The sequence below is a fragment of the Burkholderia sp. HI2500 genome, assembly GCF_002223055.1.
Taxonomy (GTDB): Bacteria; Pseudomonadota; Gammaproteobacteria; order Burkholderiales; family Burkholderiaceae; genus Burkholderia.
The window spans coordinates 1532949-1648291 of the sequence record NZ_NKFL01000004.1 but is presented as its reverse complement, the minus strand read 5'-3'; the positions used below and the strand labels follow the sequence as shown (position 1 = coordinate 1648291).

At 67.3% G+C, this 115343-nt stretch carries 99 protein-coding genes (2 of these 99 cut by a window edge); 58 read left to right on the top strand and 41 right to left on the bottom strand.

The annotated features are described in order from the left end of the window. Together CFB45_RS10355 and CFB45_RS10350 are read right to left on the bottom strand one after the other, a co-directional pair. Positions 1–169 carry the beginning of a M16 family metallopeptidase gene (locus CFB45_RS10355; RefSeq protein WP_089425546.1) on the bottom strand. 1178 nt of this gene lie to the left of the window's left edge, so only the first 169 of its 1347 coding nucleotides appear in the window; the start codon lies at positions 167–169; its stop codon lies beyond the left edge, outside the window. Then, positions 169–1467 carry a M16 family metallopeptidase gene (locus CFB45_RS10350; RefSeq protein WP_256976620.1) on the bottom strand — a complete coding sequence of 433 codons (1299 nt, stop codon included), beginning with the start codon at positions 1465–1467 and terminating at the stop codon, positions 169–171. The genes CFB45_RS10355 and CFB45_RS10350 overlap by 1 nt, the downstream gene beginning before the upstream one ends. A gap of 442 nt (positions 1468–1909) precedes the next feature. Here CFB45_RS10350 and rimO point away from each other — a divergent pair, with 442 nt between their 5' ends. From rimO to CFB45_RS10330, 4 genes are all read left to right on the top strand, one after another. After that, entirely contained in the window at positions 1910–3271 is a 1362-nt protein-coding gene (gene rimO, locus CFB45_RS10345) for a 30S ribosomal protein S12 methylthiotransferase RimO (protein ID WP_027787268.1), read from the top strand. Between the two features lie 3 nt (positions 3272–3274). Next, positions 3275–4201 carry a sugar kinase gene (locus CFB45_RS10340; RefSeq protein ID WP_089425544.1) on the top strand — a complete coding sequence of 309 codons (927 nt, stop codon included), beginning with the start codon at positions 3275–3277 and terminating at the stop codon, positions 4199–4201. 98 nt (positions 4202–4299) lie between these two features. After that, positions 4300–4842: a hypothetical protein gene (locus CFB45_RS10335; RefSeq protein WP_089425543.1), complete on the top strand. Its 543-nt coding sequence runs from the start codon at positions 4300–4302 to the stop codon at positions 4840–4842. A gap of 113 nt (positions 4843–4955) precedes the next feature. Next, positions 4956–6137, top strand: coding sequence for a cystathionine beta-lyase (locus tag CFB45_RS10330; RefSeq protein ID WP_069248082.1), 1182 nt, complete (start codon positions 4956–4958; stop codon positions 6135–6137). An 87-nt stretch (positions 6138–6224) separates the two neighbouring features. Here the strand turns inward: CFB45_RS10330 and serB are convergent, their stop codons facing one another. After that, positions 6225–7070 carry a phosphoserine phosphatase SerB gene (gene serB, locus CFB45_RS10325; RefSeq protein WP_089425542.1) on the bottom strand — a complete coding sequence of 282 codons (846 nt, stop codon included), beginning with the start codon at positions 7068–7070 and terminating at the stop codon, positions 6225–6227. Positions 7071–7237: 167 nt separating this feature from the next. Further along, positions 7238–8179, bottom strand: coding sequence for a LysR family transcriptional regulator (locus tag CFB45_RS10320; RefSeq protein ID WP_089425541.1), 942 nt, complete (start codon positions 8177–8179; stop codon positions 7238–7240). Between the two features lie 122 nt (positions 8180–8301). Between CFB45_RS10320 and CFB45_RS10315 the strand changes: the two genes are divergently transcribed. The 3 genes from CFB45_RS10315 to CFB45_RS10305 all read left to right on the top strand — a co-directional run bounded on the left by CFB45_RS10315 (position 8302) and on the right by CFB45_RS10305 (position 10732). Beyond that, positions 8302–9318 carry a zinc-binding alcohol dehydrogenase family protein gene (locus tag CFB45_RS10315; RefSeq protein ID WP_089425540.1) on the top strand — a complete coding sequence of 339 codons (1017 nt, stop codon included), beginning with the start codon at positions 8302–8304 and terminating at the stop codon, positions 9316–9318. A gap of 159 nt (positions 9319–9477) precedes the next feature. Next, positions 9478–10029: a DUF6013 family protein gene (locus tag CFB45_RS10310; protein ID WP_089425931.1), complete on the top strand. Its 552-nt coding sequence runs from the start codon at positions 9478–9480 to the stop codon at positions 10027–10029. Between the two features lie 229 nt (positions 10030–10258). Next, the gene (locus CFB45_RS10305) at positions 10259–10732 is read left to right on the top strand and encodes a PliI family lysozyme inhibitor of I-type lysozyme (protein ID WP_089425539.1); all 474 of its coding nucleotides are present in this window, start codon (positions 10259–10261) and stop codon (positions 10730–10732) included. 41 nt (positions 10733–10773) lie between these two features. On the opposite strand, the gene CFB45_RS10300 is transcribed toward CFB45_RS10305, so the two are convergent. Together CFB45_RS10300 and CFB45_RS10295 are read right to left on the bottom strand one after the other, a co-directional pair. Then, on the bottom strand, positions 10774–11577 hold the full coding sequence (locus CFB45_RS10300; RefSeq protein ID WP_089425538.1) for an ABC transporter permease: 804 nt from the start codon (positions 11575–11577) through the stop codon (positions 10774–10776). Next, positions 11574–12275, bottom strand: coding sequence for an ABC transporter ATP-binding protein (locus CFB45_RS10295; RefSeq protein WP_089425537.1), 702 nt, complete (start codon positions 12273–12275; stop codon positions 11574–11576). Before CFB45_RS10295 ends, CFB45_RS10300 begins: the two co-directional genes overlap by 4 nt. Before the next feature lie 152 nt (positions 12276–12427). On the opposite strand from CFB45_RS10295, the gene CFB45_RS10290 reads away from it, so the two are divergent. After that, a complete protein-coding gene (locus CFB45_RS10290; RefSeq protein ID WP_089425536.1) occupies positions 12428–14743 on the top strand; it encodes an AsmA family protein in 2316 nt (771 codons plus the stop codon). 6 nt (positions 14744–14749) lie between these two features. On the opposite strand, the gene CFB45_RS10285 is transcribed toward CFB45_RS10290, so the two are convergent. Beyond that, positions 14750–15202 carry a lipocalin-like domain-containing protein gene (locus CFB45_RS10285; RefSeq protein WP_089425535.1) on the bottom strand — a complete coding sequence of 151 codons (453 nt, stop codon included), beginning with the start codon at positions 15200–15202 and terminating at the stop codon, positions 14750–14752. A 171-nt stretch (positions 15203–15373) separates the two neighbouring features. On the opposite strand from CFB45_RS10285, the gene CFB45_RS10280 reads away from it, so the two are divergent. The 6 genes from CFB45_RS10280 to CFB45_RS10255 all read left to right on the top strand — a co-directional run bounded on the left by CFB45_RS10280 (position 15374) and on the right by CFB45_RS10255 (position 22107). Further along, the gene (locus tag CFB45_RS10280) at positions 15374–16966 is read left to right on the top strand and encodes an ABC-F family ATPase (RefSeq protein WP_069248073.1); all 1593 of its coding nucleotides are present in this window, start codon (positions 15374–15376) and stop codon (positions 16964–16966) included. Between the two features lie 244 nt (positions 16967–17210). Further along, entirely contained in the window at positions 17211–17960 is a 750-nt protein-coding gene (locus tag CFB45_RS10275; protein WP_089425534.1) for an FkbM family methyltransferase, read from the top strand. Beyond that, positions 17961–18953 carry a phosphotransferase enzyme family protein gene (locus tag CFB45_RS10270; protein ID WP_089425533.1) on the top strand — a complete coding sequence of 331 codons (993 nt, stop codon included), beginning with the start codon at positions 17961–17963 and terminating at the stop codon, positions 18951–18953. Between the two features lie 22 nt (positions 18954–18975). Next, entirely contained in the window at positions 18976–19833 is an 858-nt protein-coding gene (locus CFB45_RS10265; protein WP_089425930.1) for a 4Fe-4S cluster-binding domain-containing protein, read from the top strand. Further along, on the top strand, positions 19830–20891 hold the full coding sequence (locus CFB45_RS10260; protein WP_089425532.1) for an asparagine synthase-related protein: 1062 nt from the start codon (positions 19830–19832) through the stop codon (positions 20889–20891). The genes CFB45_RS10265 and CFB45_RS10260 overlap by 4 nt, the downstream gene beginning before the upstream one ends. A gap of 7 nt (positions 20892–20898) precedes the next feature. Further along, on the top strand, positions 20899–22107 hold the full coding sequence (locus tag CFB45_RS10255; protein WP_089425929.1) for a glycosyltransferase: 1209 nt from the start codon (positions 20899–20901) through the stop codon (positions 22105–22107). Here CFB45_RS10255 and CFB45_RS10250 read toward each other — a convergent pair. Beyond that, a complete protein-coding gene (locus CFB45_RS10250; protein WP_089425531.1) occupies positions 22064–22753 on the bottom strand; it encodes a cephalosporin hydroxylase family protein in 690 nt (229 codons plus the stop codon). The two genes, CFB45_RS10255 and CFB45_RS10250, sit on opposite strands and share 44 nt — an antisense overlap. Before the next feature lie 25 nt (positions 22754–22778). Here CFB45_RS10250 and CFB45_RS10245 point away from each other — a divergent pair, with 25 nt between their 5' ends. Next, positions 22779–23744: a phosphotransferase gene (locus CFB45_RS10245; protein WP_089425530.1), complete on the top strand. Its 966-nt coding sequence runs from the start codon at positions 22779–22781 to the stop codon at positions 23742–23744. Between the two features lie 12 nt (positions 23745–23756). Here the strand turns inward: CFB45_RS10245 and CFB45_RS10240 are convergent, their stop codons facing one another. Together CFB45_RS10240 and CFB45_RS10235 are read right to left on the bottom strand one after the other, a co-directional pair. Next, positions 23757–24332 (bottom strand): polysaccharide deacetylase family protein, encoded by a 576-nt coding sequence (locus CFB45_RS10240; RefSeq protein WP_089425529.1) that lies wholly within the window; start codon positions 24330–24332, stop codon positions 23757–23759. A gap of 85 nt (positions 24333–24417) precedes the next feature. Continuing rightward, the gene (locus tag CFB45_RS10235; RefSeq protein WP_089425528.1) at positions 24418–24966 is read right to left on the bottom strand and encodes a hypothetical protein; all 549 of its coding nucleotides are present in this window, start codon (positions 24964–24966) and stop codon (positions 24418–24420) included. Positions 24967–25233: 267 nt separating this feature from the next. Here CFB45_RS10235 and CFB45_RS10230 point away from each other — a divergent pair, with 267 nt between their 5' ends. Continuing rightward, positions 25234–25713, top strand: coding sequence for a DUF2501 domain-containing protein (locus CFB45_RS10230; RefSeq protein ID WP_089425527.1), 480 nt, complete (start codon positions 25234–25236; stop codon positions 25711–25713). 131 nt (positions 25714–25844) lie between these two features. Here the strand turns inward: CFB45_RS10230 and CFB45_RS10225 are convergent, their stop codons facing one another. Both CFB45_RS10225 and CFB45_RS10220 read right to left on the bottom strand, forming a co-directional pair. Further along, a complete protein-coding gene (locus CFB45_RS10225) occupies positions 25845–26210 on the bottom strand; it encodes a hypothetical protein (protein ID WP_089425526.1) in 366 nt (121 codons plus the stop codon). A 314-nt stretch (positions 26211–26524) separates the two neighbouring features. After that, entirely contained in the window at positions 26525–27286 is a 762-nt protein-coding gene (locus CFB45_RS10220) for a hypothetical protein (protein ID WP_089425525.1), read from the bottom strand. A gap of 134 nt (positions 27287–27420) precedes the next feature. Here CFB45_RS10220 and CFB45_RS10215 point away from each other — a divergent pair, with 134 nt between their 5' ends. The 3 genes from CFB45_RS10215 to CFB45_RS10205 all read left to right on the top strand — a co-directional run bounded on the left by CFB45_RS10215 (position 27421) and on the right by CFB45_RS10205 (position 30877). Beyond that, positions 27421–28857 carry an aldehyde dehydrogenase family protein gene (locus tag CFB45_RS10215; RefSeq protein ID WP_089425524.1) on the top strand — a complete coding sequence of 479 codons (1437 nt, stop codon included), beginning with the start codon at positions 27421–27423 and terminating at the stop codon, positions 28855–28857. Positions 28858–28979: 122 nt separating this feature from the next. Further along, complete coding sequence (locus tag CFB45_RS10210; RefSeq protein ID WP_089425523.1) at positions 28980–30170, top strand: NAD(P)H-dependent flavin oxidoreductase; 1191 nt, start codon at positions 28980–28982, stop codon at positions 30168–30170. A gap of 65 nt (positions 30171–30235) precedes the next feature. After that, complete coding sequence (locus tag CFB45_RS10205; protein ID WP_089425522.1) at positions 30236–30877, top strand: OmpW/AlkL family protein; 642 nt, start codon at positions 30236–30238, stop codon at positions 30875–30877. Positions 30878–30958: 81 nt separating this feature from the next. Here CFB45_RS10205 and CFB45_RS10200 read toward each other — a convergent pair whose 3' ends face one another. After that, the gene (locus CFB45_RS10200) at positions 30959–31162 is read right to left on the bottom strand and encodes a DUF1289 domain-containing protein (RefSeq protein ID WP_010095552.1); all 204 of its coding nucleotides are present in this window, start codon (positions 31160–31162) and stop codon (positions 30959–30961) included. Between the two features lie 428 nt (positions 31163–31590). Between CFB45_RS10200 and CFB45_RS10195 the strand changes: the two genes are divergently transcribed. The 5 genes from CFB45_RS10195 to CFB45_RS10175 all read left to right on the top strand — a co-directional run bounded on the left by CFB45_RS10195 (position 31591) and on the right by CFB45_RS10175 (position 36220). Beyond that, complete coding sequence (locus tag CFB45_RS10195; RefSeq protein WP_047900781.1) at positions 31591–32685, top strand: polyamine ABC transporter substrate-binding protein; 1095 nt, start codon at positions 31591–31593, stop codon at positions 32683–32685. Between the two features lie 85 nt (positions 32686–32770). Then, complete coding sequence (locus CFB45_RS10190; RefSeq protein WP_089425521.1) at positions 32771–33931, top strand: ABC transporter ATP-binding protein; 1161 nt, start codon at positions 32771–32773, stop codon at positions 33929–33931. Continuing rightward, positions 33928–34854 (top strand): ABC transporter permease subunit, encoded by a 927-nt coding sequence (locus CFB45_RS10185; RefSeq protein ID WP_089425520.1) that lies wholly within the window; start codon positions 33928–33930, stop codon positions 34852–34854. Before CFB45_RS10190 ends, CFB45_RS10185 begins: the two co-directional genes overlap by 4 nt. Beyond that, complete coding sequence (locus CFB45_RS10180) at positions 34851–35672, top strand: ABC transporter permease subunit (RefSeq protein WP_039357879.1); 822 nt, start codon at positions 34851–34853, stop codon at positions 35670–35672. Before CFB45_RS10185 ends, CFB45_RS10180 begins: the two co-directional genes overlap by 4 nt. A 146-nt stretch (positions 35673–35818) precedes the next feature. After that, positions 35819–36220, top strand: coding sequence for a hypothetical protein (locus CFB45_RS10175; protein WP_144025194.1), 402 nt, complete (start codon positions 35819–35821; stop codon positions 36218–36220). A gap of 252 nt (positions 36221–36472) precedes the next feature. Here CFB45_RS10175 and CFB45_RS10170 read toward each other — a convergent pair whose 3' ends face one another. Genes CFB45_RS10170 through CFB45_RS10160 form a run of 3 tightly spaced genes read right to left on the bottom strand, consistent with a single transcriptional unit; the run spans position 36473 to position 39881 of the window. Beyond that, a complete protein-coding gene (locus tag CFB45_RS10170) occupies positions 36473–37279 on the bottom strand; it encodes a sulfite exporter TauE/SafE family protein (protein WP_089425518.1) in 807 nt (268 codons plus the stop codon). Positions 37280–37297: 18 nt separating this feature from the next. Further along, a complete protein-coding gene (locus CFB45_RS10165; protein WP_089425517.1) occupies positions 37298–38965 on the bottom strand; it encodes a bifunctional protein tyrosine phosphatase family protein/NAD(P)/FAD-dependent oxidoreductase in 1668 nt (555 codons plus the stop codon). A 31-nt stretch (positions 38966–38996) separates the two neighbouring features. Beyond that, complete coding sequence (locus tag CFB45_RS10160; RefSeq protein ID WP_089425516.1) at positions 38997–39881, bottom strand: MBL fold metallo-hydrolase; 885 nt, start codon at positions 39879–39881, stop codon at positions 38997–38999. A gap of 248 nt (positions 39882–40129) precedes the next feature. Here CFB45_RS10160 and CFB45_RS10155 point away from each other — a divergent pair, with 248 nt between their 5' ends. The 3 genes from CFB45_RS10155 (at position 40130) to CFB45_RS10145 (ending at position 42547) form a co-directional block, all read left to right on the top strand. Next, the gene (locus CFB45_RS10155; RefSeq protein ID WP_089425515.1) at positions 40130–41521 is read left to right on the top strand and encodes a sigma-54 interaction domain-containing protein; all 1392 of its coding nucleotides are present in this window, start codon (positions 40130–40132) and stop codon (positions 41519–41521) included. 229 nt (positions 41522–41750) lie between these two features. Then, positions 41751–42314: a DUF2975 domain-containing protein gene (locus CFB45_RS10150; RefSeq protein WP_089425514.1), complete on the top strand. Its 564-nt coding sequence runs from the start codon at positions 41751–41753 to the stop codon at positions 42312–42314. 8 nt (positions 42315–42322) lie between these two features. Beyond that, positions 42323–42547 carry a helix-turn-helix domain-containing protein gene (locus tag CFB45_RS10145; protein ID WP_027787308.1) on the top strand — a complete coding sequence of 75 codons (225 nt, stop codon included), beginning with the start codon at positions 42323–42325 and terminating at the stop codon, positions 42545–42547. Positions 42548–42687: 140 nt separating this feature from the next. On the opposite strand, the gene CFB45_RS10140 is transcribed toward CFB45_RS10145, so the two are convergent. The 4 genes from CFB45_RS10140 to CFB45_RS10125 form a co-directional block, all read right to left on the bottom strand. After that, positions 42688–43716 carry a MerR family transcriptional regulator gene (locus tag CFB45_RS10140; RefSeq protein WP_089425513.1) on the bottom strand — a complete coding sequence of 343 codons (1029 nt, stop codon included), beginning with the start codon at positions 43714–43716 and terminating at the stop codon, positions 42688–42690. 118 nt (positions 43717–43834) lie between these two features. After that, positions 43835–45409, bottom strand: coding sequence for an efflux transporter outer membrane subunit (locus tag CFB45_RS10135; RefSeq protein WP_089425512.1), 1575 nt, complete (start codon positions 45407–45409; stop codon positions 43835–43837). Between the two features lie 2 nt (positions 45410–45411). Beyond that, positions 45412–48558 (bottom strand): efflux RND transporter permease subunit, encoded by a 3147-nt coding sequence (locus tag CFB45_RS10130; protein WP_089425511.1) that lies wholly within the window; start codon positions 48556–48558, stop codon positions 45412–45414. Further along, positions 48555–49664: an efflux RND transporter periplasmic adaptor subunit gene (locus tag CFB45_RS10125; protein WP_089425510.1), complete on the bottom strand. Its 1110-nt coding sequence runs from the start codon at positions 49662–49664 to the stop codon at positions 48555–48557. The genes CFB45_RS10130 and CFB45_RS10125 overlap by 4 nt, the downstream gene beginning before the upstream one ends. Positions 49665–49850: 186 nt before the next feature. On the opposite strand from CFB45_RS10125, the gene CFB45_RS10120 reads away from it, so the two are divergent. Continuing rightward, on the top strand, positions 49851–50471 hold the full coding sequence (locus CFB45_RS10120) for a TetR/AcrR family transcriptional regulator (protein WP_089425509.1): 621 nt from the start codon (positions 49851–49853) through the stop codon (positions 50469–50471). A gap of 54 nt (positions 50472–50525) precedes the next feature. Here the strand turns inward: CFB45_RS10120 and CFB45_RS10115 are convergent, their stop codons facing one another. After that, a complete protein-coding gene (locus tag CFB45_RS10115; protein ID WP_218828874.1) occupies positions 50526–52259 on the bottom strand; it encodes a ClcB-like voltage-gated chloride channel protein in 1734 nt (577 codons plus the stop codon). Between the two features lie 103 nt (positions 52260–52362). Continuing rightward, a complete protein-coding gene (locus tag CFB45_RS10105) occupies positions 52363–53430 on the bottom strand; it encodes a YeiH family protein (protein ID WP_089425506.1) in 1068 nt (355 codons plus the stop codon). A gap of 112 nt (positions 53431–53542) precedes the next feature. Here CFB45_RS10105 and CFB45_RS10100 point away from each other — a divergent pair, with 112 nt between their 5' ends. The 8 genes from CFB45_RS10100 to CFB45_RS10065 all read left to right on the top strand — a co-directional run bounded on the left by CFB45_RS10100 (position 53543) and on the right by CFB45_RS10065 (position 61550). Next, positions 53543–54436, top strand: a complete 894-nt coding sequence (locus tag CFB45_RS10100; protein WP_089425505.1) for a LysR family transcriptional regulator — start codon at positions 53543–53545, stop codon at positions 54434–54436. 160 nt (positions 54437–54596) lie between these two features. Beyond that, positions 54597–55361 carry a TIM barrel protein gene (locus tag CFB45_RS10095; RefSeq protein ID WP_089425504.1) on the top strand — a complete coding sequence of 255 codons (765 nt, stop codon included), beginning with the start codon at positions 54597–54599 and terminating at the stop codon, positions 55359–55361. 28 nt (positions 55362–55389) lie between these two features. Continuing rightward, positions 55390–56382 carry a sugar kinase gene (locus CFB45_RS10090; RefSeq protein ID WP_089425928.1) on the top strand — a complete coding sequence of 331 codons (993 nt, stop codon included), beginning with the start codon at positions 55390–55392 and terminating at the stop codon, positions 56380–56382. A gap of 261 nt (positions 56383–56643) precedes the next feature. Beyond that, positions 56644–57924, top strand: a complete 1281-nt coding sequence (locus CFB45_RS10085; RefSeq protein ID WP_039357927.1) for an MFS transporter — start codon at positions 56644–56646, stop codon at positions 57922–57924. A 5-nt stretch (positions 57925–57929) separates the two neighbouring features. Further along, positions 57930–58895: an NAD(P)-dependent oxidoreductase gene (locus CFB45_RS10080; protein ID WP_089425927.1), complete on the top strand. Its 966-nt coding sequence runs from the start codon at positions 57930–57932 to the stop codon at positions 58893–58895. 389 nt (positions 58896–59284) lie between these two features. Then, on the top strand, positions 59285–60328 hold the full coding sequence (locus tag CFB45_RS10075; RefSeq protein ID WP_089425503.1) for a LacI family DNA-binding transcriptional regulator: 1044 nt from the start codon (positions 59285–59287) through the stop codon (positions 60326–60328). Between the two features lie 54 nt (positions 60329–60382). Then, on the top strand, positions 60383–61174 hold the full coding sequence (locus CFB45_RS10070; protein WP_089425502.1) for a YhfC family intramembrane metalloprotease: 792 nt from the start codon (positions 60383–60385) through the stop codon (positions 61172–61174). 13 nt (positions 61175–61187) lie between these two features. Further along, positions 61188–61550 carry a DUF3022 domain-containing protein gene (locus CFB45_RS10065; protein ID WP_047850836.1) on the top strand — a complete coding sequence of 121 codons (363 nt, stop codon included), beginning with the start codon at positions 61188–61190 and terminating at the stop codon, positions 61548–61550. Between the two features lie 33 nt (positions 61551–61583). Here the strand turns inward: CFB45_RS10065 and CFB45_RS10060 are convergent, their stop codons facing one another. Both CFB45_RS10060 and CFB45_RS10055 read right to left on the bottom strand, forming a co-directional pair. After that, a complete protein-coding gene (locus tag CFB45_RS10060) occupies positions 61584–62015 on the bottom strand; it encodes a PGDYG domain-containing protein (RefSeq protein WP_089425501.1) in 432 nt (143 codons plus the stop codon). A gap of 130 nt (positions 62016–62145) precedes the next feature. Further along, positions 62146–62697, bottom strand: a complete 552-nt coding sequence (locus CFB45_RS10055) for a Spy/CpxP family protein refolding chaperone (RefSeq protein WP_089425500.1) — start codon at positions 62695–62697, stop codon at positions 62146–62148. A 255-nt stretch (positions 62698–62952) separates the two neighbouring features. Here CFB45_RS10055 and CFB45_RS10050 point away from each other — a divergent pair, with 255 nt between their 5' ends. Beyond that, a complete protein-coding gene (locus tag CFB45_RS10050) occupies positions 62953–63417 on the top strand; it encodes an Lrp/AsnC family transcriptional regulator (protein ID WP_006481526.1) in 465 nt (154 codons plus the stop codon). A gap of 3 nt (positions 63418–63420) precedes the next feature. Here CFB45_RS10050 and CFB45_RS10045 read toward each other — a convergent pair whose 3' ends face one another. The 4 genes from CFB45_RS10045 to CFB45_RS10030 all read right to left on the bottom strand — a co-directional run bounded on the left by CFB45_RS10045 (position 63421) and on the right by CFB45_RS10030 (position 66835). Beyond that, positions 63421–64851 carry a sensor histidine kinase gene (locus CFB45_RS10045; protein ID WP_089425499.1) on the bottom strand — a complete coding sequence of 477 codons (1431 nt, stop codon included), beginning with the start codon at positions 64849–64851 and terminating at the stop codon, positions 63421–63423. Beyond that, positions 64827–65492: a response regulator transcription factor gene (locus CFB45_RS10040; protein WP_089425498.1), complete on the bottom strand. Its 666-nt coding sequence runs from the start codon at positions 65490–65492 to the stop codon at positions 64827–64829. Before CFB45_RS10040 ends, CFB45_RS10045 begins: the two co-directional genes overlap by 25 nt. Before the next feature lie 81 nt (positions 65493–65573). Further along, a complete protein-coding gene (locus CFB45_RS10035) occupies positions 65574–66014 on the bottom strand; it encodes a hypothetical protein (protein WP_089425497.1) in 441 nt (146 codons plus the stop codon). Positions 66015–66052: 38 nt separating this feature from the next. Further along, positions 66053–66835 (bottom strand): COG4705 family protein, encoded by a 783-nt coding sequence (locus tag CFB45_RS10030; protein WP_089425496.1) that lies wholly within the window; start codon positions 66833–66835, stop codon positions 66053–66055. 248 nt (positions 66836–67083) lie between these two features. On the opposite strand from CFB45_RS10030, the gene CFB45_RS10025 reads away from it, so the two are divergent. Then, positions 67084–68184 (top strand): saccharopine dehydrogenase family protein, encoded by a 1101-nt coding sequence (locus CFB45_RS10025; RefSeq protein ID WP_039357959.1) that lies wholly within the window; start codon positions 67084–67086, stop codon positions 68182–68184. A 96-nt stretch (positions 68185–68280) separates the two neighbouring features. Here the strand turns inward: CFB45_RS10025 and CFB45_RS10020 are convergent, their stop codons facing one another. Further along, a complete protein-coding gene (locus CFB45_RS10020; protein WP_089425495.1) occupies positions 68281–68898 on the bottom strand; it encodes an AAA family ATPase in 618 nt (205 codons plus the stop codon). Then, positions 68895–69041, bottom strand: coding sequence for a cytochrome bd-I oxidase subunit CydX (gene cydX / locus CFB45_RS10015; protein ID WP_043182986.1), 147 nt, complete (start codon positions 69039–69041; stop codon positions 68895–68897). Before cydX ends, CFB45_RS10020 begins: the two co-directional genes overlap by 4 nt. 179 nt (positions 69042–69220) lie before the next feature. On the opposite strand from cydX, the gene corA reads away from it, so the two are divergent. Further along, on the top strand, positions 69221–70198 hold the full coding sequence (gene corA / locus CFB45_RS10010; protein ID WP_089425494.1) for a magnesium/cobalt transporter CorA: 978 nt from the start codon (positions 69221–69223) through the stop codon (positions 70196–70198). A gap of 7 nt (positions 70199–70205) precedes the next feature. Here the strand turns inward: corA and CFB45_RS10005 are convergent, their stop codons facing one another. Beyond that, positions 70206–70499 carry a YciI-like protein gene (locus tag CFB45_RS10005; protein ID WP_089425493.1) on the bottom strand — a complete coding sequence of 98 codons (294 nt, stop codon included), beginning with the start codon at positions 70497–70499 and terminating at the stop codon, positions 70206–70208. Positions 70500–70722: 223 nt separating this feature from the next. Continuing rightward, positions 70723–71211, bottom strand: coding sequence for an adenosine-specific kinase (locus CFB45_RS10000; protein WP_089425492.1), 489 nt, complete (start codon positions 71209–71211; stop codon positions 70723–70725). A gap of 143 nt (positions 71212–71354) precedes the next feature. On the opposite strand from CFB45_RS10000, the gene CFB45_RS09995 reads away from it, so the two are divergent. The 17 genes from CFB45_RS09995 (at position 71355) to CFB45_RS09915 (ending at position 94340) form a co-directional block, all read left to right on the top strand. Next, on the top strand, positions 71355–72332 hold the full coding sequence (locus tag CFB45_RS09995; protein ID WP_089425926.1) for a cysteine synthase A: 978 nt from the start codon (positions 71355–71357) through the stop codon (positions 72330–72332). A gap of 124 nt (positions 72333–72456) precedes the next feature. Next, the gene (locus CFB45_RS09990) at positions 72457–72942 is read left to right on the top strand and encodes an aminoacyl-tRNA deacylase (RefSeq protein ID WP_031401741.1); all 486 of its coding nucleotides are present in this window, start codon (positions 72457–72459) and stop codon (positions 72940–72942) included. Positions 72943–73753: 811 nt separating this feature from the next. Further along, positions 73754–74452: an energy transducer TonB gene (locus CFB45_RS09985; RefSeq protein ID WP_089425491.1), complete on the top strand. Its 699-nt coding sequence runs from the start codon at positions 73754–73756 to the stop codon at positions 74450–74452. Positions 74453–74537: 85 nt separating this feature from the next. Next, a complete protein-coding gene (locus tag CFB45_RS09980) occupies positions 74538–75455 on the top strand; it encodes a MotA/TolQ/ExbB proton channel family protein (protein WP_089425490.1) in 918 nt (305 codons plus the stop codon). Positions 75456–75475: 20 nt separating this feature from the next. Continuing rightward, complete coding sequence (locus CFB45_RS09975) at positions 75476–75898, top strand: ExbD/TolR family protein (protein ID WP_021160935.1); 423 nt, start codon at positions 75476–75478, stop codon at positions 75896–75898. A 127-nt stretch (positions 75899–76025) separates the two neighbouring features. Next, positions 76026–76457: an ExbD/TolR family protein gene (locus tag CFB45_RS09970; RefSeq protein ID WP_011352157.1), complete on the top strand. Its 432-nt coding sequence runs from the start codon at positions 76026–76028 to the stop codon at positions 76455–76457. 16 nt (positions 76458–76473) lie between these two features. Then, entirely contained in the window at positions 76474–77664 is a 1191-nt protein-coding gene (locus CFB45_RS09965) for a tetratricopeptide repeat protein (protein ID WP_089425489.1), read from the top strand. Positions 77665–77964: 300 nt separating this feature from the next. After that, positions 77965–78540 carry a helix-turn-helix domain-containing protein gene (locus CFB45_RS09960; RefSeq protein ID WP_027787334.1) on the top strand — a complete coding sequence of 192 codons (576 nt, stop codon included), beginning with the start codon at positions 77965–77967 and terminating at the stop codon, positions 78538–78540. Positions 78541–78876: 336 nt separating this feature from the next. Next, entirely contained in the window at positions 78877–81669 is a 2793-nt protein-coding gene (locus CFB45_RS09955) for a TonB-dependent receptor (protein ID WP_089425488.1), read from the top strand. Positions 81670–81906: 237 nt separating this feature from the next. After that, a complete protein-coding gene (locus CFB45_RS09950) occupies positions 81907–83829 on the top strand; it encodes an extracellular solute-binding protein (protein WP_089425487.1) in 1923 nt (640 codons plus the stop codon). A 13-nt stretch (positions 83830–83842) separates the two neighbouring features. After that, the gene (locus CFB45_RS09945) at positions 83843–84895 is read left to right on the top strand and encodes a microcin C ABC transporter permease YejB (protein WP_089425486.1); all 1053 of its coding nucleotides are present in this window, start codon (positions 83843–83845) and stop codon (positions 84893–84895) included. Further along, entirely contained in the window at positions 84849–85961 is a 1113-nt protein-coding gene (locus CFB45_RS09940; protein WP_089425485.1) for an ABC transporter permease, read from the top strand. Before CFB45_RS09945 ends, CFB45_RS09940 begins: the two co-directional genes overlap by 47 nt. Next, positions 85961–87604, top strand: a complete 1644-nt coding sequence (locus CFB45_RS09935; RefSeq protein WP_089425484.1) for an ABC transporter ATP-binding protein — start codon at positions 85961–85963, stop codon at positions 87602–87604. The genes CFB45_RS09940 and CFB45_RS09935 overlap by 1 nt, the downstream gene beginning before the upstream one ends. Further along, positions 87597–89048 carry a TldD/PmbA family protein gene (locus CFB45_RS09930; protein WP_089425483.1) on the top strand — a complete coding sequence of 484 codons (1452 nt, stop codon included), beginning with the start codon at positions 87597–87599 and terminating at the stop codon, positions 89046–89048. Before CFB45_RS09935 ends, CFB45_RS09930 begins: the two co-directional genes overlap by 8 nt. Then, on the top strand, positions 89048–90409 hold the full coding sequence (locus tag CFB45_RS09925) for a metallopeptidase TldD-related protein (protein WP_089425482.1): 1362 nt from the start codon (positions 89048–89050) through the stop codon (positions 90407–90409). Before CFB45_RS09930 ends, CFB45_RS09925 begins: the two co-directional genes overlap by 1 nt. 21 nt (positions 90410–90430) lie before the next feature. Next, the gene (locus tag CFB45_RS09920; protein ID WP_089425481.1) at positions 90431–93592 is read left to right on the top strand and encodes a multidrug efflux RND transporter permease subunit; all 3162 of its coding nucleotides are present in this window, start codon (positions 90431–90433) and stop codon (positions 93590–93592) included. A gap of 100 nt (positions 93593–93692) precedes the next feature. Further along, positions 93693–94340 (top strand): glutathione S-transferase family protein, encoded by a 648-nt coding sequence (locus CFB45_RS09915; RefSeq protein WP_089425480.1) that lies wholly within the window; start codon positions 93693–93695, stop codon positions 94338–94340. Positions 94341–94870: 530 nt separating this feature from the next. Here CFB45_RS09915 and CFB45_RS09910 read toward each other — a convergent pair. The 9 genes from CFB45_RS09910 to CFB45_RS38290 form a co-directional block, all read right to left on the bottom strand. Continuing rightward, on the bottom strand, positions 94871–95587 hold the full coding sequence (locus tag CFB45_RS09910; RefSeq protein WP_089425479.1) for a helix-turn-helix transcriptional regulator: 717 nt from the start codon (positions 95585–95587) through the stop codon (positions 94871–94873). A gap of 167 nt (positions 95588–95754) precedes the next feature. Beyond that, complete coding sequence (locus CFB45_RS09905) at positions 95755–96264, bottom strand: winged helix-turn-helix transcriptional regulator (protein ID WP_089425478.1); 510 nt, start codon at positions 96262–96264, stop codon at positions 95755–95757. Positions 96265–96369: 105 nt separating this feature from the next. After that, positions 96370–97653 carry a beta-ketoacyl-ACP synthase II gene (fabF, locus tag CFB45_RS09900; RefSeq protein WP_206148705.1) on the bottom strand — a complete coding sequence of 428 codons (1284 nt, stop codon included), beginning with the start codon at positions 97651–97653 and terminating at the stop codon, positions 96370–96372. Positions 97654–97729: 76 nt separating this feature from the next. Further along, entirely contained in the window at positions 97730–98968 is a 1239-nt protein-coding gene (locus CFB45_RS09895) for an MFS transporter (protein ID WP_089425476.1), read from the bottom strand. A gap of 52 nt (positions 98969–99020) precedes the next feature. Further along, the gene (locus CFB45_RS09890; protein WP_089425475.1) at positions 99021–108743 is read right to left on the bottom strand and encodes a hybrid non-ribosomal peptide synthetase/type I polyketide synthase; all 9723 of its coding nucleotides are present in this window, start codon (positions 108741–108743) and stop codon (positions 99021–99023) included. Continuing rightward, positions 108730–110259 carry a flavin monoamine oxidase family protein gene (locus CFB45_RS09885; RefSeq protein WP_179255055.1) on the bottom strand — a complete coding sequence of 510 codons (1530 nt, stop codon included), beginning with the start codon at positions 110257–110259 and terminating at the stop codon, positions 108730–108732. The genes CFB45_RS09890 and CFB45_RS09885 overlap by 14 nt, the downstream gene beginning before the upstream one ends. Positions 110260–110324: 65 nt before the next feature. Continuing rightward, positions 110325–112154 (bottom strand): amino acid adenylation domain-containing protein, encoded by a 1830-nt coding sequence (locus CFB45_RS09880; protein WP_179255054.1) that lies wholly within the window; start codon positions 112152–112154, stop codon positions 110325–110327. Further along, the gene (locus tag CFB45_RS09875; protein ID WP_179255053.1) at positions 112147–113343 is read right to left on the bottom strand and encodes a thioesterase domain-containing protein; all 1197 of its coding nucleotides are present in this window, start codon (positions 113341–113343) and stop codon (positions 112147–112149) included. Before CFB45_RS09875 ends, CFB45_RS09880 begins: the two co-directional genes overlap by 8 nt. 458 nt (positions 113344–113801) lie before the next feature. Further along, positions 113802–114044, bottom strand: coding sequence for a hypothetical protein (locus tag CFB45_RS38290; RefSeq protein ID WP_144025193.1), 243 nt, complete (start codon positions 114042–114044; stop codon positions 113802–113804). Positions 114045–114080: 36 nt separating this feature from the next. On the opposite strand from CFB45_RS38290, the gene CFB45_RS09870 reads away from it, so the two are divergent. Together CFB45_RS09870 and CFB45_RS09865 are read left to right on the top strand one after the other, a co-directional pair. After that, a complete protein-coding gene (locus CFB45_RS09870) occupies positions 114081–115271 on the top strand; it encodes a hypothetical protein (protein WP_143329832.1) in 1191 nt (396 codons plus the stop codon). Further along, positions 115268–115343: the beginning of an SDR family oxidoreductase gene (locus CFB45_RS09865; RefSeq protein ID WP_217481523.1), read on the top strand. It continues 650 nt past the right edge of the window; 76 of the gene's 726 nt are visible here — the first part of the coding sequence; it begins with the start codon at positions 115268–115270; the stop codon falls past the right edge of the window. Before CFB45_RS09870 ends, CFB45_RS09865 begins: the two co-directional genes overlap by 4 nt.

The window sequence follows — 115343 nt, the reverse complement described above, 5'->3', positions numbered from 1 at the left end:
TCAGGGAGACCATTTCCTGCGGCGACATCGAATAGGTCAATAGCGTGATGCTGCCGGCCTGGGCGCGCACGACGCGCTCGGCGATGCCTGCCTGAGCCGCGACAGGCAGCCATAGCACGGCGAACCACACGAGCCACGTCCGCAGAGGGTTGAAACGAACCTGCTTCATTACGATTTCTCCGGGACGAACCAGCCGGTGGTGCTCTGGTTTTCAACGAGGTACTTGCGGGCGACGCGCTGCACATCGGCGGGCGTCACCTTTTCCAGTTCTTCAAGCTCGGTGACGAACCGTGTCCAGTCGCCCAGCGAGACCGCGTGGCCCAATCGGGCGGACGTCGCGCGGACGCCGTCACGCTGGTAGACCTGATCGGCCCGGTAAGGGCCCAGCACCCGCTGGATATCCTCGCGAGTGACGCCCTCGGTCTTGATCCGCTCCAGTTCGGTCCAGGCGATTTTCTCGGCCTGCTCGTGTTTCGCGTCGGGCGGCAGGCTGACCGTCACGACGAACGGACCGGGATCGCGCAGCGCATGGAAGCCGGCGCCGGCTTGCGTGGCAACCGTGGTGTCGACCAGTGCGCGATACAGCCGGCTGCTCTTGCCCTGGCTCAATACCAGGCCCAGTACGGTCAACGCAGCCGCATCGGGGTCGAGCGCGCGCGGCCCCTTGAAGGCGATGATCAGACTGCCCGTTGCGCCCGCGCGTTTGAGCACCAGCCTTCGCGGCCCTTGCTGCGGCGGCTCTTCGGTCGTGACAGCGGGAATGGCCTTGGGCGCGCGCGGGATGCCGCCGTAATACTGCCTGACCCACCCCAACGCCTGGTCCGGCCGGAAATCGCCGACCAGGATGACGGTGGCGTTGTCCGGCCAGTAGAAGGTGTCGTAGAAACGGCGCAGCTTGTCCACGCTCGCATGCTCGATGTCGCTACGCCAGCCGATGGTGGGATGGTGGTAGGGATGCGCCTGGTAAGCCGTGGCCATGACCTGCTGGAACAAGGCGGTGAAAGGACTGTTCTCGCCTCGCTCGTACTCGTTGCGTACGACCGTCATCTCGCTGGCCAGGTCTTCCGGGCGCAGCAGGAGGTTGCGCATGCGGTCGGCCTCGATCGCGATGTAGCCTTCCAGCGCATCGCGCCCGAGCGTGCCGAAGTAGTTGGTGCGGTCCATCGACGTGGTGGCGTTGAAGGTCGCGCCCACGCGCTCCATGTAGCTGTTCAGTGAATTGCCGAGCGCCTTGTTGTAGTGCCGGCTGCCCTTGAACATCAGGTGCTCGAGCAGGTGAGTGTCACCGGTCGTGCCCGCGGCTTCGTTGCGTGAACCCACCTGGTACAACACCTGGAAACTGACCACCGTCGCGGCGGAATCGGGCGCGGCAAGCACGGTAAGGCCGTTGGCATCCAGACGGTATTCGTCGATGCCGCCCACGGAGCGCACGTGGGTAAAGCCCGGTACCTCGACGGGTTGGGCCATCGCCGTGCCTGCAATCAACGGGCACAGCGAGAGCCACGTGCATATCAAACGTCGTACTGACATGTAGCGTCCTTTTGTATAGGCAGGATGAACGCGGAAGATCGGGTGCCGGCCCGGCGGTCAGTTGACTGCGATGCGTCGAGCGCGGCGAGCGTGAAGTTTTTCATACTTTTCGATGCGTGTTGACCGAGGGCGCGTTGCGGGGATATTGCTGCCGTGATGCGCTCGTCGACGGCCATGCGTGGCTTGGCCGTCGACGCGTAGCGACAGACAGCGCGATTTCAAATTGAAAGGGACGCATCGGGCAGCCGTCGCATGACGGCCCGCCGGCGCGTCGCGCATCCGATTCGACGGTCGATGCCGCCGCCGATCGCCTGTTTTGCCTCGCCACCCCTAAATGGCTGTAAACTCACGCTTTTGCTGCCACGCCCCCACATTCCAGATGTCCCAATCCCCCAAAGTAGGGTTCGTATCCCTCGGGTGCCCGAAGGCGCTCGTCGACTCCGAACAGATCATCACGCAACTGCGCGCCGAAGGTTATGAAATCTCCGGCACCTACGACGGTGCCGACCTCGTCGTCGTGAACACCTGCGGCTTCATCGACGAAGCCGTGCAGGAAAGCCTCGACGCGATCGGTGAAGCGCTGACCGAGAACGGCAAGGTGATCGTCACCGGCTGTCTCGGCGCCAAGTCGAGCGCCAGCGGCTCGAACCTGATCGAGGAAGTCCACCCGAAGGTGCTCGCCGTCACCGGCCCGCACGCGGTGGGCGAAGTGATGCAGGCCGTGCATTCGCACCTGCCGAAGCCGCATGACCCGTTCACCGATCTCGTGCCCGCGGCCGGCATCAAGCTTACGCCGCGCCACTACGCGTACCTGAAGATCTCCGAAGGCTGCAACCACCGCTGCACGTTCTGCATCATCCCGTCGATGCGCGGCGACCTCGTGTCGCGCCCGGTCGCGGAAGTGATGCTGGAAGCCGAGAACCTGTTCAAGTCGGGCGTGAAGGAACTGCTCGTGATCTCGCAGGACACGAGCGCGTACGGCGTCGACGTGAAGTACCGCACGGGTTTCTGGAACGGCAAGCCGATCAAGACGCGCATGACCGACCTGGTCGCCGCGCTCGGCGAACTCGCCGCGCAGTACGGCGCATGGGTGCGCCTGCATTACGTGTATCCGTATCCGAGCGTCGACGAAGTGATTCCGCTGATGGCCGAAGGCCCGTTCAAGGGCCACGTGCTGCCGTACCTCGACGTGCCGTTCCAGCACGCGCACCCGGAAGTGCTGAAGCGCATGAAGCGTCCGGCGAACGCCGAGAAGGTGCTCGAGCGTGTGCAGAAGTGGCGCGAGATCTGCCCGGACCTGACGATTCGCAGCACGTTCATCGCGGGCTTCCCCGGCGAGACGGAAGAGCAGTTCGAAACGCTGCTCGACTTCATCCGCGAAGCGGAACTCGATCGCGTCGGCTGCTTCGCGTATTCGCCGGTCGAAGGCGCGACGGCGAACGAACTCGACGGCGCGCTGCCGGATGAAGTCCGCGAGGAACGCCGCGCGCGCTTCATGGAAGTTGCCGAGGAAGTGTCGGCGAACCGCATCCAGCGCAAGGTCGGCAAGACGCTCAAGGTGCTGATCGACGAAGTCAGCGAGGAAGGCGGGATCGGTCGCACGGCGGCGGATGCGCCGGAGATCGACGGCGTCGTTTATGTCGAGCCGGCGGCGAAGGCATCGAAGCGCTACAAGGTCGGCGATTTCGTGTCCGTGAAGATCACGGGCGCAGACGGCCACGATCTGTGGGGCGAGGTGTAAGCGATGGCCGCCGCATTTCCGGAGATCCTCGCGCTCGGCGAGGCGATGATCGAATTCAACCAGTCGCAGCCGGGCCGGCCTGAATTCCTGCAGGGCTTTGGCGGCGACACGTCGAACTTCTGCATCGCCGCCGCGCGCCAGGGCGCATCGACGGGCTTCGTGTCGGCGATCGGCGACGATCCGTTCGGCCGCCTGCTGGCCGACATGTGGCGCGCGGAACGCGTCGACACGACGTACGTGCGGATCGACCGCACGGCGCCGACCGGCGTGTACTTCGTCACGCATGGCGCCGATGGTCACCAGTTCGACTACCTGCGCGCGGGCTCGGCGGCGAGCCGTTATGCAACAGGTGATCTGCCGCTCGACGCACTGGCCGCCGCGAAGGCCGTGCACCTGTCGGGCATCAGCCTCGCGATCAGCACGGCCGCGTGCGACGCCGCGTTCGCGGGGATCGACCACGCGCGCCGCCACGGCGCGAAGGTCAGCTTCGACACGAACCTGCGGCTGAAGCTGTGGCCGTTGCCGCGGGCTCGCGCGGTGATGCGCGAGGCGCTGCGCCAGACGGACATCTGCCTGCCCAGCTGGGACGACGTGACGGCACTCACGGGCGCGAACGATCGTGATGCAATCGTCGATGCGATGCTCGAACACGGGCCGCAGGTCGTCGCGTTGAAGCTCGGCAAGGAAGGCGCTTACGTGGCGACGCCGAACGAGCGGCGCGTCGTGCCGGGCTTCGCGGTCGAAGCCGTCGACGCGACGGGCGCGGGCGATTGCTTCGGCGGTGCGTTCGTCGCGCGGATCGTCGCGGGCGACGATCCGTTCGCGGCGGCGCGTTATGCGAACGCCGCGGCGGCGCTGTCGACGACGGGCTACGGCGCGGTTGCGCCGATTCCGCACCGCGATGCGGTGGAGCGCCTGATGCAGGGCTGACGCGGCATGCGCACGCCGGCCACGGCAACGCGCTCGTGACGATGTGCATGGGCATCGCCGCGATTTTCGAGCGAATCTGAAGCAAGGAGCAACACACGGTGGGTCGATATTCGCAATGGCAACGGGCGCTCGTCGTCGCGGGCGCGCTGGCGGCGGGCATGGTGATGCCGGGCGTCGTCGCGGCGCAGGCTGTCGCGCCGGGCGCGCAGCAGGATGAACCGGCAATGGCGCGGCCGCTGAAGCCGAATCCCGAGTTCGCCCGCCTGCCGCGCTACGAAGGCACGCTCGGTGACCGGCCGATCGTCGTGCATCTCGGCCCGAAGACGGACGAGGAAGGCGTGCACGGCGAATACCAGTTCGCCGATACGGGCGAGGTCGTGCTGCTCGCGGGCGATCGCGACGGCGACACGCTCGAAATCGAGGAATCGAACGACGGCACGAACATCACGGGCGTGTGGATCGGCCGCTTCGACGCGACGGGTGCCCTGAAGGCCGACCGGATGAATTCTGACGAGTCGGATCCGCAGCCCGTCGTGCTGCGTCTCGCGCCGGGCAAGCGTGCGGCGCTGCAGGTGCGCGACGGCCGCGTGCAGGAAATCGAGACGGTGGGCGGCGTCGTCAACCTGCGCACCGACGACTGAACCCGCGCTGGCTCGGTGCGTGCGGCGCGCATTGTACCGGGCCAATTGCGCCGATTTTGGCTAATCTAGCTGCATATTCCGCAACCGAACGGCCTCGTGCCCGGCTTCCCGTCATGACTGCATCCACTCCCAAGCGCGCACTGCAAACCCGCATCGTTCAACCCGACGACGTGATCCCGGAAGGCTTCCGTTCGTTCGTGCCGCCGGTCGCGCGCGCGTCGACGGTCGTGTTTCCCGATCTCGCGACGATGCGTGCGCTCGTCTGGCACAACGACAACCAGTGGCGCTACGGCCTGCATGCGACGCCGACGTCGCTCGCGCTCGCGCAGCGGCTTGCCGAGATCGAGGGCGGCACGCATGCGCTGCTGCAGCCGTCGGGCCTCGCGGCGATCATGAACGTCTACTTCGGGATCGTGAAAGCCGGCGACGACGTGCTGATTCCGCACAACGTGTACGGGCCGAACGCCGATTTCGGCAACTGGCTCGCGAAGGATTTCGGCATCACCGCGCGCTTCTACGATCCGCTGATCGGCGCCGGCATTGCCGACCTGATCCAGCCGAACACGCGGCTGATCTGGATCGAGGCGCCGGGCTCGGTGACGATGGAAGTGCCGGACGTGCAGGCGATCACGGCGGCCGCGAAGGCGCGCGGCATCGTCACCGCGATCGACAACACCTTTTCGGCCGGGCTCGCATTCAAGCCGTTCGAACACGGCGTCGACATCTCGGTGCAGGCGCTGACCAAGTACCAGTCGGGCGGCAGCGACGTGCTGATGGGGGCGACGATCACCGCGAACGCGGCGCTGCATGCACAGCTGAAGCTCGCGCGGATGCGCTGCGGTGTCGGCGTGTCGGTCGACGATTGCTCGCTCGTGCTGCGCAGCCTGCCGAGCATGCAGGTGCGTTTCGACGCGCACAGCAAGAGCGCGCTTGCGCTCGCGCAATGGCTGAAGGCGCGGCCGGAGATCGCGGCGGTATTGCACCCGCAGATCGCCGATTGCCCGGGGCACGCGTCGTTCATGCGCGATTTCACCGGCGCGGGCGGGTTGTTCTCGGTGGTGTTCGACGAACGCTACAGTGCGGAGCAGGTCGACCGCTTCGTCGAGTCGCTCGAGCTGTTCGCGATCGGCTGGAGCTGGGGCGGCGCGTGCAGCCTCGCGATGCCTTACGACGTCGCGTCGATGCGTCCGGACTGGGCGCATCGCGGCACGCTGGTACGTTTCTATGTCGGCCTGGAAGACGAGGGCGACCTGCGTGCGGACATCGAGCGCGCGATGCAGGCTGCGCTGGGCTGATCGCCCGCTGACAACGTTCGGCAGAAAAACAAGACGCCGGCGCGATGTTGCATCGCGCCGGCGTTTTTCATTTCGGATTCCGCGGGATCAGAACAGCCGCAGCAGCCCGTCGAGGCCGACGTGATCGAACGCGACCGTCGCCGCATCGCGCACGACGGGCTTCGCGTGGTACGCGACCGACAGCCCGGCTTCGGCCATCATCTTCAGGTCGTTCGACCCGTCGCCCATCGCGATCGCGCGACGCGGCTCGAGGCCGAGCGACGCGCACGTCTCGCGCAGCAGGCGCGCCTTTACGTCGGCGTTGACGATCTCGCCGAGCACCTTGCCGGTCAGCTTGCCGTCGACGATCTCGAGCGTGTTCGCATGCGCGTAGTCGAGGCCGAGGCGCGCCTTCAGCCGTTCGGTGAAGAACGTGAAGCCGCCCGACACGAGCAGCGTCTTCATGCCGGCGGCCTTCACGCCGGCGAGCATCTTCTCGGCGCCCGGCGACAGTTGCAGCCGTTCCTCGTACACGCGTTCGAGCGCGTGCGCGTCGAGCCCGGCCAGCAGCGCGACGCGGCGCGTGAGGCTTTCGTTGAAGTCGCGGATTTCGCCGCGCATCGACGCTTCGGTGATCTCGGCGACCTGCGTTTTCAGCCCGCAGAAATCGGCGATCTCGTCGATGCACTCGATCGTGATCAGCGTCGAATCCATGTCCATCACGGCGAGCCCGAAATCGCCGAGCGAGAGGCCGGCCTCGACGAACGCGAAGTCGAGCGCGTGCGTGCCGCAGTAAGCATCGATGTCGAGGCGTTGCGCCGGGTTCGCGTTGTCGATCCGCAGCGCATGATCGTCGGTCTGCACGATGCGGGTGCCGCGCGACAGCGCGAGCAGCGGTTTGTGATGGGTGTCCGACAGCGGCGCAAGACTCTGGATGACGAGGTTGTGGGTCATGACGGGATGGTTGGGAAACGAATGAAATGCGTAGGCGGCCAACGGGCGGCCGCCTGCCGGTGCGGGCCCCGTCCGGCGTCGGGCCCTTGCGTGGCGAACGCGCCATTGTAGCCGGTTGGCCGCACGCGGCGGCGGGGGGCGGATCGAAACCGTGCGCGGCGGGGCGGTCATGGCCCGTCCGCGCGATCCCAGTACGGCGGGTCGCCGAAATGCTCGGCCAGGAACGTGATGAAGGCGAGCGTCTTCAGCGGAACGTGCGCGCGGCTCGGGTAGACGGCCCAGATCGCGATGTCTTCCGCGAACGGATAGTCGTCGAGCACCGTGACGAGCGCGCCGCTCGTGAGCAGCGGGCCGACGTCCCAGGTCGACTTGATCGCGATCCCGAAGCCGTCGACGAGCGCTTCGCGGATCGCCTCGCCGTTGCTCGCGACGAGCCGGCCGCCCACCCGCACGGTGAGCGGGCCTTGCGGCGTGGCGAACGACCAGTCGCGCTGGTCGCCGAGGATCACGCACTCGTGCTGAGCGAGGTCGGCCGGATGGCGCGGCGTGCCGTGTGCGGCGAGATACGCGGGCGAGCAGCACAGCACGCGGCGGTTCGTCGCGAGCTTGCGCGCGACGAGCGTCGAATCCTTCAGCGCGCCGAGGCGGATCGCGACGTCGTAGCCGTCGTCGACGAGGTCGACGATCTCGTCCGACAGCCGCAGGTCGAGCGACACGGACGGATAGCGGCGCAGGAACGCGGGAATCACCGGCGCGACATGCTGGCGACCGAACGACGACGACATCGACACCTTCAGCCGCCCGTACGGCTCGGAGCGGCCGTGGCCGACCGATGCGCGCGCGGCATCGGCGGCCGACAGCAGCGTGTCGGCGTGCGCCATGAAGACTTCACCGTCCTGCGTGAGGCTGATGCGGCGCGTGGTGCGATGCAGCAGCCGTGCGCCGAGCTGGCGTTCGAGTTGCGCGATGCGCGCGCTCGCGACCGCGGCCGACACGCCGAATTCACGGCCGGCCGCGGTGACGTTCGCGAGCAGCGCCGCGCGCACGAACAGCGCGACGTCGAGCAGGTCGAGCGGCTTGTCGGGGGCCGGAATCGGATCGGAGGCCATTATTCTGAAATTCCTGAAAATGTTTCAGGAAATATAGCGCTTTTCTCGAATGATCGGGTTGCCTACGATGACGTTCATGGGGCTGCGCCGCGGCCCACAGGTTTCCTTGAAGGAGTGTCGTGATGAAAGCCGTTGGACTGACCCGTTATCTGCCGATCGACGACCCGCAAGCGCTGCTCGACGTGGAGCTGCCGCAGCCCGTGCCGGGCTCGCGCGACCTGCTCGTGAAGGTCGAGGCGATTTCCGTGAACCCGGTGGACTTCAAGGTGCGCGCGCCGAAGCCGCAGGTCGAGGACACGCCGCGCGTACTCGGCTGGGATGCGGCCGGCACGGTGGTCGCGGTCGGCGCCGATGTCACGCTGTTCCGGCCCGGCGACGAAGTGTTCTACGCGGGCAGCATCACGCGGCCGGGCGCGAACAGCGAATTCCATACGGTCGACGAGCGGATCGCCGCGCTGAAGCCGCGCACGCTCGATTTCGCCGCATCCGCGGCGCTGCCGCTCACCGCGCTGACCGCGTGGGAAGCGCTGTTCGACCGGCTTCGCGTGTCGCCGCAGGGCGCGGACGCCGGCAAGTCGGTGCTGATCATCGGCGGCGCGGGGGGCGTGGGTTCGATCGCGATCCAGCTCGCGAAGGCGCTCGGCAAGCTGCACGTGATCGCAACTGCATCTCGGCCGGCGTCGACCGAGTGGGTGCGCTCGCTGGGCGCGGATATGGTGGTCGACCATTTCGGCGACCTGCCTGCGCAGCTGCGCGAGGCCGGGTATCCGAATGTCGACTACGTGCTGATTTTCAACGACACGGATCGTCACTTTCCTGCCGCTGCGGAGGTCATCCGGCCGCAGGGCGGCATTTGCACGATCGTCGAGAACGACAAGCCGGTGCCGGTCGAACTGCTGAAGGCGAAGAGCGCGGCGTTTCATTGGGAATTCATGTTCACGCGCGCCATGTTCGAGACGCCGGACATGATCGAGCAGCACCGGATCCTCGGCGAAGTCGCCCGGCTCGTCGACGGCGGCACGCTGCGCACCACGGTCGGCGAACAGCTCGGCACGATCAACGCGGCGAACGTGCGGCGCGCGCACCAGCTGCTCGAGGCCGGACGCTCGATCGGCAAGCTCGTGCTGAGCGGCTTCTGAGCCGGCCTCGCGTTTAAGGTTGCGGCGCCGCGAACGCAAGCGGGGTAACACCCGATGCGTTTGCGGCGCATTGCATGCCGCTTGGCGGTAGACTGGCAGCGCATCATGCATCGAAAACCGCGCGGCACGCGCGTGCCGCCGCATACCAAGGAGGTCAGCATGAGCCAACGCAGCTTGTCAGTCGCCGCAACGTGGTCGGTCGTGTTCGCGGCGGCGTGCATCAGCGCGAGCGTATTCGCGGCGCCGCCGGTCAAGGGCAGCCTGAAGGGCGGCGGTACCGGGCAGCTCGAATACACCGTCAAGGTCGACTCGAAGAGCTTCGGCAATACGCAGGAGACCCGCAAGATCCGCTCGGGCGAGACGGACGACTTCAACTGGAAGTCGGTGCCGCCGAGCGGGGCGGTCGCGATGCCGGACGGTTGCCCGAACGCCGACAACCTGCCGCGCGACGAGAACGGCGCGATGGTGCGCCAGACCCAGGTGCGGCTCGCGCCGTCGATCGACGCGAAGGGGGTCGCCAACGTGCAGCTGAGCTTCCAGGCGGCCGCGCCGAAAGGCACGCGCAACGTGACGGCCGGCGGCAAGTCGCTGCAGTGTCCGGACGTCGTGTCGGTGAGCCAGGTGAAGTGGGTGTCGATCCCGACCAACGGCGGGTCGAAGTCCGTCACGATGAGCGATGGCTCGAAGGTGACGGTGTCGATCAAGCGCTGAACGGTGCGCGCGGGCCGGCGTCGGAGCGGGTGCGCGCGCAACGGATTCGACTTGCGGTACCACGCGGCGACACGTGACCGTTTCGTGTCGCCGTCACCATGCTTTCTCGCGACCTGCTTCAACGGCATGGCAGCCGTTCGCCGTGCGACGGCCGTAGCGACCCGCATGACGTCATGAGCATGTCACGCCATGCTCGCCCGCATCATCACCTTCCTGTCACGACATCCCTATGAAATACCGAATGCGCGCGTTGCTGTACGTCATTGCGTTCGTTGCCGCACACGCGCACGCGGCCGACGATTGCGGCTTCGTGAAGAAAGTCGGGCTGCCGTCGCGGCAGCAGGTGGCGGTCGTGTCGAGCGGCGCGCTCGAACCCTGCTCGACCGGCAGCTACGCGGTGCGCGTGTATTCGACCGCGCATGCCGCCCCCGGCTTCGATACCGACGATTACGTGACGGGCGCGCTGCATGCGCGTGATGGTACGGTCACCGATGCATTCGTGGCCGACCTCGGTGCACGTGCGCCGCAGGCGCTCGTCGTGACGACGCGCTCGGCCGGCAGCGGCGGCTATGTCAGCGCGCACGCCTATGTGACGACACCGCGTGCGGTAAGGCTCGTCGCGTCGGTCGACGGGCTCGCGCCGGACACGGACATCGCAGCCGCGTTGCGGCAGGCACTCGGCAAGCGCCGCAGCGCGCGCTGACTGGCGAACCGCGCGAACGCATCGCGCGATGGGGCCGCGTGTCAGTGCGCGCGTTCTTCGAGCCGCGCGGCGAGAAAGCGGTGATCCGCCGAGAACAGCCGGCGATAGGTCATCAGCACCGCGCCGACCGTGCCGAGCGCGGAGGCCGCGGCGATCAGGAACATGATCACGATCTGGTAGCGCACGGCCTGCAGCGGCGACTGGCCGGCCAGCACCTGACCCGTCATCATCCCCGGCAGGCTCACGACGCCGACGACGGCCATCTGGTTCAGCGTCGGCAGCATGCCGGCACGCACGGCCTGGCGCGCGGCGTCCTGCGCGGCTTCCCAGCGTGTCGCGCCGAGCGCAAGCGCGGTTTCGACGCGGTCGCGGCGCGCCGTGAGTTCTTCCATCATCCGCTCGACACCGAGCGACACGCCCGTGAGCGTATTGCCGAGAATCATCCCGAGGATCGGAATCGCGTATTGCGGCGCGTACCACGGATGGATGCGGATCACGACGAACAGGCCGACCGCCGCGACGAACCAGCTGCTGAACCAGATCGACGCGATGCTGTCGATGCGCTGGCCGCGATACGTGCGCTTGCCGCGCTCCGCGCCGGCGAACCCGGCGATCAGCGTCATCAGCGCGGTGAGCGGCAGCACGATGTACCAGTGAGGATGACCGAACACCCAGCCGAGCACGTAGCCGATCGCGAGCAACTGCACGACGGTGCGCACGGCCGCGAGCGCGAGCTTGCGGCCGAGGCCGAGCGACAGGGCCATCGAGATCGCGCCGTTGACCGCGACGAGCGCGGCGGCGATGCCGACGTCGACGAGGCTCAGGTCCTGCAGGGCGGGGCTCACTGCGCGGCCTCCGTCGGGTTGGCCACGTGCATCACGCCGGCCTGCATCACGAGCCGCATCGTGCCGATCCGCGCGGCCTGGGCCGGATCGTGCGAGATCCACAAGTACGCGCGGGCGTCGGGCGCCGCGTCGAACCATGCGCCGACGAGCGCTTCGATCGCGCGCGCCGATTCGGGATCGAGCGCGGACGTCGGCTCGTCGAGCAGCAGCACGTCGGGATCGAGCTGCAGCACGCGCAGCAGCGCGGTGATCTGCGCTTCGCCGCCGGACAGGTCGCTCGCGCGCTTGTCGAGAAAGTCGGGACCCCGGCCGGCCTGCGCGGCGAGCGCTTCGGCGCGCGCGCGATCGAACGCAACGTCGCGATAGATCGCGAGCGAATACGGATAGCGCAGCTGCGATTCGACGGTGCCGTCCATCTGCGCGGGGCGCTGACGCACATAGGCGACGCTGCGCCGGTAACGCGGGATCGCATTGCGCCGGATCCGTTTGCCGCGCCACAGGATGTGGCCGCCGTCGAGCGGGTCGAGCAGCGCGAGCGCGCGCAGCAGCACGCTTTTACCCGACCCGGACGGCCCGGTGATAGCAATTCGCGATCCCGCCGCGAGGCTGAAATCGGTCGGGGCGAGCAGGGTCTTGCCGCTGCTGGCATCGCGCCGCGTGATGCGCGCTGCATCGATGAGGCCGGTGGGGGCTGTCATGTCACAAATGAAAAAAAGCGTTAATGGCGCCGAAACGTCACCATGGCGTGCGTCATAATACCGATTGAAAAGCCGCGGGTGTCGTGCGCCGTTCGTCCACGCAAGCGGCCCGGCATGGTGCGGCAACATTTCAGAACAACAACGGAACCGCCATGACGCTAGCCCGAGCCATCGGCAAATCGGCTGCATGGATCGTCGGTATCGTCGCGGTGCTCATCGCGGCGGCCGGCGTCTTTCTCTTTATCTTCGACTGGAACCGCGCGAAGCCGTGGGTCAACGAGCAGGTCACGGCCGCACTCGGCCGCCCGTTCGCGATCAACGGCGACCTGAAGGTCGGCTGGCGCCGCCCCGACGGCGAAACCGGCTGGCGCGCCTGGGTGCCCTGGCCGAGCTTCACGGCCACGCAGCTCGAGATCGGCAACCCCGACTGGGCGAAGATGCCCAAGTTCGTCACGCTCGATGCCGCGCACTTCGATCTCGCGATCCTGCCGCTGCTCGCGCATGAAATCGTGATCCCGTCGATCGACGTCGTGAATCCGGCCGTCGACCTCGAGCGGCTCGCCGACGGCCGCAACACGTGGACCTTCCAGTTCAAGCAATCGTCGCAGCCGTCGCCGTGGAAGGTGCGGCTCGACAGCTTCGGCTTCGCGAAGGGCACCGTCACGTACCGCGACGCGATCACGAGGGCCGACCTGACCGTCGCGATCGATACGCTCGGGCAGCCGATTCCGCTCGGCGACGTGCTGAAGGAGCAGGAGCAGACGTCGCGCGCGGCATCGGCGCAGCGGGTCGGCAAGCATGGCGCCGCGCAATTGAGCGCGAAGGCCAACGCGGAGGCCGCGTCGAGTGCGTCCGCTGCGCAGGCTGTGAGTTCGGCGTCGGCAACGGGTGCTGCGGCCGTGTCTGCCGTGGTGCCGGCGTCGTCTTCCTCAGCTACCTCTTCGGCGTCGTCTTCCTCAGCTACCTCTTCGGCATCGGCTGCCGCTGCCGCATCGGGTGCAAGCAGCGTCTCAGCGCCCGCGAAGCCGTCCGGCCCGACCTATGCGTTCGGGCTGAAGGTCGACGGCCGCTACAAGAACGTGCCGATCAGCGGCACTGGCAAGCTGGGCGGCGTGCTCGCGATCCAGGACGCATCGCGGCCGTTCCCGTTGCAGGCTGACGTGAAGGCCGGCGACACGCGGCTCGCGATCGTCGGCACGCTGACCGACCCGATGCATCTCGCGGCCATCGATCTGCGACTGTGGCTGCAGGGCACGTCGATGTCGCACCTTTACCAGCTGACCGGCATCACGCTGCCCGATACGCCGCCTTACGCGACGGAAGGGCGACTGATCGGCAACTTCAAGCGCAAGGCCAGCACCTTCCGTTACGAGAACTTCAACGGTCGCGTCGGCGGCAGCGATCTCGGCGGCACGCTCGTCTACGAGCAGCGCGAGCCGCGGCCGAAGCTGTCGGGCGAACTCGTGTCGAACCTGCTGCAGTTCTCCGACCTCGCGCCGGTGATCGGCGCGGATACGGCCGCGAGCAAGGCCAAGCGCGGCGACACGACGAAACAGCCGTCGGGCCGCGTGCTGCCGGTCGAGACGTTCCGCACGGACCGCTGGCGTGCGCTCGACGCGGACGTCAAGTTCACCGGCCGCAAGCTGGTCAAGAGTTCGGACCTGCCGATCACCAACCTGTACACGCACATCGTGATGACGGACGGCGTGCTGTCGCTCGAGCCGCTGCAGTTCGGCGTCGCGGGCGGCACGCTCGCGACGACCGCGCATCTCGACGGCAGCGGTGCGCCGCTGAAGGGCCGCTTCACCGTGGCGGCGCGGCACCTGAAGCTCAAGCAGTTGTTCCCGGCGCAGAAGGTCATGCAGTCGGCGCTCGGCGAGATCAACGGCGATGCGTCGCTGTCGGCGACCGGCAACTCGCCGGCCGCGCTGGCCGCGACGTCGACCGGCGAGGTGAAGGCGCTCGTGACGGACGGCCGCATCAGCCGCCTGCTGATGGAAGCGGCGGGGCTGAACGTCGCGAACGTCGTCTACGAGAAGCTGTTCGGCAACAACGACGTGAAGATCAACTGCGCGGCGATCGACTTCGTCGCGACCAACGGCATTCTCGACCCGAAGGTGTTCGCGCTCGATACGGACGACGCGCTGATCAACGTCGACGGCCCGATCAGCCTGCGCGACGAAACGCTGAACCTGAAGATCCATCCGCACACGAAGGGTTTCCGGATCTTCTCGCTGCGCTCGCCGCTGTATGCGAAGGGCACGTTCAAGAACCCGAACGTCGGCGTCGACGCGGGCGCGCTCGCGCTGCGTGCCGGCGCGATGGTCGGCCTCGGGCTGATCAACCCGTTCGCGGCCCTGATTCCGCTGATCGCGCCGAGCAACAACCGCGACGTGCCGTGTTCGGAGCTGTTCGGCCAGATGAACGCGAAGGCGGCGCAGCGGGCGGCGGCGAAGGCCGGCAAGTGACGGGCATCAGCGGCCCGCGCGCACCCAGAGCAGCACGGCATCGACTTCCCGGCCGTCGATCCGTACCGGGGCGGCCGTGCCGAGCTGCAGGCGATCGCCGTCGAGCCTGACGGCGCGCTGCTGGACGTTGCCGATCCAGTTCGGGAACAGGCTGACGTCCATTTCGTGGGTCAGCGTGCCGTCGTCGGCGACCTGAAAGGGGCCGGAATACGCAATGTAGCCGCCGGCGGCCGCCGCGCGCTCGTCGGCGGTGCCGCCCTGCAGGTCGCCGTCCGCGTAGGCCGGCCGGCCGGCGGCCATCAGCTGGGCGGACATGTAGCCGTCCGGCGTGTACAGGATCCAGCCGCGCGCGTCGCGGCCGAGCGGATAGGTGACCGCGCTGCCGTCGCGCGGGCGGATTTCGTAGGACACGAGGCGCCACGCGCCGACGAGTTGTTCGCGAAGCTGGCTGGCAAGCATGCGGGCTTCCGGTAAGGCGGCGGTGGGGCGCGTGCCGTCGTGTTGGCGGGCCGCCGGGCGGCAGGCCGAGGGGGCCGGAAATGCGCTGCCGGAACGGCGTGGTCGGCAGTTTCTCCGACACCTGCTAAAATACACGGTTTTCCGTCGATTTATCCTTTAACGGGACCTGCCGTGCTTTCTACTGCCAACATCACGATGCAATTCGGGCCGAAGCCCTTGTTCGAGAATATCTCGGTCAAATTCGGCGAGGGCAACCGCTATGGTCTGATCGGCGCGAACGGCTGTGGCAAGTCGACGTTCATGAAGATCCTCGGCGGTGACCTCGAGCCGAGCGCCGGCAACGTCGCGCTGGAGCCGAACGTGCGTCTCGGCAAGCTGCGCCAGGACCAGTTCGCGTACGAAGACGTGCGCGTGCTCGACGTCGTGATGATGGGCCACACCGAGATGTGGGCCGCCATGACCGAGCGTGACGCGATCTACGCGAACCCGGAAGCCACCGACGACGACTACATGCACGCCGCCGAGCTCGAAGGCAAGTTCGCCGAATACGGCGGCTACGACGCCGAGGCGCGCGCGGGTGCGCTGCTGCTCGGCATCGGCATCGAGGAGAAATTCCACAACGGCACGATGAGCGACGTCGCGCCGGGCTGGAAGCTGCGCGTGCTGCTCGCGCAGGCGCTGTTCTCGAAGCCGGACGTGCTGCTGCTCGACGAACCGACCAACAACCTCGACATCAACTCGATTCGTTGGCTCGAGCAAACGCTCAACGAGTACAACTCGACGATGATCATCATCTCGCACGATCGTCACTTCCTGAACTCGGTGTGCACGCACATGGCCGACATGGACTTCGGCACGCTGAAGGTCTGGCCGGGCAACTACGACGACTACATGCTCGCGTCGGCACAGGCGCGCGAGCGCCAGGCCGCGGCGAACACGCGTGCGAAGGAGCGTGTCGCGGAACTGCAGGACTTCGTGCGCCGCTTCTCGGCGAACAAGTCGAAGGCCCGTCAGGCGACCAGCCGCGCGAAGCAGATCGACAAGATCAAGATCGAGGAATTCAAGCCGTCGTCGCGCCAGAACCCGTTCATCCGTTTCGAGTTCGAGAAGAAGCTGCACAACGTCGCGGTGGTCGCTGAAGAGATCACGAAGAAGTACGAGCGCACGATCTTCCAGAACTTCAACCTGTCGGTTCAGCCGGGCGAGCGGATCGCGATCATCGGCGAGAACGGCGCGGGCAAGACGACGCTGCTGCGTTCGCTGCTCGGCGCGCTCGAGCTCGAGCACGGCACGGTGAAGTGGTCCGAGAACGCGAACGTCGGCTACATGCCGCAGGACACGTACGAGGAGTTCCCGAACGACATCACGCTGATGGACTGGATCGACCAGTACCGCAAGGACGGCGACGACGAAACGATGGTGCGCGGCACGCTGGGCCGCCTGCTGTTCACGTCGGACGACATCAAGAAGTCGGTGAAGGTGCTGTCGGGCGGCGAGAAGGGCCGCATGATCTGGGGCAAGCTGATGCTCGGCCGCCACAACGTGCTGCTGATGGACGAGCCGACCAACCACATGGACATGGAGTCGATCGAGTCGCTGCAGATCGCGCTCGAGCAGTTCGAAGGCACGCTGATCTTCGTGTCGCACGACCGCGAGTTCGTGAGCGGGCTGGCAAACCGGATCATCGAAGTGCGGACGGATGGCACGCTGTTCGACTTCGGCGGCAATTACGAGGAGTTCCTGACGAGTCAGGGGCAGGAGTAAGTGTCCTGACGCTTCCGTTCATGTGTTGCGGTCCGGCCGTGGTACGAAGCTGGAGCGCATAGCAACGCGAAGCCGCGAGAAGCGCATCGGGCCCGCATCGACAGTATTGTCGATGCGGGCTTTTTCATGTCCGTGCGGGTGAAGCGCGGGGGTGTCGCACATTCCCGTTTCCTCCCCTCAATCGACTTCGGGTAAATTACGCTCCGGATACCACCCTCAATTCCGACCAGGAGCCGCCCCCTCGATGCAGGACCATCCTCTCCCGCTCGATTTATCCGGCCTTGCGCCAAGTCTCTATGCACAGGGCACCGAGGAAGGCATCCTGTCGCGCCTGATGGAGCGGATCGCACCGACCAACCGCTTCTGCGTCGATATCGGCGCAAGCGACGGCCTGCGCAACAGCAACACCGCGCGGTTGCTGCGCGAACGGGATTGGTCCGGCGTGCTGGTGGAAGGTAGCGCGTACCGCTTCGGCAAGCTTGCCGCCCACTACGCGGGAGCGGAACGCGTTCGCTTGCACCATGATCGCGTCCAGCCCGACACGATCGACACGTTGCTCGCCGATGCCAACACGCCAACCGACTTCGACCTGCTGTCGATCGACATCGACGGCAACGACTACTGGGTCTGGCGCGGCTTGCAAGCATTCCAGCCGCGTATCGTCGTGATCGAATACAACCCGTACTACACGCCGCCCGAGCGCTGGGTCATGTGCTTCAATCCGGACCACGAATGGGACGGCTCGACGTATTACGGCGCGAGCCTCGAATCGCTCGTCCATCTCGGCCGGCAGAAGGGTTATGAACTCGTCTGCTGCGACGACATGGGCAACAACGCGTTCTTCGTGCGGCAGGACCTGTACCCGCTGCTCGGCATCGCGAACAACGCGCCTTCGGTGCTGTTCCGCCCGGCGATGTACAAGGTGCGCTACGTCGGGCACAACACGTTCCTGAGCGGCCATCCGTATCGATACGGGCCGGCCGAGCACATCTGAATGGACTCGCTCGCCGCGACCTTCGACGAGATCCGCGATGCCTATGCGCTGGGCCGCAGCGGGCCGCCGCGCCAGGTCGGCGAACGCGTGTGGCGCCTGCCGACCGATGACGGCGGTGTAGCGGTCAAGCTCTACGCGTCCGAACATCATGCGCGTGCGGCCAAGGAGGCCGCCGTGCTCGCTCACCTGGAAACGCATCGCGATCCCCGATTCCATGCGCAGATGCTGAAACGCACGACGTCCGGCGAGCCGCTGTGGACGGGACAAGGCTCGCACGCGATGCTGACGCGCTGGGAAGCCGGGCAGTTCAGAACCTACGACACGTTTTCGCCGGCCGAATGGGATGCGCTCGGCGCGAGCCTGGCCGCATTGCATCTGAGGCTCGAGCAGCTTCACTTGCCGCAGCTCGACACGATCCGCGCACGCCTGACCGCGATCGACGCGGACGCAGTGCGCCGCAGCCTGCATGATGCACTCGATCGCGCACGCGCGAACCACGCCGCCGACAACCTGCGCCGCTACGTCGATCTCGCGCTGCGCCTGCTCGACCGCTACTATCCGGGCAGCATCGACGCGTTTCCCGCCGACGATCCGCAGCACCCGATCCACAACGACTACAACCAGTTCAACTATCTGTTCACGGGCACGCTGCCGCCGCTCATTCTCGACTGGGAAGCGTCGATCGGCGCACCGCGTGAATACGAACTGGTGCGTTGCCTGAACCATCTGCCGCTGGAGGCGCCGCATCTGGCGGAAGCGTTCGTGCTGGCCTATCGGCGGACCCGGCCGGTCGATCCCGCGCGCATTGCCTGGGCGGTCGATGCCGCGTGTCTGCAGCACGCGCTCAAGCTCTGGATCGTGCAAGGCTGGCTCGACGATCCGTCGCGCTTTGCATCGCATCTGAACGGCGCGGTGACGATGGCCGCCGCGATGGTGGATGCGCGCGACCGTCTGGTCGATTTCTTTTCCCGTTGTGTGGAAGCAGGACGCTGAAGTGAATGCCAATCTGAACCGGATGTCGAAGCCGACGCCGCCCACCGAGCGGCAGCATGTGTTTCCGCCGCCGCTCGATCGCGATTACCGCGTCGAAGACGGGCGCGTGCTGACGCGCTCGCTCGAAGCGCACATCGTCGATCACTGCAACCTGACCTGCGCGGAATGCTGCTCGCTGTCGCCGTTGCTGCCCGAGTGGTATGCAAGCCCCGCGTCGATCGAAGCCGATCTGCGCCGCGCCGCGAAGGTGCTGCGCCCGCGCATGTTCAAGCTGGTCGGCGGCGAGCCGCTGCTGCATCCGGCGCTCGTCGAACTCGTCCAGCGCGTGCGCGCCACGGGCATCGCGCCCGTGGTCTCCGTCACGACGAACGGCCTGAAGCTCGGCGAGATGACCGATGCGTTCTGGCAGGCGGTGGATGCGCTGACGATCTCGCGCTATCCGAAGCCGTCGCTGTCGCCCGACCTGGTCGCGCACATCGAGCGCCAGGCCGCGCGCTTCGACGTGCGCCTGAACTGGAAAGTGCAGGACGTGTTCACGACGATGAACCGTGCGCAGCCCGGCACCGATCGTGACGCAGCGCAGCGCCTTTATCACGATTGCTGGATCCGCGAGCGCTGCCATATGATTCGCGACGGCATGTTCTACACCTGCACGCGTCCGGCGCATTTCCATACGCTCTACCAGGGTGAGAAGGATTTTCAGTCCGACGGCCTGCCGCTGTGCGACGACGCTGGCATGCTCGACGCGATGCTTGCCTATCTGCAACGCGAGGCGCCGCTCGAAGCGTGCCTGCATTGCCAGGGCGGCAGCGCGCCGGTGGCGCCGCATCGCATCCTCAAACGCATTGAAGTGGACGCCTTGAAGGCGCGTTATCCATGATCGTCGGCACGCGCGACCTGTTCGGCTTCGACCGGCTTCACTACCATCCGCGCAGCGGTGCGGCGGCGTCCGGCATCCGGGCCGTCCTGCACGCGTCGGGGCAAGCGGCAGGCGAGCCGGACGCGGCGGCCATCGCCGGTTACCTGAGCGGCGAGCGGCTGGTCGGCCGCACCGTGTTGCGCGACGTGCGCGCGGTGCCGCCCGGCCATGCGCTGATCCGTTCGCCGCAAGGGCTGACCGTGCAGCCGGCACCCGGGCAGCCGCAGCGCGCCGATCTGGAAACCGTGCTGCGCGCGTCGCTGCAGCGCGCGCTCGACAGCGGCAAGCGCGTCGCGCTGGCGCTGAGCGGCGGGCTCGATTCGGCGTTGCTGCTCGCGTTGCTGCGCGAACTCGGCGCGCAGCGGCACGTGACGTCCTATGTCCTCGTGACCGACATGCCGGACTATTGCGAGCGCGATGCCGCACTCGAACTGGCCGCGCAGATGCAGGCGAACGTGAAGATCGTGCGCGCGAACGAGGCCGATTTCGTCGCGGCGCTGCCGAGAACGACGCATGCGGTCGAGGAGCCGATGTTCAACCTGCATCCGGTCGCGAAGCTGCTGCTCGCCGAGGCGATGGCCGCGGACGGCGTCGAGGTGGCCATCACCGGCGACGGCGCGGATCAGGTGCTGCGACGCGATCAGTCGGCCAACTATCTGCCGCTATGCCATGCATTGTTCGATGCGGCGTCGGTCGATCTGCATCCGCCGTTCGTCGACGCTGCCGTCGTCGCGCATCTGACGAGCATCGCGCCCGACCCGGACAAGCAGTGCCTGCGCGATCTCGGCGCGCGTCTGAACCTGCCGGACCGTCTCGTGCACGGCCCGAAGCGCGGGCGGCTCGCCCCGGCAATGGATCTCGCGGCGCTGCTCGATCGCGACCGCACGCGCGCGCTGGCCGACACGCTCGGCCTGGCCGCGCCCACGCTGCAGGCGGATACCGAACGCGTGCTGTGGACGACGCTGTCGCTGATCCTCGATCATTTCGACCACCTCGATGCCGCGCATCGCCCAACCTGAATCGTTCATGAAACGCATCCTGTTCTGCGTGGTGCCCGAAAAGGGGCACGTCAATCCGTGTATCGGCCCGGCCCAGCATCTGCGCACCGCCGGGTGCGACGTCGCGTTCTATGCGCCGGCCGACATCAGTGCGCAGCTCGACGGCGCCGGCGGCTTCGAATTCGTCGGGCCGCGCGAGACGCCCGAGCGCCATGACCTGTCACGCGGCGCGAGCTTCGCCGCGAACATTCGCGACGCGGCCTGGCTGCGGCACTGGATCCGCACGCTGCTGATCGATCTCGCGCCCGCGCAAGTAGACGGCATTCGCGCGGTGCTGCGTGACTGGCGGCCCGACGTGGTCGTGATCGATCCGCTGCTCTATGCGGCGGCAATTGCCGCCGAACTGGAAGGGCTGCCGTGGGTCTCGATGTCGAATTCGCTGAATCCGGTGCTGCCGGACGATCTCGATTCGGAACTGCTGCGCACGGTGCGATGGCTCACGCCGGAACGCACGCGGCTGTTCGCGCGCTACGGGCTCGACGCGCGTTTTCGCGGATGCGACATCCTCTCTCCGCACCTGACGCTCGCATTCACGACCGACGCGCTGGTCGGTGCGCCGCCGCCGGGTGTCGAGCTGGTCGGCCCGGCAATGCCGTCCGGCCCGCGCGGCGACGAGACGCCGTTCCCGTGGGAACGCCTCGATGCGGATCGTCCATTGGTCTACATGTCGCTCGGCAGCCAGCTTTACTACCATCCCGACGTGTTTGCGAAGGTCATCGAGGCGACGCGCGCGACGTCGGCGCAACTGGTGCTGTCGGTGGGCGAGCTGGTCGATTCGGATCTGTTGCCGGCCGATGACGAGCGCGTGGTCGCCGTGCGTTACGTGCCGCAACTGGCACTGCTGCAGCGCACGCACGCGTTCGTCAGTCACGGCGGCGCGAATTCGGTGATGGAGTCGCTTGCGAGCGGCGTGCCGATGCTGCTGTCGCCGTTCTGCAATGACCAGTTCCATTCGGCGCACTTCGTCGAGCGGGCCGGCGCGGGGTGCGTGCTGGATCTGCAGCAGGCCGGCGTGGCCGACATCGCCGCTGCGCTCGAACGCCTGCTGCGGCCCGGGACGTTGCGCGAGCAGGCGGCGCGGATCCGCGCGAGCTACGCGTCGCGCGACGGTTCTGCCGAGGCGGCGCGCCTGATCAGCGCACTCGCTTCAGGAAGCCGCCGGGCGACAGCGTCATGAGGACGCGGTCCTCGATGTCGTAGTCGACCTCGAAGCGCTTGTCGCGAGCGAGGAATTCATGCGCGGCGGTGGCCGGGTTGTTGCCTTTGCCGTACGGCTTGCCGTCGAACATTGACGCGGGCAGGTACTCCATGATGGTGTCCATCACGATCGCGTAACTGCCGGGCGTCACGAGCGGCGCGTAGCATTCGAGTTCGCGCAGCACGTGCGCGTGGGTGTGCGTGAGATCGAGGATCGCCATCACGCGTGCGCCGTCATCGATCTGCGCACGCACCGAGGCGAGCGTGTCGGCCGCGCATGATTCGCCTTCGATCAGCGTCATCCGGTGGGCGAGCCGGTGCGATTGCAGGCGCTGCCTGACCTCGTCGCGCAGGCGCGGCTCGATCGCGACGACGCGGCCGCTGTCGCCGGCCAGTTCCAGCATCGACGCGGAGAATACGACGCCGCCGCCCGCCGCGATCCCGGTCTGCACGATGCAGTCGGGACGCTCGCGCCAGATCAGCTCCTGGAGCGCGAGCATGTCGCCGGGCAGGTGGAAGAAGCGCTCGCCGAGCCAGCGCGTCTGGAATAGATGGTCGAATTCGGCAGCGCGCGTCAGCCATTCGATATTGATGTCCCGCATGCGGGCCGAGGGACGCTCTGACATGGTCAATGCAACGAGTAGGAGTGACGTGAAAACGCTGGAACCGTGGCTTCACCGGTACTGGAACATCGGGCCGGCGCACCTGCGCGCGCTGGCGTCGGGCCATACTAACAAAACGTATCTCGTCGAGTGCGATGCGGGGCCTACGGTGCTGCGCGTGTCGTGGCCCGGCAAGGCGGTCGAGCAGGTGCATCGCGAGGCGGCGATGCTCGGCCATCTCGGCCGCTCGCGTGCGGCGCCGATGCTGCCTGCATTGCCGAAGCTGCGGCCGACCGTTGAAGCACAGTCCGGTGTGCAACTGCCCGACGGAAGCTGGCTGCATCTGTTCGAGCATATCGACGGCCGCCCCGGCCTGCCGGACGAAGCGGAGGCGGGCGCGATCGATGCGATGCGTGCGCTTGCGCATCTGCATGCGGCGATGGCGGCGATACCCGTGACCGAATCGGCGCCGCTCGCCTGGCTGTCTGCGCGCCACGCACGTGTCGCGGCGCGCGCTGCGCCGTCGTTGCCGGGTGACTTGAGCGGCCACTACGAGACGATGATTCACTGGATCGGCGCACATCTCGATGCTGCTGCCCGCTGGCTGACGGGGGCGGTGCACTGGCTGCACGGCGACTATCACGCGGGCAACCTGCTGTATGTGGGGCACGCGGTGAACGGCGTGCTCGATTTCGACGATGTCGGGCAGGGCGCGCAGTGGCTCGAAGCGGCTTTTGCGTTGTTCGCGCTGTCGCGCGATGCAGGCAGGGACGACCGCTTCGTATTCGATGCGCAGCGCTGGGATGCTGGCCTGCAAGCCTATGCCGCGACGCGGCCCGATGACGTGCCGGACTGGATGCATGATCGACGCGATGCGCTGATGGCCCTGTTCTGCGCGGACCAGACGCTGATCCATCTCGAAGCCGCACAACGCGGCCTGTGGACACTGGGGCCGGGCATCGGCTTTCTCGGCGGCTGGAGGCAGTTGCTCGGTGGTGCGGCGCCGGTACGCTAACCGGCTGCTTTATCAGCGCGGCCGATTCAGGAACAGGCGTACCGCTTCGACCGTATGGGGCCGCGCCTCGCCGTGCCGCGATCCGTCGTGCATGCAGAACAGCACGTCACGTTGCCGTGCCGCGCTGGCGTCGACGTGCGCGCACATCGCGTCGAACAGCGCCTGCGGCGACGGCGCCGGCCGGTGCCAGTCGTCCAGTATCGCGGTCCAGCCCGTGTGTTCGCGCTGCAGCCGCGCCAGCACGCCGGCGCGGCTGTCCTCCGGCATCAGGCCGTAAGGCAGGCGCAATGGAATCGTGTCCGGCGCTGGAACGCCGGCTCGACGATAGGCTTCGCGAATCAGCGCGTCGGTCGTCTCGATCTCGTCGATCAGTGCATCGTTCGCCAGCGCGCCCGGCCTCGCGTGCGAATGCGTGTGATTGCCGAGCAGGTGGCCTTCGCTCGCCATTCTTGCCGCGACGTCGAGTGCGCCTGCGAGATTCTGGCCGAGCAGGAAGAAGGTCGCGTGGCAGGACGCGGCGTGCAGAACATCGAGCAAGAAGGGTGTCGAGGGGCCGGGCCCGTCGTCGAAACTGAGGCGAATGGACATCGCGGATGGGTGCGCCGTTCAAGGTGTACCGGAGCAACGATAGCGCAAGTCGCGGCGAGCGGCGGCATGCGCATCCATCGGTCGGCTACTGAAGCGGCTCGATCGCCAGCGGACAGGTGCCGATCCGACGCAACTGCGTGCCGGTCCACGCGTAGAAGAACCGGGCGGCCTTCGCGCTGTTGTCGTCGCATTCGTCGTTGAAGCAGCCCGCGACGATCAGCAGCCTGCTGCCGGGACGGAAATCGACGCGCTCCTCGTCGTTGCCCATCACGCCTGCGATGGCCTGCACGCCGGGCATCGTGTACGTCGCGCCCGTGTACTTGTCGACGATCGCGAAATTCCGGCAATCCGTTCCGCAACCCCAGACCGCGACCCGGTAGTGGCCGGCAAAATTGGCCGGTTGCGTGAATTCGTCGCGAATGACGGTGCGGTAGCGGCGGGTTTCCCTGGTGGTCAGGCGGGGTGCCGCGGCCGGCTTGCGCGGCGCGCTCGCAGCGAGTGCCGGATAGCGGTCGAACGAAGGCGACGGGCATGCGGCGGCGGCCGTCGCCGTCGCCGCGCGGGCGGTGCCGGAACCCCAAAGCAGCGCGGCCGATGCGCCGGCGATCAGCAGCAGTCGATGGGCAAGCATCACGCGAGCATCCTTCAGGTTCGGGATGGGGATCGGGCCGGAGGGTCCGAACGGCCGGCGACGACGATTCTATGCCGCTTCACGCGCGCCGCGCGAGCCTGCGCCAAACCGACGTTCCGCACACGGCTCGCCGTCAAGCTTTGTCAAATTGCGGCGATATCACGATGCCTGACGTTTCAGGCCGCCTTCGAAGGCTGTCATGCACGGGTCGATTGCGTATCCTTGGATTCGATTCGCGGTACTCATGTCATCACAACCGGGAGGCTTCATATGAATGCACGTCTATACCGCGCGACCGTTGCCGGCGCGCTGATCGGATTGCTCGCGCCGTTTTCGGTGGCGCATGCGCAGTTGGGCGATGTCCTGAAGCAGGTCGGCGGCGGTGGCGATGCAGGCGGCAGCGCGGGCGGTGCGCTCGGCAATCTCGGCGGCCTCGGCGGTGCATTGACGGGCGGGGGCGGTGCGTCGCTGATGCCGGGCAGCACCGGGAACGTCGCCGGCCTGCTGCAGTTCTGCATCCAGAACAACTATCTCGGCGGGGCGTCCGGCGGCGCGTCGTCGGTGAAGGACGCGCTGATGGGCAAGCTCGGCGGCAACGCATCGTCCGACAGCGGCTATACCAGCGGCGCGAGCGGGGTCCTCGATGCCGGCAACGGCAGCAAGCTCGACCTGAGCGGCGGCGGCCTGAAGCAGCAGGTGACCAAGCAGATCTGCGACAAGGTGCTGACGCAGGCGAAGTCGCTGCTGTAAGTGTCGCGGTGCTTGGCGGCGCAGGGGGCGGTGCGATGCGTACCGCTTCCGCAGGCCATTCCGGCCGCCCCGCGCACATCATCGATGAGAAGACGGGCGGCCGCGCGCTGTCGCGGCCCGCACGCATGGACTCAATCGGCCAGCCGCTTGTCGGCGAGCGCCTTGCAGCAGTCTTCGTAGACCCATTGCACGAGTTTCGCCCGATAGTCGAGATCGTCGGTATCGACGATTTCCTCGACCGCGTCGCGCGCCCATGACGCATCGACGAACCCGGCATGCCGCTTTGCGATGTCCTGCGCGAGCGCCGCGAGCTTGGCAACGGCCAGCCAGTCGGCCTGACGACGATGGCGGTCGAGCCAGCGGTGCGCGGCCTGGACCTGGAACGTGGCGTCCGGCCACGATTCGTTGAGGTAAAACGCGCCGAGATTGCCGCAGGTGAGCCAGCAAAGCAGTTCCAGGCGATCTTGCGAGCCGAGGATATGGGGTGCGTCGGACATGGCAGCGCTCACGAAATACGTCGATTCCGGGCGGCGCCGGTTGCATTGGGCCGGTGCCGATAATAAAAACATAGCACGATGCGGGCCCGACCGCGCACCCGGGCGGATGCTGACATGGCGGTGGTGAAACGGACGCCGCGCCGGCGAGGATCGCCGACGGCGAAGTGAGGGGGCAGCGGGAACGGAAAGTGCGCAAGCGCGTGAGGCGCGGCGCGGGATGAGGCGGCCGGGGAACGGCCGTCGGCACCGTGAAGCGGGCCCGTTGCCGGGCCCGCCGCAGCCCGGCCCGCGAGCCCGGCTGCCGGTGAGCGAACTCAGGTCGTCGTGTGCGTGGCGCGCGCGATCGAGCGAATGCTGCGCTCGACGCGGATCAGGATGATCAGCACCGCGAGCGACACGAACGAATACAGCGCGACGAGCGCGGCGACGCCCGCGTAGCGCGCGGTCTGGCCGTTCTCGGCAGCGGTTTCTTCCGCGGCCTTCTTTTCGTCGTCGATCGCGGTGCGGCGTGCGTCGTAGCGCTCGGAGAAGTCGCGCATGACCGTCGACACGACGTCGGTGTACGCCTGCTCGCGCGCATATTCGTCGCCGTGACCGGTGACCTTCTTCTTGACGCTGGCCGCGACGTCCGGGCGCGACAGCACCTTGTCGAGATACGCGATCTGCTGTTCGTAGTACGCGACGTCCGGATGGTCGTCGTCGCCGAGCACGCGCTGGAACGACGGCTCGTATGCGTCGCGATCGACCGCGTAGTCCGGCGACAGGGCCGCGCGGCCGTGCTTTTGCACGATGCCCGACAGTTGCGTCGACAGGCGCAGCGCGGGCGACGCATCGTCGTCCTTGGCTGCGGCGCCGCCGGCGGCCGGCGTGGCCTTGACGGGCGCATCGTTCTCCCACGCGAACGATGCGGGATCGACCTGGATGGCCGAATCGACCTTCGGCGGTTTCGACAGGCGCGCATCGAGTGCGACCGCGCCGAATATGACCCCGCCGATCAGGACTGCGGTCGCGAACAACAGCACGATCACGCGCAATACCTGAAGATAGCCGCCCTCGATTTTGGTCAGGATGCTCAAGGCATTCTCCTTTCTTATGATGAATGAGGCGCCGAGGCTAAAGACCTTTCGAATGGCTGTCAATCGTCACGCCGGGTCACACCGGCGGACGGAAACGCTCGCTAGAATGGCGGCTTTCCTGGAGGCGGAAAGCGATGAAAATCTACGACCAGTTCTATATCGACGGCGCGTGGCGCAAACCGGCCGGCACCGGGACGATCGACGTGATCGACTCGGGCACCGAGGCCGTGATCGGCCGGATTCCGGAAGGTGTCGCGTCCGACGCGCAGGACGCGATCCGCGCGGCGCGCGCAGCCTTCGACGCGTGGGCGGCCACGCCGCCCGCGACGCGCGCAGGCTACCTGCGCAAGATCGTCGAGCATCTGCAGGCGCGCAGCGAGGAACTCGCGCAGTCGATCACCGGCGAAGTCGGGATGCCGATCAAGCTGTCGCGCGCGATCCAGGTCGGCGGCCCGATTTACAACTGGAAGGCGTATGCGAAGCTCGCCGAGTCGTTCGAATTCGAGGCACAGGTCGGCAACTCGCTCGTCGTGCGCGAGCCGGTCGGCGTCGTCGCGGCGATCACGCCGTGGAACTATCCGCTCAACCAGATCACGCTGAAAGTTGCGCCGGCGCTCGCGGCCGGCTGCACGGTCGTCCTGAAGCCGTCCGAAGTCGCGCCGCTCAACGCGTTCATGCTCGCCGAAGCGATTCACGCAGCCGGGCTGCCGGCCGGCGTGTTCAACCTCGTGTGCGGCTATGGCCCGGTCGTCGGTGAAGTGCTGGCCACCGATCCGGACGTCGACATGGTGTCGTTCACAGGCTCGACGCGCGCCGGCAAGCGCGTGGCCGAGCTGGCGGCCGCGGGCGTCAAGCGCGTTGCACTCGAGCTGGGCGGCAAGTCGGCGTCGGTGATCCTCGACGATGCCGATTTCGCGACGGCGGTGAAGGGCACGGTCAACGCGTGCTACCTGAACGCGGGGCAGACCTGCTCGGCGCACACGCGCATGCTGGTGCCGGAAGCGCGCTACGACGAAGCGCGTGAGATCGCGAAGGCGGCGGCCGAAACCTACGTCGCCGGCGATCCGCGGCAGGATGCGACGCGCCTCGGCGCGCTGGCATCGGCCGTGCAGCAGCAGCGCGTGCAGGACTACATCCAGCGCGGGATCGACGAAGGCGCCGAACTCGTGACGGGCGGCACGGGCCTGCCGGAAGGGCTGGATAAAGGCTTCTTCGTGAAGCCGACCGTGTTCGGCCGCGTCGATCCGAAATCGACGATCGCGCAGGAAGAAATCTTCGGGCCGGTGCTGTCGATCATCACGTATCGCGATGAAGACGAGGCCGTGCGCATCGCGAACGATTCGCCGTACGGGCTCGGCGGCGCGGTATGGGCCGGCAGCGACGAACGCGCGATGGGCATCGCGCGCCGCATCCGCACCGGGCAGGTCGACATCAACGGCGGCGCATGGAACATGGCCGCGCCGTTCGGCGGCTACAAGCAGTCGGGACACGGCCGCGAGAACGGCGTGTACGGGCTCGAAGAATATCTCGAGTACAAGTCGATGCAGTTGAAGCCCGCGAAGCCGGCCTGAGCGTTTCTCACGGCATGACATGAAAACGGCACGCTCGCGTGCCGTTTTTTATTGACGGTCGTCAAGGTGCGCGTCGGTGGATCGTCGATCATCGCGGTTCCGATGTTCCGACGAGGTTTCAGATGACCGTACGCACTTCCTTTCCGCCGCTGACGATTCGCGGCCGCACCTTGTTGCCCGTCGTGCAGGGCGGCATGGGCGTCGGCATCTCCGCGCACCGGCTGGCGGGCAGCGTCGCGCGAGAAGGCGCGGTCGGCACGATCGCGAGCATCGACCTGCGCCACCATCATGCGGACCTGCTCGCGCGTTGTCGCGCGCAACCCGATCGCGCGACGCTCGAGGCCGCGAACCTCGAGGCGCTCGCACGCGAGATCCGCCTCGCGAAGACCTACAGCGAAGGGCGCGGGATGATCGCGGTCAACGTGATGAAGGCCGTGAGCGCGCATGCCGACTACGTGCGGGTCGCGTGCGACGAGGGGGCGGACGCGATCGTGATGGGCGCGGGCCTGCCGCTCGATCTGCCCGATCTCACGCAAGGGCACGACATCGCGCTGATTCCGATCCTGTCGGATAGCCGCGGGATCGCGCTCGTGCTGAAGAAATGGATGAAGAAGGGGCGCCTGCCCGACGCGATCGTGATCGAGCATCCGGCGCATGCGGGCGGCCATCTCGGCGTCACGCAGATCGACGACATGCACGACCCTCGCTTCGATTTCGCGCGCGTGCTCGACGAGACCGCCCAGGTGATGGCGTCGCTCGGCCTCGCGCGCGAAACGATCCCGCTGATCGTTGCGGGCGGGATCAACAGCCACGACACGGTGCGCGCGGCGTTCGACGCCGGCGCGAACGGCGTGCAGGTGGGGACGCCGTTCGCGGTGACGGAAGAGGGCGACGCGCATCCGCACTTCAAGCGCGTGCTGGCCGACGCGACGCCCGAGGACATCGTCGACTTCGTCAGCGTGACCGGGTTGCCCGCGCGCGCGGTGAAGACGCCGTGGCTCGATCGTTACCTGCGCAACGAGACGCGCATCCGCACCAAGCTCGGTGCGCTGAAACAGCGTTGCCCGACCGCGCTCGAATGCCTGAGCGTATGCGGCTTGCGCGACGGCATCGAGAAGTTCGGCCATTTCTGCATCGATACGCGGCTCGCGGCCGCGCTGCGCGGCGACGTGGCGAACGGGCTGTTCTTCCGCGGCCGCGAAGCGTTGCCGTTCGGCCGTGCGATCCGCAGCGTGCGCGATTTGCTCGACCTGCTGCTGACGGGCTGTGCGACGGAGCCTGCGGCAAACCGCCCCACGTTTACGCTGGCTTGACGAATATCAAGATAAAGAAAAGACCCTACAGGGAGAATGGAAACCATTCTTTGGGGGTCCGTACCATGCATAAAACGATTCGAACTTGTGTCACCGCTGCGGCCGTTGCTGTCGCTTTCGCCGCGATGCCTTCGCTGTCGCACGCAGCCTCGCCGGGCGACGGCATCAACCAGGGCGACGTCCTGGTCCGGCTGCGCGCGATCAGCATCCAGCCGAACGAACGCGCGAGCGACACGCTGGGTGCGCTCAACGTCGGGGTGAACAACGCGATCGTGCCCGAGCTCGACTTCACGTACATGATCCGCGACTACCTCGGCGTCGAGCTGATCCTGGGCACGTCGCGGCACCAGCTGACGTCGAGCGTCGGCAATCTCGGCGGCGTGGGCGTGCTGCCGCCGACGCTGCTGCTGCAGTACCACTTCAATCATGCCGGCAAGGTGCGTCCATATGTCGGTGCGGGCGTGAACTACACGTACTTCTACAACAACGGGCTCAACGTCGGCGGGCAGGGCGTGTCGATCAACAAGAGCAGCTTCGGCCCCGCGCTGCAGTTCGGCGTGGACGTGCAGGTGACGAAGAAGATTTTCATGAACGTCGACGTGAAGAAGATCTGGATGAGCACCGATGCGACGCTGGGCGACAAGGGCATCGGCACGCTGCACATCGATCCGCTGATCGTCGGCGTGGGCGTCGGGATGAAGTTCTAGACGCGAAGGGAAAAGAACAGAGTTGGGGTTGGCGGCATGTCGGTCGGCATGCCGCTTTTTTTATGCGCGGCGGCGGTGGGTTTACAGCTTGTCGTACTGGAAGCGCATCGCGGTGCCTTCGCGCGAGATGCGCTCCCACACCGCGCGCTTTTCGTCGTCGCTCAGGAACACCCAGTTCGACACTTCGGCAGCCGTGCGGCCGCAGCCCTTGCAGACTTCGTCGAAGAGGGTCGAGCACACGCCGATGCAGGGGCTGTCGGGCAGGTCGTGGAGATTGGAGGCCATCGGAAGGGTTCACGCAGTTGAATCGTCAGCCACCATTTTAATGCATCGCGGCCGGACGGTCGGACGGTCGGACGGGGGCGGCCGGCATGCCGTACCGGTGCAGCGGCGTGACAGTGCGGCGGGTTCGGGCACAGCGCGCCAGGCGGTTCGCGTCCGGCCGGCGGACGCGGGTGCGCCGCCGCCCGTTTTTCCCGGTGGACAGCCGCCGATTACCCGATAGAATTCCCCGGGAACGCCCCGCCGCACGGGCGGCCAGCCTGGCCGGCGGCGGTAATCTGTTCCGTTTGCGCGACACCGGCATGATTTTTTTGTGACGGGGCGCGAATGATGGTAGTTTTCGGGGTTTTCGAGGGGCGGCGCGCCAGAATGCGCCGTCATGACGAGGCAGACGGCAGCCGGACACACGGTCCGGCCGTAGGGAGAACGGGATGAAAGCAAAGGTAGTGGGCCGGTTCGCAGCGCTCGCGCTGTGCGTGGGTGCATCGGCGGCAGCGGCGAAGGATACGCAGCTCAATGTCTATAACTGGTCGGACTACATTGCGAAGGACACGATCCCGAACTTCGAGAAGCAGGCCGGCGTCAAGGTCCGCTACGACAACTACGACAGCGACGACACGCTGCAGGCGAAGCTGCTGACGGGCAGCTCGGGCTACGACATCGTCGTGCCGACCAGCAACTACGCGGGCAAGCAGATCGCCGCCGGCATCTTCGCGCCGCTCGACAAGTCGAAGCTGCCGAACCTCAAGTACCTCGATCCGCAACTGATGGCGCTCGTCGCCGGCGCGGACCCGGGCAACAAGTACTCGGTGCCCTGGGCGTACGGCACGACCGGTCTCGCATACAACCTGACGAAGGCGCAGCAGGCGCTCGGCAAGGTGCCGCTCGACAACTGGGACATCCTGTTCAAGCCGGAAAACATCTCGAAGCTGAAGACCTGCGGCGTGTCGGTGCTCGACGCCCCCGACCAGATGTTCGCGGCGACGCTGCACTACATCGGCAAGGATCCGATGAGCACGAACCCGGCCGACTACAAGGCCGCGATGGAAGTGCTGAAGAAGATCCGCCCGTACATCACGCAATTCAACTCGTCGGGCTACATCAACGACCTGGTCGGCGGCGACATCTGCTTCGCGTTCGGCTGGTCGGGTGACGTCGTGATCGCGAAGCATCGCGCGATCGAGGCGAAGAAGCCGTACAAGGTCGAGTACTACATTCCGAAGGGCGGCGCGCCGGTGTGGTTCGACGTGATGGCGATCCCGAAGGATGCGAAGAACAAGGATGCCGCGCTGCAGTGGATCAACTACATCGAGGATCCGAAGGTGCACGCGGCGATCACGAACGCGGTGTACTACCCGAGCGCCAACGCAGAGGCCCGCAAGTACGTGCGGCCCGACGTCGCGAACGACCCGGCCGTCTATCCGCCGGCCGACGTCGTGAAGACGCTGTTCCTGCTCAAGCCGCTGCCGCCTGAAATCCAGCGTCTGCAGACGCGTCTGTGGACCGAGCTGAAGTCGGGCCGCTGACACGCGCCGATGTTCCCGGCAGTCATGAAGCCCCTGGTGCCCCCGGGGGCTTTGTTCGTTCAACGCAGGAGAGAAGCAGCACATCATGAATAGCCAGTCGGGTGCGCCGGTCGCGGGCGCACCGTCCTCCGTTTCCTCCTCCGGCGCCGATGCGCGCGCCGAGACCTTTGTCCAGATCGTCGACGTCGTCAAGAAATTCGGCGACACCGAAGCCGTGCGCAGCGTCAACCTGACCGTGCGCCAGGGCGAGCTGTTCGCGCTGCTAGGCAGCTCGGGCTGCGGCAAGTCGACGTTGCTGCGGATGCTCGCGGGCCTCGAGACGGTCACGTCGGGCAAGATCCTGATCGACGGCGAGGACCTCGCGCAGATGCCGCCGTACAAGCGGCCCGTGAACATGATGTTCCAGTCGTATGCGCTGTTCCCGCACATGTCGGTCGAGTCGAACGTCGCGTTCGGTCTCAAGCAGGAAGGCACGCCGAAGGCCGAGCTGAAGGAGCGCGTCGCTTCGGCGCTCGAACTCGTGCAGATGAGCAAGTACGCGAAGCGCAAGCCGCATCAGCTGTCCGGCGGCCAGCAGCAGCGCGTCGCGCTCGCGCGCTCGCTGGTCAAGCGGCCGAAGCTGCTGCTGCTCGACGAGCCGATGTCCGCGCTCGACAAGCAGATCCGCCAGCGCACGCAGATCGAGCTCGTCAACATCCTGAACAAGGTCGGCGTCACCTGCATCATGGTGACGCACGACCAGGAAGAGGCGATGACGATGGCCAATCGCCTCGCGGTGATGAGCGAAGGGCAGATCGTGCAGATCGGCTCGCCGAATGAGGTGTACGAATATCCGAACAGCCGCTTCTCGGCCGAATTCATCGGCTCGACGAACCTGTTCGACGGCGTGACCGTCGAGGACGAACCCGACCACGTGTATATCGAATCGCCGGAGCTGCCGAGCCGGCTGTACGTGAGCCACGGGATCTCGGGCCCGCTCGGGATGCCGGTCACCGTGTCGGTGCGCCCCGAACGGATCGCGCTCACGCGCAAGCCGCCCGAAGGCGCGTTCAACTGGGCGCGCGGCCGGATCAGCAACGTCGCCTACATGGGCGGCTACTCGCTGTATCACGTGAAGCTCGACGGCGGCAAGACGGTGATCGCGAACGTGTCGAGCCTCGCGATTTCCGAGCTCGAGACGCCGGCACTCGGCGACGAGATCTACGTGCGCTGGAGCGCGACGGCCGGCGTGGTGCTGACGTCATGACCGCGTTCAAGTCCCTGCTCGAGTGGCCGGTGCGGCGCTTCAACCTGACGGGCGCCACGGCGGTTGTCGCCGGGCCGTTCACGTGGCTCGTGCTGTTCTTCCTCGTGCCGTTCGTGCTGGTCGTCAAGATCAGTTTCGCGGAGCTGCAGCTCGGCATCCCGCCGTACACGGAGCTCGCGTCGTACGCGGACGGCGTCGTGCACGTCGCGCTGAACCTGTCGCACTACGCGTTCCTGTTCACGGACAGCCTGTATTTCGCGACCTACGTGAATTCGGTGTGGGTGGCCGCGATCACGACGCTGCTGTGTCTGCTGATCGGCTATCCGATGGCGTATTACATCGCGCGCTCGAACCCGGCGACCCGCAACCTGCTGATGATGGGCGTGATGCTGCCGTTCTGGACATCGTTCCTGATCCGCGTGTACGCGTGGATCGGCATCCTGAAGAACAACGGGCTGCTGAACAACTTCCTGATGTGGATCGGGCTCACGCATACGCCGATCGAGCTGTATCGCACCAACTACGCGGTGTACATCGGGATGGTCTATTCGTACCTGCCGTTCCTCGTGATGCCGCTCTACGCCCACCTCGTGAAGATGGACCTGCGCCTGCTCGAAGCCGCGTACGACCTCGGCGCGAAGCCGTGGAAGGCATTCGTGCAGATCACGCTGCCGCTGTCGAAGAACGGGATCATCGCGGGCTGCCTGCTCGTGTTCATCCCGGCGGTCGGCGAGTACGTGATTCCCGAACTGCTCGGCGGCGCGAACACGCTGATGATCGGCCGCGTGATGTGGAACGAGTTCTTCAACAACGCAGACTGGCCGATGGCGTCGGCGGTGACCTGCGCGATGGTGCTGCTGCTGCTCGTGCCGATGGCGATGTTCCAGCACTTCCAGGCGAAGGAGCAGGGAGGCCGCCGATGAAGCCGAATCGTTACCTGCAGTTCGCGGCGCTGTTTGCCGGCTTCGCGTTCCTGTACATCCCGATCATCAGCCTGATCGTCTATTCGTTCAACGAGTCGAAGCTCGTCACCGTGTGGTCGGGCTTCTCGTTCCGCTGGTACGCGGCGCTCGTCGAGGACGACGAGCTGCTGACGGCCGCGTGGCTGTCGCTGAAGATCGGCGTGCTGACCGCGTTCGCGTCGGTGTTCATCGGCACGTGGGCCGGCTTCGTGCTCGCGCGGATGGGACGCTTTCGCGGTTTCGCGCTGTTCAGCGGGATGATCAACGCGCCGCTCGTGATTCCCGAGGTGATCCAGGGGATCTCGCTGCTGCTGCTGTTCATCGAGCTGGCGAAGTGGATCGGCTGGCCGGCCGAGCGCGGCGTGTTCACGATCTGGCTCGGCCACGTGATGCTGTGCATCTCGTACGTCGCGATCATCGTGCAGTCGCGCGTGCGCGAGCTGAATCCGTCGCTGGAAGAAGCTGCGCTCGATCTCGGTGCGACACCGCTGAAGGTGTTCTTCACGATCACGCTGCCGCTGATTTCGCAGGCGTTGATCGCGGGCTGGCTGCTGTCGTTCACGCTGTCGATCGACGACCTCGTGCTGTCGGCGTTCCTGTCGGGCCCCGGCTCGACGACGCTGCCGCTCGTGGTGTTCTCGCGTGTGCGGCTGGGCTTGAACCCGGAGATGAACGCGCTCGCGACGCTGTTCATCGTCGCGGTGACGGCCGGCGTCGTGATCGCGAACTTCGTGATGCTGCGCCAGGAACGCAAGCGGATGGCGGGGTTCGCGACCTGACTCTCGGGTTGCGATCGCGATGGACAACGCCCGGTGCCGACGACGAGTCGGGCCGGGCGTTTTGTTTGACGAGACGGGCTTGCAGATGTGCCCGGCAAAAGTGGCGAAGCGGCGCCGAATTGCGGCGGGCGCCACGGGAGAAAAAATTGAAGATTTCTGATTTGCTTGGCGCAAGTCTGACTGCCGCGATCGTGGCCGGCTTGCTCATCGGCATTTTGTCCGTCAGGGATTTCGGCAGTGTGTCGATCGTTTTTTCCGTGGTTGCTTTCGCGATTGCATTTCCGGTGGCCTTGCTGCTTTCGTATCCGGTCTATTGGGCAGGCGCACGGCTTCCGCGGAAGGCGGTCTTGCCGATGCTGGTCATCGTGGGCGGCGTTGCGGGTTCGATCGTTCTTGCGGTTCTGACCAATGCTGCATGGCCGGACGTCGGAAGGCATGGAGAAATGCTGTTGCTGTATGCGGCAATCGGAGCGATGAGCGCGGTTTCGGCGCTGGGGTATGTCGAGCGATTCAGCATTGCCGGCAGGCTGCGTGAATGGCTCAAATGACGGTCACGCCGCGTCTGTTTTGATGACGACCGGCTATCGTTCCGTGGGCACGGTGGTGCCCGTCGCTGTAGAAAACGCCCGGTGCCGACGACGAGTCGGGCCGGGCGTTTTGTTGGGTGGCGCTGCGCGCGGGGCGGCGCCGGTCAGTACGTGAAGCGCTTGCCGGGCGTCGTCCAGACTGCCGTGGCGGCCGTGCATGGCTGGAGTGTCAACGTGCCTCCGGCCCGTTGCCCGCGCCGGTCGTATGCCACCTCACGCGCCGAACGCCGCCTTCGCCAGCAACCCGAGCGCGACGCACACGAGCACGGCCGCGAACCCGGCCTGCACGTGCCGCGCGGCGAGGTGGCGCGACGCGCCACGACCGGCGGCCATGCCGAGCGCGGTCGCGACGGTGAACCACAGCGTCACGTCGAGCGGTGCGCGCGTGCCCGACACGAGCGTGGCGAACACGCCGCCGGTGCCGACGAGCGCGATCACCATCAGCGACGTCGCGACGACCCCGTGCATCGACACGTTCGTGAACTTGCGCAGCATCGGCACGATCACGAAGCCGCCGCCGACACCGAGCAGCCCCGTCATCAGGCCCGTCATCGCGCCGGTCGACGCCAGCGCGACGCCGACCGGCCAGGACCACACGAGCCGGCCCGTATCGGGGTTCACGCGGCCGACGCACAGCGGCGACGCTTCCGCGTCGACCGGCGCGTGTCGCAGCGCCTGCCGCAACAGGCGGCCGGCGACGACCAGCATCGTCAGCGCGAACAGCGCGAGCAGCAGGCGTTGCGGCAGCACGTGCGCGAGCCGCACGCCGAGCGTGGTCAGCGGCACGCCGGCCACGGCCATCAGCAGCGCCGCGCGATAGCGCACGAGCCCGCGGCGGAAACCTTCGAGCGCGCCGAGCGCGGCGCTGCCGGCCACCGCGACCAGCGCGACGGGCGTGGCCTGCTGCATCGGCCAGCCCATGCCGACGACGAGCGCGGGCACCGCGAGGATGCCGCCGCCGGCGCCGGTCAGGCCCAGCACGGCGCCGACGAAACCGCCCAGTACGAGGGAAATCAGCATGACGTCAGCGGGCTCCGGTCAACGTGCGATCGCGGGCTTCGCGAGCCATTCGCGGCCCTTGAGCATCGCCTTCCAGTAGAGCGGCGGCAGCACGCGCTCCTTGAGCAGCCACGCGAGCCGCGACGGGCGCTTGCCGTCGATCAGCCACGCGGGGAAGGTCGGCGCGACCTTGCCGCCGTACAGGAATTCGGCGAGCACGATCTTGCCGCGCTCGACGGTGAGCGGGCACGAGCCGTAGCCGTCGTACGCGGCGTCGCCCTGCGCGCGGCCGAGCGACGCGAGCAGGTTGTGCGCGACGACGGGCGCCTGCTTGCGGGCGGCCGCGGCCGTTTTCGCATTGGTCGTGTTGGTCGCGTCGCCGAGCGCGTAGATGTCCGGGAACTGCCGGTGCCGCAGCGTCGCCGGATCGACGTCGATCCAGCCGGCCGCGTCGGCGAGCGGGCTCGAACGCACGAAGTCGGGCGCCTTCTGCGGCGGCACGACATGGATCATGTCGAACGAACGCACGACGGTTTCCTTGCCGCCGTCCGGCAGCGCGCGCGCGAACGTCGCGCGGCGTGCGGGCCCGTCGATCGACACGAGGTTGTGGCCGAACGACAGCGCGATGTCGTAGCTTTTCACGTACTCCATCAGCGCGGGCACGTAGTCGGGGACGCCGAACAGCGCGCCGCCCGCATTCAGGAACTCGACGTTCGCGGCTTCGAGGCGGCCCGCGCGCCGCCAGTGATCGCACGACAGGTACATCGCCTTCTGCGGCGCGCCCGCGCACTTGATCGGCATCGGCGGCTGCGTGAAGAGGGCGTTGCCGCCGCGGAACGCGCGCACCAGCTCCCACGTGTACGGCGCGAGATCGTAGCGGTAGTTGGACGTGACGCCGTTGCGGCCGAGCGTGTCGGCGAGGCCGTCGATCGCGTGCCAGTCGAGCTTGAGCCCCGGGCACACGACGAGCTTGCGATACCCGATGCGGCGGCAACCGTCGAGCACGACCGTCTGCGCGTCGGGCTCGAAGCCGGCGACGGCGGCCTGGATCCGGTGCACGCCGCGCGGCAGCACGTCGGTCATCCGGCGCGCGGTGGTCTCGGGCCGGAACACGCCCGCACCGACCATCGTCCAGCCCGGCTGGTAGTAGTGGACGTCGGCCGGGTCGATCACCGCGATATCGAGCGACGCATCGCGCGCGAGCAGGCTCGATGCAACCGCGATGCCGGCCGCGCCCGCGCCGACGATCACGATGTCGTGCCGCGCGTCGACGGCCGGTGCCGCCTGCTTGCCTCCTTGCACGACCCGCGACGCGAGCGCGCGCAGGTCGTAGCCGGCCGCAGCGGCCGTCGCGACGATGTCGTTCAGCGGGCGCAGGCCGGCTTGCGACAGCGCCCACAGCGTGGCCGAACGCGTGCCGCTGCGGCAGTACGCGAGCACCGGGCCTTCAAGCGACGCGACGAGCGCGCCGAATTGTGCGGCCTGGTCGTCGGTCACCTTGCCCGTATCGACCGGCAGGTAATGCACGTCGATGCCGAGCGGCGCGGCGGCCGCGCGGATCTCGGTGACGGTCGGCTGGTCGGGGCCTTCGCCGTCGGGGCGGTTGCAGATGATCGCGCGGATGCCGGCCGCGTGAAGCGCGGGCAGGTCGGCCGCCGCGATCTGCGGCGAGACCGACAGCGTGTCGGTCAGCTTGCGGATGGTCATGTCGGGGGTCTCCGGATGGGGGGCGTGTCGCTCAGATCGCGTCGAGCGGGATCTTCAGGTAGCGCACGCCGTTGTCTTCGGGCTCGGGCAGGTGGCCGGCGCGCATGTTGACCTGCACGGACGGCAGCATCAGCACGGGCATCGCGAGCGTGGCGTCGCGCGCGGTGCGCATCGCGACGAAATCGTCCTCGGTCACGCCGTCCTTCACGTGCACGTTCGCGTGGCGCTGCTCGGCCACGGTCGTCACGAACTGCACGTCGCGGCCGCCCGGCTGGTAGTCGTGGCACAGGTACAGGCGCGTGTCGGGCGGCAGGCGGAGCACGCGCGCGATCGAGCGGTACAGCGTGCGTGCGTCGCCGCCCGGGAAGTCGCAGCGCGCCGTGCCGTAGTCGGGCATGAACAGCGTGTCGCCGACGAAGGCCGCGCGCTGCGTCGCGTCGTCGACGCAGTAGGTCATGCATGCGGGCGTGTGGCCCGGCGTATGCACCGCGCGGATCGTCAGCGCGCCGAGCGCGAGCGTGTCGCCGTCGTCGAGCAGCCGGTCGAACTGGCGGCCGTCCTGCGCGAAGCCGGGGCCTGCGTTGAACAGCGTGCCGAACACGTGCTGCACGCGGCGCACGTGCGAGCCGATCGCGATCCGGCCGCCGACGTGTTCCTTCAGGTACGGCGCGGCCGACAGGTGGTCGGCGTGCACGTGGGTCTCCAGCAGCCAGTGCACGTCGGCGCCGAGTTCGGCGACGCGGGCGATCAGCCGGTCGGCGCTCGCGGTGTGCGTGCGGCCGGACTTCGGGTCGTAGTCGAGCACGCTGTCGATCAGCGCACACGCACGGCTCGCGGTATCGAGCAGCAGATAGCTGACGGTGTGGGTCGCCGGGTCGAAAAAGCCTTCGACCGACAGCGTGGTGGCATGGCTCACGGGGTGTCCTCGATCGGGTTCTGCATCTGCAATCGGGATGGGTCACTCAAGAAGCGTGCCAGCGTGCGCCGACGCACCGGCCGATCCGCCAGGGATTTGATTCGGCTCGGGTTTTCGGGGCGGTTGCAGCGATGCGCGGGTGTTGGCGGCACCCGGCTGCGGCTTCTGACTGCCATGTTTGGCAGTGTCGTGGCAGAATTGGCAGCCTGCCTGGCAGTTCGTCAGGCTGCCTTTCACCGAGCGTCCGCATGAATCCGCACGACACCATCCCGATCGTCCCCGCGCCGCGCCACGACGTCATGCCCGACGTGCGCGCGCTCGTCGCGTATCTCGAGCAGGATCCGCAGCCGATGATCGTCGTCGATCCCGACTACCGCATCCTCGCGGCGAACGATGCGTACCGGCGCCAGTTCGGCGTCGCCGGCGTCGAGCACGTGGGCCGGCACTGCTTCGAGGTCTCGCATCACTACGACGTGCCGTGCGACCAGGCCGGCGAGCATTGCCCGATGAAGCAGGCGCTCGAATCGCGCGGGCTGAACCGCGTGCTGCACATCCACCACACGCCGCGCGGCCCCGAGCACGTCGACGTCGAATTGCGGCCGATCTTCGATGCGCACGGCAACGTGATCGCGTACGTCGAGCGGCTGACGACGGTGCGCAGCGCATCCGCGCAGCCGAGCGCGGAAGGGCTCGTCGGCGGCGCCGACGCGTTCAATGCGGCGCTCGGCGCATTGCAGCGCGTGGCGCCCTCGATGCTGCCGGTGCTGCTGCTCGGCGAATCGGGCACCGGCAAGGAGCTGTTCGCCCGTGCGCTGCACGAGGCGAGCGATCGCGCGATGGGGCCGTTCGTCGTCGTCGATTGCTCGGGGATCGCCGAGACGCTGTTCGAGAGCGAACTGTTCGGCTACGAGAAGGGCGCGTTCACGGGGGCGAACCAACGCAAGCCGGGCCTCGTCGAGACTGCGCAGGGCGGCACGCTGTTTCTCGACGAGATCGGCGACGTGCCGCTGCCGATGCAGGTGAAGCTGCTGCGGCTGATCGAGTCGGGCACGTTCCGCCGCGTCGGCGGCGTCGAGGCGCTGCGCGCGGATTTCCGGCTGGTCGCGGCGACGCACAAGCCGCTGCGCGAGATGATCGACGACGGCCGGTTCCGGCAGGATCTCTACTACCGGATCAACGCGTTTCCGATTCCGTTGCCGGCGCTGCGCGAGCGGCGCGGGGACGTCGCGCTGCTGGCCGAGTCGATCCTGCGGCGGATCGCGAACGCGCGTGCCGGCGCGGGCGACGCGGGCGCGCGGCCGTTCGCGGCCCGGCCGTTCGTGCTGACCGAGCGCGCGCGTGCGTGTCTCGATGCGTATGCGTGGCCGGGCAACATCCGCGAGCTGCGCAACGTGCTCGAACGCGCGTGCCTGTTCGCGGACGACGGGACGATCCGCGTCGAGCATCTGCCGGCCGAGCTGGTTGTCGCATCGGCGGTGCCGCAGGAGGGGGCGGCTGGTGTGCTGACGGATGCCGAACTCGTGCGGATCGCGAGCGGGTTCGCCGGCACGCGCAAGGCACTGGCCGAACGGACGGGAATGAGCGAGCGGACGCTGTACCGCCGCCTGAAGGCGCTCGGGCTCGGGTCGCGCGGTGGGTGAGCGGGGTGCAATGGCGGCGCGATGTGCCCATGCGGATAATGGCGCGTTCGATCCGGGGGCGTCTTCGTTCATGATCGGCGGGCGCGACGGTGCGTGCGACGCGCGCCTGTCGAGGTGAGTCGAACATGCCATGCGATAAAAAATCATTCCAGAGCAACGATTAATTATCGTTTTACGATAATTATCGGTGTACACTCGACGCACGTTCATTCCCCGTCGAGGACTTCACATGCATTCCGATCGCATTGCCCGTATCAGCCAGCGCATGGCTGCCGTCACGCTGTCGTTGATCGTCGGCCTGTTGGTGCTTAACGCAGCGTTCTGGGCCTTTCCGTCGTTGATCCTGATGCGTACCGGGCCCGGGTTTGCATTCGGCTTGTCCGACTCGGTGATCTCCAACCTGAACGTCGACGTCGCTGCGTTCCCGTGGTGGCAGAAGGTCGGCGGCTTTCTGTTGTCGGGCGTACCGCTCGTCGCGCTTGCGAACGGCCTGCGTCACCTGCGTCTGCTGTTCCGCACGTATGCGCACCGCGACTATTTCTCCGCGCAAGCGGCCGGCCATCTCGGCAAGACCGGGCGCGGGATCGGCCTGTGGGTATTGCTGAGCGTACTGTGCGAACCGCTCCTCAGTATGTGGGCGACGATGCTCGAACCGGTCGGCCAGCGCATGGTCAGCATCGGCTTCGGTCTGCCGTACGTCGTCGCGCTGTTCACCGCGGCCTGCATTGCCGTGATCGCACACATCCTCCGGCAGGCGAGTACGCTCGACGCCGAGCATCGCCAGTTCGTCTGAGGCGCGCCATGTCGATCGTGGTCAAGCTCGATGTGATGCTCGCGACGCGCAAGGTCCGCTCGAAGGATCTCGCGGCAGCCGTCGGCATCACCGAACAGAATCTGTCGCTGCTCAAGCAAGGGAAGGTCAAGGGCATCCGTTTCGCGACGCTCGAGGCGATCTGCCGCTATCTCGACTGCCAGCCCGGCGACCTGCTCGCGTTCAGCGATGACGGCGTCGGCGAGCCGGACTGACACACCGCAATTGCCAGGTGCCGAGGTGGCGGGGCGCTGCCGGTCGCGCGTTGCGCACGGGTTGCAAAGGGTGAAGCGGGCGGCGCGCGGACAATCCGCCAGCCGCCCGAACCGTCATGCGCTCAACGCGCTCGACGTGTTCATCGCGCAGGCGCAAGCTGCGCCATCGCGTCCCGCACGAAGCCGATCAACGTGTCGTCGATCCACGAATCCCGCGTCAGTGACGGCTCGTTCATCATTGCCTGGCGGAATTTGGCATGCGTGGCCGGATCGGTGCCGGCATAGCTGCAGAACAGCGTGAGCCAGCGCTGCGCGAGCGCGCGGCCTTCCGGTGAATCCGGCCTCGCGCCCGCATCGATCGCGTCGCGCACGTCGCCCATCAGTTGCGGCCATGCCATCGCGCTTTCACCATAGTGCGCCCGCATGAAGCGGATCTCGTCCGGCGCGAGATACTTCTCGAAGATCCGCATCTTGGTTTCCGACGACGCGCGCAGCACATAGTCGCGCAGCGCGGTCGAAATGCCGATCTTCGACTGCATCGCCGGTTCGTGTTCGTGCATCAGGTTCAGCTTCGTCAGCAGCCGTGGATCGCCGTTCGTGTCGCGCACGAGCAGCGCCATCCAGCGGCTGGCGAGCGCACGGGTGCGTTCGTCCTCGGCGGGCACGCCCGCGTCGTGCAGCGCACGCACCTCGTCGACGAGTGCGATCCATTCGGCGTCGCCCGCCTGGCTTTTCTGGTACATCGGCAGGCGCGCGAGTTCTTCCTCGGAAAAATATTTGTCGTACACGGTCATCAACTCCAGTGTGGTGAGCCAATCAGCCAGCTCCGGCTCCGTGCCCGCGGCAAGCTGCGCGTGCAGGCTCACGAGCCGCTCGCGCAGCTGCGTGGTCTGCGCGAGCTGACGGTCGAGCAGCGCGATCTGCTTCGCGACGAGCTCGACGAGCGGGGTGTCGGGCTGGTTCAGGTGGTCGCCGATTTCGGTGAGCGACAGGCCGAAGCGACGCAGCGCCTGGATCTGGTGGAGCCGGGCGATGTCGTGGCGGTCGTACAGCCGGTAGCCGTTGTCGGCGCGCGCCGAAGGCGTCAGCAGACCGATCGCGTGATAGTGATGAAGCGTGCGGACGGTCAGCCCGCTGCGTTTCGCCAGTTCTCCCACTTTCAGTCGCATTCGTTCCTCCATTCGGGTCGCACACTGGAGTCTCGAACGTTACGCTACGTGAGGGTCAAGCGGAAGATCGGAAATCGGGTACGCGGCGGGATTCCGCGCACCCGATGGCAGGGCCGGCTTATTGTGGAGCAGGCGGCGAAGGCGGGATGTCGGCGCCGGCGGCGCGCGCTTGCTGGCCGGTGGCGGACGCGTCGGCCGCCTTGTCGGTCTTGCCGGACTGGCCGGTCTTGTCGACCGGCGGCGTGCCCATCGCCTGGTAAAGCCGCGCGGTATCCGCGAACCGCGCGCCGGTCGCGCGGATCTCGTCGAGCCGTGCGTTGCGATACTGCAGCTCGCTGGCGCGCGCGGCCGACGGCGGCAGCGCGCCGAGCCGCACGCGGGCCGCCGCGTCGTCGTACGCGCCGCGCGCGGACAGCGCGGCACGGGACGACGCGTCGAGCGCCTCCGCATCGTGCTCGAGCGCGGCGAGCGAATCGGCGACGTTCTGGAATGCGCCGAGCACGGCCTGCTTGTACTGGTCGACGGCGGCCTCGTAGGTCGCCTTCGCCGCGCGGCGCTGCGCGAGCAGCGCGCCGCCATGGAAGATCGGCTGGCTCAGCGACGCGCCGACGTTCCAGATCGCGCCGGCGCCGGACAGCATCGTTGGCCAGCTGAAGCCGCCTTTGCCCATCGCGGCCGACAGCGACAGCTGCGGGAACATCTGCGCGGTCGCGAGGCCCACTTCGGCCGCGGCCGCCTTCAGCCCCGCGTCGGCCGCCTGGATGTCCGGGCGGCTTTGCAGCAGGTCCGACGGCACGACGACGGGCACCTGCTCGGGCAGGTGCAGGTCGGCGAGCGTGAGATCGGCCGGCGGCTGGTCAGGCGTGCGGCCGACCAGCACCGCGAGCGCATGGCGCGCCGAGTCGCGCTGCTGGCGCAGCGCGGGCAGGCTCGCCGCGAACGTGTCGGCGCTTTGCCGCGCGTTCAGCGCGTCGCTGCGCGAGGTGGAACCAAGCGCGTAGCGGCGTTCGGCATCGTGCGCCTGGTCGTTGGCGAGCGCGACCAGCCGCTCGGTCGTGTTGATCTGCGCATTCAGCACCGACACCGTGATCGACGCGGTGACGATGTTCGCGGCCAGCGCGCGCCGTGCGGATTCGAGCTGGAACGCGCTGACGTCGACGCGGCGCGCCAGCGCGCGGTTCGCGAAACGCGACGCGCCGAACAGGTCGATCGTGTAGCTCGCCTGCAGCTGCCCGACGAACGTGTCGTACAGCAGCGTTGGCGCGCCGAGCGCGGGAATCGGCACGCCGAGCGCACGCTGGCGCGTGGCCTGGCCGCCCGCGTCGATCGACGGCAGCATCGAGCTGCCGATCTGCCCGCGCAACTGTTCGCGCGCGGCATCGAGCGAGTGGGATGCCGCGCTCAACGTCGGGCTGTTGCGCAGCCCTTCGTCGACGAGCGCGTTCAGCGCGTCGGAGCGGTACTGTTTCCACCAGTCGGGCACCGGTTGCGCGCCGACCTCGAACTGCTGCGTGACGCCTTGCGCGGACACGGTCTGCTGGACTTGCGGCGTGGCGCCATAGTGCGCGGGCGACGGCATCGCGGGCGGCTCGCCGCTCGGCGCGAACCAGGCGCAGCCCGCGAGCGGGCCGGCGAGGCCCGCCACCGCGAGTGCCCGCACGGCGTGTGTTTTCAGGTTCATCGATCGATCCATGGTCAGACTCCCGACGGCGCGGCAGGCGTGCCGCCAGGCGGCGGGCCGTCATGCGGGTCGCGTTCGTCGTGCTTCACGCGGAACCACGTCGCATACAGCGCGGGCAGGTAGAACAGCGTCAGCACGGTCGCGCTCGTTATGCCGCCCATCAGCGCGGTCGCCATCGGCCCGAAGAAGTTCGAGCGCAGCAGCGGGATCAGCGCGAGCACGGCGGCCGCGGCCGTCAGCGTGATCGGGCGGAAGCGCCGCACGGTCGCGCCGATGATCGCGTCGATGCGGCGGTGGCCGACCGCGATGTCCTGCTCGATCTGGTCGACGAGGATCACCGAGTTGCGCATGATGATCCCGAACATCGCGATCACGCCGAGCATCGCGACGAAGCCGAACGGCTGGCCGAACAGCAGCAGCGTCGCGACCACGCCGATCAGCCCGAGCGGCGCGGTCAGCACGACCATCAGCACGCGCGAGAAGCTCTGCAGCTGGATCATCAGCAGCGTGAACACGGCGATCGCCATCAGCGGCATCTGCGCATTGATCGACTTCTGCGCCTTCGCGCTTTCTTCGACCGAGCCGCCGATGTTGATCTGATAGCCGACCGGCAGTTGCGCGCGCAACGTGTTCAGCTTCGCGTCGACCGCATGGGTGACGTCGATGCCCTGCGCGCCGGCGCGCACGTCCGACTGCACGGTGATGGTCGGCTGGCGGTCGCGCTCCCACACGACGCCGTATTCGAGCGTCGGCTTGAAGCGGCCGAGCGAGCCGAGCGGCACGGGGCCGTTCGGGGTCGGCAGCGCGAGGCCGGCGAGCTTGCCCGGATCGACACGATCGGCCCGCGGCGCGCGCAGGTCGACCGCGATCAGCTTGTCGCGCTCGCGGTACTGCGTGACGGTCGTGCCAGACAGCGTCATCGCGAGGAAGCTCGACACGTCCTGCGACGTGACGTTCAGCTCGCGCGCCTTCTTCTGGTCGATCTCGAAGCGCACCGAGCGCTCGGCCGGCTCGTCCCAGTCGAACTGCACGTTGACGGTGCGTGCGTCGCCGCGCATCGTCGCCGCGACCTTCTCCGCGATCGAGCGGACCGTCGCGATGCTGTCGCCGCTCACGCGGAACTGCACCGGATAGCCGACCGGCGGGCCGTTCTCGAGCCGCGACAGCCGCGAGCGCACGGCCGGGAACTGCTCGCGCAACGTGGTTTCGAGCCAGGTCGCGAGCTTTTCGCGGTCCTTCACCGATTTCGCGGTGATCACGAACTGCGCGAAGTTCGGCAACTGAAGCTGCTGGTCGAGCGGCAGGTAGAAGCGCGGCGCGCCGCTGCCGACGAAGTTCACCGAATGATCGATCTCGGGGCGCTTGTCGATCACTTTCTCGAGCCGTTCGGTCTCGCGCAGCGTCGCCGCGAACGACGCGCCTTCGGGCAGCCGCAGGTCGACCAGCAGCTCGGGGCGATCGGAGCTCGGGAAGAACTGCTGCGGCACGAGCGTGAAGCCCATCAGCGCGACGACGAACAGCGCGCCCGTGATCAACAGCACGACGAAGCGCCGTTCGATGCACCAGTCGATCCAGCCGCGCAGACGCCGGTAGAAACGCGTGTCGTAGATGTCGTGCTCGTGGTCGTCGGGCAGGTGCGCTTCATGCGCTTGCCGCTTGCGCTCGGGCAGCAGGTGGAAGCCGAGCAGCGGGATCAGCACGACCGCCGCGAACCACGACGCGATCAGTGCGATCGCAGACACCTCGAAGATCGAGCGCGTGTATTCGCCGGTGCTCGATTTCGCGAGCGCGATCGGCAGGAAGCCCGACACGGTGACGAGCGTGCCCGTCAGCATCGGGAACGCGGTGCTCGTATAGGCGAATGCGGCGGCGCGGGCGCGGGTGTAGCCCTGTTCGAGCTTCACGGCCATCATCTCGACCGCGATGATCGCGTCGTCGACGAGCAGCCCGAGCGCGAGCACGAGCGTGCCGAGCGACACCTTGTGCAGCCCGATGTCGAACAGGTACATGAAGAGAGCGGTGACCGCGAGCACCACGGGAATCGAGATCACGACCACCATCCCGGTGCGCAGGCCGAGCGACACGAGGCTCACCACCAGCACGATCGCGACGGCTTCCGCGACGGCTTCGAGGAAGTCGTCGACCGAATGCGCGACCGCATGCGGCATGCTCGATACCAGCGTCAGCTTGAGGCCGGCCGGCAGTTGCGCCTGCAGGTCCTTCGATTCGGCGTCGAGCGCCTTGCCGAGCCGGATCACGTCGCCGCCCGGCTGCATCGTGACGCCGATGCCGAGCACCGCCTTGCCGCCGGCGCGCATCTGCGTGACGGCCGGATCGTCGTAGCCGCGCTTCACCGTCGCGAGATCGCCGAGCCGGAACGTGCGGCCGTTGATGCGGATCAGCGTGTCGGCGATCGCGTCGACGTTGTCGAACTGGCCGCTCGGCCGCACGAACACACGGTCGTCGCTGGTCGTCAGCGTGCCGGCCGACGAGATGTCGTTTTGCGCGTTGATCGCCTGCCCGAGCTGCTGCGGCGAGATGCCGAGGCGCGTGAGCTGCGCGTTGTTGACCTCGATGAAGATCCGCTGGTCGGGGTCGCCGAAATAGTCGACCTTGCCGACACCCGGCACGCGCAGCAGCACGGTGCGCAGCTGGTCGGCGTAATCGTGGAGCTGCGCCGGCGTGAAGCCGTCGCCTTCGAGCGTCCAGATGTTGGTGTAGACGTCGCCGAATTCGTCGTTGAAGAACGGGCCCTGCACGCCGGGCGGCAGCGTATAGCCGATGTCGCCGACCTTTTTGCGGATCTGGTACCAGGTTTCCGGCACGTCCTTCACGGGCGCCGAATCCTTCATCGTGAAGAAGATCAGCGATTCGCCGGGGCGCGAATAGCTGCGCAGGAAGTCGATGGCCGGCGTTTCCTGCAGCTTGCGGCCGATCCGGTCGGTGACCTGTTCCTGCACCTGCCGCGCGGTCGCGCCGGGCCAGAACGTGCGGATCACCATCACGCGGAACGTGAACGGCGGGTCTTCGGATTGCGCGAGGCGGGTGTAGGCAAGGATGCCCGCGAGCGTCGCGAGCGCGATCAGGTAGACGACCAGCGCCTGGTGGCGCAGCGCCCACGCCGACAGGTTGAAGCGGCCTTCTTCGTAGGAAACGCTCACGATGCGAAGTCCTCCGGATGCAGCGGCGCGATCGCGCGGACCTTTTCGCCCGCGCTGACCGTGTGCACGCCCTGCAGCACGACGCGTTCGCCGGGCTGTAGCCCGTGCGACACCGTCACCGTGCGCTCGTTGAAGCGCGCGACGTCGACGCGGCGCAGCTCGAGCGTGTCGTCCTTCGTGCGCACGACCCACACGGCCGGCTGCTGGCCGTCGTGGAACAGCGCGGTCGCGGGCAGCGTGATCGACTGCGCGTCGCCGGCGGCCGGTGCGCCGTCGAACGCGACGCTGGCCGTCATCCCGAGCCGGATCGCCGGATCGGGTGCGGCGAGCGTGAGCTTCACGCGATACGTGCGGCTTTGCGGATCGGCGGCCGGTGCGATTTCGCGCACCTTCGCGGCGAACGGGCGGCCCGGCAGCGACGGCAGCGTGACGGTGGCCGCGTGGCCCGGCGTGAGCGATGCAAGCGCGGCCTCGGGCACGTCGCTGACGACGTCGACGTCGCCGGACCACGCGAGCTGGTAGACGGCCTGGCCGGCCGACACGTTCTGGCCGGTGTCGGCCTGTTCGGCGGTGATATAGCCCGCGTGGTCGGCGACGAGCGTCGCGTAGCGGAGCTGGTTCTTCGCGAGCGCGAGCTGTTGCTGCGCCTGGTCGCGCTGCGCGAGCGCCGACGTGTAGCTGTTCTCGGTCTGCTCGAGCTGCGCGGTCGCGATCAGGTTTTCGCGCGCCTGCGCGCGATCGCGGTCGAGCTGCTGCTTCGCGAACGCGAGGCTGTGCGTCGCGGCATCGAGTTGCGCCTGCGCGCTCGCGGCGTTCTTCTCGACGTCGGACGGATCGAGCAGCGCGACGACCTGGCCGACCTTGACCGTATCGCCGAGGCGCACCTTGCGCTCGATGATCTTGCCGGCGATGCGGAACGAAAGCGGGGTGGCGTAGCGCGGCTGGATCTCGCCGGGGAGCGTGCGGGCGACGGCAGCGTCGTCGGCATGGGCGGGCAGCGCGACGACGGGGCGCGGGGCGGGCGGCGCGGATTCTTTCGGATGACAGGCGGCGACGACGAGCGCGGCGCCGACCAGCAGCGCGACGCGGGAACCGGAGCGATTCACGAAACCCCCAGATGAGGTGAGAGCGAGAGCGGAACGAAGCCGGCAAGCGCGGCGGGCGCTTGCCCCGAGCGGCGCCGGCACGGGCGTGCGGACACCATCTTTCAGAAACTGTGGCGAATTCTAATACACACCTGTATCTGAATGCAAAGATGAATCCGAAAGGTAAAGGGTGCTAGACTGCGCGCCATGAAACCACAGCGCTTAACTCGCGAGCAGAGCAGGGACCAGACGCGCGAACGTCTGCTGATTGCCGCGCACCGTATTTTTCTGAAGAAAGGTTTTGTCGCCGCGAGCGTCGAGGACATCGCGGCGGCGGCCGGCTATACGCGCGGCGCGTTCTACTCGAATTTCCGCAGCAAGTCCGACCTGCTGCTGGCATTGCTGGAGCGCAATCACGCGGAGGTGCAGGCCGACTTCCAGGCGATCTTCGACGGGGGCGGCACGCGCGAGCAGATGGAGTCGATGTCGCTCGCGTATTACCGGACGCTGTTTCAGGACGACGAGTATTCGCTGCTGTGGGGCGAGGCGAAGCTGCAGGCCGCGCGCGACGCGAAATTCCGCGTTCGGTTCAACCAGTTCCTGCATGGCAAGCGCCTGCAGATGGCCGAGTTCATCCGGCGCTTCTCCGAGCGTGCGGGCACGCCGCTGCTGCTGCCGGCGGAGACGCTGGCGTTCGGGCTGATGTGCCTGTGCGACGGCGTGCAGTCGTACTACTCGGCCGATCCGCAGCACGTGTCGGCCGAGGTGGCCGAGTCGGTGCTGGCGGGGTTCTTCGCGCGCGTGGTGCTTGGGCGCGCGCCGGACTGAGCGGGCTCCGGCCTCGGGCCGCCTTCGTCACGCTGCCGGCGACGAACCGCCCGGTCAGCGCTCGCCGGTCATCCGCCGGTACGCATCGAGCAGCGACGTCTTGTAGACGACCCCGGCGAGCGTCGGCTCGGCTTCGCTTTCGATCACCGGCAGGCGTTCGCCCTGGAACGCCATGAACCGTTCGAGCGCGGTGGCGAGCGGCATGTCGGGCGTGAGCAGCGGAAACGGCGTGTGCACATAGTGCGCGGCCGTCTTGTCGGCCGTGTCGCGCTTGTCGAGCAGGTCCGACGTGATGTCCTTCAGCGCGACCGCGCCGCGAAAGCGCCCGGCGTCGTCGGTCACGTACAGATACTTCACCGGATATTCGAGGAACACGCGCGTCATGTCGGCGACGCTCGCGGTGAGCGGCACGACCGTCTGCGCGGGCTGGATCAGCTCGCGCATCTGCGTGGTGCGGATCCGGCTGCGTTCCTCGGCATCCTGGTGGTGGTGCAGCGTGATCTCGTACATCGACGTCGTGCCGGTCGCGCGCGCGACGAAGTACGCGAACACGCAGGACACCAGCAGCGGCAGCACGACCTGGTAGCTGAGCGTCATCTCGAAGATCATCAGGATCGCCATCAGCGGCGCCTGCGTGGCGCCCGTCAGGAACGCGCCCATCCCGACGATCGCGTATGCGAAGTACGCCGACGTGTGGCCGGGCCACACGGCTTGCATCGCGAGTCCGAACAGCGAGCCGAACACCGCGCCGACGAACAGCGTCGGCGTGAACACCCCGCCGATCGCGCCGGAGCCGACGGTGGCGGAGGTCGCGATCACCTTGAACACGAGCACCGCGACGAGTGCCTGCCAGGTCCACGGCGAATGGAGGATGAGGTTCACCACGCTGTAGCCGTTGCCCCACACGTCCGGCACCCAGACCGAGATCACGCCGACGACGAGGCCGCCGAGCGCGAGCCGCACGGGCAGCGGCACGGGCAGCCGCTTGAACCGGTTCTTCGACGCATCGAGCAGGTGCAGGAACTGCGGCGCGAGCACGCCGCACAGCGCGCCGAGCACGACGAACAGCAGCACTTCGGGGCCGGTGACGGCCGGAAACACCGGCATCTCGTACGGCGGCCGGTAGCCGGCGAATTCGCGCATCACGATGTTCGCGACGACCGACGAGACGATCATCGGCCCGAGACTTTCCATGGCGATGCCGCCGAGCACGATCTCCGACACGAAGAAGGCGCCGGCGATCGGCGCGTTGTACGCGGACGTGATGCCGGCTGCCGCCCCGCAGGCGACCAGCAGGCGCAGGCGCGGCGGGTCGAAGTGCACGAAGCGGCCGACCAGCGACGCGGCGAGCGCCGCGAGCTGCACCATCGGGCCTTCGCGGCCGATCGAGCCGCCGCTGCCGATCGTCAGCAGCGACGACACGCTGCGCCACAGGCTCTGGCGGACCGGCACGATGCCGTTGCCGAGCGCGACCGATTCCATGTAGTCGGTCTTGGCGGCCTGCTTGGCGCCGCGGGTCGCGAGCAGCAGCACGCAGCCGGCGAGGAAGCCGCCCGCGGCCGGCATCCAGAACCGCACGTACCACGGCAGGCGCTTGGCCATCTGCACGAAGCTGCCGCTTTGCCCGGAGATCAGGTGCTGCATCAGGTCGATGCCTTCGCGGAACGCCATCGTGGCAAAGGCGCCGCCGACGCCGACGATGGCCGACCAGATCAGCATCGTATGGGCGTCCGACAGGCGGAACAGCGTTTGGGCGCGAGTGCGCAGCTTCAGCAGGAACGAGAGCACGGCTGAAAGAGGGCGATGGAAAACGACGCGAAGCATAGCACTGCGCCGCGCCCGCGGGACCTTCCCGTCGGGCGCGGCGTGCGAAGTGTCACGGGCGGGCAACTCAGCCAAGCCAGTGCTGCACGGCCCAGGTGATCCCGTAGCCGCCGGCGATCAGCCACACATACAGGATCAGGCCGGTCATCAGTGCCCGGGGGCCGGCTGCGCGGATCTGCGCGACGCGGGTTTCGATGCCGAGCGCGGTCATGGCCATCGTCAGCGCGAAGGTGTCGAGCACGTTCAGCGTGTGCGTGACGTCGGCGGGCAGCACGTTCAGCGAGTTGACGATCACGAAGCCGAGGAAGCCGAGTGCGAACCAGGGCACGGCCACCTTCCGCTTGCCGTGCGCGCCGCCGGCAGTGGCGCGTGCCGAGCGGGCCAGCCACCCGCCGAGCACCAGCAGCACCGGCACCAGCAGCATCACGCGGGTCATCTTGACGATCGTCGCGATGTGCGCGACCTGCGGGCTGATGTCACTCGCCGCGCCGACCACCTGCGCGACCTCGTGGATCGTGCCGCCGAAGAACAGGCCGAGGCCGGCCGGATCGAGGTTCAGCAGCCCGGCGTGATACGCGATCGGGTACAGGAACATCGACAGCGTGCCGAACAGCACGACGCTGCCCACGGCCATCGCGCTCTGGTGCGGCTTCGACTGCAGCGTCGATTCGAACGCGAGCACGGCGGCCGCGCCGCAGATCGCGCTGCCGGCGGCGGTCAGCAGCGCGGAATCGCGGTCGAGCTTCATGATCTTCATGCCGGCCCAGGTGCCGATCACGAGCGTGCTGACGACGACCAGCACCGACACCGTCAGGCCCGGCAGCCCGACCTGCGCGATTTCCTGCAGGCTCACGCGCAACCCGAAGAACGCGACCGCGATGCGCAGCAGCTTGCGCGCGGAGAAATTGACGCCGGCCGCCCAGCTGGCCGGCATGCCGTCGCGCAGCGCGTTGCCGTACAACGCGCCTGCGACGATGCCGACGATCAGCGGCGACAGGCCGAGCCCCGCGATCGCGGGAAGCTGGGACAGGCTCGTGACGGCGGCGGCGAACAGCGCGACGAACAGCACGCCGTTCAACTGGCCGCGCATCGACGGCGCGGCGGGGCTGAGATGGGGAGTCGGAGCAGTGGACATGGAAGCACCGTGATGGAGCGTGTGGCGATGCTGTAATCCTAATTTCGTTATATCGATATGAAAAATTGTGATTTGTGACATAAACTATCCGGAAAGCCGATAATTTATCCCCATGACCCCGGATCAACTGATAACGTTCGCCGCCGTCGCCGAGCACCTGAACATCAGCCACGCCGCCGTGGCGCTGCATCTGTCGCAGCCGGCCGTGTCGGGCCAGTTGCGGCTGCTGCAGGATGAATTCGGCGAGCCGCTGTACCAGCGCGAAGGCCGCGGCATCCGCCTGACCCCGGTCGGCGAGCAGCTCGCGCAGTACGCGAAGGCGCAGCGCGACACCTTCGCGCAGGCGCGGGCGTTTCGTGACGCGGTACGCGGCCTCGAGGCCGGCACGCTGCGCATCGGCGCGAGCACGACGCCCGCGAGTTACCTGTTGCCGTACCTGATCGCGGCGTTCCAGCCGCGCGCGCCGCGCGTGGCGATCCAGACGATGAGCGGCAACACGGCCGACGTGGTCGCGGCGCTGCCGTCGCTCGATATCGCGATGATCGAAGGGCCGCCCGGCGAGGCACTGCCGCCTGGCACCGCGGTGCACGCGTGGCGCGAGGACGAGATCGTGGCGATCGTGCCGACCGGTCATCCGCTGGCGGCGCCCGAATACGCGTCGGGGGTCACGCTCGACGCGCTGGCCGCCCACCCGCTCGTGCTGCGCGAGGCGGGTTCCGCCGTGCGGCAACTCGTCGAGCGCGCGTTCGCGCAAGGCGCGGCGCCGATGCGCGTCGCGTTCGAGATCGCGGGCGTCGAGGCCGTGAAGGAAGCCGTGCGGGCCGGGATGGGCGTCGGGTTCGTATCGGCGATGTCGCTGCGTCACGACGATGCCGCGCTCGTCCTGCGCTCGCTCGCGCCCAAGCCGCTCATCCGTCACTTTTCCATCCTCGTGCCGCACGGCGGTGCGCCGTCGCGGGTCGCCGCCCAATTCCTCGAAATGAGCCTCGCGCACGACAGCGCCTGAGCGAACGAACCCGGCCCGGGAACGTGCGTTGCGCGCCGTCGGGCGCGCGTTCGCGCCGTGCACCGTCTTAGGGATTTCCTCTATGGCGTGGGCCCGGAGCGAAGCGCACCATCCGTCTCAAGCAAATGGAACCGGTTCCATTCCGGTGAAAAAGGGCAACATGACAGACATCGTGATCGTGGCGAGCGCATTCGGGATGGACCGCGTGCGTCAGGAGGGCCACAGCGCATTCATCGCGACCGCGGCGGCAGCCGGCGCGACCGGCTTCGAGGTGCGGCGTGAACTGTTCGCGTCGGAAGAGGCGGCCGCGCCTGGCGCGCTGGCCGCGCTCGGCGCGCAACTGGCCGGCCACGGACTGTGGTCGGTGTTCTCGACGCCGGCCAACCTGTACACGGAAACGGGCGCGCTCGATGCGGACGCATTGCGCAGCGCGCTCGTCGAAGCCGACGCGCTCGGCGCGCGCTTCGTGAAATTCCAGCTCGGCGGCTTCGCCGGCGATGCGCACGCAGCCGAGATCGTCGCGCTGTCGCGCGGCGCGCGGGCCCGCGTGGTGGTCGAGAACGGCCAGCTTCCGGTCGGCGGCGCGCTTGCGCAGTTCCGCGGGCTGTTCGACGCACTGGCCGCGGCGGGCGTGCCCGATGCGCTCGGGATGACCTTCGACATCGGCAACTGGCAGTGGCCGGGCGAAGCGCCGCTTGATTGCGCGCAAGTGCTCGCGCCGCATGTGGAATACATTCACTGCAAGGCAGTCGCGGGCGAGGGCGCGCGCCGCTTCGCCACCGCGCCGGCCCCGAACGATCCGCTCGTGACCGGCGTGCTCGCGGTGCTGCCGCAGCACGCGCCGCGCGGCATCGAGTTCCCGTTCGACGCGTCCGACCTGGCGGGCGATGCATGCCGGCGCGTTGCGTGGCTCGCCACGGCGTGACGGCGGAACGATCCTGGAGAGTACATTCATGAAAGCAGCACTCGATGTCGTGACCTACGGCGAAGCGATGGCGATGTTCGTCGCGACCGAGCCCGGCCATCTCGCGCATGCGACGCAGTTCACGAAGCGGGTCGCGGGCGCCGACCTGAACGTCGCGATCGGCCTGTCGCGGCTCGGCTTCCGGGTCGGCTGGATGAGCCGTGTCGGCCGCGATTCGTTCGGCGGCTACGTGCTCGACACGCTGGCGCGCGAGGGCATCGACGCGTCGTGCGTGACCGTCGATCCGCGTTACCCGACCGGTTTCCAGCTCAAGTCGCGCAACGACGACGGCAGCGACCCGACTGTCGAATATTTCCGCAAGGGCTCGGCCGCGAGCCACCTGTCGTGCGACGACTACGTGGCCGACTACGTGCTCGGCGCGCGCCACCTGCACCTGACGGGCGTCGCGCCGGCGATCTCCGCGACGTCGTGCGAACTCGCGTTCAAGCTCGCGCGCGAAATGCGCGCGGCCGGCAAGACGATCTCGTTCGACCCGAACCTGCGCCCGACGCTGTGGCCGTCGGCCGACGTGATGGCGAAGACGCTGAACGCGCTCGCGTCGCTCGCGGACTGGGTGCTGCCGGGCATCGCCGAAGGGCGGCAACTGACCGGGCACGACACGCCGGCCGACATCGCGGGCTTCTATCTTGCACAGGGCGCGCGCGGTGTCGTGATCAAGCTCGGTGCGGAAGGTGCGTACTACCGGACGGCCGACGGCCGCGACGGAACCGTGGTGGGCGAGCGCGTGCAGAACGTCGTCGATACGGTCGGCGCCGGCGACGGCTTCGCAGTCGGCGTGGTCAGCGCGTTGCTGGAGGGCAGGACGATCGAGCACGCGGTGGCGCGCGGCAACCGGATCGGTGCGCTCGCGATCCAGGTGATCGGCGACTCGGAAGGACTGCCGACCCGCGCCGCGCTCGATCGATTCGAAAACGTCAGCAATGGCGCTGATCGCCTAGAGGAAACCTTCACCGCGCAATGAGAGGCCGGACACGGCACAATCCGCGGACTCATTTCGTCGTGCATGCGCACGGCATGGTACGGGATCAGCGTAAGCGCTAAAGCGCTAACGCTGATCGACCGCGAAGCATGGGGCCGGAATAAGCGCTAAAGCGCTAACTCCGGCCGACCGCGAAGCATGGGATCAGCGTAAGCGCTAAAGCGCTAACTCTGATCGACCGCGAAGCATGGGGCCGGAGTAAGCGCTAAAGCGCTAACTCCGGCCGACACAGGAGACATTCTGATGGCCAACTCTCTCGCTGCCCGCCGCTGGTGGACGATCATGCCGATCGTCTTCATCACGTACAGCCTCGCCTACCTCGACCGCGCGAACTACGGGTTCGCGGCCGCGGCCGGCATCAACCAGGACCTCGGGATCAGCAAGGGCCTGTCGTCGCTGATCGGCGCGCTGTTCTTCCTCGGCTACTTCTTCTTCCAGATTCCCGGCGCGATCTACGCGGAACGCCGCAGCGTGAAGAAGCTCGTGTTCGTCAGCCTCATCCTGTGGGGCGCGTGCGCGGCGCTCACGGGCGTGGTCAGCAACATCCCGTCGCTGATGGCGATCCGCTTCGTGCTCGGCGTCGTCGAGGCGGCCGTGATGCCGGCGATGCTGATCTACATCAGCAACTGGTTCACGAAGAACGAACGCTCGCGCGCGAACACGTTCCTGATCCTCGGCAACCCGGTCACGGTGCTGTGGATGTCGATCGTGTCGGGCTATCTCGTGCACGAATTCGGCTGGCGCCACATGTTCATCGCCGAAGGCGTGCCGGCTGTGCTCTGGGCCGTGTGCTGGTGGTTCCTCGTGCAGGACAAGCCGGCCGATTCGCCGTGGCTCAACGCGCAGGAAAAGCGTGACCTCGACGCCGCACTCGCGGCCGAGCAGGCAGCGATCAAGCCCGTGCGCAACTACGGCGAAGCATTCCGCTCGCCGGCCGTGATCAAGCTGTGCGCACAGTATTTCTGCTGGAGCATCGGCGTGTACGGCTTCGTGCTGTGGCTGCCGTCGATCGTCAAGAACGGCTCCGACCTCGGGATGGTCGCGACCGGCTGGTTGTCGGCGCTGCCGTATCTCGCCGCGACGATCGCGATGATTGCCGCATCGTGGGCGTCCGACAAGGTCGGCTCCCGCCGCGGTTTCGTGTGGCCGTTCCTGCTGATCGGCGCGGCTGCGTTCGCCGCATCGTACGCACTCGGCTCGTCGCACTTCTGGATCTCGTATGCGCTGCTGGTCGTGGCCGGCGCCGCGATGTACGCGCCGTACGGCCCGTTCTTCGCGATCGTGCCGGAACTGCTGCCGAAGAACGTCGCCGGCGGCGCCATGGCGCTGATCAACAGCATGGGCGCGCTCGGCTCGTTCGTGGGCTCGTACTTCGTCGGCTACCTGAACGGGGCGACCGGCTCGCCCGTCGCGTCGTATGCGTTCATGAGCGCCGCGCTCGTCGCCGCGGTGATCCTCACGCTGTCCGTCAAACCCCAGGCGCGCGATGCGCATCCGCTCGCGACGCCGCTGCAAGGAAAATGAATCCGATGAAGCCCCGTATCGTCGCGTACAAGCCGCTGCCCGATGACGTCCTCGCGTACCTGCGCGAGCATGCGGACGTCGTGCAGGCCGACGGCGCCGCCGCCCTTGCCGATGCGCTCGGCGACGCGGACGGCGCGATCGGCGCGAGCCTGAAGGTCACGCCGCAGATGCTCGACCGCGCGCCGCGGCTGAAGGCGTGGTCGACGATCTCGGTGGGCTACGACAACTTCGACGTCGCGGATCTCACGCGGCGCGGGATCGTGCTCGCGCATACGCCGGACGTGCTGACCGAGTCGACCGCCGATACGGTGTTCTCGCTGATCCTCGCGTCCGCGCGACGCGTGGTCGAGCTGGCCGAGTGGGTGAAGGCCGGCCACTGGCATCACAGCATCGGCCCCGACCTGTACGGCACCGACGTGCAGGGCAAGACGCTCGGCATCGTCGGGCTCGGGCGGATCGGCGGCGCGGTCGCGCGCCGCGCGGCGCTCGGCTTCCGGATGCAGGTGCTGTACGCGAACCGCTCCGCGCACGCGGAAGCCGAGACGCAGTACGGCGCGCGGCGCGTGACGCTCGACGAACTGCTCGCGCAATCGGATTTCGTGTGCCTGCAGGTGCCGCTGTCGCCGGAAACGCACCACCTGATCGGTGCGGCCGAATTCGCGAAGATGAAGCGCGGTGCGATCCTGATCAACGCGTCGCGCGGGCCGGTGGTCGACGAAGCCGCGCTGATCGATGCGCTGCGCGCGGGCACGATCCGCGGCGCGGGGCTCGACGTGTTCGAGAAGGAGCCGCTGGCGGCGGATTCGCCGCTGCTGCAGATGAAGAACGTCGTCGCGCTGCCGCATATCGGCTCGGCGACGCACGAGACGCGCCACGCGATGGCGCGTTGCGCCGCGGAAAACCTGGTCGGCGCGCTGGCCGGCACGCTGCGCACGAATCTCGTCAATCCGGATGCGCTCGCGCGCGCTTGAGCCGCGGCGGTAGCGGGGCGCCCCCCGGCCGACCTCCGGCCAGCGGGGCGCCGGCTTCGTTAGAGTCGACGGTCTTGGTGCTGGAGGGCTGGCTGCGTTATGATCCCCGCGCGTCGCATCGACGGCCCGGCAATGCTGCCGGCGGCGTCCCGCGACGGGTATCCGCGCCAGTCCGGTGCGGCCGACTGCTGTTGCAGGTGACCGGGGCGGGTGCCGACGCGCCGGTGCTGAAGGGCAGACGCTGATCGACCGCGAAGCATGGGACCAGCGTAAGCGCTAAAGCGCTAACGCTGACCGACAGGGAGATTCCACCGGGTGGCTTACGTTTCCAACAACAAAGGTCCGTCTGCTCACGAAGCGGCGCGGATCGTACGTCGCGAGGCACGACAGTGACCGATTCGCAACCAATCACGACGCGTCCGGCGACGATCAGCGACGTCGCGCGCGAGGCCGGCACGGGCAAGACCAGTGTGTCGCGCTACCTGAACGGCGAGACGCACGTGCTGTCCACCGATCTGCGCCAGCGGATCGAAGCGGCGATCGCGCGGCTCAACTACCGGCCGAACCAGATGGCGCGCGGGCTCAAGCGCGGCCGCAACCGCTTGCTCGGCATGCTCGCGGCCGACCTGACCAATCCCTATACCGTCGAAGTGCTGCAGGGCGTCGAGGCCGCATGCCACGCGCTCGGCTACATGCCGCTGATCTGCCACGCGGCGAATGAAGTCGAGATGGAGCGCCGCTTCCTGCAGCTGCTCACGACCTACCGCGTCGAAGGGCTGATCGTCAATGCGCTCGGCGCCGACGAGGACGTGCTGCGCCCGCTGCGCGGCGCCGGCATCCCGGCCGTGCTCGTCGACCGCACGGTCGAAGGCTTCGAGGCCGACCTGATCGGCCTCGACAACGCCGACGCGATCGAGACGGCCCTCGCGCACCTGGTCGAACACGGTTTCGACGCGATCCATTTCGTCGTGCAGCCGTTCGAGCGCGTCAGCTCGCGGCGCCTGCGCGAGGCCGCGTTCCGCACGGCACTGGCGGCGCGCGGGCTGACGGTGCCGTCGACGGTCGTGCTCGACCTGAACGAACCCGACGCGGTCACGGCGGCGCTGGCCGACATCGATGCCCGCATCGACGACGCGGCACGGCGCGGCGTGCGCGCGGCGCTGTTCGCCGCGAACGCGCCGGTCGCACTCGCGATCGCGCGCCACCTGCGCGCGCGTTTCGGCACCGCATGGCAGCAGCGGGCGGCGCTGCTGTCGATCGACGATCCGGAATGGGCCGAGCTGATCGGGATCACGACGATCCGCCAGCCGACCTACGAAATCGGCTACAAGGCCGTCGAATTCGTGCACGAGCGGATCGACGGCGCGGCGGGTGACGTACGCGTCTCGCTGTTGCCGGGCGAGCTGGTTGCGCGCGCGTCGACCGCAAGCTGAGTATCATTCGGGGCACGCAGCGCGTCAGGTGCGCTGCCCCGAACAAGGAAATACATGACTGTCGCTCCCGTCACGCTGGCGGTGCTGATCGCCGCCACGCTGATCATCGCGCTCCTGCCGCTCGTCCTCTACCGCATCCTGCGCAAGCCGCTGGCGTTGAACCGCCGCGACACGATCGTCGGCGTGGCCGTCTTCACGCTGTTCGCGATGATCCTCGAACGCGCGTTCCACGGGCTCGTGCTGAGCCAGACGCCGCCGGATGGCTGGCTCACGCAGCCGCTCGCGTTCGTCGCGTACAGCGCGCTCGCGACCGCCGTGTTCGAGGAAGTCGGCCGCTATCTCGGGATGCGTTTCCTGAATCGCCGCTATGGCCCGTCGTCGGCCGGCGACAGTCGCGGAATCGGCTACGGGATCGGTCACGGTGGCGCCGAAGCATGGTTCGTCGGCGTACTCGTGTGGGGCCAGTGGTCGTATCTCGCGTGGCTCGCGAGCCGCGGCCAGCTCGAAGCACAACTCGCCGACCTGCCGGGCGATACCGTCGTGCGCCTGCACGTGATGCTTGCGACGCTGTCGGCGCAGTCGATGCTGCTGTTGCTGCTCGAACGCTGCACGGCATTCGTGCTGCAGCTTGCACTGTCGGTGCTGGTCTGGCGTGGCGTGCGCGCCGGCCGCGCGGGCGTGTTGCCGCTCGCGATCGTGCTGCATGCGCTCGCGGCCGCGCCGGCGTTGCTGTACCAGGTGCGCGTGCTGCCGGCCGGCGGGGTCGAGGCCGCGTATTTCGTGCTCGCCGCGATCCTGGTCGTCGTGCTGGTGAAGGCATGCCGGCCGTCGCAAGCGGCAGCCTGACGGGAGAGACGGGATGGATGACTATCTGATCGAATGCCAGAGCGCGGAATTCGACGCGCTCGCACGCGTGATCTGCGATCTCTTTCCGGAGCAGACGCGTTTCGCCGAAAGCAGCGACGCACGCGGGCGGTTCCTGTCCGTGCAGTGGCTCGCGATGCGTTTCGGCTCGGCGCCGAAGCGGATGACGCTCGATATCCGCATCGTGCCGGCCGCGCTCGCGCGCTACCTGGCGCTCAAGCCGATGCAGCGGGCGCGCAGCCATGCGGTGCTGCATGCGTATACGGAAGCGATGCTCGGATCGCTCGAGGAGCGTCACGCGGCCGGCGAGGCCGTCGAGCGCGACGCGGAACTCGTACTCGACGAAGACTTTGCGTGACCGTTCGCGCCGGCGCCATGCCGGCGCGCTGCATTACGCGTCGCGGTAGACCTGCGCGAAGCGCTGCGCCTGCACGACACCGTAGTCGCCGGGCGCGTACTGCATCACCCAGTCGCCGGCCACGCCACGCAGCGTGTCGCCGTTTTCCGAGCGGGCGATCGTGAACGGCTCGTCCATCCGGCGGGCGAGCACGACGGCCGGCCGGTTCCGGTAGGCGCCCGGTGCGCCGTGTGCGAGTGCCGGATCGGCGGGCAGGTATTTGGCGTCGAAGCGCGCGCGCGACACGACCCAGCGGTCGCCGGTCGAGCCCGTGATCAGCGCGTCGCCCGCCACATAGCGGTTCGGGCCTTCGAGGCTCATCAGTTCGCCGTCGGCCTCCGCGAAGGCAACGGCGACGGTTTCGTCCTTGACGACGCGACGGGCCTGCGGATCGGTGCGCAGGTCGAGGTGCTTGAGTTCGAGCATGACGGGAAAGGGCGGGAAAGCTGTAAAAGCGGGGAGCTTATCCCGAATTCGGCGCGCCGTGTGACGCGCCGGTCGCCTGGCGCGGCGCCGTTCGGCCCGGACGGGCGGTACGGCGCCGGCAGGGCGGGCGTCAGGGCTGCGCGGGGGCGCTGGCGGCCGGCGCGGCTGCCGCCTTGCCATCGGTGCCCTTCGTCTTGCCCTTGCCGCGGTGCTCGCCGCCGTGGTGCAGCCAGCTGCGGAACGTCGTGTCGGCGAGCGCCTTCTGGTCGGCCGGGAAGCTCTCGTAGAGCGGTGCGAAGGCGTCGGCGAGCTTCTTCGCGCCGTCGGCGTTCGCCTGCGACAGTTCCGCGTACTGCTTCATGTCGTCGAGCGCGGAGACGTCGTGCTTCGCCATCCGTTCGCGATAGAGGCGGCCCATCGTGTCGCCGTTGTCGCGCATCGTGTCCGCGAACGTCTTCCACTGCGGTTCCTGCGCCGACGTGATCTTCAACTGGTCGTGCAGATACTTGATGCGCTGCTCGACGCGCGCTTCATGGCGTGCCGCGCGCTGCTCGGCGCTCGGGGCCGACGCCGCGGCCGTCGTTGCGGGGGCCTGGGCGGGCGCTTGCGGCTGCGCCGGGGTCTGCGCGAACGCGCTGGCTGCAACGGCGAGCGTAGCGAGGGTGAGCGAGATTTTCTTCATGGTTGGCTCTCCGGGGTGGTGTCTTGCGAGCGGGCGCGGCGGCAACTGCCGCAAGCGCGCTTCTCGCGTCGCACGGTATTAGTAGCACGTTGCGTGCAGCGCAGCAGTGAATGCGACACTTGCTTACATCCGATACGAATCGAAATTGAAAGGTCCGACGCGGGTCCGGCCGACGGCGTTTGGGCGGGCCGGCGTTCGGCGCTATCATCGCGTCACCTTCCACTCAACCGGCGCGTCGTGCCCCGGCCCAGCCTCATGCGTCCACCCCGCCTCGACCAACTCGACGATCTCGACCGGCAACTGGTCGCGCTGCTGCAGGCCGATGCGCGCGCCAGCGTCGCGGATCTCGCGCGTCAGCTCGACGTCGCGCGCACGACGGTCGTCGCCCGCATCGCGCGGCTCGAACGCACCAACGTGATTGCCGGCTACAGCGTTCGGCTCGGGCAGGACGTGCTCGATGCAAGCATCTACGCGTATGTCGGCATCATCCTCACGCCGAAGTTCGGCAAGGACGTGTTGCGCAAGCTCGACCGGATGCCCGAGGTGCAGCTGCTGTGCGCGGTGAGCGGCGAGTACGACTACGTCGCGTGGCTGCGCGCCGATTCGCCCGAACGGCTCAACGACCTGCTCGACCAGATCGGCACGCTCGAAGGCGTCGAACGCACGACGACGTCGATCATCCTGTCGCGCAAGATCGATCGCGGGACGATCGGCGGCTGACGCTCAGGCGCGGCCTGCGTCGCGTCGTGCGTGTTGCGCCGCGGTATCGGCCCGGCTGTCGGGCTGCGCCGCGCGAGGCGGCCGCACGAGCGGAATGCGCACCGAGATGCGCAACCCGCGCGCTTCCGTTTCATCCGCATAGGCGAGCGCAATGTCGGCACCCATCCGGTCCGCGACGATCTTCACGATCGACAGGCCGAGCCCGGAGCCGATCTGCGCGTTGCCGGGCACCCGGTAGAACGGGTCGAACACACGTTCGCGTTCGTGCGGCGCGATGCCCGGCCCGGTGTCGGCGATCGTCACGCACACGTGCGTGTCCGTGCGTTGCGTCGACAGATCCACGCGTCCGCCCGGCGGCGTGTAGCGGATGGCGTTGTCGACCAGGTTCATCACGAGCGACACGAGTTCGAGCTCGTCGACGGGCACGTGCGTGTCCGGGCCGTCCTCGATGCCGATGTCGAGGGTTTTCGCGTCGGCGAGCGGCATCAGGTCTTCCAGCACGCGTCGATAGATCGCATGGACGGACACGTCACCGGGCGGCGCGGCCGGCGCGCTTTGCGCCCGCGCGAGCGCGAGCAGCTGCCCGATCAGGTGGCGGCTGCGGTCGAGCCCGCCGCGCAGCGCGGCGAGCCGTGCGCGCGCATCGTCCGGCAGGTCGGCCTCGGCGAGGCGCTCGGCCTGCAGCGACATCGCCGTGAGCGGCGAGCGCAGTTCGTGCGCGGCATCGGCGACGAAGCGGCGCTGCGCGGCGACCGACTGCGCGACGCGCGCCAGCATGCGGTTGATCGCGACGACGAACGGCCGCACCTCGACCGGCACGCGCTCGGCCGGCACCGGGCGCAGGTCGTGCTCGTCGCGTGCATCGATGCCCGCGGACAGCGCGGCCACCGGGCGGAACAGCTTGCGCACGAGATCGGCGACGAGCAGCAGCAGGATCGGGACGAGGATCAGCAGCGGCAACGCGGTGCGCCATGCGCTTTCGCGTGCGACATCGTCGCGCATGCCGGCTTCCTGCGCGACCGCGATGCGCTCGCCGTTCGCGAAGGTCCGGACCATCACGCGATACGTGCTGCCGCCGGCATCGACCGTATGCAGCCCGTCGGCGAGCGTCGGTGCCAGCGCGAGCCGCGGCGCGCCGTCACTGCCCGGCTGCGGTTGCGGTGCACTGCCGAGCGGCTGCACGAACACGCGCGACAGCTCGTCGCTTTCGCGCGCGGGCCCGGTGCCGTCGGCATGGAGCGACGACGCGTGCTCGCGGTCGAGCAGCGTCGCGACCTCGCGCAGCACGTCGTCCTGCAGTTCGTGCGCTTCGTCGAATGCCGATGAAAACGCGAACGCGGCCGCGGCCGTCGCGACGACCAGGATCGCGGCCGACAGCGCGACCGACAGCCGGAACCCGATCGACTCGCTCAGGCGCTTCTTGAAACCATCCATCCCGCACCCCTGACGTTCTTGATCACGGTGCTGCCGAGCTTGCGGCGCAGCGAATGGATCAGGAATTCGACCGCATTGCTTTCGACTTCCTCGCCCCAGCCGTACAGGCGATCCTCGAGCTCGCGCCGCGACAGGATCGCGCCCGGGCGCACCAGCAACGCGCGCAGCAGCGAGAACTCGCGATTCGACAGCGGCACCGGCGCGTTCCCGTCGACGGCGGCCTCGCGCGTCGCCGGGTCGAGCGACACGATGCCGTTGCTCAACAGCGGCGCGGCCGAACCGGCCCGGCGCCGGATCGCGACGCGAATCCGCGCGAGCAGCTCGGCCATCTCGAACGGCTTCACGATGTAGTCGTCGGCGCCGCCGTCGAGGCCTGCCAGTCGATCGTCGAGCCCGTCGCGGGCGGTGACGATCAGCAGCGGCGCGCTGGCGTCCTTCGCGCGGATGGCGGCCAGCACGTCGAGCCCGTCGCGGCCGGGCAGGCCGAGATCGAGCAGGACCAGGTCGTAGGGCTGCGCGGCGAACGCGGTCAACGCGCGCACGCCGTCGGTGACCCAGTCGGTGGCGTACGACGCGTCCTTCAGCGCGGCGTGGACGGCCTCGCCGATCATCGGGTCGTCTTCGACGAGCAGTATTCGCATGCGTGTTCTCCGTGCCGCGCAAACGCCGCCAGCGTATGCGATTCCCGCACGGGCGTCACGTGCCGCGGCGCGCTGCGATCCTTATTTGCCGCTGAACCGCTCGAGCGCCGCGAGCAGGTTCTTCATCGCGGCGGCCGAATCGGCCTGGGTCGGATGATCGGCGCGCAGCGCGGAGAGTGCGCGGTCGATCTCCTGGTCGACCATGTGCCAGTCGGCGGCGGCGCGCGGCTTGAGGCCGGCTTCGGCCGAGTCCCACGCGATCTCGAGATCCTTGATGCGCGTTTTCGCGCCCGGCAGGTCGCCCTTGGCGACGAGCGCGTTCACGTCGACGGCGATCGTGCGGAACGGCGACAGGTCGCCGAGCTTCGATGCGTGGGCCGCTGCGGGCGATGCGGCGGCCGAGGCGGGTGCCGGCGTCGCTGCGATTGCATCCTGCTGCTTCGAGCAGCCGGCGGCGGCGCTCAACAGGGCAATCGCGGCCGCGGTAACGGCGAGACGGGAAACGGGATGGGGGATGCGCATGGCGTGTCCTCGATTCGATGAAGGGAAGGAAAAGGGCGTCATTCGGCGGTACCGGTACGCGTGCGCGGACCGCTGCCGAACTGCGCGACGGCGACGAGCAGCACGATCACGGTCAGGAACAGCAGGCTCGTCCACGCGGCGCCGAAGCCGAGCCCGCCATAGGTGCGGGCCTGCGTGAGCAGGTCGCCGAGCGACGCGCCGAACGGGCGCGTCAGGATGTATGCGATCCAGAACGCCAGTACCGCATTGGCGCCGAGCCGCCACATCACGAACACGGCCGCGATCAAGCCGCCGAAGCACAGCGCGCCGAACGTGAAGCCGAGCCCGAGCGCCTCGGTCGCGAGATCGCCCGCGGCGGTGCCCAGCGCGAACGTGCAGAGGATCGCGGCCCAGTAGAACAGCTCGCGGCGCGGCGTGACGATCGTGTCGATCGACAGCGTGCCTTCGACGCGATGCCACACGAAGAAGATCGCGGCGAGCGCGACGGCAAACGCGGCGGTGCTCGCATAGAGGCTGACGTTCAGGCCGTCGGTGAGCAGGTCGGTGATCTGCGTGCCGACGATGCTGACCAGCACCACCGTGAGCCAGTAGATCCACGGCACGTAGCGGCGCGTACGCAACTGCAGCCACAGCGCGATCGCGAGCAGCGACGCCATCGCGACGCGCGTGACGGTCTGGCCGAGCCCTGCGTTGACCGCGAGAAAGTCCGCGCCGGTTTCGCCGACCGTGGTCGACATGATCTTGATGATCCAGAACGACAGCGCGACGTCGGGCACCTTGTTCAGCCAGTGCGGCGAGCGATGAGCGGGCAGGGATTGCATGCGATGCCTCCTTGGGAGTCGGGTGGTCGGCATGCAGTCTGAAACGGAAGACTTAGGCCAGCCATAGCGGGGCCGGCAGCGTCAAAAACGCGACGTTTCGACACTTCGACGAAATACGTGGTCGAAACGTCGAAATTATCGGTCGATTCGCATCATTCTTCGTCTTGGAACTGATTTTGCGCGTCCCTACACTGTGTTCATGGCTCAACGCCGTTCACAACACCAACCCATCATCAGGAGATAAGCGCATGAAAATCGCCATCGTCGGCGCAGGTCTGATCGGCCACACCATTGCTCACATGCTGCGTGAAACGGGCGACTACGAAGTCGTCGCGTTCGACCGTGACGCGGATGCGCTTGCGAAGCTGTCGCGCGAAGGCATCGCGACGCAACGGGTCGATTCGGCCGATGCAAACGCGATTCGCGAAGCCGTGAAGGGCTTCGATGCGCTCGTCAACGCGCTGCCTTACTACCTCGCGGTCAACGTCGCCGCCGCCGCGAAGGCTGCCGGCGTTCACTACTTCGACCTGACCGAAGACGTGCGCGCCACCCACGCGATCCGCGAACTGGCCGAAGGCTCCGACCGTGCGTTCATGCCGCAGTGCGGCCTCGCACCGGGCTTCATCGGTCTCGCCGCGCACGAACTGGTGAACGGCTTCAGCGAAGTGCGCGACGTGAAGATGCGCGTCGGCGCGCTGCCCGAGTATCCGACCAACGCGCTGAAGTACAACCTGACGTGGAGCGTCGACGGCCTGATCAACGAATACTGCCAGCCGTGCGAAGCGATCCGCGACGGCCGCAAGCAATGGGTGCAGCCGCTCGAAGGCCTCGAGCACTTCTCGCTCGACGGCACCGAATACGAAGCGTTCAACACGTCGGGCGGCCTCGGCACGCTGTGCGAGACGCTGTCGGGCAAGGTCGAGACGCTCGACTACAAGTCGGTGCGCTATCCGGGCCACCGCGATCTCGTGCAGTTCCTGCTCGAAGACCTGCGCCTGTCGACCGACCGCGACACGCTGAAGTCGATCATGCGCCGCGCGGTGCCGTCGACGAAGCAGGACGTCGTGCTCGTGTTCATCACGGTGACGGGCGTGAAGGACGGCCAGCTGGTGCAGGACGTGTTCACGCGCAAGATCTTCGCGAAGGACGTGTGCGGGATGCACATGAGCGCGATCCAGATCACGACGGCCGGCGCGATGTGCGCGGTGCTGGATCTGTTCCGCGAAAAGAAGCTGCCGCAGAGCGGTTTCATCCCGCAGGAAAAGGTGTCGCTGAAGGCGTTCCTGTCGAACCGCTTCGGCAAGCTGTACGAAGGCGGCACGATGGAGCGCGTGCACGAAGTAGCCTGACCACCCGTCAGCCTCTGGCACGAGGGCCGTACGACGCCGGGAGCGCAACAGCGCTTCCGGCGTTGTTTTTTGCGGGGGACGAAAAAGAGCGGCCGGTCAGGCCGGCAGCGGCGGGACGATCGTGGCCGCGGGCGGACGCGGCGCGATGCGGTACAGCAGCGCCTCGACGTCGGCGTCGGAGGGCGCGGTGTTGTCGAACATCACGATGCCGTCGCATTCGTGGCCGGTCGGCACGAAGCGACGCTGCCGGTATTCATCCCAGTGCGCGAGCTTGTATGCGTCGTTCGGGTTGCCGCGCGCGACGATCCGCTGGTGCGCGACGTCTTCCGACGTGTGGACCCAGACGACCGTCAGCGTGACGTCGGGCGCGATGCCGAGCCACGCGCGATCGAGAATGCGGCGATCGCGCACTTCGCGCGACAGCGGGCCGACCACGAGCGCGCCGATGCCGAGCGCGAGATTTTCACGGGCCGTGTCGAGCAGGCCCTGGTATTCGGGATCGCGCAGGTGCTTCAGGTAGAGCGGGCTGTCGCGGTCGTTCGGATTCTCGGTGAGCGCACCCATCGCGGCCGAGCTGTAGCGGCCGTACAGCGTGTCCTTGTCGAGCAGGCAGAAGGCCTCGCCGGTCGCGCGCATCAGCGGCCCGATGAGCCGCTTCGCGAGCGTGGTCTTGCCGGTGCCGGCGTGACCGCAGAAGAACACCAGATGCGTCACGAAGCCTTGCCTCCCGAGCGCGGGCTCGACGCGCCGTTGCGCTTGTCGCCGCGCGAGAAGACTTCCGCTTCCAGCCACATCGCGTTGATGATGCCGAAGCCGAGCGCCACGCCGATGCCGAGTATCCACGAGAAATACCACATGGGTCTGCCTCCTTGACGGTTGGGCCGCACGGCCGTGCGGCTGGGGGGCCGAAGTGTCCGGGTGCGCATGCTGCGGCGCACGCAGCCCGATCATGACCAATATCGCCGAGCCGCGCAAGCCGGGCCACCCGCGCAGCAAACCGGTAAACTGATGCGCAAACCGCAACGTCACGAACACCATGCTGATCAACTGTGCTGCATACCAGGACGGCCGCAAGCTGGCCGACATCGATATCGACGCCATCAGCGACTACGTGTCGAAGCCCGAGTGCTTCGTGTGGGTCGCGCTGAAGGATCCGACACCGGAGGAACTCGACCTGATGGGCGAGGAATTCGGGCTGCACGAACTGGCGCTCGAGGATGCCCGCAAGGGGCATCAGCGGCCGAAGATCGAGGAGTACGGCGATTCGCTGTTCGCGGTGCTGCATACGGTGGAGCTGGACGACGACGATGAGTTCAATGTCGGCGAGCTGAACGTGTTCGTCGGCCCGAATTACGTGCTGTCGATCCGCAACCATACCGAGCACGATTTTCGCGACGTGCGCAAGCGCTGCGAGCGCGAGCCGCATCTGCTCCAGGAAGGTTCGGCATTCGTGTTCTATGCGCTGATGGACCAGGTCGTCGACCGCTATTTCCCGATCCTCGAAACGCTCGGCACCGAACTCGAGCAGCTCGAGGACCGCATCTTCGCGAAGGCCACGCCCGCCTCGTCGCGCGCGATCATCGAGGATCTCTATTCGCTGAAGCGCCGGCTCGTGATGCTGTACCAGCACACGGCGCCGTTGCTCGAGCCGCTGGCGAAGCTCACCGGCGGGCGCATTCCGCAAGTCTGCAGCGGCATGGAGCCGTACTTTCGCGACGTGTACGACCATTTGCAGCGGATCGTGAAGACGATCGAAGGGCGGCGCGAGATGGTGGTCACGGCGATCCAGGTCAACCTCGGGATGATCTCGCTGGCCGAGAACGAGGTGACGAAGCGGCTCGGCTCGTTCGCCGCGCTGTTCGCGATCCCGACGATGATCGCCGGCATCTACGGGATGAACTTCGCGAACATGCCCGAACTGCACCTGAAATACGGCTTCTACGGTTGTATCGGCGTGATGGTCGTGGCCGACTTCGCGTTGTGGTGGCGCTTCAAGCGGGCAGGGTGGCTGTAGTCCCGCGTCACGCTTGGGGCGGCGCGTGCTTGCCGACCACGACGCGCCACGGCCGCACGCGCCACGATTTCACGAGGCCGTTCTGCACGTACGGATCGGCGCGCGCGAACGACTCGGCCGCTTCCGGCGAATCCCCTTCGAACACGAGCACGGCCTGATCGGCCGGGTCCGACAGCGCGCCGGCGAGCACGAGTTCGCCGCGCTCGGTCGCAGCCTGCGCAAGCGCGAGGTGCTGGGCGCGGAACGGTTCGCGACGGGACAGGTAATCGTCGACGAGTTCGTAGGTCAACTGGTAATGCATGGCGGCTCCGGGAAGGATCGCGGCGGCCGGTGCGTCAGCGCGCCGTCAGTCAGTCTGCTGCGGGCAGTATAGGGCACGCGGACGGCGGCGACACGACGCGGAGGGCGGCGCGCTTCAGTGACCACAAATGCAACTAACGGTCTGAGCGCTACCCGTCCTGGAATCCCGGCCGCAACGCGCCTTCCATGCAGCCAGGTCTACAGGCCGCCGGGCGGGGGCATCCCTACGCCTTGTAGCCGATCGTGCGCAGCAGATCCTTGCGCCAGCGGATGTCGTCGTCATTTTCGACCCCGAGCGGCCCGAAGCCGTCGACGACGCCGACGATCCCGCGTCCTTGCGCGGTTTCCGCGACGATCACCTCGGTCGGGTTCGCGGTCGCGCAATAGATCCGGCAGACCTCCGGCACGGCCTTGATCGCGTTGAGTACGTTGACGGGGAAGAATCCGTCGCCGAGGAACACGATGAACGCGTGACCGGCGCCGATCGCGCCGGCGTTGCGGCAGGCGAGGTCGACGAGCGCCGCATCGGTGCCGGAGTGGCGCACCAGTCGCTTGCCTGACGCCTCGCAGAAGGCGAGCCCGAAGCGGATGCCGGGCACGGTGCCGACCAGCGCCTCGTGGATGTCTTCGACGGACTTGATGAAATGCGACTGGCCGAGGATGAAGTTCACGGTCTCGGGCTTGTCGACGGCAACGGTTTGCAGTTGCAGCATGGCGGACCTCGTCTCGCGATGCGGCGCGTGGGCCGCAATGGGCGCTTCAAGCTTAGTACGCTGCAGCCGGCGACGAAAGCGGCGCGGGCGGCCTATCCTTCGTTGTGTGTGGCGCGCGCTGCGCGAAGGCAATGGAGGGCGACATGGACGTGCGACAAGGCTTCGTCGACTGCGTGGGGCGCACGCCGCTGATTCGCTTGGCGAAGCTCAGCGCCGAGACGGGCTGCGAGATCCTGGGCAAGGCGGAATTCATGAATCCGGGCGGGTCGGTGAAGGACCGCGCGGCACTCTACATCATCCGCGACGCCGAGCGGCGTGGCGTGCTGCAGCCGGGCGGCACCGTGGTCGAGGGTACAGCGGGCAACACCGGCATCGGCCTGGCGCATATCTGCGCGGCGCGCGGCTATCGCTGCGTGATCGTGATTCCCGACACGCAATCGCCGGACAAGATGGCGATCCTGCGCACGCTCGGCGCCGAGGTGCGCCCGGTGCCGGCGGCGCCCTACCGTGACCCGAACAACTACCAGAAGATTGCCGGGCGGCTCGCGGACGAACTCGACAACGCGGTGTGGGCCAATCAGTTCGACAACGTCGTCAATCGCCAGGCGCACTACGAGACGACCGGGCCCGAGATCTGGCGCGATACGGCAGGCACGATCGATGCTTTCGTGTGCGCGACCGGAACGGGCGGCACGCTGGCCGGCGTGAGCCGTTATCTGAAACAGCAGAAGCCGGACGTCCGGATCGTGCTGGCCGACCCGCACGGCAGCGGGCTTTACGGGTACGTGAAGACGGGCGACCTCGGCGCGGAAGGCAGCTCGATCACCGAAGGCATCGGATCGACGCGCGTCACGATGAACCTTGCGGACACGCCGATCGACGATGCCGTGCGGATCGATGATCAGCAGTGCGTGACGATGGTCTACCGGCTGCTGCGCGAGGAGGGGCTGTACGTGGGCGGATCGAGCGGCATCAACGTCGCGGCGGCGGTCTGGCTGGCCCGCCGGATGGGCCCGGGCCACACGATCGTGACCTTGCTGTGCGACCGTGGCGACATCTATCGCGCGCGGCTGTTCAATCGGGAATGGCTACGTGAAAAGGGACTGGATCCGGGGGACTGAACCCGTGCGTCGAGTCGGTGCGAAGCACGGGAGCGGTGAGGTTTTCCATCCGCCGGAATGCGACCTATGCTGAACGAATCCGGTGCGAACGCCGTTCGCCCGTTTCGCCAAGACGAGGTGTGCCATGCCTGTATCAGCCACCCTGCAGGATTGCCTGCGTCAGAAGTCATCGCGGTACGAAGTGGTGTACCACCCCTATAGCCATACGAGCATGGAGACGGCCGCCGCCGCGCATATTCCCGGCGATCGCCTCGCGAAAACCGTGCTCCTCGAAGACGACGAAGGCTACGTCGCCGCCGTATTGCCGACCACGCACGCCGTGCGCCTGTCGGATCTCTGGGTGAAGACGGGACGCCATCTCGTGCTCGCCCGGGAGGTCGAGTTGCGCGAGCTGTTCAAGGATTGCGACATGGGCGCATTGCCGCCGGTGTGCATGGCGTACGGCATGAAGACGTTTCTCGAGGAACGTCTCGCGCAGCAGCCGGAAGTCTATTTCGAGGCCGGCGATCACGAAGCGCTGATCCACATGATGCAGGACGAATTCCTGATGCTGATGGAGACGGCCGAACGCGCGCATTTCTCGCACAAGATGCAGGGCATGCACTCCTGACGCGCGCGGGGCAAGGGCGCTGGTCGGTGCGTGTCTGACACGGCCGCGTGTCGAGGCGGCAAGTGGTCGGGCGATATTTAATTCGATATGCGAAGTTATTTTCGACGTTTCGTCGCGTGCCAGGCCATCATGAAATTTGCATCGCATTGCAGATCAAATTTCCGGATATCCGTAGGGTTTCGGACGTTCCGAGGACGCGGTGTCGGCCGGTTCGAGTCAGTTGATCAAGCGTATCCGACGACCGATGAGGGGAGGGGCGTATCCTGCCGGGCGCTTCCGGCGCGGCCCATTTTGGTGCGGCGCGGGAAATGTGCCGATATTTATGTCGAAACAGATTAATATCCGTTTTCGCATATAACCATACAATTCAATTACCGTTTTTATAATAAAAGGTTGGTTTGGGCTTACCGGAATATTATTTGAATAAACCCTCCAAACTTTGTATTCGGGTATCAAATAAAGTTTGACGTCAAAATTTTTTCCTTGCTATTGTCTGCACCCAAGTGAACGGCGCCAATGACATCACCGTGTAACGAACGGCGGGTCGTCATACGAAATGAAAGGTGCCGCCCGCACAGCTGACAATTGCCTGAACGTGCTGGCGCGTTTTTTCGGTGCATAACCGGGCCGCGCCGGCCGGAACGATTCCTTGAAAAGAATGAATTGGCATTCGAATTGAATTCTTTCAATTCGGATTGCTAATTGAATTTGAAATGAAATGTTCGGGTTGATGCGGTGGCGATGCCGACCTGGCTTCGCCGCCGGCAGCGATCCGAAACTGGGCGAATCGCTTGGGGGATGGATAGTGGGCATGAAAGTCGAAGAACGTCTGGCTACGTCGAACAGCGGACTGGCTACGCTGGGCCGTCCGCGAGAGTTCGGCAAGAAGCAACAGAATCCGGTGCGCCGGTTCGGCGGCATCGGAATCGTGCTGGTGCTGCATGCCGTGCTGATCTACGCGCTGCTCAACGGCCTCGCGACGAAAGTCGTGCAGGTGATCCAGCACCCGATCGAAACCCGCATCATCGAGCCGGTCAAGCCGCCGCCGCCACCGCCGATGCCCGTGGTCAAGCTCCCGCCGCCGAAATTCGCGCCGCCGCCGCCGCCGTTCGTCCCGCCGCCGGAGGTGCCGGTGCAGGCGCCGCCGCAGGCGACGATCACGCACCAGTCGGCCCCGGTACCGTCCGCACCGGCCGTGCAGGCGCCGGTCGTGGCGCCTCCCGCGCCGGCCAAGCCCGTCAGCCATGACGTGGGGGTGGTCTGCCCGAATTCGGACACGCTTCGCGCGTCGATCCAGTATCCGAAAGAAGCGCAGGAAAACAACATCACCGGCGACGTGACGATCGAGTTCGTCGTGGATGCGGAAGGGAACATCACGAACGAGCGTGTGGCGCAGTCGGCTGATCCGATCCTCGATCGTGCTGCCTTCAATACCGTGAAGCGCTTCAAGTGCGTCGCGCAGGGCCAGTCGGTACGGGTCCAGGTTCCGTTTTCGTTCAATCTGAATTGATGCAGTGGGCGGCCCGGCGCGATCCGGGCCGGAAAAACCATCTCGAACTGACGTGCTAAGTTCACCGAAATAACTGGAGTGGGGTATGACGAAGCGTTCACTGGCCGCGCTGGCGGCAAGCATCCTGATGTCCGTCGCCGCAATCGACGGGTTCGTTGCACCGCAGCTCGCCCACGCGCAGGCAAGCGGCGCGACCGGCACGTCGGCGCAGGCCGCAGCCCCGTCGGCCGCGCCGGCCCCGGTTCCGGCGGCCGCCGAGCCGGCTCCGCCGCCCGCGCCGGCCACGACGGAAGCGGTCGAGAATCCGTACGGGCTTGGTGCGCTATGGAAGAACGGCGATTTCGTCGCCCGTTTCGTGCTGATCCTGCTGGTGATCATGTCGATGGGCAGCTGGTACATCATGATCACGAAGTTCCTGGAACAACTGCGGGCCAATCGCCGCGCGAAGCTGGCGGACGCACAGCTCTGGACCGCGCCGTCGCTCGCCGAGGGCGCCAAGCTGCTCGACGAGGCGTCGCCGTTCCGGTTCATCGCCGAAACGGCGATCGAGGCCGGCGAGCATCATGAAGACGCGCTGCTGGAAGCGGTGGACCGCAACACGTGGATCGACGTGTCGGTCGAGCGCTCGATCACGAACGTGTCGAACCGGATGCAGGACGGGCTCGCGTTCCTGGCCACGGTGGGCTCCACCGCGCCGTTCGTCGGGCTGTTCGGCACCGTCTGGGGGATCTATCACGCGCTGACGGCCATCGGCATCGCCGGGCAGGCGTCGATCGACAAGGTCGCGGGCCCGGTGGGCGAGGCGCTCATCATGACCGCGATCGGCCTCGCCGTCGCCGTGCCGGCGGTGCTCGGCTACAACTTCCTGGTCCGCCGCAACAAGTCGGTGATGGAGCGGGTGCGCAACTTCGGCGCGCAGCTGCATACCGTGCTGCTGGCCGGCAATCGGCGCCCGGTACGCGGGTCGTCATCGTCGCCGGCCGCTGCGTCGCTCGCGAACTGATCGGCTGACGGAGACGCGCGATGGCCATGAACGTCGGGCAGGACGATAGCGACGAGGTGATCGCCAACATCAACACGACGCCGCTCGTCGACGTGATGCTGGTGTTGCTGATCATCTTCCTGATCACGATTCCGGTCGTGACGCACACGATCCAGCTTCAGTTGCCGAAGGAGACGGTGCAGCCGCTGCAGACGACGCCGAAGAGCATCGAGATCGCGGTGAACCGCGATGGCGATTTCTTCTGGGGCGAGCAACTGGTGGATGCACAGACGCTGCTCGCGAAGCTGAAGGACGTGTCGCAGCAGCAGCCGCAGCCGAGCGTCCACGTGCGGGGCGATCAGAACACGCGTTATGAGTTCATCGGTCGGGTGGTCACGATGTGCGAGCGCGCGGGGATTGCGAAGCTGTCGTTCATTACGGAGCCGCCGGCGCGCGGGGGATAGTCGCGCAGCGGAATCGGGGGGAACAGGGGGCCGGCGGCAAGTGGTGGAGCGCTGACGCTGGATCGACCGCGAAGCATGGGATCCACGTAAGCGCTAAAGCGCTAACGTGGATCGACAGGAGTCGACGATGGGAATGAACGTGCCTTCGGGCGGGAGCAATGCCGAACCGGAAGTGATGGTCGATATCAACACCACGCCGCTGATCGACGTGATGCTGGTGTTGCTGATCATGCTGATCATCACGATCCCGATTCAGATGCATTCGGTGAAGATGGACCTGCCGGTGGGTAATCCGCCGCCGCCGGCCACGCCGCCGGAAATCGTGCAGATCGACATCGACTTCGACGGCACGACGACATGGAACGGCGCGCCGGTGCCGGACCGCGCGGCGCTCGAGTCGAAATTGACCCAGGTGGCGGCGGAACCCGTGCAGGCGGAGATTCATCTGCGTCCCAACAAGCTGGTGCCGTACAAGGACGTGGCCGCCGTGCTCGCCTCCGCGCAACGCGTGGGCGCGACCAAGATCGGCCTGATCGGTAACGAACAGTTCATGCAATGACGACACGGACGAACCGATGAACCAGCGACGATGGAAACGGATGATGGCGGTGACGGCGCTCGGTGCGACAGCCCTGCTCGGACGCCCGGCGCTACCGGCGGACGCGCTGCGGCCGGACGTGGCGAAACCGTTGGCGGCCGCACAGGAGCTGTACCGCGCGCACAAGTATCGCGACGCGCTGGGCAAGATCGCCCAGGCGGCCGCCGTGCCGAACCGGACGCCGTACGAAACCACCGTGGTGGAAGAAATGCGCGGCGCGGCAGCGATGGCGGCCGGCGACTCGGGCACGGCCGCGCAGGCGTACGAGAGCGTGCTGAACGCGGGGCGGCTCTCGGGCGACGACGAGCAGCGGACCACGGCGGCGCTGGCCGGCATCTACTTCCAGCAGAAGAACTACCCGCTGGCGATCCGCGTCGCGCAGCGCTACCTGAAGGCGGGGGGCTCGGATCCGGAAATGCGCACGCTGCTCACGCAGTCTTACTACCTGTCGAACGATTGCGCACCGCTCGTGAGCCAGTTGAAAGCGAGCACCGACGCGCAGGCGAATGGCGGACACGCACCGGATGAAGGGCAGTTGCAGATGCTGGCGTCCTGCGCGCAGAAAGTGAAGGATGGCAACGCGTATCGCGGTGCGCTCGGGCTGCTGGTGGCTTATCACCCGAGCCCCGCGTACTGGGACGAAATGGTCACGGCCATTCGCGGCAACCCCGGGTATCTGCCGTCGCTCGACCTCGACATCTACCGGTTGCGACGGGCGACGGGCTCGCTCTCGACCGCCAACGCGTACATGGAAATGACGCAGCTCGCGCTGGTGGCGGGCTCGCCCGCCGAGGGCAAGCAGGTGATCGACCAGGGGTTCGCATCCGGCGTACTCGGCAAGGATGCGCAGGCGGATCGCGAGAAGCGGCTGCAGGCGCTCGCGGCGAAGCGCGCGCAATCGGGCGGAGACGCCACGACGCCGGCAGCGCCGATCGACGCGGGCATGAACCTCGTCTTCGAGGGCCATGCGCAGCAGGGGCTGCCGATGATGGAGCAGGCGATCGCGAAGGGCGGGCTCGAGCATCCCGATGCGGCGCGGCTGCGGCTCGGCGAGGCGTATTACGTGGCCGGCCAGAAAGCGCGTGCGGTCCAGGTGCTGCGCACGGTCAAGGGCACCGATGGTTCCGGTGATCTGGCACGGCTCTGGGCGGTGGTGGCCTCCCGGTAACGCAACGGACGTGCACGGCCGCGCGCACCGCTGGCGGTCGGCAAGCGGTGTGCCGCCGCGATCGCGCGGATGCACGACGGGCAGGTCAGCCGATGAAAAGGGGCAACCTTGTTAATTAGTAAACCGAATGAAATGAGCGAACGCTGCGCGGCCGCACGACGCGAGTGCGCCGCCGCACCGCGCGTGGCTTGCACGTCGCGACAGCGTGCAGCGGGGGATCGCGCCGGGCCGGTCGTGTCACGGCATCGGTCGCGGCTTGACGACATCAAACCGATTTCGACTGCGAGGGACCGTCTTTCCATGGTTTTGCCCCCTGATGAGTCGGTGCTCGTCGCCGTGTCGCTCGGCAACAAGATCCGGGCGCTGCGCCAGCGCCTGAAACTCACGCTCGACGAAACGTCGACGATCGCCGGCATTTCGAAGCCGTTCCTGTCACAGGTTGAGCGCGGGCGGGCGACGCCGTCGATCACGTCGCTGGTGCGGATCGCGAAGGCGCTGGGCGTGACGATGCAGTACTTCATCGACACGCCGACGGAAGCGCGCTCGGTATGCCGCGGCAACGCGCTGCAGTATTTCCAGTTCACGAACTCGGCCAGCCGGTTCGCCAGGCTGACGAACCTGGTGGACGGCCGCAAGCTCGACGCGATTCTCGTCCGGATGCCGGCGGGGCAGCTGTCGTCCGAGATGACGACGCACGCGGGCGAGGAGTTCGTCTATGTGTTGCGCGGGCAGGTGGCGCTGACGCTCGAGGATTGCACGTTCACGCTGAACGAGGGCGATACCGCGCATTACGAATCGACGATGCCGCATGCGTGGCGCAATACGGCCGACGAAGAGGCGGTGATCGTCTGGGTCGGCACGCCGAGGCTTTTCTAGCAAAGGCGGCCGGCAGGAAGGAGAAGTACCCGGTCGACGGCAGAGGGTGCGCAGTACGGCCCGCATACAGGTTCGCGTTTTACGGAACCAACCGCCCGTCGAGCCGGGAAGAAGCAGGCAATGCGCTCAATGTAGGTGTTTAGTATGACGAATCAAAATAGAAAAAGACGGTGATGCTGAATGGCGCTGGTGCTACGAGGCCGATCCGTTCGAGTCGTGGCAGTCGAAAGCGTGGCAATCGCGGGTTCCGGTACACGGGCACCCAGGACGCGCAAGGAATTCACAAGGTTCCGGCGCACAGCAGGTGGGGTCTTACTACGAGCGAGAGGGAACAAGATGAAGCAGAGAGTTTTGGCGTTGGCCATCAAGAGGATAGTCTGGGCGGAACTCGCGTTGACGGCCGTACTGGCGCCGCCGGCGTTCGCCCAGAGCCAGCCGGCGCCGGGCGCCGTCGCGATCGCGGATGCGGTCGCGAGCGGCGCGCCCGTGACCGTTGCACAGGCGGGCGGCACGGCGGGCAGCGCCGCTGCACCGGACGCTGCGGCGCCCGATGCGGCACCCGGTGCAGCAGCCGACGCGACGGCTGCCGCACCCGCCGCGAACGGGCAGGGCAAGGTCGCGCAGATCAAGCGGTTTGAAGTGACGGGCTCGCTGATCCGGCAGGCCGACAAGACGGGTTTCCAGCAGGTGCAGACGATCACGCCGAAGGAAATCCAGGCCAGCGGCGCGGTGACCGTCGCCGACTTCCTGCGCGATGCGGCAGCCAACTCGGCGAACAGCTGGGGCGAAGGGCAATCGGGCAACTTCGCGGCCGGCGCGGCCGGCATTGCACTGCGCGGCCTCTCGGAGAAGTACACGCTCGTGTTGGTCGACGGCCAGCGCGTCGCGCCGTATGCATTTTTCTCGAACAGCGTCGACTCGTTCTTCGACCTCAACACGATCCCGCTCAACGACATCGAGCGGATCGAAATCGTGAAGACGGGCGCGGTGTCGCAGTACGGTTCGGACGCGATCGGCGGTGTCGTCAACATCATCACGAAACACAATTTCCGCGGCCTGCAGCTCGACGGCAGCCTCGGCAGCGCGATCAACGCCGGCAACGGCGACGGCACGATGAAGTTCGGCGTGCTCGGCGGCTTCGGCGACCTGAACGCCGACCGCTTCAACGTGACGGCCGCGCTCAGCTACTACAAGTCGAACGGCTTCACGCTGGCCGACCGTGATTCCACGCGCAACCAGGACTTCACGGGCAAGCCGGGCGGCTTCTCGCTGCTCGCGCCGTCCTACTGGAACATGCCCGACGGCAGTGCGCAGGCGCTGACCGGCGGCTGCCCGTTCGGCGGCTCGGTTCATCCGGCCGCGTCGAATTCGCTGTCGGCCGGGTTGCCGGGCACCATCTGCGGGTACAACACGGCGGAAAGCACGTCGATCCTGCCGATGACCGAGCGCCTGAACGCGAAGCTCCATGGTGACTTCAAGATCGACGACAAGACGACCGCGTTCGCCGACTTTATGGAGAGCTACAACACGACCACGACCAACGACGGCCTGTGGAACAACGTGATCGGCAACTCGCAGAGCCCGGCGCTCGTGTGGAATCCGCAGACGAAGCTGCTGTCGCCGTTCAACTACACGGTGCCGACCAGCAACCCGTACAACACGACGGGCGCGGCCACGCCGCTCACCTATGCGTTTCCGAACACGGTCGCGCAAAAGACCTGGGCCAACTACTGGCGGGCGGCCGCCGGCATCAAGGGGTCGTTTACGCTGCCGTACGGCGACTGGGACTGGGCGACGTCGGTCAGCCATTCGCAGAGCACGGTGTCGAACGTGTTCACGAACCAGTTGAACGTGAACGCGCTGAACAACATCTACCAGAACGGCACGCTGAATTTCGCGAACCCGGCCGCGACGCCGAACGCGTTCAACGGGCTGTTCCAGGAAGCGAACAACCTCGGCATCTCGAAGCTCGACACGATCGATGCGACGCTGTCGACGCCGAACCTGTTCCATCTGCCGGCCGGCGACGTCGGCATCGGCTTCGGCGCGCAGTTCACGCACCAGAGCGAAACGCTGACGCCGGGTTCCGAGTACCTGAGCGGGGCCGTCATCACGCCGGACCTCGAGACGGTGGATGGCCAGCGCAACGTCGCGGCCATCTATTACCAGATCAACATACCGATCATCGAGAACCTGACGTTCAGCCAGGCAGGCCGCTACGATCACTACACCGACGTGGGCGGCGCCTTCTCGCCGCGCTTCGCGCTGCGGTACCAGCCGATCAAGGCGCTCACGTTGTATACGTCGTACAACCGCGGCTTCCGCGCGCCGACCTTCGTCGAGGACAGCAAGTCGCAGACGCTCGGCATCCAGGTCGATCCGGCCACCGGCCAGAACTACACGTCGATCACCGTCGGCAACCCGAACCTCGCGCCGGAGCGCACGCGCAACCTCAATATCGGCTTCCAGGTCTCGCCGAGCCGTTACACCGACCTCGGCTTCGACTGGTACAAGATCCGCATCGACAACGTGATCGGCCAGGGCAAGCCATCGCAGGTCGTGACCGACCCGACGACCGGCCAGCTGCTGTACAAGGTGATTCCGTACCAGAACCTCGGCTACCTCGACACGAACGGCTTCGAAGGCACGTTCCGCCAGGGCCTGCCGCTGAAGGGGTGGGGCACGATTACGCTGTCGGGCGACTGGGCTTACGTCAACAGCTACAAGATCGGCTTCCCGGGCGCCGCGCCGGTCAACGGCGCGGGCAACAACTTCACGATCACGCAGCCGTTCGGCGGCAGCTTCCCGCGCTGGCGCGGCAACACGACGCTGGACTGGAACTACCGGAAGTTCGATGCGGCGCTGACGTGGCAGTTCACGGGGCCGTACGCGCAGAACCTGATGCCCGAGCCGAGCAAGGTCGGTTCGTACAGCCAGTTCAACCTGATGGTGACGTACACGGGCTTCAAGAACTGGACGATCTACGGCGGCATCGACAATCTCTTCAACCGCACGCCGCCGTACGACCCGATCTTCGCGAACGGCACGCTGAGCCAGAGCGGGTACGACACGTCGGTGTACTCGTACATCGGCCGGTTCGCGCAGGTCGGCGCGACGTACAAGTTCTGACGGCGATCGCGATGCACTGACAGGCTTTGGACAGGCCGCTCCACGTCCACTACCCCCTTTTCGGGGCGGCCTTTTTTCGCCTGGTGCCACGACGGCCCGCAACCGGGACGCGCGGCGGTGCAGTTCATCCGATCGTGACAGCACGAACCATCCGCGGGACGCGGCCGTATGCGGCGTCCGGCACGGGCATCGATTGCGTGCAGGCTTCACACCCGCACGCTTCCGGACAGACTGACCATGAGACTGTTGAATGGGCGACGGGCACGCGTGCCGCGCCACTCGCACCTGACGCGCACGCACGGGCGGATGCGCACCGCCACGCGCGCCGCGCTGCTCGCGTGCGCCGTGTGGCTCGTGTCGGGCGGCGTCATGCCGCAGGCCGCGCTCGCGGTGCCGGCGATCTCGCAATACGACCATCCGAAGTATCCGCCGGGCTTCACGCATTTCGACTACGCGAATGCGGATGCGCCGGACAGCGGAACGCTCCAGTTCGAAAACTACGACGAGGCGCAGAGCTACGATTCGCTGAACCCGTTCCTCGTGCGCGGCGCGCCCGCACCGGACATCAAGAACCTGATGTTCGACACGCTGATGCAGCGCAGCTGGGACGAGATCGCATCCGAATACGCGCTGATCGCCGACGACGTCGACATCGCGCCTGACGGGCTGTCGGCGACGTTTCACATCAACCCGGCCGCACGCTTCTCGAACGGCGACCCGATCACCGCGGTCGACGTCAAATATTCGTTCGACACGCTGACGAGCCCGCAGGCGTCGCCGCTGTACAACGCACAGTTTTCGATCATCAAGCGCGCGGTGGTGGTCGACGGCCACACGGTGCGCTTCGAGTTCAAGCACGCGGAGCGCGACGCCGCGCTGATCGCGGGCGACCTGCCAGTGTTCTCGCTGAAATGGGGGCAGCGCGCGGACGGCACGCGGCCGCCGTTCGACCAGATCGCGAACGTGCCGCCGATCGCGAGCGGCCCGTACCTGATCGACCAGCGCAAGAACGACAAGCAGATCAGCTACGTGCGCGACCCGCACTACTGGGCAGCGAACCTGCCGTCGCGACGCGGCATGTTCCGCTTCGCGCACGTGTCGTTCAAGCTGTACCTGGACCAGTACACGGCGCTCGAAGCGTTCAAGGCCGGCGACATCGACGCGCGCATGGAATACAGCGCGACGCAGTGGGCGCGCAAGTACGTCGGCAAGAATTTTCGCAACGGCATGCTGAAGCGCGGCGAGTTTCCCGACGGCCCCGCGCAGATGCAGGGTTTCCTGATGAACATGCGCAAGCCGATGTTCCAGGACGTGCGGGTGCGGCATGCGCTCGCGCTGGCGTTCGACTTCGACTGGATGAGCCGGATGATGTTCTACGGGCAGTATCGCCGCACCAACAGCTTCTGGGAGGCGAGCCCGTTCGCGGCATCCGGCATGCCGAGCGCGAAGGAGCTTGCGTTGCTCGAACCGTTCCGTTCGACGCTGCCGCCCGAGGTGTTCGGCCCGATGGTCCGGCAGCCGTCGACGCTGCCGCCGAACTCGCTGCGCGCGAACCTGAAGGAGGCGCGCGACCTGCTCGCGCAGGCCGGCTGGCATTACCGCGACGGTGCGCTGCGCGACGCGAACGGCACGCCGATGACGATCGAGATCATCGACGACCAGCCCGGCATGGACCGCCTGATCCTGCCGTACACGCAGGCGCTCGCGATGCTCGGCATCCACGCGTATCTCCACGAGATCGACAGCGCGGTCTACCTGAAGCGCCTCGACAATTTCGAGTACGACATGACGACGTACATCTACCTGCCGGTGACGATTCCGGGTGCGGAGCTGACGCGCCGCTTCGGCAGTGCGGCCGCGTCGCAGCCGGGCTCCGAGAACTATCCGGGTGTGAAGTCGAAGGCCGTCGACGCGCTGATCCGCGCGGCGCTCGCGGCCGACACGCTCGACGATCTCGAGACGGCCACGCACGCGCTCGACCGCGTGCTGATCAATCTGTACGCGCTGATCCCGCAGTACTACCTGCCGAATGCGCGGATCGCGTACAAGGCGACGCTCGGCCACCCGGCGATCGTGCCGGACTCCTATCAATACGAGGACTGGATCATCGACTACTGGTACGTGAAGCAACCGGCGGCGAAACCCGCGCCGGCCGCCTGACGGAGGAACGACGATGCTGGCATACATACTCAGGCGCTTGCTGCTGATGATCCCGACGCTGATCGGGGTGGTGACGATCACGTTCGCGGTCACGCAGTTCGTGCCGGGCGGCCCGGTCGAACAGGTGCTCGCGCAGTTGCGCCACGGCAGTGCGCGCGGCGGGGAGGCGGGCGGAGGGGGCGGCGGCTACCACGGCAGCCAGGGCGTCGACCCGCAGCAGATCGAGCAGATCCGCAGGCAGTTCGGCTTCGACAGGCCGCCGCTCGAACGCTACGTGCTGATGCTGAAAAGCTATGCGACGTTCGACCTCGGCCAGTCCTATTTCGCGCATCGTAGCGTGTGGGCGGTGATCCGCTCGAAGCTGCCGGTGTCGATCACGCTGGGGATGTGGACGGTGATCCTCACGTACCTGGTGTCGGTGCCGCTCGGCATCGCGAAGGCGGTGCGCAACGGATCGCGGTTCGACACCGTGACGAGCGTGCTGGTGCTGGCCGGCTACGCGGTGCCGGGCTTCGTGCTCGGCGTGCTGCTGCTGATGCTGTTCGGCGGCGGCACGTTCTGGCAGGTGTTCCCGATGCGCGGGCTCACGTCCGATAACTTCGACGACCTGACGCTGATCGGCCAGGCGCTCGACTATCTGTGGCACGTCGTGATGCCGGTGACGGCGTCGGTCGTCGGCAACTTCGCGATCGTCACGATCCTGACCAAGAACACGTTCCTCGAGGAAATCGGCCGCCAATATGTGCTGACCGCACGCGCGAAGGGCGCGCCGGAGCGCGACGTGCTGTGGAAGCACGTGCTGCGCAATGCGGCGATCCCGTTGCTCACGGGGCTGCCGGCCGCGTTCGTCGGCGCCTTCCTGAACGGCAACCTGCTGATCGAGACGCTGTTCTCGCTCGACGGCATGGGGCAACTGTCGTACGACTCGGTGATCCGCCGCGACTATCCGGTCGTGCTCGGCTCGCTGTTCCTGTTCACGCTGATCGGCCTGCTGACCAAACTCATCGCGGATATCTGCTATGTCCTCGTCGACCCCCGTATCCAGTTCAACCGCCTGGACCACTGACCAGGCCTGCGCCGCGTGTGCGGCCTCGCCGTCGCCGTGGCGGCGCACGTGGCTGCGCTTTCGCGCGCAGCCGCTCGGCTACTGGAGTCTCGTGATCTTCGCGGTGCTGTTCGCGCTCAGCCTCGGGGCGGACCTGCTGTCGAACGACCGGCCGCTGATCGTGCGCTACGACGGGCGCTATTACTTCCCGATCGTGAAGGACTATCCGGAGACGGCGTTCGGCGGCGACTTTCCCGCGATGACGAATTATCTCGATCCGTATATCCGCACGAAGATCGAGTCGCACGGCAACTTCGCGATCTATCCGCCGAACCGTTACCGCTACGACACGATCGACTATTTCGCGTCGCGGCCGTATCCGGCGCCGCCGTCGTCGAGCAACTGGCTCGGCACCGACCAGTTCGGCCGCGACGTGCTTGCGCGGCTGCTGTACGGGTTCCGGCTGTCGGTCCTGATGGCGTTCGCGCTGACCGTATCGGGCGTGCTGGTCGGCGTGCTGACGGGCGCGCTGCAGGGCTTCTACGGCGGCCGCACCGACCTGGTCGGGCAGCGCCTGATCGAGATCTGGAGCGCGTTGCCGGACCTGTACCTGCTGATCATCTTCGCGTCGATCTTCACGCCGTCGCTGTGGCTGCTGTTCATCCTGCTGTCGATGTTCGGCTGGCTCGTGCTGTCCGACTACGTGCGCGCCGAATTTCTGCGCAACCGCGCGCTCGACTATGTGAAAGCGGCACGCACGATGGGGCTGACCAACGCACAGATCATGTGGCGCCACGTGCTGCCGAACAGCCTCACGCCGGTGATCACGTTCCTGCCGTTCCGAATGAGCGCGGCGATCCTGTCGCTGACGAGCCTCGATTTCCTCGGCCTCGGCGTGCCGCCGCCGACGCCGAGCCTCGGCGAGCTGTTGCAGGAAGGCAAGAACAACCTGGATGCGTGGTGGATCTCGATCGCGGCGTTCGCGGCGCTGGTGGTGACGCTGCTGCTGCTCACCTTCATGGGCGATGCGCTGCGCAACGCGCTCGATACGCGCACGCGCGGTTCGGCATTCGGCGGAGGGCGGTGATGACGAGACCATTGCTGCAGATCGACGGGTTTTCCGCGCATTTCGGCGCGAGCGCGGCCGTACAGGACCTGAGCCTGTCGATCGGCCGCGGCGAGCGCGTGGCGCTCGTTGGCGAGTCGGGGTCGGGCAAGAGCGTGACCGCCTTGTCGATCCTGCGGCTCGCGCAGCAGGCGACGCTGTCGGGGCGGATGCTGTTCGACGGCGAGGATCTGCTCGCGAAGACCGAGCAGCAGATGCGCGGGATTCGCGGCGCCGACATCGCGATGGTGTTCCAGGAGCCGATGACGGCGCTCAATCCGCTGTATACGATCGGCAAGCAGATCGCCGAGAGCCTGCGGCTGCACGAGGGGCTGCGCCCGGGCGACGCGCGCGAGCGCGGGATCGCGCTGCTGCGGCGCACCGGCATTCCGGAGCCGGAGCGGCGTATCGACAGCTTTCCGCACCAACTGTCGGGCGGGCAGCGGCAACGCGCGATGATCGCGATGGCGCTGGCGTGCCGGCCGCGCCTGCTGCTGGCGGACGAGCCGACCACCGCGCTCGACGTGACGGTGCGCCAGCAGATCGTCGACCTGCTGATCGAGCTGCAGGAGCAGGAGGCCGCCGCACGCGGGATGGCCGTGTTGCTGATCACGCACGACCTGAACCTCGTGCGGCGCTTCGCGCAGCGTGTGGCCGTGATGGAGAAGGGCGTGCTGGTGGAAAGCAACACGACGGCCGACCTGTTCGCGGCGCCGCAGCATCCGTATACGCGCCGATTGCTCGACAGCGCGCCGCAACGGGCGGTCGAGCCGGTGGCCGCCGGCGCGCAGACGATTCTCGACGTGCAGCACCTCGCCGTCGACTACCGCATCGCGGCAAAGGGCTGGCGCTCGGTGCTCGGCAAGACGACGTTCCGCGCCGTGCATGACGTGCAGCTGAGCCTGAAGCGCGGCGAAACGCTCGGGATCGTCGGCGAGTCGGGCTCGGGGAAATCGACGCTCGCGTCGGCCGTGCTCGGCCTGCAGCGGCCGGCGTCGGGCGGGATCGAGATCGACGGGATGCCGCTGGCGTCGCTGCGCACGACGCAGGGCCGGCGCACGCTGTACGGGCGCATGCAGGTGGTGTTCCAGGATCCGTTCGGCTCGCTGTCGCCGCGCATGACGGTCGAGCAGATCGTCGGCGAGGGGCTTGCCGTGCACCGGCCGCAGGTGGCCGGCGACGCGCGGCGCGCGCGGATCGCCGCGCTGCTGCAGGAGGTGGGCCTGCCGCCCGAGGCGATGCTGCGCTATCCGCACGAGTTTTCCGGCGGGCAGCGGCAGCGGATCGCGATCGCGCGGGCGCTGGCGGTGGAGCCGGAACTGCTGGTGCTCGACGAGCCGACGAGCGCGCTCGATGTGTCGATCCAGAAGCAGGTGCTGAATCTGCTGACGAATCTCCAAAAGAAGTACAAACTCAGCTACCTGTTCATCACGCACGATCTGGCGGTGATGCGCGCGATGGCCCACCGGGTCATCGTGATGAAGGCGGGGCGCGTGGTCGAGGCGGGCGAGACGCTCGACGTATTGCACGCGCCATCCCATCCGTATACGCGGGCGCTGCTCGCGTCGTCCATGCTGGCGCCTGAGCGCGGCCCGCAGGAGCAGCAAGAGGGAACCGATGATTGACGAGAACCGGGCGCCGGGTGCCCGAGCCGTGCAGGCGGCGCAGGGGTTGCGCAGCGACGCCGATTTCTGGTCGCTGCGCATCGTCGACGAGACGATCGACGAACACGCGGTGCGCAACGACGTCGCGCAGCCGTTTTCGCGCACGCGCGAGCGCGGTGCGATGCTGACGGCCTGGGCCGGCACGGGCGCGGGTTATGCCGCGACGCCCGACCTGTCCCCGGCCGGGCTGCAGGCGGCGCTCGACATCGCGACCGCGCGGGCCCGTGCCAGCGCGCCGTGGGCGCTGGTCGATCATCGGCAGGCCGCGCGTCCGCAGGCGAGCGGCACCTATGCGTCGCCCGATGTCGATGCGACGCTGCCGTCACGCGCGGAATGGATCGAGCGTCTCGCGCACGAATGTGCGGCGGCAAACCTCGGCGCGCGCATCGTCGAGCGTTCGGCTAGCGTGATGATCGTGCACACCGAGCAGTATTACGTGACGAGCGACGGCGTGCGGATCGACCAGCGCTTCCGCTTCCTGATGCCCGAGCTGCAGGCCGTCGCCCATGGCGACGGCGACACGCAGACGCGCTCGCTCGGCCAATCGGGCACGCTGGCGCAGGGCGGCATCGACGTGCTGGCGCGCTACGGCTTCGATGGCGCCGGCGCGCGTGTTGCCGACGAGGCGCTGCAGTTGCTTGCCGCGCCGAACTGCCCGACCGGCCGGCGCGACCTGCTGCTGATGCCGGACCAGATGATGCTGCAGATCCACGAGTCGATCGGCCATCCGCTCGAACTCGACAGGATTCTCGGCGACGAGCGCAACTTCGCCGGATCGAGTTTCGTCAGGCCGGAGATGGTCGGCCACTATCAATATGGCTCGCCGCTGCTGAACGTCACGTTCGATCCGGAGCCGACGGCCGAAGCCGCGTCCTACGCATTCGACGACGACGGCACGCCGGCGCGCAAGCAGTACCTGATCCGCAACGGCGTGCTCGAACGGCTGCTCGGCGGGGCGCTGTCGCAGCAGCGCGCGGGCCTGCCGGGCGTCGCCAACTCGCGCGCGTCGAGCTGGAACCGCGCGCCGATCGACCGGATGGCGAACCTGAACGTCGAACCCGGCGACCAGTCGCTCGATGCGCTGATCGCGGGCACCGAGCACGGGATCCTGATGCGCACCAACACGTCCTGGTCGATCGACGACCACCGCAACAAATTCCAGTTCGGTTGCGAATTCGGGCAACTGATCGAGAACGGCCGGCTCACGCAGGTCGTCAAGCGTCCGAACTACCGCGGCATCTCCGCCCAGTTCTGGCGCAGCCTGCGCGCGGTCGGCGATGCGGGCACGTTCGGCATCTACGGCACGCCGTACTGCGGGAAGGGCGAGCCTGCGCAGATCATCCGTGTCGGCCACGCCGCGCCGGCCTGCGTGTTCGCTGGCGTCGACGTCTTCGGAGGCGCGTGATGACGGGATTCGATCCGATGGCACGCCGCGCCGGAATCGACTGGCACGCGTATTTCGCCCGGCTCGCCGACGACACGCAACGGCTGACCGCGCCGACCGAAACCGTCCTGCTCGGCTTCTCCGGCGAAACGTCCGACTTCGTCCGTTTCAATGGCGGCAGGATTCGCCAGACCGGGCGTGTCACGCAGGGGCGGCTGTCCGTGCGGCTCATCGACGGGGCGCGGCAGGCGCACTCGGCGCTGACCGTCTGCGGCGATCCGGCGGCCGACCTGCGCGAATTGGCGGACGCGCTGGCCGTGCTGCGCGACGGCCTGCGCGATGCGCAGGACGATCCTCATCTGCTGTTCGATACCGCGTCGTGGGTGCAGGAAACGCGCCGCACCGGGCGCTTGCCGAATGCGGACGGGCTCGCGCGAATCGTGGCCGAATGCGCGCGCGGGCTCGACTTCGTCGGCTTTTACGCGGGCGGCACGCTGGCGCGCGGCTTCGCATCGTCGACCGGCAGCCGCGGCTGGTACGAGGTCGAGAATTTCAACTTCAGCTGGTCGCTGTACGACCCGAGCGGCCGCGCGATCAAGACCGTCTATGCGGGTGACGACTGGCGCGATGCGGCGTTCGCGGCGAAGGTCGACGCGGCCGCCGCGCGGCTGCCCGTGCTCGGCCGCACGCCGAAGGCGCTTGCGCCCGGGCGCTACCGCGCGTATTTCGCGCCGGACGCCATTCACGAGATGACGAGCCTGCTCGGCTGGAGCGGCTTCTCGGCGCGCGCGGTGGCGAGCGCCCGCAGCCCGCTGCATCGCCTGTACGCCGGCGAGGTCGCGCTCGATCCGCGCGTGTCGATCACCGAGGATTTCTCGCTGGGCATCGCGCCGGCGTTCAACGCGGACGGCTACCGGCGCGACAGCGTGCCGCTCGTCGTCGAAGGGCGGGGCGCCGGGCAGCTCGTGTGTGCACGCACCGCGCGTGAGCACGGGCGCACACCGAACGGCGCGGACAACGCCGAAGCGCCGCAGTCGCTGTCGATCGCGGGCGGCACGCTCGCCGACGCCGACGTGCTGGCCGCGCTCGACACGGGGCTCTACGTCGGCAACCTCTGGTACCTGAACTTTTCGGACCCGATCGCGTGCCGGATGACGGGGATGACGCGGTTCGCGACGTTCTGGGTCGAAGGCGGGCGCATCGTCGCGCCGGTCGACGCGATGCGGTTCGACGACAGCTTCTACCGGCTGTTCGGGTCGGAGCTCGAGCAGCTCGGCGCGGCACCGGCGCTGCTCGCGAGCGACGACACGTACGGCGAGCGCGCCACCGGAGGCGCGCAGTTGCCGGGGCTGCTCGCGCGTTCGTTCGAGCTCACGCTGTAGCGCGTTCGCCGACACTCGCCGATGCCGTCATTCTTCATCGACCGTCCCGTCTTTGCGTGGATCGTCGCGCTCGCGATCGTCGTCGCGGGCGTGCTCGCCATTCCGCAGCTGCCGATCGCGCAGTATCCACGCCTGGCGCCGCCGCGGGTCGTGATCACCGCGTCCTATCCGGGCGCGTCGACCGAGACGGTCGATGCCGACGTCGGCAGCGTCATCGAGGAAAGCCTCGATGGCGCCGACGGGCTGCTGTACTACGAGACCAGCAGCGACGGCCACGGCAACCTCGAGATCGACGTGACGTTCGCGCCCAGCACCGATCCGGACATCGCGCTCGTCGATGTCAACAACCGGTTGAAGCAGGTCGAGCCGCGGCTGCCGCAGCAGGTCGTCCAGCAGGGGATCGGCGTGTTCAAGGCGGCGAACACGTTCCTGATGCTCGTCACGCTGACGTCGACCGACGGCACGCGCGATTCCGCGCAGCTCGGCGATTACCTGAACCGCTACGTGCTGCGCGAGCTGAAGCGCGCGCCGGGTGTCGGTGCGGCCGAGCTGTGGGATGCCGACGAGGCGCTGCGGGTCTGGCTCGATCCGGTCAAGTTGCGCGAATACGACCTCGGCGCCGACGACGTGATCACGGCGATCAGCGCGCAGAACGCGACGGTCACGGCCGGTGCGATCGGCGACGCGCCGTTCGTGCGCGGCCAGCAACTCACCGCGACGGTCGTGGTCAAGGGGCAGCTCACGTCGCCCGAGGAGTTCGGCCGGATCGTGCTGAAGTCGAAACAGGACGGCTCGGTGGTGCGCGTGGCCGATGTCGCGCGCGTCGAGATCGGCCGCGACGACTATTCGTTCTATTCGCGGCTGAACGGCCGGCCGGCCGCGACGGTCGGCATCCAGCTCGGCCCGCGCGGCAACGCGCTCGAAACGTCGAATGCGATTCGCGCGCGGCTCGCGGAACTCTCGCGGACGCTGCCGCCGGGCGTCGCCGTCGAGATTCCGTTCGACGGCGCGCATTTCGTCAAGATCGCGATCCACGAAGTCGTGCTGACGCTCGTCGAGGCCGTCGTGCTGGTGTTCTGCGTGATGTGGCTGTTCCTGCGCGACCTGCGCTACACGCTGGTGCCGACCGTCGTGATTCCCGTCACGTTGATGGGCGCGTTCGTCGCGATGTGGGCGTTCGGGCTGTCGATCAACGTGTTCACGATGTTCGGCCTCGTGCTGGCGATCGGCATCCTGGTCGACGACGCGATCGTCGTCGTCGAGAGCGTGCATCGCGTGATGGAGGAGGGCGTGTCGCCGCGCGACGCCACGCGCCGGGCGATGAAACGGATCGGCGGGGCGATCGTCGGCGTGACCGCGGTGCTGACCGCCGTATTCGTGCCGATGGCGTTTTTCCCGGGCAGCGTCGGCGGCATCTACCGGCAGTTCGCGGTCGCGATGATCGCGTCGATGCTGGTGTCGTCGTTCATGGCGCTGTCGCTCACGCCCGCGCTGTGCGCGAACCTGCTGAAGCCGGTCGCGCGGCACGATCGCGGCGCCGGCCGTGCGCGGCGACGCGGCATCGGCGCGCGTCTGGCCGACCGGTTCGGTACGGCTTTCGCGCGCGCCGAAACCGGTTATCGCCGCGTCGCCGTGTTTGCGGTGCGCCGCACCGGCATGGTCGTGGTGGTCTACGCGGCGCTCGTGATCGCGTGCGGGCTGCTGTACTGGATGATGCCGGGCGGCTTCCTGCCGACCGAGGACCAGGGGCAACTGCAGGTGATGATCCAGTTGCCGGCCGGCGCCACGCAGGCGCGCACGCTCGCGGTCGTCGAGCGGGTGGAGGCCATCCTGCACGGGGAGCCGGCGATTGCGAACGTGACGAGCGTGATCGGCTGGAGTTTCGTCGGCAGCGGGCAGAACGTCGGGATGGCGTTCGTGGAACTGAAGGACTGGGCGAAGCGCGACGTCGATGCGATGGCGTTGCGCGACCGGCTCAACGGGCGGTTCAGTGCGATCCTCGACGGCGACGTCGAAGCGGCGCTGCCGCCGTCGGTGCGCGGCATCGGGCATTCGGACGGCTTCACGTTCCGGCTCGAGGATCGCGGCGGAGTCGGGCTCGATGCGTTGAAGGCGGCTCGCGAGCAGCTTGCCGAACGCGCGAAGGCGAGCCCATTGCTCTCGGCCGTGCATTTCGAAGACCTGCCGGACGCACCGCGTATCGAGCTCGATGTCGATCGCGCGAAGGCGTACGCGCTCGGCGTGCCGTTCGAGCGGATCGCGGGGCTGCTGGGCGGCACGTTCGGCTCGAACTACATCAACGACTTTCCGGCGTCGGGCCGGATGCGGCGGGTGATCATCGAGGCCGATCCGGTTGCACGCGCAACCGATACGCAGCTGATGGCGCTGACCGTGCCGAACCGTACCGGCGACATGGTGCCGCTGTCGGCCATTGCCGCGCCGCACTGGACGATCGGGCCGGTGATGCTGAACCGGTACAACGGCTATCCGTCGCTCGACATCAGCGGCCGGGCGGCGACAGGCACGAGTTCGGGCGCGGCGATGGCGGAGATGGAGCGGCTTGCCGCTACGCTGCCGGCCGGGATCGGCTTCGACTGGGTCGATGCGGCGCGCGAGGAGCAGGTTGCCGCGCGGCAGACGCCGCTGCTCGTCGGGTTGTCGGTGCTCGCGGTTTTCATGGCGCTGGCCGCGCTGTACGAAAGCTGGACGATTCCGCTGTCCGTGCTGACGATCGTGCCGCTCGGCATGATGGGTGCGATCGCGGCGGCGCTCGCGCGCGGGATGCCGAACGACGTGTATTTCAAGGTCGGGATGATCACCGTGGTCGGGCTGGCGGCGAAGAACGCGATCCTGATCGTGCAATACGCGCGCGACCTGGTCGTGCATGGCGTGCCGCTGCGGCAGGCGGTGGTCGACGCGGCCGCTGCGCGATTCCGGCCGATCGTGATGACGTCGATGGCGTTCTTGCTGGGCGTCGTGCCGCTCGTGCTGGCAACGGGCGCGGGGGCGGAAAGCCGACGGTCGATCGGCACGGGCGCGTTCGGCGGTGTGCTGGCGGCGACGGTGTTCGGGCTCGTGTTCGCGCCGGTAGCGTTTCGGGTCGTGGCGTCGGTCGGGCGACGCGGCAGGCGGGTGACGGTGGCGAAACGGGATGATCGTCAGGCGGAGGTGGTGGGGGAGTGAGGTCGCTTCGACAGGTGATTTTCGAGCGTTGTGTTGATTGAATGCGATTACCGTGCAGACGAGTCACAGACATTTCAATTCAAAGAGACGAATTCAGACCATGTCCTACGTTCTGTATTACTCGCCCGGCGCGGCAAGCATGGCCGTGCACTGGATGTTGATCGAACTCGGCGTGCCGTTCGAAACGCGCCTCGTCGATATCGATACGGGGGCGCAGCATACGCCCGAGTACCTGCGGTTGAATCCCGCGGGCCGAGTGCCGACGCTGGTCGTCGATGGCAAACCGCGGACCGAATCGGCCGCGTTGCTGATGCTGCTCGCCGAACGTCATCCGGAGCCGCGCCTGGCTCCGGATCCGGGCTCGCCTGAACGTGCCGAGTGGTTCGAGATGATGATCTATCTCGCCAATTCCGTCTTGCCGGCGATGCGAAACTGGTTCTACGCGGAGACGGATGGGGATCCGCGATGCGCTGAAATGGTGAAGACGTTTTCGCAAGGGCAAATCGAGGAATCGATGGCACATCTCGACACTCTGCTGTCCGATGGCCGTTCGTATTTGATCAACGATCGGTTGAGCCCGGTCGACTTCCTGGCGCTGATGCTCATGCGCTGGACGCGCAACATGCCGCGTCCGGCAACGACGTGGGGGAATCTGGCGCGCTATATCCACGAGCTTCGCGCGATGCCGACGTTCATCGAGTTGAACGCGCGTGAAGGTCTGACGGAGTGGTTGAATCCGGTTGCCTGAGCGTTTCCGAAGGCGCTCAAAAGTGCGGCAGCGGTCGGTTGGAGGCTGCTTGTCGTGGGGTTTGGGGATGAAATATCGTATTTGACATAATCAACATGATCAATTTTTTTAATTGTAGCAGCCATATCCTAATGTCGTGTTCTGGCTATTTACAGATGTCGGGTTTTTGACTGCTGGCATGCTGGACGGCTCGTTGAGCGAGCGCGGAGCCGACCATGCAGCCAGCCGGATTGGTGACACTGACGATGCGAGAGCTTGATCGACTCAAGGTGATCCAGGCTGTGGTGGACACGGGCTTGAAGCCGGGACGTGCAGCCGAACGGCAGGCGTTGACGACCCGCCGAATTCGCCGGTTCGTCGCCAGGCCACGTGAGCACGGCAAGCCGGACGCGATCGATGTCGAGACACCGGGCGAAGGACGCCAACCGCTGTCAGGACCCGAGTGCCGCCGATCGATGACTGTTCCGTTCCCCTGCGCCAGCTTGACGGAACAATCAGACCCAAGCCGCAAGACAACCGATGCGTGCTTGTCAGACGCACAACAGCCCGAGCGAGATGGCCTTCGTCACCGCATGGCGACGGCCCTTGGCATTGAGCTTCCGAACGACATTGCCGATATGAAAATTCACGGTTCGCTCGGTGATGCCGAGAATCTCGCCGATCTCCCAGCTCGTCTTGCCGGCGGAACACCATTGCAGGCATTGCCGTTCGCGCGAACTCATGCCCGACACCCGCGTGGTGCCCTGCCCTTTGGTTTCCCGCGCGATCATGGTGACCTTTTCCTCGATGTACGCGCAAAGCAGACTGAGTTTCGCGGTCTGGCCGAGGTCGTGCGCCGGGATGCCTTCAGAGCCGTCGGAGGCAACGCTCAGCACGCCGATGTCGCCGCGATGGCCGCGCACCGGCAAGCTCAGGCCGTGAACGAGACCGAAGCGACGCGCGTCCGCTTCGAGGCACCGCTGCTCGCCGGAGCTGTACATCGCGCGCTCCCATCGCAGCGGCAGCGAGGACGTGCGTGCGTGGGCGAGTATCGGGTCGATGTTCGCGTAGCGGCGCTCGGCGTAGACATCCTGCCAGGCCGGGCAGTTCGAGATGATGTGACTGAAGGCCGTCTCGCCGGCGGACCCGGACGAGACAACCGAATACATATAAGTTTGGTATCCGGCCTCGCGGCAGAAACTTCCCACGTGGGCCCCGAGTTCCTCCATCGTCTGCGATTGAAGGATAGGCATGAATTCGTCTACCAATTCAAACTCCGTATTGACTCTTCACTGATCTCGAACGTAAGCACGCGTCAACACCATCGGAAACGCCGCGCTCGCCCGCCGACAAGCGGCGCCCCGCGCGGGTCGATCCGGTATTTCATGGCCGGTACTCGGGGCGAGTCCGGCTGGTGCCAACAGTACGGGAGCGGTTAGCTGCCCGACGCACTTTCGCGCAGCTCGCGCACCTGCTCGACACGTTCATGCACGGCAGCCGACGCGACCGGCCCTGCCTTGAGCAGGACGCGATCCACGGTAATCGGCTGCAGGTCATTCCTGTCGACGACCACGGACTCCAGCACCCGACCGCTCTCCCGATCGATCTGCTGAACCGCGACACCGTCGTTGACGAGGTACTTGCTCCCCCAATCGAACAGCACGACCAGCAGCGGGAACAGGTCGATGCCCATCTGCGTCAGCACGTACTCGTAACGCGTGGGTCGCGTCATGTAGCGCCGGCGTTCCAGCAGGCCCTGATCGACCAGGCGTTTCAATCTGCGCGTCAGCGTATTGGTTGCAATCCCGACACTGCGCTGGAATTCGTCGAAGCGTGTACACCCCTGCAATGCATCCCGCAGGATCAGGAGCGTCCACGATTCGCCGATGCAGTCGAGTGCGCGCGCGGTCGGGCACTCCATCGATTTAAAGCTGGTCGTTCTCATGGCGTGAAGGCTAACATCGTGACTTCTAATATGCAAGTGACTATCCGGACGGATGCCATGTGACGTCAAGGGCATGCCGGACGGGCTGTCCGGCATGCCCCTGGATCAGGCGTCTGCCGGCGGAGGGCCGAATATCAGCGCGGCGTTCGTTCCGCCGAAGCCGAAGGAATTCGACAGCGTGTAACGCACCGGCCGCGACTTGCTGCGGTTCGGCACCAGATCGAGGCCGTCGCATTCGGGGGCCGGGCGATCGAGGTTGATCGTCGGCGGTGCGACCTGGTCGCGGAGCGCCAGCAGCGCGAACACCGCTTCGACGCTGCCGGCGGCGCCGAGCAGGTGCCCGGTCGACGCCTTCGTGGCGGACACCGACGCACCACCGAACAGATGCTCGCCAAACACGCGTTTCAGCGCGGCGATCTCGGCCAGATCGCCGGCGGGCGTCGACGTCGAATGCGCATTGATGTAGTCGATGGCGTCCGGCTCGATGCGCGCACGCTTGAGGGCGGCCAGCATCGCGCGGGCCGCGCCGTCGCCATCATCCGGCGGCGCGACGATGTGATAAGCGTCGCCCGACATGCCGTAACCGATCACTTCCGCGTAGATCCGGGCGCCGCGCGCCAGCGCATGCCCGTATTCCTCGAGGACGACCATGCCGCTGCCCTCACCCATCACGAAGCCGTCGCGGTCGGCATCCCACGGCCGCGACGCACGCTCCGGCGTGTCGTTGAAGCCCGTGGACAGCGCTTTCGCCGCGGCAAAACCGGCGATCCCGACCTCGCACACGGCGGCCTCCGCGCCCCCCGCGATCATCACGTCCGCGTCGTCGAGCGCGATCAGGCGCGCCGCATCGCCGATCGCATGGGCACCGGATGCGCATGCCGTGACCGTTGCGTGCGTCGGGCCGCGAAAGCCGTACTTGATCGAAATCTGGCCGGCGGCCAGGTTGATCAGGTTCGACGGAATGAAGAACGGCGACAGCCGCTTGCCGGGCGCACGCTCGATTTGTCGCGATCCAGCCTCGATGCCCGGCAGGCCGCCGATACCCGCACCGACCATGACGCCGGTGCGATTCTGCAGCGCCCGGTCGTCCGGATGCCATTGTGCGTCGTCGAGCGCTTCCGTGGCGGCCGCGATCGCATAGACGATGAACGGATCCATTTTCTTGACTTCCTTCGCCTCGACCCATTCGGTCGCATCGAAGCCGCCGTCGCGCGCATTGCCGGCGGGAATCAGCCCGGCGATCTTGCAAGGCAGGTTCGACGTGTCGAAGCGATCGATGGTCGTGATACCGCTTCGACCGGCGAGCAGGTTCCGCCACGAGTGTTCGACACCGACGCCGAGCGGAGTCACGAGGCCGAGCCCCGTCACGACGACACGCCGCAATCCCAGCGGATGAGGCAGTTGGGGAGTGTTGGGATTCATTGAATTCTCCAGTTGGTTCGCGGTGAATGACCTTGACGCGGGCTCATCGGCTGACCTCGAGTTCGATCGCCTGGTTGCAGAAGCGGCCGCCCAGCACACACGCCGACACGAGCACGAGCGCGGACGTCGCGACCGGGAGGACGATCGAGTGCGGCTGCAGCAACGAGGTCACGATCGGGGCGACGCCCCAGGCAAGCGCATTGATCGACGAGACGACGCCCAGCACCTGCCCCTGATCGTCGGCGGTCGCGCGGTTCGACGCGATGCTGAGCAGCGTGACATAGCAGTTGGAGACGGCGAGCGCGAGCAGCGGCACGGCCGCCCAGAGGCTGATGGGGGCGTCGACCAGCATCACCAGTGCGATCAGGACCGGTTGCGCGATCAGGCTGCCCATGAGGTTCCGTCGCGGTGAAAACGCCTTCGCCAGTGCGGGAATGATGAACAGCAGCGACACGGCGAAGCACGCCGAGTAGAACGACAGCAGCATCGCCTCCCAGAACGCGTCGAATCCATACCGCAGCAGGGAAAAGGCCGACATGTAGTTGAAGAAGATGTAGTAGCCGGTCAGGAACACCGCGAGGATGACGAGCGGCGTGCGGAGTACCGGCGATGCCGCATTCGCGACGATGCGCCGCCATGCGCCGGCGCGTCGCGCAGGCGTGGTGCCGTCGTGTGCGCGACGATCGGAGAAGAACGCGATCACGAACGCGAGCGTGAGCGCCGCCAGGGCGGCACCGATGACGAACGGCAGCGCGACGCCGAACGCACCGCCGCCCGTGCCGGAAAACACCCCACCGATGACCGGCCCGATCGCGAATCCCACGCCGTTCGCCGCAGTGATCGTGCTGAGGTTGCCGGCTTTCGTGTCGGGCGTGCTGATGTCGATGACGGCCGCCTGCGCAACCGGCAGGCTCGCGGCGGTCAGGCCGCAGATCGCGCGGCCGACGAGCACCCCCCACAGACTGCCGGCGTACACGCCGGCAGCGGTGCCGAGCATGCCGAGCGCGTTGCCGCCCAGGCACAGCAGCAGCACACGTTTGCGGCCGTACCGATCGGACATGTCGCCGAGCAGCGGCGACGCGGCGAACATGGCCAGCGGATAGAGCGCCAGCACGATGCCGTAGATCTGATAGCGCGTGGCCTCGCTCACCGACGCGGCAAACAGGCCGGTTTCGTTGTTGAGCAGCATCGGCGTCAGCGCGGGAAACACGATGCCGATTCCGGCGGCATCGACAAAGATGGTCAGGAACAGCGAGGCAATGGCAAGTTTGGATGTCTTCATGGTCAGCGTGCGGACGGACGGGCAACCGTCCGTCCGGGTTCAGGGAAAGGGATCAAAGCGCCGCGAGCCGGTCCAGGCAAGCTGCGGTCGTGTCGAGCAGCCGGTTGCCCGAGTCGTCGGCGGCCGGCATTTCCAGCCGGCCGAGTTCGTCGAGATACGCGGCATGTTCGACGGGCCGCCCGCACCCCACGCCGTCGCCGAGCGCGCTGTACAGCGGCAACATCCTGAAGAACGGATCGGATTCGGGCGTCTCGTCGCGAGCGCGGGCCACCCATTCGGCGGCCGGTATTCCGCGCAGCGTCGACCCGTTGCGCAGCCGCGCCACGATCGCGCGAAAATCCAGATCGTCGATATGGACGTTGCGCACGGCCGACATCATGGTGACCTTGCTGCGACGGACGATGTAGCGGGCCACGTGTTCCGTCGGCATGACCGGCACCGCAACGGGAAGATCCGGGTAAGCGCCCATCGCCACGCATTTATTGCTGAACGCGACGAAATGGTTCTGCCGTTTCAGGTTCGGATCGCGGTCGTCGATCAGCAGCGGCAGCCGATAGATCGACGTGGGATAGCCGTGCAGTACCGATTGCGCGAAGCAGGCTTCCGCCACGAACTTCGAGCGTTCGTAACCCGACGACAACGCGCGGATCGCCGCGTGGTCGAGCCATTGTTCCGGCAGCGATTCCAGCTCCGTGTACTGCGTCGAAATGTAGTGCACGTGGGCGACTTTCGCGGCCGCCGCAAACGCCAGGACGTGCCGGCTCGCGCCGACGTTGCCCTCGCGCATGAAGGCGTAGTCGGCCGCGTGATTGACGTGCGCCGCGCAATGCACGACCTGCGTGACATGGGTCAGCAACTGCGCATGGCTGTCGTCGTCCATGCCGAACCGCGGCAAGGTTGCGTCGCCGCGGCAGATCCGGACACGCGCGACGGGCAGCGCGCCGCCGAACATGGCACGGTAACGGGCGTCGAGACGCGCGCGCGCGTCGGCGTCGTCGTTGCCGCGCACCAGCACGTAGACGTCCGCGTGTGTTTCCTCGAGCAGCATCCGCAGGAGCCACGCGCCGAGGTGCCCGGTCGCGCCGGTCAGCAGATAGGCGTCCGCTGCCTTCGCCGCCGTCCCCGTGAATGCCGGCAGCGTCGCGGCGGCCGCCAGATCCGCCGCATACGGCGCATCCTCCTGCCGGTTGACGGCGTCGTTCGTCGTCGTCGCCCCGTCGGGCCGGTGCGCACATGCGGCAAGGAAACCGTCGATCGTCGGGTTGGTCAGGAAGCGGCTGAAATCGACCTTCAGCGCGAGCTCGCGTTCGGCGGCGAGGACCATGCGCGTCAACGACAGCGAATCGCCGCCGAGCTGGAAGAAGTTCTCGCGGGTCCCGATCGAGGCCAGGTCGAGCTGCGTCTTCCATAGCGTGCACAAGGCCGCCTGTTCCGGCGACAACGCCTCCGCCGCGTCGGCGGGACGCCGTGCATCGGCGTCCTGCTCGATCCGGGCCAGCACGCGTTCCGTGAGCGCCTTCCGGTCGACCTTGCCGCTGCTGTTCGACGGAAATGCGTCGAACAGCATCAGGCGCCACGGCACCATGTAATCCGGCAACCGCGCTTTCGCGCCGGCCAACACGGCAGGCTCGTCGAACCCGTCCGCAATGACGCAGCCGACGATCTGCCGTCCGACTGATGAGGCGGCGCCGACATCGACCACGAGTGCGCTCGCGTGACGGACGCCCGGCTGCGACATCAGCACGTGTTCGATCTCGCCCAGCTCGACCAGCAGCCCGCGCAGCTTCACGCGGAAATCGTTGCGACCGATGTAGTCGAGTTCGCCGTCGCGCCGCCATTTGACGATGTCGCCGGTGCGGTACATGCGCGTCGCACCGTCCTGATACGGATTGGCGGAGAACGCGTCGGGCGCCTTGAGCGTGCCGATGTAGCCGCGCGCCACGCCGCTGCCGCCGAGGTACAACTCGCCGGGCACGCCAGGCGGCACCGGGCGGCCGCGTGCGTCCAGCACCCAGCAGCGCACCCCGTCGCACGCGAGGCCGATCGATGCGCCCGGCCCGTCGGGCACCCGGGTGCACGCATGATGCGTTGCATAGATCGTCACTTCCGTCGGCCCGTACAGGTTGTTGAGCGTCGTGGTCGTGCCCGACGCGAGCCACGCGCGCACCACCGGCTGCATCAAGGCCTCGCCGACCGAAATCACATGGCGCAGCGTCGGGCAGCGGGTGAGCGGCTCGAGCAGCAGGTTCAGCAGCGACGGCACGGTGCTCATCATGGTCACGTCGTGGCGTACGCACACGGCGGCGTGGCCGGCCGGCCCGTCCGTTTCGTCCATCAGCACGACGACCCCGCCCGTCATCAGCGGCAGGCAGAATTCGGGCACCGAGATATCGAACGTCAGAACCGTCCCTTGCAGGAACCTGTCGCGCGCCGAGAAGCCGAAATGGCGCTCCATCCAGCGCAGGCGCTGGGTCAGGCCCAGATGCTCGACCAGCACGCCCTTCGGATTGCCGGTGCTGCCGGAAGTGAACAGCACGTAAGCGAGCTTGCCGCCGCGATCGGCGTAGTCGCCGTTCGGTTCCAGTCGAGCGTGATGCTGCACGCGGCCGGCTTGCACGACGTCGCAGTCGATCGCGGTGTGGTCCGCGCGAAGCACGACGTTGCACAGCCCCAGCGCGTCGCGCTCGGCGAGCGCCTGCCGCACGTCGTCGGACAGCCGGTGCCGTTGCGTCAACACCATCGCGCAGCGGGCCGTGTCGATCATGTAGCCCGTGCGCGCCGCCGGATGCTTCAGGTCGAGTGCGACGTACGCGGCAGCGCATTTCCAGATCGCGAGGATCGCGATGATGGATTCCGGGCACCCGAAACGCGGCATCAGGATGCCGACGGTCGTCTCGCTGCCGACGCCCTGGCGGTGCAGCGTATCGGCCACCGTATCGGCCAGCGCGTTCAACTCACGATAGGTCAGCCGTCGTTCGCCCCATTCGATGGCGACCGCATCCGGCGTCTCGTGCGCGCGCCGTGCGAACTGCTCGTGCACGCATGCCGTGTCGCCCGGATCGACATCCCGCGTGTCGCGCGGCACCGGGCCGCGCCCGGATGCCAGCAACCGCAGTTGGTCGGCGGCCAGCATCGTGATCGAGCCCACTTCGCGTTCGGCATGACCGGGGTCGGACAACGCAACCAGCAGCGTCGCGTAATGCTCCGCAATCTGTTCGACCGTCGCGCGGTCGAACACGGCATCGGCGTACTTGAGGTCGATCGCCCAATCGTGCTGACGTTGCGTCACCCATGCACTCAGGTCGAATTGCGCTTCCTGCTGCGTGATGTCGAGCGGTGTCGCGTCGCACCGGGCACCGACGTCGACCACCATCTCGGAGGCATCGAAGTAGTTGAAATACGTCTGGAACAGCCCTGCCGAACGGCTGGCGGAGCGCAGGCGTTCGTCGCGCATCAACAGCGCGAGCGGGACGTCCTGGTAATCGACCAACTCGAACAGTGCACGCCGGACCCGGTCGACCGCCGCCGTGACGGTCTGGTTTTCGTCGACTTCGCTGACGAGCGGCAGCACGTTGACGAAATGGCCAACCGTGTTGCGCCAGCGCTGTGCCGAACGACCGTTGAACGCGACGCCCGTGATCACGCGATTCTGGTTCGAGTATCGCGCGAGCAGCAACAGCCACGTGGCAAGATGCACGGCCGCGCGCCGTCCGCCCGGCATCGCGTTGAGCTGGTCGGCGAGGCGCCGCGGCACCGGTACGCGCACCGTGCCGCCGGTCTTCGCGCCCTGCTCCGTGCGCACCCGATCCACCGGCAGGTCGACGCTGACGGGTACGCCGTCGCCGTCGATGATCCGCTCGACGAAGAATGCGCGTGCGGCCGTCAGGGTCGTCACATCGAGTGCCCGTTGCGTGGCCACGAAGTCGCGATAGGGTGCATCGGAATCGACCAGCGGTGCCGTGGTGCCGCACATCGCCTGAAGAAGCTGGACGCCCACGATGAAAATGGTCGCGGCATCCATCACGAGGTGATTCGACGTCACGACCAGATACCATTCGTGCGGCGACACGCGCAGCACGTTCACGCGGGTCGCGAAGTCGGTCGCGAGGTCGGGCGACGCGGCCAGCAGCGCCTGGATCCGGGCGTCGACGTCGACACCCGATGCGGCGTCCTCGGTCGCGATCGCGCAACGCGAGAGCGTTTCGTCAAGCGAATGAATGACGTATCCCGGCTCATGCTCGACTTCGTCGAACGTCGCGCGCAGCAATTCGTGTTCGCCAAGCAGCTCGCGCCATCGCGCCGCCAGCCGATCCAGGTCGAGCCCGTCGCCGGCCACGCGCCAGCCGACTGCGCAGTTGTAGGCGCGGCTGTCGCGGTGGCGGATCTGCTCGTACCAGATCGCGAACTGATTGTACGAAAGCGGTACGCGGGCCGGTGCACCGCCCTCCTTCACGGGCGCGGCCTCGGCGGGAGCCGTCGCCGTCGCCTGGCTCATCGACTCCACCAGCCGGTCATGGATATCCGCGACAGTGGCGCTGTCGAAGAACAGGCTCGCGGGCAGGCTCAGCCCGAGCCGCCCCTGCAGTTCGCTGCGAATCCGGATCGTGCCGACCGAATCGAGCCCGAGTTCGTCCAGCGTCGACGTCCTGGCAATCTGGTGCGGCGCATGGCCCGTTTCCGCGGCGATCAGCCCGGTCAGCAGCGCGAACGCGCCGTCGGCTGTCGTCGTGGCCGACGCCGGCCCGATCGCGGCCGCGTCGCGTGTCGCGAGCGTGTCGCCCGATCGTGCGGGCGCTTCCGGGACGACGCGATAAATCGCCAGATGCGCGCCGTGCCCGATGCGCGCCATCGCGGCGGTCAGTGCCGCGCAGGCGGCTTGCGGGGCGAGCGGTTGCAGCCGTCGCAGCGAGCGCGACGGTGTACGCGCCCCCACCCGCTTCAACATGCCGGTGTCCGCCCACGGCCCCCAGTCGACCACGATGGCCGGCAGGCCGAGCGAAGCACCGTGCGCGGCCAGCCGTTGCAGCCCCGCGTTCGCGATCGCATACGAAATCTGGCCTGGCGACTCGACCAGCGACGCCAGCGACGAGAAATACACGATGAACCCGATCGAAGGCTGCCCGCACGCGTAGTCGTGGAGCACCGACGCCCCGCGCAACTTGGCGCCGAGAACGGTGTCGAGTTGCGCCGCGTCGGTGTCCAGGATGTTCCGGTCGGCGGTCGCGCCGGCCAGGTGAAAAATGCCGTCCAGCGCGCCGGCATGGGCAGTCAGCCACGCACCGTCGACCTCGGCGGCGGCCAGATCCGCGACGAGCAGTTGAATCGTCGCGCCGGACCGCTCGCGCAGGCCCGCCACCCATCGGTGATCCTCGTCGTCCGGCGTCAACGCGCGTCGGCGCATCAGCACGAGGTTCCGGCATCCGCAATCGTCGACAAGATGTTCGACGAGATGTTTGCCCGCCCCGCCGAACGCACCGGTCACGAGGTAGCGGCCGTCGCTGCGCGGCTGCAGCGCGTTGTCGCCGTCGACTTCCGGCAGGCCGGCCACGGTTTCGCGGCGCGCCAGCCCCGCGTCGTCGATACGCCATAGCGGTGTCGCGATGCGCCGCGACGTGATGCCCGGCTTGACGTCCCGTACCGCGAGGATCGCGTCGACGACGCGATCGCCCGCGACGGCGAATTCGAGCTGTGCCGCGTCCAGCGCGGGCAGTTCGGCCTGCAAATGAACCGCGAGCGCCTGCATCGTCGCCGCGCCCAGCACGTCCGGCGCGGCGTGACCCGTCTCCGTCACGAGGCAGACTTGTAGCGGCTGTCCCGGTTGTCGGTCCGACACCGTCTCGATGCTGCGCCGCACGTCGCGAACGAAAGCGGCGACCGTGCCGTAGGACGCTGCGCCGGACAGCCACGCGTGAGGCGCCCAGACGACGATCGTGCGTACTCGCGCACCGTCCGCCTGCGGTTCGTCGATCGGCTTGCCGTCGCGCTGCGACTCCCCCGGCAACGCGAGCAAGCGGCTTGCTGCCCCGCGCGTGGCAAGGCCCTCGTGCCAGCGATCGGGCGCCGGTGCATCCGCCGGTGCGAGCAACAGCCACGTTTCGCCGGTCAGCGACGCGCCGGCCGGCAATGCCGGGACACCGTCGCGCACCCATTCGACCCGGAAGTGCACGTCATGGCGCTCGGCGGCGCTTGCCGACAGGCGCACGCAGGTCACGCCATGCAGTATGGCAACGTCCCGGCCGGATTCGTCCTGGACGAGCACGTCGCCGACCAGCATCGTGTCGCTCGACTCCCGAAGCACGGCCCGGCAAGTCAGCGCCGACGACCAGCGCGCGTGCGGATCGATCCGGATCGACTCGAGTGCGACGGGGGCATAGGCGCTTTCCGGACGGCCTCGGCATACACCGAGCGACTGGAAGCACGTGTCGATGAACGCACTGTGACTGAGCGGCAGCGCCGGCTGCGCGTCCGGCGGTGCGATGCGGCAGCGTACCTCGGTGTCGCTGACGCGCTGGTAGGCGGCGATCCGCTGGAACAGCGGGCCGTACTGGACGCCCCGACGCGCATATTCGTCAAAGAACGCGTCCGGTCGCGCCCATTCGCCTGGCTGCTCGTCGAACCGGCCGCTCGACGGCGGCAGCGGCGCGTGTTCCGCTGCGACGTGCACGCGCGCCAGTTCGGCATCGCCATCGCCCGGCAGTCGATAGACGATCGTGTAGCGGCCATCGTGCGCGGGACCGGTCACCTGGCAGGCCACCTCGTGCGTCGCCGCCGGATCGTCGAAGGCGAGCGGCCGGCTGACCGTCAGATCGTCGAGCTGAATCATCGCGCCGGCAGGACCCTGTCGGGGCGTTTGCGCGATAGCCTGCATCGCGAGCGCGACACCTGTCGACAGGTAGAACGCGCCGGGTACGATCGCCCGGCCGTGAATCCGGTGCTGATTGATCCAGTCCAGCGCGGGCGTGCCGAGGTCGACCTGCAAGGTCGCGCGAAAGTCGATGCCCGACCAGGCCGGCGCATCGCGCAGCGGCTGTGGCGGCGCGGCGCGGGTGCTCGCGCGGGAGACGGTGTGCGGCCACGACGCCGGTTGCAGCAGCGTGTGGTCGAAACGATATGTCGGCAGTTCGACGAACGGCTCGGCGGCCCGCGCATCGCCGAATGCCTGCATGGCCTTCCGGATGTCCAGTGCGCCGCCTTCCGCGAGGCGTCCTGCAGCACGCAGGAACGTTTCGTCGTCGGCGCCGCGCCGGTCGATGCTGGGCAGGCACGCCAACCCGCGCCGTGCCGCCCGCGCGGTGGCCGCGACGAGGCCGCAGAGCACCGGACGCGGCCCGATTTCGAGCACCGCGTCGACGTCGTCGCCGACGAGCCCGGCGGCGGCCGCCGCGAAATCGACGGGCCGCACGATCTGTTCGGCCCAGTAGGCCGGCGAACCCGGTGCCGCGTCCATTTGCACGGACCCGACCCACCCTTCGACGGAACTCACGAAGCGGACGGACGGTCGCGTCGCCGCGACGTCGCCGGCCAGGAGCCGCGCCGCATGCGCGGCGAATTCGTCTGCCGCGGATTGCATCAGCGGCGTATGAAACGCGCCCTGCGTGTCGAGCGGCAGGGTCGTCAGGCCTTGCCGCCGGGCATGCTCCGCGGCGGCCAGCACGGCCGCCTCGGACCCGGCGATCACGGTCGATTCCGGTGCGTTCAGCGCCGACAGCCACAGCGCGGCCGACGGCAGGCCGTGATTGACCTCGTCGATCAGTGCCTCGACGATCTGCCGCGGCGCAGCGATCGACAGCATCTTTCCGGGGCTGACCGTACACGCCCGCTCCATGGCATCGGCGCGCGCCAGCACCAGGCGGGCCGCCGTGTCGAAGTCGAATGCGCCGGCGAACCACGCCGCCGCATATTCACCGACACTGTGCCCGAGCACGGCGTAGGGCCGGCACCCGAGTTCCTGCCAGAACCGCGCGAGTGCGCATTGCAGGACGAGCAGCGAGAGCTGGGACGTCCGCTGTTCGCGCACGAGCGGCAGCGCCGCGCCCGCAGCCTGCCCGGTGGCCAGCATGCGCGGCAGCAACGGCGTGCTCCAGCCGACGATGCGGTCGACGTGATCCGCGAATTCCGTGAGTAACGCGCGGAATCGCCGGTTGGCGTCGAACAGTCTGCGAGACATGCCGGCGTACTGGCTGCCCTGCCCGGTGAAGACCATCGCGACGCGCTGCAGCCGCGTCGTCGGGGCCGGTGCGGCGCAACGCTCGCGCAACCGTTCGACCAGTTCGGCCGGGTTGCCGGCCGCGACCGCGATCGACGCATGCGGCCACACCTGGCGGTTCGCCAGCGCCGCGTCGCACAGCGCGTGCAGGTCGATATCGGGCGATGCCTCGATCGCATCCGCATAGGCGTCAGCCAGCGCCTGAACCGACGCCGGCGTGCGGGCCGACAGGAACAGCAGGCTTGCGCCGCTGCGGCGCTCCGCCGCCGGCGTGGCCGCACGATGGGCGCGCGACTCGCCCAGCACGACGTGCGCGTTGGTGCCGCTCATGCCGAACGAGCTGACACCCGCGATCAGCCGCCCGTCCGGATCGCCAGGCAGCCAGTGCGTGGCAGTCGCAGGGATCACGCCCTGGAAGCGGGCAAGCGGCAGATCCTCGCTGATATCGTCGGCCATGCAATGCGGCGCGAGTTGCCGCGCGGACACGCACAGAGCCGCCTTGATCAGGCTCGCGATCCCGGCGCTTCCCTCGCAATGGCCGATATTGGCCTTGACCGCCCCGAGATACAGCGGATGCATGCGCTTGCCGAACACGTCGGCGAGCGCCGACAGCTCGATTCGATCGCCGAGGTCGGTGCCGGTCCCGTGTGTTTCGACATAGGAGACGTCGGCCGGCGTCAGCGCGGCGCTCGACAGCGCGTCTTCGATCACGCGGCGCTGGGCGGCCTGCGAAGGCGCGGTGATGCCGTTGCTGCGGCCGTCGCTGTTCACGGCGCTGCCGAGCAGGTTCGCGTAGATCCGCTTGCCGGTGCGCACGGCGTCCGATTGGCGCATCAACACGACGGCGCCGATGCCTTCGCCGCGCGCGAAGCCGTCGGCGTGTCGCGTGAAGGTCTTGCAGCGACCGTCGGCGGCCAGCATGCCGGCCTGTGCCAGATCCACGCTGTAATCGTGCGTCAGCATGAGCGACGCGCCGGCCACGATCGCCGCGTCGCATTCGCCCGCGGCCAGCGCGCCGAGTGCCTGGTGAACTGCCACCAGCGACGACGAGCAGGCGGTATCGACGACGAATGCCGGGCCTTCGAGGCCGAGATGATAGGCGATCCGCCCCGCGGCCATGCTGCCCAGCGCGCCGCGGCTCAGGAAGCCGTTGTAGTCGTCGCTGCTCGCCATCCGGCGTGCATAGTCGAGCGTGCTCAGGCCGACGAACACGCCCCAGCGCTGCTTCCTCAGCGACGACGGGTCGATGCCCGCGTCCTCGATGGCGTGATAGCTCGTTTCCAGCAGCAATCGATGCTGCGGATCCATGTAGATGGCCTCTTTCGGCGCGATCGAGAACACCGCCGGATCGAATGCCCACGGCGAGCGGGCAAGGAAGCCTCCGTGCAGCGCTTGCGGCGGCGTCGCGGCGCCGTCCGCGCCGAAACGGCCGGCCGGCATCGGCCCGGTCGCTTCCCGCCCGTCCAGCACCACCGCACGGAAAGCATCGAGCGAATGGGCGGTTCCGGGCAACTCGCACGCCATGCCGACAATGGAGATTTCCTCCGGTACCCGTTCACGCTGCTTCATTGCTCGACTCCGTCGTTGCGTTGTGTTTTTCCGTTCCGTTCTGCGCGTCGATCTGTTGCAGCATGCATTGCACCGAACGGCAGGCGCCTTCGAAGAAGCCCTGCAGGTCCGAATAGGCCTCGCCGCAGATATGCACGCGCCGGTTGGCCGGATCGGCGCCGATGCCGAAGGCGGCCAGTTGCCGAATCACGTCCGCCGAGCGGTAGCCGGGACGCCAGAAGTGCACGCCGGCGCCGAACGGCGCCATGCTCCAGTCGCGGATGCCCCATTCGAGGATGCGCGGCGTGTCGTCGCGCGAGAACGTCTGCTGCAGCGTCCGGACGAGCGCCGCCTTCAGGCGCTCGCCCCGGTTGCGGTACGGGGCCGACTGCCAGCCGCGGCGGCCTTCTTCCGTGTCGATCAGGTTGGCCCAGTACTGATGCCACGGTTCATCGCTGTAGAACATCGCCATGCCGTACCGTTCCGGCTGGCTGGGGTGGACCTCGAAATGAGCGGCCCGGACCATCGCGCCTTCGCCGCTGCCTGGCGGCGTGTCGGCGTTCCACCACGGGTCCTCGACCACGCAGCATGCCCACGTGATCGGGAACGGGACGACGGCATCGAGGCTGGCGGTCACGGCCGGCGGCAGGCAGCGGGCAAGCGCCCGGAGCGGGCGCTGCGGCAGCGCGAGCACGACGCGCCCGCACCGGACGACGACGCGGCGCCGCTCCGCAGTCGACACGTCTTCGATCGTCGCGGCGATGGCGCCGTCGGGCTGCTCCGACAAGTCGACGAGCGCGTGATCCACGACCACGTCGACGCCCAGTGCGCGCACCGCGCGCCCCGCGTAGTCGATCAGCGTCTGCATGCCGCCGACCGGCAGGTAGGACGGACGCTCGAGCAGGCGCAGGTCGAGCAGCGTCGCGATCCATTCCGCGGCATTCGGATTCGCGTTCTTGAAGTTGTAGAACGCCCCCTTCTCGCGCGTGAACTCGACCGCTTCATGGCTCAGTACGTTCGACAGCACGTTCCAGATACCCTGCTGGTAAAGCGGCATGCCCCCGAACCGGGCGTCCGTCCGGAATCTCGCCAGTGCCTCGGCCCGGCCAGGCCGGTCGAAGCGGTCGCCGTCGAGGTCCCACTGGTCGGCGACGATCACGCGTACCGCATGCATCAGCAGCGCCCAGGGCGGATCGTGCGCGCGCGGATCCGCCAGCAGCGCGCGCTCGTCCTCGGTCAGCTTCGCCGCACACGGACGGATCGACGAACCTGCCTCGTGCGACGAAATGGGTTGCACGGGGACGCCCAGCGCCTGCACGAAGGCGTCGACGAGCGGCTGAAGATCGGGCTCGATTCGCACGGCGCCGTATTCCGCACGGAATGCGCCGGCGAGCATCTCGTCGGTCTGCACCCGGCCGCCGATGCGAGACAGCATCTCGACCAGGCGAACCCGCAGTCCGGGGTGACGCTTCTTCAGTTCATAGGCGGCATACAGGCCAGCCAGACCGCCACCGGCGATCAGTACATCGGTATCCAAATGAATTCTCCGTCTGGAAGACCCGGTGCCGCGCGCGCCATTGCGCGCGGCGACCGGTGTCGTTCTCATGCCGTTGCAAGCCGCGAGTGGATTTCGCGCGAAAGAAGGTCGATCGTGTAGTACTCGAACATGTCTTCGGCACGGAGGGACACCCCGAAGGTGGCGCTGAGCCGCAGCGACAGCGCCTGTACGCCCAGCGAATCGAGCCCGATATCCGCGAACGGTTCGTCCCGGTCGATCAACGCATCGCTGCCCAGGCCGATCAGCTGGGCCAGCGCGCGGCCGATTTCGGACTCGACGTCGTTGGCCGGCACGTCATCCGCCCGGGTGCGCTCGCTGGCCTGGCGGCAGAGGTCGACGAGCGCGCGCCGGTCCGCCTTGCCGCTCGTCGCCTGGCGCGGGATCTCCGCGACCGCGACCCAGTCCTTCGGCAGCCAGGCGGCCGGCAGCGCGTGGGCAGCGGTTTCGCTCAGTGTTCGCATCCACGTGGTGTCGTGGCCGTCGGCCAGAACGACAATGGCGGTCAGCCGGTCGCCGACGACGAGCGCGGTGGCATCGCGAACCATCGGCGAGCGCAGCACCGCGGATTCGATCTCCGCCAGTTCGACGCGCTGGCCGTTGATCTTCACCTGGTCGTCCACGCGCCCCACGCAGTGGACGAGGCCGTCTGCATCGACCCGGCAGATGTCGCCCGTCAGGTAGATGCGCGAGTACACCGGCAGGTCACCGGTCTCGAACAGCGGATTCGCGATGAAGCGCCGCGCCGTTTCCGCGGCGTCGTTCACGTAGCCGTTGGCCAGCGCCGCGCCGCTGATGCAGAGCTCGCCCTCCTCCCCCGGCGTCGTGGACACGATCGTGTCGGTCACGCCGTCCGCCGCGGTTCGACGCAGGTAGAAGCGCGTGTGCGAAACCGGTGCACCGATCGGCAGCGAATCCCGCGGCGCGTCGTCAAACGGCCATGCGCTCGCCATGATCGTCGCCTCCGTCGGCCCGTACACGTTGTGGACGACCGTGTTGGGCAACAGGCGCCGGGCGCGCTCCGCGAGCGACGGACGGAAGACCTCGCCGCCGACGCAGATCGCCTTCAGGCTCGTGCATTGTTCGAAGCCCGGCGTTTGCGTGATGAGGTTGAACATCGTCGGCACGGTGGTGATGTGCGTGGCCGCATGCCGCCGGATCGCGGCCACGATCTCGACGCTGTCGATCCGGTGCGTGCCGCCGAGAAAGCACACCGTCGCGCCGATTGTCAGCGGCGCGAGCAGCTCGTGCATGGAGGGGTCGAAACACGGGTTGATGCTTTGCAGCCAGCGATCGTCCTCGCGGAAACCGAGGTAGTCGATGATCCAGCTGAAGTGATTCCACGCCGCGGCATGCGAGACGGCAACGCCCTTCGGCAGCCCGGTGGAACCGGACGTGAAGATGATGTAGAGCGGATCGTGCAGTTCGGCACCCAGCCCGAGATTGTCGGACGACAACTGGCTCGCCCGATTCAACGCCGCATAGACGTCGCTTTGCGGCACGTCGCCGAGCTGCGTCATCGCACGACCTTCCAGGGCCGTCAGCACGAACGCGATGCGCGCGCGCTGGACCATGTGACGCATCCGGTCCTCGGGGCACGCGGCGTCGACCGGCACGTAGACGGCCCCGCACTTCAGGATGGCCAGTAACGCGACGAGCCTGACAGGATCGTGATCCGTGCACACGCCGACGGCCTCGCCGGCGCGGATGCCGACTTCATCGCGCAGGAAACGCGCCAGCCGGTTCGCGCGCGCGTTCATCTCACCGTAGGTCACGCTTTCGCGCTCCGAGAGGGCCGCGATTCGATCGGGTGCCGCTGCGGCGCGCTGCTCGAAGGCCAGATGCGGGATGTGGGGTGAATAGATGGGTTCAGTCATCGCAGGATTCAGGACGAAGGGATTGAACGATCGAAGCGACACAGGCGACGTGCGGCTCCGAGAGCATTGAAAAGTGATTGCCGGGTACTTCGATGCCCTGCACGCGATGCTGCAGCGCGTGCGCATGCCAGTCGGGCAGCAGCGGCTCGCGCGCGTGCAGGCAGGCCACGCGCGCGGCCGGGGCCGCGGCGGTGCGGTGGGACTTCAGCAATGCCAGGCACGTGCGGCGCATGTCGAGCACCTCGCGCAGGCGGGCGGCGGGCATGCGCCGACGCAGGCAGGCGTCGATTTCGCTGTCGCTGGGCGATTCGGCGAGGACGCGATCGGCTTCCGCCGGCGGAAACATCGCCTTGAGCAGCGTGACGCGCTCCGTGCGGTCGTCGCTCACACGCTCGCGGGCCGCCAGGGCCAGCGACGGATCGAGACTGACCACGACGCCCAGGCGCTTGCCGCGCTGCTCCAGCAGGGCGGCCATTTCGCGCGCCACCACCGCACCGAACGAGTGACCGCCGATCCAGTGGAAAGGCCGGTCATCGATCTCGCACAGTGCATCGACATAGCGGTACGCGAGGTCCTTCAGGTCGGTGGCCTGCGCGAGTTGCGCCGGCACCCCGCGAAACGCCCTGACGATGAACGGCAGCCGCGCGGCCAGCGGCGCGAACGGCACGACGCTGCCGTCGGCGCCGTGAATCAGGGTCAGCACGGCATCGCTTGCGTCGCGCGCCGGGCGTCCGGCGAGCACGCGGGTGACGTCGACGATCGGATCGACGGCCAGCTGATCGGCGAGCTCGGCTGCGGTGTGACGCCACCTGTCGCCGATGGCGGCCGCGAGCGCCGGCGCGCCGGCAACGCTCACCTGCCATGCGTTCGCGTGCGTCGGGTCGTGCGGCCGCAGCAGGATGGGGCCGTGCGCGCCGCCGCGGACCTCGAGCTCCCATTGATCGATGGCGGCGCCGGCGTCCGCGCCCCCCGCCGCGTCGAGACGATCGGCGACCCGTCGAACCAGCGTGCGGAAAGCCCCGGCGATCTCGGGCGATCCGATCGTGATCGCCGGGGGCGCAGCGCCGACGGCCGAGCGTCTGCGGATCGTGATGGTCGTGTCGTTGCCGCCATCGATGCCCCGCACCCCGGCGCGGCACAACGCCGCGAGAAAACCGTAATGGAGCGGCGCTCCGAGAACCTGGGCCATGCTGGCCCGCAGGCGCGGGGCGATATCGTCCGTCCGCATCATTCTGTATTTACCCGATTTGCAAACCGCACGTTTCTTTGAACATGCTAAAAATATATTAAATATCAAATCACTGTTGCGGAATGTGATTAGACAATCAAAATCAGTTGTCGTGAACCTGCAATATCTGACAGATATCCCTGACACAAACATCAGGTGTCATCGGCGTGAATAAAGCTGTCTGTTCTGACAGCGATCATTTCGAGAAAATAGTCGATACAATCCTCCCCCGCTCCACCCTGATACGTCTTGAAAATCAATTAAATCAACATCGGACCATCGAGAGGTTTTAAATGGAAGTGAAAGCACCTGAGAGCGAATCGGCCCGGTCGATTCGGCAAGAAATCGCGTCGTTCCTGCGCAGCAAAAGCAATCTCCCCGTCACCGCGGAACACGCGACGGAGAAGCTTCTCGCCAAATCACTGGACCTCGACGAAATCTCGCGCCGTCGCGAGGCGTTCTCGACGCATGCGGAGATCGACAGCACCGCGGTGCTTGCGAACTACGAACTTCTGCATGGCGTGAAATACCTGGATCGACTCATAAACTGCGAAAATCAGCAAATCGATGCAAAATGTATTGTCGCCATCTTCAGAGGGACGGAAATCTGCCTGAATAACATTTCCGTCCTCGCCGACCGGATCATCGACGACGTCAGCCATTCCCGCTTCGGCGACGTGTCGGTCAAGATTTCGTGGATGAATCATTTCAACGATTCCCTGTACCGCTTTTCGCAGTTGCTGGTGCAAACGGATCTCGGGCGCAATGGCGGGGACTTTCTGTCGATCGAGGATTCGTCCACCTATCAGGCTGCCGCGAAAAAAACCGAAGCGATGTACGAAGCGCTGAAATCGGCGCCGGAAGCGGTCGGCGACGTTTCGGAGAAGGACCTCGACGATCCGCAGCGCTTCACGTTCTTTCACACCTTCGTCAATACCAATTACGAAACGATCTGGCTGGCCGTGCTGCGCCACGTTCGCGTGCCGGGCGTATTTCGTCTCGAGGGCGAGAGCGCCGAGCAGTTCTATCAGCGGGTCGTCCAGAACGACGAGGTGCGCGATGCGGTCACCTGCGTCGACCTCAAGGATCCGACGTACCTGATGCAGTTCCGTGCGTACCACCAGATCAGCGAAGTCCTCGTGGGCCTTGTCAACGACGTGATCGCGGATTCGATCCTGGCGCTCGTGAACGAAGCGAACGAGTCGTTCGAGCATGAGGCGACGTCGCTGGCGCTGTGCAACAAGTTGCTGCAGATCGTCACCGACAACATCAAGCCGATCGTGCGGACGCTGAGTCCGAAGGCTTACTTCGCGATCCGGCCGGCGCTTGGCATCACGAGCGGGTCTCACTCGCACAATCTGCGCAAGGGGCTGTTCCTGACGATCTACCCGCTGCTGGTCCGTTCGCTCCGCCTGCGGCTGATGGCATTCAACGACACTGCCGCGCGCGACGACGACGCCGTGCTCGAGCAGGCGCAACAGGTGCTGCGCCTGAACACGCAACCGGCGCTCGCCGCGATGATTCGCCAGACGGTCTACGTGTACCAGTACGTGCGGACATGGCGTGACGAGCACATCCAGTTCGTCAAGACGCAGATCGGTGTGAGTCCGGAAGACAACACGCCGACCGCCTCGATTTCGGGCGCCGAAAACGCGGCCCAGACCGCGCACAACTTCCGCAACTCGCACATGAACGATCCGATCGGCCCGCTTTACGAGGCGACGCTCGGCAAACGGCCGCCCGCCCCGTTCTCGATCGTCCATCCGGGACGTTTTGACGAGCACATGGCGTTCTTCACGGCGAATGCGGTCAAGGCGATGTATGCCGACGTGCAGCAACGCGCACAGCGCAAGCGCGACCGCGGGGTCCGCACGGGAGGCGCGTCGTGACGACTTTGCCGCTGGTGATGGTGACGGGCGCGAGCTCCGGCATTGGCGCGGCGGTCGCGCGTGCGTTCGCGG

Excerpts from the sequence above, each read along its gene's own strand:
- CFB45_RS10350 (WP_256976620.1), bottom strand. The coding sequence starts at position 1,467 with ATGGCCCAACCCGTCGAGGTACCGGGCTTTACCCACGTGCGCTCCGTG.
- rimO (WP_027787268.1), top strand. The coding sequence starts at position 1,910 with ATGTCCCAATCCCCCAAAGTAGGGTTCGTATCCCTCGGGTGCCCGAAG.
- CFB45_RS10340 (WP_089425544.1), top strand. The coding sequence starts at position 3,275 with ATGGCCGCCGCATTTCCGGAGATCCTCGCGCTCGGCGAGGCGATGATC.
- CFB45_RS10330 (WP_069248082.1), top strand. The coding sequence starts at position 4,956 with ATGACTGCATCCACTCCCAAGCGCGCACTGCAAACCCGCATCGTTCAA.
- serB (WP_089425542.1), bottom strand. The coding sequence starts at position 7,070 with ATGACCCACAACCTCGTCATCCAGAGTCTTGCGCCGCTGTCGGACACC.
- CFB45_RS10320 (WP_089425541.1), bottom strand. The coding sequence starts at position 8,179 with ATGGCCTCCGATCCGATTCCGGCCCCCGACAAGCCGCTCGACCTGCTC.
- CFB45_RS10315 (WP_089425540.1), top strand. The coding sequence starts at position 8,302 with ATGAAAGCCGTTGGACTGACCCGTTATCTGCCGATCGACGACCCGCAA.
- CFB45_RS10310 (WP_089425931.1), top strand. The coding sequence starts at position 9,478 with ATGAGCCAACGCAGCTTGTCAGTCGCCGCAACGTGGTCGGTCGTGTTC.
- CFB45_RS10305 (WP_089425539.1), top strand. The coding sequence starts at position 10,259 with ATGAAATACCGAATGCGCGCGTTGCTGTACGTCATTGCGTTCGTTGCC.
- CFB45_RS10295 (WP_089425537.1), bottom strand. The coding sequence starts at position 12,275 with ATGACAGCCCCCACCGGCCTCATCGATGCAGCGCGCATCACGCGGCGC.
- CFB45_RS10290 (WP_089425536.1), top strand. The coding sequence starts at position 12,428 with ATGACGCTAGCCCGAGCCATCGGCAAATCGGCTGCATGGATCGTCGGT.
- CFB45_RS10285 (WP_089425535.1), bottom strand. The coding sequence starts at position 15,202 with ATGCTTGCCAGCCAGCTTCGCGAACAACTCGTCGGCGCGTGGCGCCTC.
- CFB45_RS10275 (WP_089425534.1), top strand. The coding sequence starts at position 17,211 with ATGCAGGACCATCCTCTCCCGCTCGATTTATCCGGCCTTGCGCCAAGT.
- CFB45_RS10270 (WP_089425533.1), top strand. The coding sequence starts at position 17,961 with ATGGACTCGCTCGCCGCGACCTTCGACGAGATCCGCGATGCCTATGCG.
- CFB45_RS10265 (WP_089425930.1), top strand. The coding sequence starts at position 18,976 with ATGTCGAAGCCGACGCCGCCCACCGAGCGGCAGCATGTGTTTCCGCCG.
- CFB45_RS10260 (WP_089425532.1), top strand. The coding sequence starts at position 19,830 with ATGATCGTCGGCACGCGCGACCTGTTCGGCTTCGACCGGCTTCACTAC.
- CFB45_RS10255 (WP_089425929.1), top strand. The coding sequence starts at position 20,899 with ATGAAACGCATCCTGTTCTGCGTGGTGCCCGAAAAGGGGCACGTCAAT.
- CFB45_RS10250 (WP_089425531.1), bottom strand. The coding sequence starts at position 22,753 with ATGTCAGAGCGTCCCTCGGCCCGCATGCGGGACATCAATATCGAATGG.
- CFB45_RS10240 (WP_089425529.1), bottom strand. The coding sequence starts at position 24,332 with ATGTCCATTCGCCTCAGTTTCGACGACGGGCCCGGCCCCTCGACACCC.
- CFB45_RS10230 (WP_089425527.1), top strand. The coding sequence starts at position 25,234 with ATGAATGCACGTCTATACCGCGCGACCGTTGCCGGCGCGCTGATCGGA.
- CFB45_RS10225 (WP_089425526.1), bottom strand. The coding sequence starts at position 26,210 with ATGTCCGACGCACCCCATATCCTCGGCTCGCAAGATCGCCTGGAACTG.
- CFB45_RS10215 (WP_089425524.1), top strand. The coding sequence starts at position 27,421 with ATGAAAATCTACGACCAGTTCTATATCGACGGCGCGTGGCGCAAACCG.
- CFB45_RS10210 (WP_089425523.1), top strand. The coding sequence starts at position 28,980 with ATGACCGTACGCACTTCCTTTCCGCCGCTGACGATTCGCGGCCGCACC.
- CFB45_RS10205 (WP_089425522.1), top strand. The coding sequence starts at position 30,236 with ATGCATAAAACGATTCGAACTTGTGTCACCGCTGCGGCCGTTGCTGTC.
- CFB45_RS10200 (WP_010095552.1), bottom strand. The coding sequence starts at position 31,162 with ATGGCCTCCAATCTCCACGACCTGCCCGACAGCCCCTGCATCGGCGTG.
- CFB45_RS10195 (WP_047900781.1), top strand. The coding sequence starts at position 31,591 with ATGAAAGCAAAGGTAGTGGGCCGGTTCGCAGCGCTCGCGCTGTGCGTG.
- CFB45_RS10190 (WP_089425521.1), top strand. The coding sequence starts at position 32,771 with ATGAATAGCCAGTCGGGTGCGCCGGTCGCGGGCGCACCGTCCTCCGTT.
- CFB45_RS10185 (WP_089425520.1), top strand. The coding sequence starts at position 33,928 with ATGACCGCGTTCAAGTCCCTGCTCGAGTGGCCGGTGCGGCGCTTCAAC.
- CFB45_RS10180 (WP_039357879.1), top strand. The coding sequence starts at position 34,851 with ATGAAGCCGAATCGTTACCTGCAGTTCGCGGCGCTGTTTGCCGGCTTC.
- CFB45_RS10170 (WP_089425518.1), bottom strand. The coding sequence starts at position 37,279 with ATGCTGATTTCCCTCGTACTGGGCGGTTTCGTCGGCGCCGTGCTGGGC.
- CFB45_RS10165 (WP_089425517.1), bottom strand. The coding sequence starts at position 38,965 with ATGACCATCCGCAAGCTGACCGACACGCTGTCGGTCTCGCCGCAGATC.
- CFB45_RS10155 (WP_089425515.1), top strand. The coding sequence starts at position 40,130 with ATGAATCCGCACGACACCATCCCGATCGTCCCCGCGCCGCGCCACGAC.
- CFB45_RS10150 (WP_089425514.1), top strand. The coding sequence starts at position 41,751 with ATGCATTCCGATCGCATTGCCCGTATCAGCCAGCGCATGGCTGCCGTC.
- CFB45_RS10145 (WP_027787308.1), top strand. The coding sequence starts at position 42,323 with ATGTCGATCGTGGTCAAGCTCGATGTGATGCTCGCGACGCGCAAGGTC.
- CFB45_RS10140 (WP_089425513.1), bottom strand. The coding sequence starts at position 43,716 with ATGCGACTGAAAGTGGGAGAACTGGCGAAACGCAGCGGGCTGACCGTC.
- CFB45_RS10135 (WP_089425512.1), bottom strand. The coding sequence starts at position 45,409 with ATGGATCGATCGATGAACCTGAAAACACACGCCGTGCGGGCACTCGCG.
- CFB45_RS10120 (WP_089425509.1), top strand. The coding sequence starts at position 49,851 with ATGAAACCACAGCGCTTAACTCGCGAGCAGAGCAGGGACCAGACGCGC.
- CFB45_RS10105 (WP_089425506.1), bottom strand. The coding sequence starts at position 53,430 with ATGTCCACTGCTCCGACTCCCCATCTCAGCCCCGCCGCGCCGTCGATG.
- CFB45_RS10100 (WP_089425505.1), top strand. The coding sequence starts at position 53,543 with ATGACCCCGGATCAACTGATAACGTTCGCCGCCGTCGCCGAGCACCTG.
- CFB45_RS10095 (WP_089425504.1), top strand. The coding sequence starts at position 54,597 with ATGACAGACATCGTGATCGTGGCGAGCGCATTCGGGATGGACCGCGTG.
- CFB45_RS10090 (WP_089425928.1), top strand. The coding sequence starts at position 55,390 with ATGAAAGCAGCACTCGATGTCGTGACCTACGGCGAAGCGATGGCGATG.
- CFB45_RS10085 (WP_039357927.1), top strand. The coding sequence starts at position 56,644 with ATGGCCAACTCTCTCGCTGCCCGCCGCTGGTGGACGATCATGCCGATC.
- CFB45_RS10080 (WP_089425927.1), top strand. The coding sequence starts at position 57,930 with ATGAAGCCCCGTATCGTCGCGTACAAGCCGCTGCCCGATGACGTCCTC.
- CFB45_RS10070 (WP_089425502.1), top strand. The coding sequence starts at position 60,383 with ATGACTGTCGCTCCCGTCACGCTGGCGGTGCTGATCGCCGCCACGCTG.
- CFB45_RS10065 (WP_047850836.1), top strand. The coding sequence starts at position 61,188 with ATGGATGACTATCTGATCGAATGCCAGAGCGCGGAATTCGACGCGCTC.
- CFB45_RS10060 (WP_089425501.1), bottom strand. The coding sequence starts at position 62,015 with ATGCTCGAACTCAAGCACCTCGACCTGCGCACCGATCCGCAGGCCCGT.
- CFB45_RS10055 (WP_089425500.1), bottom strand. The coding sequence starts at position 62,697 with ATGAAGAAAATCTCGCTCACCCTCGCTACGCTCGCCGTTGCAGCCAGC.
- CFB45_RS10050 (WP_006481526.1), top strand. The coding sequence starts at position 62,953 with ATGCGTCCACCCCGCCTCGACCAACTCGACGATCTCGACCGGCAACTG.
- CFB45_RS10045 (WP_089425499.1), bottom strand. The coding sequence starts at position 64,851 with ATGGATGGTTTCAAGAAGCGCCTGAGCGAGTCGATCGGGTTCCGGCTG.
- CFB45_RS10040 (WP_089425498.1), bottom strand. The coding sequence starts at position 65,492 with ATGCGAATACTGCTCGTCGAAGACGACCCGATGATCGGCGAGGCCGTC.
- CFB45_RS10035 (WP_089425497.1), bottom strand. The coding sequence starts at position 66,014 with ATGCGCATCCCCCATCCCGTTTCCCGTCTCGCCGTTACCGCGGCCGCG.
- CFB45_RS10030 (WP_089425496.1), bottom strand. The coding sequence starts at position 66,835 with ATGCAATCCCTGCCCGCTCATCGCTCGCCGCACTGGCTGAACAAGGTG.
- CFB45_RS10025 (WP_039357959.1), top strand. The coding sequence starts at position 67,084 with ATGAAAATCGCCATCGTCGGCGCAGGTCTGATCGGCCACACCATTGCT.
- cydX (WP_043182986.1), bottom strand. The coding sequence starts at position 69,041 with ATGTGGTATTTCTCGTGGATACTCGGCATCGGCGTGGCGCTCGGCTTC.
- corA (WP_089425494.1), top strand. The coding sequence starts at position 69,221 with ATGCTGATCAACTGTGCTGCATACCAGGACGGCCGCAAGCTGGCCGAC.
- CFB45_RS10005 (WP_089425493.1), bottom strand. The coding sequence starts at position 70,499 with ATGCATTACCAGTTGACCTACGAACTCGTCGACGATTACCTGTCCCGT.
- CFB45_RS10000 (WP_089425492.1), bottom strand. The coding sequence starts at position 71,211 with ATGCTGCAACTGCAAACCGTTGCCGTCGACAAGCCCGAGACCGTGAAC.
- CFB45_RS09995 (WP_089425926.1), top strand. The coding sequence starts at position 71,355 with ATGGACGTGCGACAAGGCTTCGTCGACTGCGTGGGGCGCACGCCGCTG.
- CFB45_RS09990 (WP_031401741.1), top strand. The coding sequence starts at position 72,457 with ATGCCTGTATCAGCCACCCTGCAGGATTGCCTGCGTCAGAAGTCATCG.
- CFB45_RS09985 (WP_089425491.1), top strand. The coding sequence starts at position 73,754 with ATGAAAGTCGAAGAACGTCTGGCTACGTCGAACAGCGGACTGGCTACG.
- CFB45_RS09980 (WP_089425490.1), top strand. The coding sequence starts at position 74,538 with ATGACGAAGCGTTCACTGGCCGCGCTGGCGGCAAGCATCCTGATGTCC.
- CFB45_RS09975 (WP_021160935.1), top strand. The coding sequence starts at position 75,476 with ATGGCCATGAACGTCGGGCAGGACGATAGCGACGAGGTGATCGCCAAC.
- CFB45_RS09970 (WP_011352157.1), top strand. The coding sequence starts at position 76,026 with ATGGGAATGAACGTGCCTTCGGGCGGGAGCAATGCCGAACCGGAAGTG.
- CFB45_RS09965 (WP_089425489.1), top strand. The coding sequence starts at position 76,474 with ATGAACCAGCGACGATGGAAACGGATGATGGCGGTGACGGCGCTCGGT.
- CFB45_RS09960 (WP_027787334.1), top strand. The coding sequence starts at position 77,965 with ATGGTTTTGCCCCCTGATGAGTCGGTGCTCGTCGCCGTGTCGCTCGGC.
- CFB45_RS09955 (WP_089425488.1), top strand. The coding sequence starts at position 78,877 with ATGAAGCAGAGAGTTTTGGCGTTGGCCATCAAGAGGATAGTCTGGGCG.
- CFB45_RS09950 (WP_089425487.1), top strand. The coding sequence starts at position 81,907 with ATGAGACTGTTGAATGGGCGACGGGCACGCGTGCCGCGCCACTCGCAC.
- CFB45_RS09945 (WP_089425486.1), top strand. The coding sequence starts at position 83,843 with ATGCTGGCATACATACTCAGGCGCTTGCTGCTGATGATCCCGACGCTG.
- CFB45_RS09940 (WP_089425485.1), top strand. The coding sequence starts at position 84,849 with ATGTCCTCGTCGACCCCCGTATCCAGTTCAACCGCCTGGACCACTGAC.
- CFB45_RS09935 (WP_089425484.1), top strand. The coding sequence starts at position 85,961 with ATGACGAGACCATTGCTGCAGATCGACGGGTTTTCCGCGCATTTCGGC.
- CFB45_RS09930 (WP_089425483.1), top strand. The coding sequence starts at position 87,597 with ATGATTGACGAGAACCGGGCGCCGGGTGCCCGAGCCGTGCAGGCGGCG.
- CFB45_RS09925 (WP_089425482.1), top strand. The coding sequence starts at position 89,048 with ATGACGGGATTCGATCCGATGGCACGCCGCGCCGGAATCGACTGGCAC.
- CFB45_RS09920 (WP_089425481.1), top strand. The coding sequence starts at position 90,431 with ATGCCGTCATTCTTCATCGACCGTCCCGTCTTTGCGTGGATCGTCGCG.
- CFB45_RS09915 (WP_089425480.1), top strand. The coding sequence starts at position 93,693 with ATGTCCTACGTTCTGTATTACTCGCCCGGCGCGGCAAGCATGGCCGTG.
- CFB45_RS09905 (WP_089425478.1), bottom strand. The coding sequence starts at position 96,264 with ATGAGAACGACCAGCTTTAAATCGATGGAGTGCCCGACCGCGCGCGCA.
- CFB45_RS09895 (WP_089425476.1), bottom strand. The coding sequence starts at position 98,968 with ATGAAGACATCCAAACTTGCCATTGCCTCGCTGTTCCTGACCATCTTT.
- CFB45_RS09890 (WP_089425475.1), bottom strand. The coding sequence starts at position 108,743 with ATGAAGCAGCGTGAACGGGTACCGGAGGAAATCTCCATTGTCGGCATG.
- CFB45_RS09880 (WP_179255054.1), bottom strand. The coding sequence starts at position 112,154 with ATGACTGAACCCATCTATTCACCCCACATCCCGCATCTGGCCTTCGAG.
- CFB45_RS09875 (WP_179255053.1), bottom strand. The coding sequence starts at position 113,343 with ATGGCCCAGGTTCTCGGAGCGCCGCTCCATTACGGTTTTCTCGCGGCG.
- CFB45_RS38290 (WP_144025193.1), bottom strand. The coding sequence starts at position 114,044 with ATGGCTGACGTCGTCGATGATCCGGTCGGCGAGGACGGAAATGTTATT.
- CFB45_RS09870 (WP_143329832.1), top strand. The coding sequence starts at position 114,081 with ATGAATCATTTCAACGATTCCCTGTACCGCTTTTCGCAGTTGCTGGTG.